Raw genomic sequence first — 96,267 nt, 5'->3', positions numbered from 1 at the left:
CGAGATCGTCGAGGTCGAGCCGGACTACGGGCTGATCGGCCTGACGTTCCTGCCGCGCTCGCTCACCGGCGTCCGCGACTGGACGTTGCGGGTGCACCCGGCGCCGGGTGCGCCACGGCAACCCCCACCAGCCACGCGGGTCGCGGGCGTAGTTCAGCGCGCCCTCGATCAGGCACGGCCAGGGCACCAGCGGCGCACGCAGGAGGGAGAATGACATGGCCGCCGTGAACAGCGAACCCTTGGGGCACAACGCGTTCCGCCGCCTCGCGGGCGCGGTGCCCTTCGATGCCGGCGCCGAAAACCGCGCGGCGGAGACCACTGCGGCACCGGCCCCGGTCGAGGCCCCGGGGCAGCACGACCACCCGCCGGCGAGCACCACCTCGCCGGCGCGCATGGAGCACACGGCCGGGCTCACCCAACGGCCGTGTGCTCCACCACCCCGGCCCGCCGCGGCGACGTCGCCGGCGGATACGAACTCCACGACACCGGTGAGCACCACTCCGCCCCCAGGTGGGCCACCGATGCCACTCGCCGGGCCGGCCGCCGAACCAGCCGAACCCGAGGGCTTGCGCACCCTCGAGGCCGAGCTCGCGCAGGCCGCCCGGCGAACGTGGGCACACCTTCCCGCCGCCGACGTCGACGCCGCCGTGGAAGCGGGGATGCTCGCCGCGGCCGCCGAGGCTGCCACGACCGCCGCGCGCGCCGAGCAAGCCCTCGACGGCGGCGCCCCCGGCCCGCCCGGTGGCGCCGCGCACGCGGCGACCATCGAGGTCGCGGCCGCCGCCGCGGCGCTCCAGCGGCAGGGCCTGCCGCCCGCGGCCACCACTCCGGTGGACTGGAGCGGCTTCGGGACGGTGGTCCCGGTGCTGGCCGGCTCGCCCGGCGCCGGCGCCTCGGTGCTGGCCGCGGTGGTGGCCGACGTCCTCCAGCTCGAGCAGCGCCGCGTGCTGCTGGTCGACCCGGCCGACCCACCACGATCCGGCCTCGCCGCCGTGGCCCGCTCGCAGGGACCGTGGCTGGCCCACCCGCACCCGCGGGTGCACATCCGCTATTCCTGGCGAGCCCAGGCCCTGGTGGCGCGGCTGGAGACCGAGCTGCCGGTGCTCGCGCCGGGCATGGTGCCGCCGCCGAGGTTCTGGCGGCCGCCGGTGCAGCAGCTGGACGCCACCGTGGTCGACCTCGGTCACGACCCGTGGCGCATCACCGCGCATCCGCTCTCGGGCGCGGGGGCGTGGCTTCGCCGCGGCACCCCGCAGCCCCGCCCGCTGCTGGTCGTGCGGCCCAGCCGCCCGTCGCTGCTGCACGCCGAACAGGTACTCGCCCGGCTCGAGCACTGGATCTCCTGCGCCGCGGCCACCGGGCCCGCGCAGCTGGTCGTGGCCGGCGCCAAGCGCTGGCCCGACGGCGTCGCCGGTGCGGCCGGACGGCGGGTCGCCGCCCTGCTGCCCGACGCGGTGTTCCTGCCGCTCGATTCCGAACTCGCCGCGGCCGGGGTCACCGCCGCGGTCACCCCGGCCCGGCTGCGGCAGGCGATCACGCCGGTGCTGCGCCGCTGGGGGCTGCTGCCTGACACCGCCGGCAAGAGCAGGCGGTCAAGTACGAGGGGGCGCTCATGATCGAGCACTTCGAGACCGTCCTTTTCCTGGCTCAGATCCCCAACCCGGGACCGTCCGCGCCGCCCGGTGCCAACGAGATCCTGGGCGTGGTCGGCAACGTGAAGTGGGCCGCCGGGATCGCCTTGCTGGTCGGCTTTTTCGCCGGCCTCGTGGTGTGGGCGGGCGGGCGCTGGATCGACCATCACCGCGCGGGCCGCATCGGCTTGATCATGATGCTCTGCGCCATCGGCGGCGGCCTGCTCTACGGCATCGGCTGGCAGCTGATCAACCACTTCGCCGGGAGCCAGTGATGGCCGAAACCCCGGCGAGCGACACCCGGGCCCGCAAGCGGGCCGGGCTGACCCTGACCGCCGTCCTGGTCGCCGCGTTCGTGCTGATCGGCGGCGCGGTGGCCGTGGTGATCGCGCACTACGTCACCGCGCCTGCACCGCCGTCGCGTGCCCCGGCCGTCACCGCGCCGCCCACCGCGACCCCGACGACGGCGGGCAGCGGCGGCGCGGCCGAGGAGAACGCGCTGGCCGCGCAGCCGATGGTGGCGCTTCCCGCCCAGGCGGCGCAGCCCCAGGCCATGACGACCGCGACGGCGGGCCCGGCGATCGCCGTTCCTAAGCCGACCATCACGACCGGCCGCTGGATACCGGGCGGGTTCCCCGGCACCCCGGAAGGCGCGCTCGGGCAGCTCAAGGTCCTCGATGAGACCTCGATGACGGCCGCGGACCCGCAGGTCTACGCCCGCGGCTACCGCGAGCTCGCCGAACCCGGAGCGCCTGATCCCGGCTCGACCGGGCTGGCGTCGCTGCTGACCAGCCTGCGGTCGCGGGCGCAGCTGCCCGCGACCGGCTCGGTCACCGGGCTGTCGGCCACCTACCAGGTCACGCACGGCCAGATCAAGGGCGTGACCTCCGGCGGCCACTACACCGTGGTCTGCGTACTGGGGCAGTTCTCCGTGGGCGTCAACGGACAGGTCGTCAGCGTCGGCATCGGCGACTGCCAGGCCATGCGCTGGACCGGATCGGAGTGGCGCATCGCCTCCGGCGCGATGGCCGCGCCCGCGCCGAGCGCGTGGCCGGGCAGCGCTGACGCGGTGAAGGCCGGCTACCGCGAGCTGAGCGGGGGCTGAACCGATGTGGCCTTTCGACGACATCGGCGACGCGATCGGCGACTCGATCAAGAGCATGATCGCCTCGGCGTTCGAGGCCGCCATGCAGGCGATCTGGGACGCCAGCCTGTTCGTCCTGCGCGGCGCGTTCTCCATCGCCGACCAGTTCTCGGTGTTCACCGTCAGCACGACCAGCGGCCCGATCTCGATCCTCTGGCCGATGATGCTGTGGATCAGCGGCGTCCTGGCCCTGGGCTTGTTCTTCTGGCAGCTGACCATCACCAACCTGCGCGGCGGCCGGGGGTTCATGCGGCTGGTCGGCGGGCCGTTCCAGTACGGCATCGCCCTGGCGGTGACCGTCGGCATGGTCGCGGCGTTCCTCGCCGGCGTCGACGCGCTGACCGACGGCATCCTCAACTACGGGTTGCAGAGCAAGAACTTCTCCGACGCGCTCAACCACACCACCTTCGGCGAAGGCGCCATCAACGGCATCAAGGCCATCGTGCTGGGGATCTGCGCCTTCATCGGGGTGATCCCCGCAGCGATCGGCTACATCCTCGAGATGCTGTTCCGCGAGGCGGCGATCTACGTCCTCGTGGGCACCGTGCCGATCGTCGCGGCCGGACTGCTCGCCAACATCACCGCCCACTGGTTCTGGCGGACCTGCCGCTGGATTTTGGCCTGCATCGCCATGAAACCGGTACTCGCCCTCGCGCTGGTGCTGGGCGTGGCGATCGCCGGCGGCGCCCAGGGCCTCAACGGGCTGCTCGCCGGGGTCGGCGTGCTGATCATCAGCTTGTTCTGCCCGTTCGTGTTGTTCCGGTTGTTCGCGTTCGTCGACCCCAACTCGGATGCGGGCGCGGCGTTCCGCGACGCGCTGTCCGGGATCGGCGTCGACTCCTACGGCGCGAACAACCCGGCGATGATGGCCGCCGGCGCCGTCGGGGGCAGCGGTGGTGGCGGGGCGATCGAGGACGCCAACACCGGCCGGTTCGACGAGGCGGTCGCCGATCACGCCGAGAACTCCATGGACGAGTCCGGCGTCGGCCAGTCCTCCTCCGACGATCAGGACTCCGACACCGACAGCGGAGCTCCCAGCGGCGACCCGGGCGCTGACACCGATGGGGGCGGCAGCAGCAGCGGTGGCGGTGGCGGCGCGCTCCCGCCCGCGAACTCCGGGTCGGTCGTGTCCTCCAGCACCAGCAGCGGCCCGTCCGGCTCCTACGGCGACGACAGCTCTGGCGGCGACGGCGGCGGAGGCGATCCGCCCCCGCCCGAGCCGCCCGGTCCCGGCAGCGGCGGCCCGCCCTCACCGCACGACGGCGGCGGTGGCGGCGGTGGCGGTGGGCCCACGTCCGGTGGCGGCGGGGGAGCCGCGGCCGAAGCAGAAGAAGCGGCGGTGATCGTATGACGACGCCTCGGATCTACCGGGGACTCAACCGGCGCGAACACGCCGGCTGGATCATGGGCCTGACCCCGATGCAGGCCCTGGTCTGCATCCTGCTCGCGGTCCCGGTGCTGTGGAACATCTCCGACGGCCGGTTCACCGACGCGGCGATCATGATGCTGATCTGCGGGTCGATCGGCGCGCTCGTGATCGTCCCGGTCCGCGGACGCCCGGCGTTCCGCTGGCTGGGCCACCTGGTGCTGTTCCAGGTCGGGATCGCGTTCGGCTGGTCGCGCTGGCAATCCAAGGCCGCCGCCGGCGCATCGGTCGACCCGGACGAGCCGGACCTGCCCGGCGTGCTCCAGCGCGTCGCCTTCCCCGACGGTCCGCAGTTCAAGGACGCCGGGCGGGTGTGCCTGATCCACGACACCGGCGACGGCCGGTGGGGAGCCACCGCGCGCCTGACCCACTCCGGGGTCGGGATGCTCTCGGACCAGCAGTGTGAACGGCTGGCCAGCCGCCTGGGCAACCTGCTGCTGTCGCTGGGGCACCGCGAGGTCATCGACCGGATGAGCCTGCTCGTGCGCACCGTCCCCGACGACGGCACCGAGTACGAGGTGTGGCGCGGCGACAACGAAGTCGGCGACGCGCCCCGGCTCGCCCGCCAAGCCACCGACGAGCTGGACCGCACCATCGGCAACGTCTCGGTCCGGCACGAGGTGTTCGTGACCGTGTCCGGGCCGGAGGACAAGCTGCGCAAGCCCGCCGCGGCCGCCGGCGGCGGCGTCGACGGACGCGCGCTGGCGCTGTACCGGGTGCTCGACGGCCTGGAGGACCCGCTCAAGGCGCTCGGGGCGCGGACCGTGGAGTGGCTGGACGGGCCGGGCATGGCTGAGGCCCTGCGGACCGGGTTCAACCCGGCGGCCCGCGCGGTGCTGGCCACCGCCCACGAACGCGGCACCGGCGGCCGCGGGCTGGAGAAGGCGGCGGCCGGGCCGACCGCGGCGCCCGCGCCGAGCCCCCGGGCCTACACCCACGACGGGTTCACCACCGTCTCCTACACCGCCTTGATGCCGGAGGCGGGCACGGTGTTCGGGTCGCTGGGCCCGCTGCTGGCGGTGCGCACCGCGGGGGAGCGGCGGACGCTGGCGATCCACTACGAGGTCATGGATTCCCGCCGCGCGCACCGCGCGGTGCAAGGCAACCGGTTCCGCTCCAACGTGGTCACCGACTGGAAGTCCCGCAAGGGCTTCAACACCACGGCGATGGACGAGCGCGAGGCCAGCGGCGCCCGCGCCCAGGAACGCGCCGTCGCGGCCGGCCACTCGGTGGTCCGCTTCGCCGTCGCCGCCTCGGTGACCGTGCCCTCCAGCTGGAACGTCGAGGACCACGCCGCGCGGCTGGAGAACGACGCGTCCGGCCGATTCCGTTTGCTACGGCTGGATTTGGCCCAGGACTCGACGTTCGTCGTCGCGGTGCTGCCGGTCGGGATCGGCCTGCCCCGGCTGCGGGGAGGGCTGCTGTGAGCTGGCGGAATTCCCACGAGCGCAGCGCGGCGGAACTGCTCGGCGACTTCGGCGCACCTCCGGCCACCAAGCCCCGTGAGCAACGGCAGCGCCGCGGCGACCGCGACCGGGTCAACCGGGCGCTCGCGCCGCGCCGCGGCCGCGCCCGCCCCGGTGAGGGCTGGTCACCGGTCGAGGCGCCGATGGCGGTCTACCAGGCCGCGACCAGCGAGATCGGCGGCTTGTTCCCGCTGCTGGCGGCGAACGGCATCCCGGCGGTCGGCGCCCGCATCGGCTACGACACCTTGAGCGGCGGCGCGTTCTACGCCCACCCCATCGAGTGGGTGCTGCGCGGGCTGGCGACCAACCCGAATCTCGTCATCTTCGGCGAACCGGGACGAGGCAAGAGCAGCACGGTCGTCGCGTTCCTGCTGCGGATGATGCTCTTCGGCATCAAGACGTTGATCTCCGGCGACGTCAAAGGCGAGTACAGCCCGTTGTTGCGGGCGCTGGGGATCACGCCGATCGCGCTGGGTCGCGGCAGCTCCGCTCGCCTGAACGCCCTGGATCTCGGGCCGCTGCGCAGCCGGTGGGGCGGCTGGACGGTGACCCGGCAGCGCGAAGAGCTCGCCGGCGTGCTGGGCCGCTGGGTGAAGCTGCTGGTCGCGCTCGCCGAAGCGCAGGGCTACCGGCCCACCGTGACCGACGAGGCGGTGCTCTCGGCGGTGCTGCGGCGGCTGGTCGGCGTCGACGACGGCTACACCCAGCTGCGCCCGGTGACCATCCCCGACGTGCAGCGCGAGCTGGCCGAGCCCGACGACGCGCTGTGGGAGGCCACGAGGTTCGCCGGCCGCCGCCAGTTCCTCGACACCCTGCGCCCGATCACCGACGCCCTGGGCAACCTCATCACCGGCCCGCTGGCGGGGCTGTTCGACGAGGAAACGAACTTCGAGCTGGACTGGGACGCCCCGGTGCAGTCGATGGACCTGTCGCTGCTGCGCTCGCGCGGGGACCAGGCCATCGCCGTCGCGCTGACCTGCCTGGGCTCGTGGTCCTCGATGGTCACCGACCTCCAGGACGACGGCGAGATCCGCATCGTCGTGCGCGACGAGGTGTGGCGGCAGATGCGGCTCGGGCTGCGCGCGGTGCAGGCCGTCGACTCCGACCTGCGGCTCTCGCGCGCCGAACGCAAGATCCAGATTCTGGTGATGCACAAGCCCTCCGACCCGTTGTCGGTCGGCGCGGCCGGGTCCCAGGAAGTAGCCATCGCCAAGGACCTCCTGGCGTTGTGTAGCACACGAATCCTTTTTGGACAGTCCACGCGGGTGGCCGACGAGCTCGCGGAGGACTTCGCGCTGTCCGAGCGCGAGCAGGACGTCACCACCGGCTGGGCGATGGAGCGCACCGGCCGGGCGCTGTGGAAGATCGAGAACAACCCCGGATACAAGGTCCAGACGGTGCTTTCCCGCACCGAGCGGCGGATCTTCGACACCAACGCGCAGCTGCGCGCCCGGCGGGCCGGGTAGGTCGCGGTGGGGATCGCAGCGCTGAAGGGCCCGCTGTTCGCCGGGGTCGCCGCAGCCGTCTACATGGTCGTGGTGCTTCCAGCGATGCTGGTCGGCACCGTGCTGATGGCCGCGCAGTCCGGTGCCATCGGCGCCACCACGGCCGCCGCGGCCGAGTGCTCGCCCTACCAGTTCGCCGACTACGGCAAGGGCGGCGGAACCCAGCAGATCGGCGACGCCAAGTTCACCGGCGAGCAGCTGGCCAACGCCCAGACCATCGTCACCGTCGCCGTGCAGCGCAAGCTGCCCAAGCGGGCCGCGGTGCTGGGCCTGGCCACCGCGATGGTCGAGTCGGAGCTGCGCAACCTCAACTACGGCGACCGGGATTCGCTCGGGCTGTTCCAGCAGCGGCCCAGCCAAGGGTGGGGCAGCCCGGAGGACATCCTCAACCCCGTCTACGCGGCCGGGAAGTTCTACGACCACCTCATCGCGGTGCCCGGCTGGCAGACCATGCCGCCCGGCATCGCCGAGCAGGAAGTGCAACGCTCCGGGTTCCCCGACCGGTACGCCCCGCGCGAACCGGCGGCGGCCGCGCTGGCCGAGAAATACTGGCAGGGGCCGGACAATCCCACCCCGCCGCCGCCGGGAACGCTGCCGGTGCAGCAGGTCGACTACGCCGCCGGCGGCTGCCCGGACAAGGGCCGCGGCAAGCTCCAGGACGACGGCAAGCTCGACCCGAAGAAGCTGCCGGACAACTTCGTGTTCCCGCAGGACCCGCGGCTCAATGCTGCGGTGCGCTACGCGCTGGCGCAGCTGGGGAAACGGTACGTGTGGGGCGCGGAAGGCCCGGACGCGTTCGACTGCTCCGGCCTGATGCAAGCGTCCTGGGCGCACGCCGGCGTCGCGATCTCGCGCTCCACCGCCACCCAGGTCCACGACGGCGTCGCCGTCGGCTCTCTGTCCCAGGTCCAGCCCGGGGATCTCGTGTTCATCCCCGGCGCCGACGGCACCCCGGCCAACCCCGGACACGTCGGCATGTTCGTCGGCAACGGCTACATGGTCGACGCCTTCGACGAGGACCACGGGGTCATCCTGACGACCCTGGATTCCTGGGCGCCCAAGGTGGTGGCCATCCGGCGGGTCGCGACCGGCGACACCGGACAACCACCCCCGGGTGGTGACCCGCGGGCATGAGGAATTCCCCGACTGCCGACCGCGACCTGGCCCTGATGGGCCTGTTCGTCGCGCTGCTCGGCGTGCTCGCCGCGATCGCCGCCGCCCTGATGCTCGGCGCCGCGGTGACCACCGCGCTGCTCGGCGGGCCCTGGGCGATGCCCGGCGTCGACACCTGGCTGTCCGGGGTGTTCGGGGTCCTGGGCCATCCCGGTTCCCCCGGCGCGGCCCTGGGCCGGCCGTGGGCGGGCGCCCTGGAAGGACAGGCCGGCTGGTACTGGACGATCACCGTGCTGCTGCTGGCGGCGGGCACCGGGCTGGTGCTGGCGGTGGCGATGCCGACGTGGCGGCGGTTCGGGCCGGTGCAGGCCGGGCACGCCAGCCGCGAGGACATCCGCGAGGAACTGTCGCTGGTCGCGGCGCGGCGCACCGCGGAATGGACCCGGCCGGGACTGCCGCGGGCGCAGGCCCAGCGGGCGCCGCTGGAAGAAGTCGCCGCGCCGCTGCACCTGACCCCGCAGCGGCAGCCGATGTGCACGCCGCTGGAGAACCCGACCGGGACGCTCGCGCCGACGCAGAGCGGGAAGAGCCGGCGGGACCTGGTGCACAAGGCGATCGCGGCGCCCGGCGCGTTGCTGTGCTCGACGACCAAGCCGGACCTGCTGGAGTTCAGCGGGCTGCTGCGCGCCGCGCGCCACCAGGCCGGGCCGGTGATGGTCGCCGACGTCACCGGCGCGGTGCCGTGGCCGGCGCAGGTGCAGTGGCTGCCGATGCAGGGCTGCGAGGACACCACGGTCGCCTTCCGCCGGGCGCACACGATGGTCGAGGCCGCCTCGGTCGGGCTGAGCACCGTGGGCGGCAACGACAAGGTGTTCCGGGACCGGGCGAAAGTCGTGCTCCAGTCCTACTTCATCGCCGCAGCCGTCTACCACCGCAGCGTCGACGACCTGGTGCGGTGGGCGATGAGCAAACCGGTCGACCAGGAGCCGGTCAAGCTGCTCCAGCAGGCCGGGTTCGTCGAGCACGCCCGCAACCTGCGGGCGGAGATCGGGATGGTCGCCGAGACCTCCGACGCGGTGTGGATGAGCGTTCGGAGGGTCATCGAGCCGTTCATGGACCCGCAGATCCGCCGGTTGTGCTCGCCGGTGCCGGGCAACGACCTCGACGTGGCGGCGATGATCGCCCAGCACGGGTCGCTGTACCTGGTCGCCGGGCAGCACCAGGCCGCGCAGGCGGCGCCGATCCTGACCGCGCTGGTCGAGCACTGGCTGACCACCGCGCAAGAGATGGCGCTGCACGCCCCGCACCGCCGCCTCGACCCGCCCGCCACCGCGATTCTGGACGAGCTCACGAACGCGACCCCCGTGCCGCAGATCCCCGACATCGTCTCCGACTCCGCAGGGCGCGGCGTGCTGATCCACTGGGGCGCGCAGTCGGTGGCGGCGCTGGAGAACACGTTCACCCCGCAGCGGACCCGGCAGCTGCTGGACAACACGACCACGCTGAGCGTGTGGGGCGGAATCAAGGACCGCACGACCCTCGAGTGGGTCTCGATGCTGACCGGCCACTACGAGCGGCGCCGCTACCAGGAGCACAACGACGGGATGCTCGGCCCGGCCAGGACGTCGGTGGGCGTGGAGACGGTACCCGTCTACCGGCCCGGTGCCGTCCGGAAGATCCGCCGCGGCCGGGTCCTGGTGATCCACCGCCACCTCGACCCGATCCTTGCGCGCACCCTCGACGTGCGGAACCGCCCCGACTGGAAGGTCATCCGCGAGCACGTCCAGGCCGTGCGCGACGGGCAGGTCCCGATCAGCCCGAACGGGTTCGCCACGGCGCCCGTGCTGACCGCCCCGGCCGGCGCGCAGCAGCCGAGGAGGTTCACGCCGTGACCGGACCGGCAACGCCCGCGGGAGGCGGGACCGGGGACGCTCGGGACGCGCAGATCAAGGCCCTGACCGAGATCATCGGGACGCTCGCGCAGAACCTGCGGCGAGTCGAAGGCAAGGTCAACCAGCTGGCGAAGAAGGCCGCGGACGAGGCCAAGAACGACGAGGAGGAGGACCCGACCGCGCCGGCCGCGTGGGTGTGGTTCACCCCGCCGGCCGCCGCCGAGGACGACCCCGACGGCGACGAGGACCCGCGGTTCACCGTCGAGAACTTCGTGGCCTGGTTCAACCTGACCTTCGTCGGCGTCGACGGCGGCCGCGCCCGGCCGATCCCGCCCTGCTGGCGCCAGCATCCCGGCCTGGCGATGGAGGTCGCCTCGCTCGCCTACAGCTGGCGGGCGGCCAACATCGGGCCGGAGGCCAGCGAGCGCGACGCCCAGTACTGGCTGCACCAGTGGCGGCCGGGGTTCAGCGACCGGCTCGCCCGTGAATGGGTCCGCCCGGACTGTCTCGACGGCGATCACCGCGACGACGGTCCGGCACCCCGCGCCGACCGGTTCGAGCTGGCCGAGCAGCACGCGGCCGCGGCGGCAGCCGCCCAGGCGAACCAGCCGATCTGACCCAGGAACGAAGAAACCCCGCGCGGTGAGGGCAGCCTGGGGGTCGCTGCCCGCAGCGCCCCAAAGGGGGAGGTAGGGCGCCGCACCCCGCGCGGGGCACGCCTTCAGGGTACGACTCATCCGCCAGGATGCACCCCCGGAAACGCCCTGAACAGGCAGTTTCACCACCCACGACGCAGAAAATCCGGGCTCGAGAAGGCCCGACCGCCACGTCCGGACGATCTTTAGTGCGCAACTCCCGGTTACCTCAGTCCATGCGTAACCACTAGTTGCCCTAAGCGAGACCGTAACTTATGGTTGCATCATGGATGAACCTGAGTCCGCGGAAGCGCTCGCTCAACTCGCCCGATTCGCCCCCCGGCGGCCACGCGACGCCGGGCCGTCCGCCGGCGAAGCCCTCACGGGTCTCATGACCGTGCTCGACGCCTCACCGGCGGCACGGCCGGCGCTGGACGCGCTCGGCTTGCCGCGGCTGGACGACGTCGACCTCGACGACCTCTGGACCGCACTGAAAGTCATCCCCGACGAGCGCCTGGTCCTCAACGCCACCGAGCGGCTGGTGATCGAAACGCTCAAGGACCGCGACGTCACCTGGGGCGACATCGGCAAGTTCTTCGGCGTCAGTCGACAAGGCGCGAAGAAGCGCTACGAACAAACCCTCGGCGGCACCCGAACCTGGCACACCCAGCCGATCACCGACAGCGTGCGCGCCGGGGCGCTGATCAAGCTCCGCCTGGCCGTCGAGGGAGCCGCGGACACGACCATGCCCGGCGACTGGAGCACCATCGTGCTCACCGAGGTCATCACGTCCATCCTCGCCGAAAAGATCCTGACCGAAGACGACATCCTGGCCGCGTACCCGATCTCCGAGGCGATCATGGACAAGGCCGTGGCGGACGCCGCACGCGGACGCAACATCACCGACGAGACGCCCCGAGACCTCGACACCGTCGAACCCGAGATCCTGAGCACGGCCATGTCCGCGTGGGCCAACGACATCGCCGAACAGTCCGCCGGTCAGCGGCTGCATTTGCCGGTGCGCCAGTGGAACCAGCTCGAGCCCAGCATCCGCAACCACTGGATCGACCACGCCCAGGACCTTCACACGCAGACCGCGGCGGGGACCAGCCCGACCGGGTGACATCGAGAACGGGCACGCGCTCCTGGTGGCCGAGGACAACGCCCAGTTCCGCCACGAGCGGGCCGCGCGGTGCGACATAAGCGCGACATCACCGCGGGAGAGTGCCGCCATGATGACGATCATGACGAGATCCCCGGTACGCGCGGGTGTCCGGCTCGACGACCCGGCGCTGGAGAGCCTGCTCGACGAGCCGGTCGTGGTGCTGATGGTCGGCCCGGCCGGGAGCGGGAAGAGCACGATGGCGCGAGAGCTGGCCGCCCGGCACCCGAATCTGGAGATCGTGTCCTACGACCGCGAACAGGCCGACGGCCGGATCGTCGGCGCGGCGGCGGTGGCCCGCGCGCATGCCCGGCTCGGACGGTGCTGCACCGGCGGGCGCGGTGCCGTCGTCGACGGCACCCACCGCCAGCTCGAGCGCCGCGCCGCGGTCCGGCGGATCGCCGCCGCGCACCGGCTGCCCACGATCGCCCTGGTCGTCCTGCCCAGCCTGGAGCGGTGCCTCGCGCAGCAGCGATTGCGGTCCCGGGTCGTGCCGGAAAGCGACGTGCGCGCCCAGCACGCCGCGGTGACCGAACTGCTGCCGAGGTTGCCCGCCGAACGCTACGACCTCGTCGCACTACTCGACACCGGCGCACGGTGTCTCCCGGTTTTCCGGGAGAGCACGGCGACTCCGTGTGATCCACTCACCGGATGACCTTCGACGTCGACGATCCGGACGCGCTGGCCGACGCCGCCTACGCCGAGCGGTACCTGCGGCCTGAGCGCGCGGAGCTGGACCTGCGAGTGCGGGCGATGCTGCGCGGCCGCGGCGGCTGGACGTCGCGGCTGAGCGACGACGAAGAGCTGGGCGAGAAATGGCTCTACACCGCCAGTTTCGGCGGCCGGACCCCGAACTACCACCTCGAGTGCGGCATCGAGCCCCTGGGGCTCGGCGTCGAGGCGGGGCCGCCGGCGGTGCTGCACGTGCACAGCTGCGGGGTGCGCCGAGGCTGCGAGGCCCACGCTTCCACCGAACTCACCGTGCCGCTGGACACCGGCGACCTGGCCGACCGGCTCGACGAGCTGGAACGCCAGGCCCGCACGGTCGACGCCGTCGCCGTGGCCGAGTGCGTGGTGTTCGGAGCCTGCGGTCTGCTCGGCCGCGAACGGAGCTGGTGAACACCACCGCGGCGGCCGCGGCCGAGTTGGTGGCTGCCGAGGTCAGCGCAGCAGGGCGGCCTCGGCAACCAGGGCGTCGGCGTTGGCCACGACGAAATCGCGCAGCACCGCGGGCTTCACGTCGATGTCCCCGATGCCGGTGATGTCGTGGCGTTCCACCTCGTAGCCGCCCCGGGACGGGTCTCTCCACTCGGCGCCGGTCCGGGCCGCGGGCCGCAGCGTGTCGAGCCGGGCAACGAAAATCTCCTGTACGGACACGGTTTCCCCGGTGTCGGAGGGCGTGGAGATCAGCAGCACCCGGCCGCCGATCCACGCGGCCGCGCCCAGTTCCTCACCCAGCTCGCGGCCCAGCGCGTCGACGGGGTACTCACCGGGCTCGACACCACCGCCGGGCGCGGTCCAGTACGGCGGCTGGCCGACCTTCGTCCGTTTGATCAGGACCAGCCGGGCGTCGTCGTCGAGCAGCAGGGCCCGCGCCGACCTTCGGGTCACCTGCCGGAACCTCACCGGTCTACTGGCCAGGCCCGAAGCCGGGGATGCAGATCGCGGAGTTCCTGGCGGACCTTCTCGGCGACGGATTCAAAGGCACGCACGGCATCGTGGAAGGTCAGGTAGGTGTCCAGGCCCGGCCGGTCGGGCGTGACCGGCCACTGGGCGACCAGCTTGTCCCCGGCGGTGACCAGCTGGTCGACGAGCCGGCCGAGTCCGGCCGGGCTGCTGACCGGCGCGGCGCGGCACCAGGCGATCAGCGCGCGGGCCTCGTCGATCGGGTCGACGCCGAGCTCCCCTTCGTGGCGGCGCAGACACAGCAGCTCGGTGTGCAGGGCGGTGGCGACCGGGTACGGATCGTGGGGCAGTGCCGGGTCGGCCGCCACGAGGCGCGCGCGGACCTCCTCGAGTTCGGCGAGGAACGTCTGAACGGACTGCGCGCAGTGCTCGCCCTGGGTGTCGTCCTGGCACCAGCCGTAAATCACGAGCTTTTCGCAGCTCTGCCCGGCCTGGACCAGAAGCTGGAAGACGTCGGGGGGCATGTTGTAGCCGATGGCCTTCCCGATCGCGTGCTGGATCTTCTTCGCGACCGTCACCGCCGCATCCCCTTCGGGCGGGGATTCCCGATCACCGGCCAGGCGCAGGATGTCGAACAGCGCGACGTCTGGGCGTTCACGATGCCGCACGAGAATCCTCCTCATGCCGATACGCTAACCGGCCCGGAATACCCACGTCAGCAAGCCGCGGCGGCGACGCGCGAATCGACCGGTGGTTCCTGCGACTATGTGCGGCGTGATTCGTCTGATCGTGGCCGACGCCGGGCACACGCTCGGCGTGTTCTCGCCCGGCACCGCGGACCGGCTGGCCGAGCTGTCGCCGCTGCCGAAGGCGGTGGTCGCCGAGGAATCCCGGCGGGTGCTGCACCGAACACCCGAGCTGACCGAGGAGCACATCACCGACCTGTGCGCGTCGCTGCTGATCGACCGCGCCTTGTGGCCGGACGCGTGGCCGCCCGGCGAGTTCACCGCCTACCCGTACGCCTCCGCCGTACTCGACGACCTCGCCGCGATCGCGCCGATCGTCGTTCTGTCGAATATTCCGGTCACCTCGGGCCCGGGACGCATGGCCGATCTCCAGGCACAGCTGCCGCAGGTTTCACGGATCTACACCAGCTACGGAATGCGGCTGCGCAAGCCGGATTTCCGTCTCTGGCAAGCCATCGCCGCCGACCACGGTTGTTCGGTCGGCGAGCTGGTACACCTCGGCGACCAGTTCGCCAACGACATCCGCGGCGCGGCCTTCGCCGGGTGCCGAGCGGTGTACGTCAACACCCGCCAGCGTCCCGCGCCCCCGCCCGAGCAGTGGCCCGCCGGGCCGGATCGCATCGGCGCCGCCGACGACCTGCGCGGCGTTCCCCCGATCATCACGGCCTGGCTCGCGAACGACGCACCGCACCGTCACTAAGCTGGGTCTCTCGATTGCGGAGAGGAACATCATTCCGGTGAGCAGCGACAACACGAAGCCCGACATGCCGTGGACGCCGTGGGCACGGGCCTTCGGAGACGCAGACGGCCTGGTGACCTCGTTCCGTGCGTCGCGCCCGAACCTGCAAGGCAGGGGCGTCGACGGGCTGGCCGAACAGCTGACCGCGGTCCTGGCTTACGCCATCGCGGGCGAGGCCACCGGCAGCGGGATCGACCCCGGCGACGTGCCGCTGGCCACGCTGCTCAATCCCCAGCTCGACCCGATGCGGATCACGCGCAGCATCGTGGACGGCGCCGGCCCCGCACCGGCTGCCGACGATCCGGGACGGCGTGCCTTCCGCGGCGTCACGACGCTGGCCGGCGACCGGGCCCGGCGCGAGGAATGGCACAGCGTGATCAAGGGCGCCCAGACCGTGGTGATGGGGCACTTCGTCGCCGCGATGGGCACCGCGAAACCCGGAGTGGGCCCGACGGTGGGCCAGCGGCGCGGGCAAGCCACCCCGGTGCCGGCGACGCCGGACGCGCGACCAGCAGCCAGTCCCCCCGCCGGGCCGGACGCGCTTACCGGGATCATGCCTCCGGCGATCCGGAAACGCCTCGGGAGCTTGTCGGCCGCGGCGTTCTCGCTCGTGCTGAGCTTCCTCGACGGCGACTCGGCCGGCGTGGCCGGGCATGCCCAGGAGATCGCCACCTACGACGATCGGCCGGAGAACGCCGACAACCCCTACGCCGGGAAATGGCCGGGCGGCCGGTTCTCGTTCCCCGTGACGGAAGCGACGCGGCTGGCGACGGACTTCCTCGATGCCGTCCTCCGCAACGCCGAGCAGAACCCGTACACCTACGCCTCGACAGCGCGCGGCGTTCGGGCGCTGATCACCGAACTGGTACCGGAGGAGCACCAAGCTGCCGCGATCGCCGTGGTCGACAAGCGGCTGCCCGCCGAGGACCGTCCGCTCGACGCGGTTCCGCTGCCGGAGGACGAACCCGGGATCGCCGACCTGTTCGTCGCGGCCGCGGTCGCGGCCTGGCTGGGCGGCGACACGAATGCCTTCCGCGCCACGGAACTCACGCGCACCATGATCGTCGAGCAGATCCGGGACGCCACCGCCACCGCGGAAGGCGTGCCGTCCGCACAACGCGTCGGCAAGATCAGCGACGAGCAAGCCCTCGCCTTCCTGGACGACCTGCTCGGCCGAGGCGGCGAGGCCGCGGTGAACCGAGATCCCGACCGGCGCACCCTGATCGAGGTAAATCTGGTGGCCGCCGCCAAGGCGCACCTGCTCAGCCACCCGAAACGCACTCCGGACTCCGACCGGATCATGCTGCACGCGATGGACCGGGTGTTCGCCGGCGCACCGGGCATGGCCAACCTGCCCGGTCTCCAGTCGGACGGGATGACCGACACCGAACGGCGCCGTGCCGAGAAGCTGGCCGCCCGAAAAGGGCACGGCAAGAAGGCCCGACGGCGATGAATCCGGCAGCGACGACGTCGATCGAAGAAGCGCCCGTGGGAAGCTGTCCGGCGTGGTGGACATGATCGAGACGCAGGTGAGGTTGTGGGCGCAGCAGACGGTGCTGGCCTACCTGGATGAGGACCCCGCCGCCGCGCAGGAGCTGGTCACGCAGATCGAGTCGGCCACCAGCGTGTCAGACCGGTGGCGCGTGGCCGTGCGCGAGGTGGCGACGCTGCACCGCGGCTGGGTCCAGATCGCCCTCGGGTTCCACGGCGCCGAGATGTGGACGCCGGAGCAGCAGAGCGCCGGCCACCGCGCGGTCGTGGAGAAGCTGGTTCCCGAGGCCCTGCGCAACCAGGTCCTGGGCCAGGTCGACGTGCTCGACGCGCACGAGGCGGCGGTCAGCGCCGCGATCGCGGCCGGCGACCCGGTGCCCGAGCATTCCTGGTACAGCAAGGATGTGGCCGGCCCGCCCACCGTGCACGCCGCCGCGACGCTGATCGCGTGGATGGCCGAGCAGCCCCAGGTCCATGAAGGAGTGCCGACCCGAATCCGCGACGAGCTGCTGGGCGAGATCGACGAGACGATCGCGACGCTGGCGACAGCTCCCCAGCCGACGACCGAGGGCGGCCGGGCCCCCGACCAGGACGCACTCGATCTGATCGTGGCTCTTTTCCATGGCGAGGACTTCATCGGTGTGCCCGCCGATCCGGCTGAGCGCACATCCACCCACAACGCGGTTGTCGAGATCGCCGCGCACCATCTGCGGGAGCACAACGGCGCCGTTCCCACCGCCGCGCAGGCCCTCGAGCTGGAACGCAAGATCATGAGCGCCATCGGCATGATCGTCGACAACGAGGACGCGCTCGATTCCGTGCCCGCCGACGCACCGGAGCTGGACATCGAGGACATGGCCGCGGTGGAGGCATTCGCGATGCGGATGCTGCACGGCGTGCTCACCCACAGCGCACCGACGTTCCGGGACGCGACGACCGCGGTCGCCCAGTACGGTCCCCGCGGTCAGCGCCTGGCCCGCGGGATCATCGAGGAGCTGGGGCAGGTCTGGTTCGCGCGGCTGCGCCGCACGGTCACGGTCCGGACCAGCACCCTGATCCCCGGCATGCAGAGCATTATCAACCGGGTCGTGCCGGAGGAACATCGTCACCAGGCGTTCGCCGCCTACACGCCGGTCCTGATGAAACTCCAGGAGGAGGGGCCTGCCGACCTGCATCCCGATCCGACCCGGGACATCGAGAGCGATCTGTACCTGATGGCCGCCTACAGCGGCTGGATGGGGATGCACGCGCAGAACCAGCCCCAGCGCATCCGCGCCGAGCTGGCGAAGGTCGTCGCCTACCTCGACCGCGGCGACCGGACCCGTTCCGCACTGGACTTGTCCGACGAGGAGATGTCGCAAGCCCGCGAGACACTGCGCGAGCTAGTCGATCGAACCGCGGCCAACCAGGTTCCGCCACCGAAGAAGCCGCTCGACGAGGCGGACCGGCTGCTGGCCGCGGCCTTCGACGCAGGCACCGATTCCAACGCCGCCGCGCAGGTTCAGCGGATCGCCGACACCCGCACCGAACGCGCCACCGCGCTGCGCCAGGAGGCCCGCGCCCAGGGCCGCACCACAACCCCGGAGGAGCAGGCAGCTCGGCGCACGGCGGAGCGGGAGCGGCGGGCCAAGCGGAAGAAGAAGCGGAAGGGCTGAGACCTTCGCGGCCCGATCCGAGCCGCGGGAATGGAGCTCAGGATCGGGACTGGTGCTTCTCGATCTTGTGTTTCATCTCGTCCATTTTCACGGCGATCTCGGTGCGCCGTGCCGTCCAGTCGGGGACCACTTTGGGCTGCAACGACAGCCAGGCCACTTGCGCGGCCGCGGCATGAATCGCCGCTACCGGGTGCTGCAACGAGAATGAGTCGATACGTGCCCGTGACGCTTCCATTTCCTGGCGGGTGAATTCGCCGGAACCTTCGTGGCGTTTGTCGAGCGCGGTGTGCGCGTCGCGCCACCGGCGGGGCGGGCACATCATCGCGATGACTTGCCGGGAACCGCGTCCCCACTCGGCAACATCGGGGGCGATATCAGCGTCGTTGCGGACCTTCCCGGCGCGGATTCCGTTGGGGAAGAACGCTTTGTCGAGCATTTCACGACCGAACTGGTCGATGTCCTCGACGAGCAGCGGCGTCCAGTTGCGGGGGACCCGGGCCAGGAGCCGCACCGTGTCCCGCGCGTGCGGGTTCGCCGGCGCCGCGACGTCGTGGTGCCCTTCGGCCTCGGCGGCGTCCGTCTCCGGCCATCCCGGCGGCAGGTCGGCCAGCCCGTTCTCGACGCAGTCGAGGTGGTTCAGCACGATCTGCGAGGCGATGACGAAGATCCTCAGCCGCTGCAACGCTCCCGGCTTGCTCAGGTAGTCCGGAACAATCGGCTGGTCAGCAGCCATCTCCGGCAGGGCCCCACGCACCGGGGTGGCGTGGCGTGGCGGCTGCTGTCATCTGCGCTTCCCCCTCGATCCGGATCTCCGTAGACCCTAGCGAAGGACGGCTCGGGCGCAGCAGGAGCTCACGGTCGTGATCGAGGACGTCACGCTACGGTGACCGCCGTGGCTACCGACGACACCGCCGAGCAGGCCCTGTGGGGCACCATCGCCATGACCACGATCGGCGCGCTCGACCGCTTGACGCCGCATCCGCAGCTGCCCGGCGCGTTCTTCGCGTCCCGGCAAGGAACGTGGGATGCGCTCGGCCGACACGGCACCGCGGAGTCCTGGGCCACGACGGTGGTGTGGTGGGCGTTGCGGGCGGCGGAGTTCGCGCCGCACCCCGCCCCGCTCGTACTGGCCCCGGAAGAAGCGACCGACAACGGCATGGCGGTGCTCGACCGCTTGTGGAACGAGTGGGGCGCGGGCGCGTCCGAGGTGGACCTGGCCGAGGGGTTGCGTGCCCAGCGAGCCGAGCACGACGAGCCGTGGGCGATCGACGTCAGCACCGGCGTCGCCTACGCACTGCGGGTCGCCTTGGCCACGTGCCCGGCCAGCCACGTCATCCTGGTCGAGGCCACCGATGTCATGCGCACGGCGGCCGGCCTTGTCGGCCTGGGCCACGACGTCGAGGACTCGGTGGTCAAGGAGATCGTGCTCGCGCGCTGCCTCGACGAGGAACGGCGGAAAGGTCCACTGCTGCACCTGTGGAGCCTCATCCAGGCCGGCCGCCTCGACGCGAACGAGCTGCTGCTCGGGATTCGGGCCTTGCAGACGTTCCTCGCCCAGGACTCCGCCGTCACCATCGCCCCGGACATGCAGATGGTGCGGCTGGGTCCCGACGGCCAGCCGGCCAGCACGGCACGGCTGGACGAGATCGACCCGACGCCGACGCACGATGACGACGACATGGACTGGACCGCGGCACTGGGCTACCGGCTGCTGGTCGCCGAGCGAGCCGATGACCGTGCCACCACGGAGGCGCTGCTGGCCACGGTGACGACGATCCCGCAGCGGCTGAGCATGCTCGAGGTCCTGGCCCGCTGGGCCCGGGAAGCCGTCGAGCAGCGAGATGCCGAAATTCGAGTGACCACCGCCGAGGAGGCGCTTCACCGCCGGTCGCCATTCGGGGAATGAACCTCGCGCCGATCATGGTGCCCTGCCAGGATTGCGGCATGTCGGATTCCGGAATCGCCCCTGCTAGCACCGTCGAGGCGGTGGTCGAGCGTGTCGCCCAGCTCCGTGCCGAGCTGGTTCCGCTCCGGGCGAAGATCGCCGACTCATCCGAACTGCTGACCCACGCCCTCAGCAGCGACGAAATGTCATCCGAGGGTCGCTATCTCGATGGGCTGGAAGCCCAGGTGAAGGAGATCAACCGGCAAATCCTGGAGCAGGCGCGGCTGGTCACCGAGCCGCATCCGCTCTGGCCGGGCGGCTGGATCATCGAAGTGCTCGGGCAGGAGGAGCACGAGTCGCTGCGATGGCTCACGCCCTACGCCCCGTACTCGGCCACGCCGACCTCCGGGTCACATCAGCTGGCCTGGCGTACCCGGGAAGCCGCGGAGGCCGCCGTCCCAACCAATCGCTGGCGCGAATACCAGGTCGTGTGGTCGCCGACCACGCGCGGGCAGTACGAGCTGCCCCTGGACGCGGAAACCCTGAACAGGGTCGGCAACCCCCGCGTCCGCGTTGGCGATCATTTCGCGATCCCGACCGGATGGTCACACTTCGGCAAGGAGGACATCGCGTTCGTGGTCGCCCTGCCGAGCGCGGAGGTGCGCGACCTCGTCGAGCAGTACTCGCCGGTCCTCGCCGACCAGCCCGCGTTGGTGCCCGTGTCGCCGAGGTGGCTGCACGTCCGCCTCTGGGAGGACCGGAGCGGCGTTCTGGAACCCAGCGTGCCCGACATGGACGAGCGGCTCGCCGAGCGGATCGCCGCGCGGCATCCCGAGCGGGCGGGCGAGTCGCTGACCGCCCTGCTGACCACGCTGCGCGCACCGGTGGACGGTGCTCCTTGGGACTGGCACAACGTGCGATGGGACCGGTACTGCGCGCTGGAGGAAGAGCTGCGCGGCGCCCCGCTGCCACCGCAACCCGCCAAGGAGGACTGGCGGGCGTTCCCCGCCGGGCCGAACGTGCCGACGTTGTGGAACTGGACAGCGCTGCCGCTGGTGTCCGCCGCACGGGAGGAACTGTTCGACGAAGCACGGGCGAGGGTGCTCGATGACCTGGAAGCCCATCTCGCCGAGCAACCGGCGTTCGAGGTCGCGGCGGGGCCAGCCACGACCGATGACGAAGGCGTCCAGCTCGACCTGTGGCCCGACGAGCCGATCCGCGAGCTGGTGTCACGGTGCGAATCGTGGCGGGAACCGCGGCCGGAGCCGATCCACGCCTGGTGGCGACCCACGCTGCCGATCGCGTACAGCACCGCCGCCGCCCAGGTGGACCTCACCGGGCTGCACCACATTCGCCGGCGCGTGAACTGGCGGATCGAGGAATTGGCCGTGGTGAACATGCGCCCGGACCGCGAGCACGGCGGCTACCGGTGGGAAGAACTGCGGCGGATCACCCTGCGCACCGACTAGCGACCACGACGCGTTCGTGGTGTTCATCCTGTTCCAGCACTAGATGGTGGGGAGCCTCTACCGGTGAAGCCGTTCTTCAATCCTGATCGCTTGTGGCCGCCGGGGCAGCGTGTGCTCCAGCTCTACGTCCTGCCAGACCTGAGCCGGGACCACGAGCTCGCCGCGCTCATCGCCGGATGCCGGGACGTGTTCACCGAGTTCGCGGCGATCGACCGGCCGGTCCCGGACGATTGCCTGCACGTCACGGTGCAACCCATCGGCCTCGGGGCCGACGAGCCCGTGTCGCCGCAGGCCCGCCAGGCGCTCATCGCCGAGCTGGCCGCGGCGTTCGCCACCGCGCCGGCGTTCACCACGCAGGTCGGCTCGGTGCTGGCCTACGGCACGGGCGTGGTCGCCGACCTGCACGACGACCCACCGTTCGACGACCTGGTCGAACGGGCGCGGACGGCGATCACGGCGGTGTGCGGGCCCGACGCGGCCACCTACGACACGCGGCCGGCGCACATGGCCCTGGCCTACGCCCACGGCGAGCAGGAGACCGACCCGGTCGGGCGGGCACTGCGGCGCGTGCGGCCGAGCCACGCGCCGATGACCGTGGACGCCGTGCACCTGGTCGACGTCGAGCAGGTTCCCGAGCAGTGCCTGTTCCGCTGGACCCCCGTGCACACCTTCCCGCTGGCCAACAACGTGAACCAGGAGTCTGTGGCATGAGCGACCGGATCGGCGACGTCGACGAGGACGACCTGCTGGTCGGCACCTACAACCTGTGGGAACACGGGATGTACCCGAACCGGCCGGGCGAGGACGACCGATACGACGTGCAGGTGCAGATCATGAAGAACGACCTGCCCTGCCACGTGTGGCTGGTGCAGGAGGTCGGCAACGCCGAGGCGTTCCACCGCCTCGCCGACCGGCTCGAGATGGAGTGCATGGTCGGCAAACCCGGCGAGATCGTGGAAGATCCGGTGTTCGACCCCGGCGGCCGCGGATTCGGCGTCGGCGTGATGTGGGACCCCGCCGCGCGGATCTCCGCACTGCCGGGCACCCGACGGATCTACACCAAGGACGTGTTCTTCCACGGCGTGGCCTACGTCGTCCTCGATCTCGGCGACGACCTGCTGATGCAGTTCGCCTCGGGCCACGCGACACCGTGGGGTTTCCCGCAGAGCTTCAGCGAGGGGAAGCGCTGGGCCAGCATCATGACCCGGCCGAACCGCGGACTGACCGGCGCCCTGGCCGAGGTGGTCTTGCCCGGCGTGCTCGGCACCGACTCCAACGGCACCACCGGGGACAAGATCCGACAGCCGGACGGGTCGTGGAAATACCACGCCGACGACCCGTTGGAGGGCCAGGAGTGGTTCGACGACATGATCTACCAGCAGGCTTATCCGCGCGAGCTGGACCCGACGACCGGCAAGCCGATCCCGAAGTCCGACCGCACCCCCGGTGACGTGATCTGGGATGGCGGGCTGTCCGACCCCTCCGCGGTGCTCCGGCTGCCGTTCGCCCCGACCACGGGCTACCACAAGGTCGACCCGTACCCCGACCGCGACCTCGACCACACGCGCGTCACCAGGAACATCGTCGAGGCCGAGGCGATCGCCGAGGTCACCGTGCTGGACAACGACCGTGTCCGGGCCGCCAGCGACCACCGGCCGAAACGGCTCCGGCTGAAGCGCAGCCGCCTGCCGCGCACGCGTTTGGCGTGACCGGCGCCGCCGGGTCGCCGGCGGCCGGGGGCAGGGAACCGCGAGCGATCCGATCACGTTGGACTCTGCGCTGTTGTCGTACAGGAGGGAATCCGGCTTGACCGCGCCTGTGGAATTGCTGCTCAACTACCTGCCCGTCGACGAGGAAGGGAACCTGCTTCGGGACGACACGACCCTGGTCAGCCCCGAGACGCCGTTGCTGCACCCGGACGGGATGGAAGGCGGCGGTCCCGTCGTCGCGGTCCCGCGCGTCGGGGAGAAGATCAACCTGCGTGTCCGTCACCACGAGAGCGCGCCGAACAGCGAGCAGAACGAGGTCTGGGAGGTGGTCGACGTGCTGTGGACGATGTCGGACATCAGCCGGCAGAAGAAGACACCGACCCAGATCGCCACCTTGCGGATGAAGAAGTCCGACACCCAGTTCTGAGCCAGGCAGAGCGCGGGCGGCCAGCCACGGGTGGCCGCCCGCGCACCTGTTCTCGGCACGATCAGCCAGGGAAACCGCTGACCGTTTCCCGTGTGATCAGGAAACAGGAAACACCTGTTCAGGACCATTTTCTGCCGTGATCGTTGAATCATGGACACGACGACCACCGCCTCCGCCAACGACTCCGCCCCGACCGTGCACCTGATCTCCTTCGGTTTCCTGCACGGCCCGACTCCGGAAGCGGACCTCGTGCTCGACGTCCGCCGCTGGCTGCACGATCCCGCCGCCGCGGCGACGATCCTCGACCTCGACGGCCGGGACGCCCGCGTGCAGCAGACCGTGTTCGGCACCCCCGGCGCGGTGGAACTGGTCGACCACGCCGTGCAGGCCGCCACCGTCGCGCACCGCGGCGACCGCGTCCTCGCCTTCGGGTGCGCCGGCGGCCGCCACCGCTCGGTCGCCCTGGCCGAGCTCGCCGCGGGACGGCTCGCGCTGCGCGGTTTCCGCATGCAGGTGGAGCACCGCGACGTCCACCGGCCCCGCGTCCACCGGGACGTCGCCGAACACCTCCCGCAGGCCCAGGACGATCGGTACTTCGAGGCCCCGAACTACTACCGGCCGCGGCCCGGCTCCGCCCCGGCGGTGTTCCTGGCCGGTGGGATCACCGGCTGCCCGCGCTGGCACGACCACGCCGCCACCGTGCTCGCCGCGGCGCCGGACCCCGTCGTGGTGCTCAACCCGAACCGCGTCGACTTCCCGATCCACGACCCGGCGGCCGGGTGGGAGCAGGTCTCCTGGGAACAGCACCACCTGCACCTGCCCGACGCCACCACGCTGTTCTGGTTCCCGGAGTGCGACCCGCAGGTGACGGTGCAGCCGATCGCGATGTTCGAGCTGGGCCAGGCCCTCGGCGAGGGCCGCCGGATCGTGGTCGGCGCAGATCCGGGCTACCCGCGCGCGGCCGACGTGCGGATGCTGTGCCAGCTCGCCCGGCCCGGCATGCCGGTCTACGCCAGCCTCGACGACACCCTCGCGGCCGTCCTGGACGTCCTTTCTTGTGCCGGACGCACGAAGCTCGCCGCGGCTTAAGCGAGACCGAGCCAGGTGGCGTAGCCGCTGAGTTCGGGATTGGAGCGGCGATGCAGGGAGAGCAGCACAGCGGTGGTTTCGCGCACCATCGGGTGCAGTCGGGTCTGCTGGGGCGCGATGCGGCGGGCCTGCTGGAGCGCGCCGAGCGCCGCATTGCGGTCGCCGTGCAGGAGGTGGGCGCGGGCGAGGCCGATGTGATGGTGGCCGCGCCGTGTGCGGGGCATGGTGCGGGGCGGTCGCCATCGCTCGGCGGCGGCAAGCGCGGCTTCGGGGTTGCCGAGTTCAACGTGCGCGGCGACGGCATGGGTCGCGACGTTGGCGGGACCGAAGGTGAGCCCGAGGTGGCTGCGGTCAGACGGGAAGCGGGAGGCGAGTTCGGTCGCCGCGTCGAGGTGGTCCTGGGTGGTGTCCGCGTCGCCGGCGCGGGAGGCGAGCGTGACCGCGCGCAAGTGCAGGCTGCCGTACATCGTGATCGCGGCCGGGGCTGGGTTGCGCAGCAGGTCATCGAGTTCGGCGCGGGCGGTGTCCATGAGGCGGAGGCCGTGGTCGTAGTCCCCTGCGGATTGGAAGCTCTGGGCGCGGGTCCAGCGGGCCAGTCCGAGGGCGAGCGGGTCCCCGGTCGCGTTGGCGGTGTCGTCAAGCTTGTGCTCGACGGCCTCGGCCAGGTCGAGGTAGCCCAGGCGATAGAGCAGGGTGTGGGCCGCGTGGTACACGGTTACCAGCAGCGCGTTCACCGCCGTCTTGCCGTCGGCCGCGGCGTGGTGGCGGGCGGCAGTGAGTTCGTCGATCAGGCCGGGCAGGTGGACGGCGAGCTTGCCGTAGTCGGCGGCGGCCCGCAGTTTTGCGATGGTGCGGACGTCGCTGGCCAATTCCGGCAGTGGCCTTGGCCGGAGTCCGTCAGTGGGCAGGTCGTAGCGACGCAACACGGTCCGCAGCTGCTCGATCTGAGTGGCGGTGACGACGTCGTGCGAGTTGTCGGCGTAGGGCTGCCCGGTCAGCACCTGCGTGGAGATGCCAAAGGCACGGGCCACGGCGGCCAGCAGCGCCGGGGTGGCGGCGCGATCGCCGACCTCCACTTTTTGCAGCAGGGACAACGAAACCGCAGCGCGGTTGGCCAGCTGGCGCTGGGTCCAGTCGACGGCCTTGCGATGGAGGGCGATCCGGGCGCCGATCCGGTCGTTGTCCTGGTTCATCGGCGCTGCTCCCGTCGTGTTGTGAGCCTTGTCGGGGATTCTCGCCGCCTGCGGAGCCTTTCGGCAGCCGCTGACCAGGGTTTTGTGCAATTTCTGTGCAACTTCGCCGTCGACCGCCTGACCACACTGGCGGTGTCGATGTCAGCACGGGCTGTTCATCTCCCGGTGCGGGTGAAGCGAGCGAAGGAGAGCTCCCTTGATGATCGGTCAACTCGACCGCGGCGAAATCGTCGAAGTCGACAGTGAGGGTGCGACCCGGCTTGCCTCCGAGGCTCGGCGTCTTGCCGGGGAATCCGGCGGCTCGAGTACGGACCTGGCCGAACATGGTGCCGCGTTGGTGACGGCACTGCCGGAGTCGTTGGTGCGGGCTGCGCATCGCTTCGGCAACAGCGGCTCACCGCACAACACGCTGCTGGTGAGCGGGCTGCTGCCCGAGATCACCGATCTTCAGCCAACGCCGGCCACCACAATCCCGCCCCCGCTCGACCTCTGCGGCCAGGCCGCGGCGCTGTCGCTGCTGGCGGTGGTGTCGCTGCTGGGTGAACCGTTCACGTTCGCCTCGCTGTACGAGGGGCGGCTTGTCCAGCACGTCACCCCGGTCCCCGGTCGCGAAGCCGCCCAGACCAGCGAGGGCAGCGACACCATCCTGGCGTGGCACGTCGAGGATGCCTTCACCGAACATCGGTGCGATTTCTTCGGGCTCCTGTGCCTGCGCGGCGAACCTGGCGCGGCCACCCTCGTTTCGGCCGCGCGGTCGCTCCAGCTGCCGGATGCGGTGGAGCAGGTGCTGCGGCAGCCGCGGTTCGTGGTCGAACCCGATATCGCGCACGGTGCCGACCCGGCCCCGGATCTTCCCAGGGTCAGCGTGCTTTCGGGCCCCACCCCTGACCCGGAGATCTGCTTCGATGCGGTCTACCAACGTCCGGCCGACCCCGGTGACGCGGAGGCCGCTGCCGCGCTGAGGGTCCTCGCCGAGGCCGTCGAGGCAGCCGCCGTCGCCCACGTCCTCGAACCCGGGCAGCTGCTGATCGCCGACAACCGGCGAGTCGTCCACGGCCGCACCGTGTTCCGGCCTCGCTACGACGGCACCGACCGGTGGCTGCTGCGCACGATGGCCTGCGGGTCCAAGCGCGCCCACCGCCGCCGCGGCGCCCTCCGCGCTCTCCGCTGAACGACGACCCGCTGTGTGTCCCGCCTGATGAAAGGACGTGCCGTTGTCGCCCACCGCCCCCACAGCAGAACCTGTGGTTGCCCTCGACGCCCCCATCCGGCTGGCCGCGTGCTCGGACGACGAGTACAGCCCGCTGGCCGAGGTCGTCGTCGGGACCGCCGCCGGCGCCCGCGTCCCCACCCTCGACCGATCGGCATGGCTGAACCTGTACCCGGAGCTATCCGCAGGCGAGCTCGCCGCCATCGGCACCGGGATATTCCCGCCCCGTGTGCTGGCCGAAGCCGAGGAAGACCTCGACGGACTGGCGTCGACCCTGGCCGGGCTGGGCGTCACGGTGCACCGACCGGCCGTGGTCGAGCACGAGCGGGAGTTCGCGACGCCACACTGGCGCAGCAACGGGTTCTACTCCTACTGCCCACGCGACCTGACCCTGATCGTCGGGTCGGTGATCATCCAGGCGCCGAGCCCGATGCGGGCCAGGATGTTCGAGCTGGCCGGGCTTCGTGAACTGTTCCAGCAGCGGATGCTAGGCGGGTCGGCATGGATCGCCGCCCCGACCCCACTGCTGCGCGACGAGCTCTACCCGCTCGACACGTCCGGCCGGCCCACGCTGGGGGAGGCCGAGCCGGTGTTCGACGCGGCGAACGTGCTGCGCTGCGGGCGCGACCTGTTCTACCTGGTTTCCTCCTCCGGCAACGAACTCGGCCGACGTTGGTTGCAGACCACCTTGTCCGCGTTCGGGGAATACCGTGTCCACCCGATCCGCGACGTCTACCAGCACACCCACATCGACTCCACGATCAGCCTGATCCGGCCCGGCCTGGCGCTGCTCAACCCCGCGCGGGTCACCGATCCCACAGTGCTGCCGGAGCCGCTTCGATCATGGGAACACCTGTGGTGCCCACCGATGACCAGCGGTCCGGTAGCCGGAGCGCATCCGTTGTCCTCGGAGTGGATCGGCATGAACCTGCTGATGGTCCGCCCCGACCTGGCCATCGTCGACGCCGCCCAGCATGAGCTGATCGCGACGCTGAACCAGCGCGGTATCGACGTCGTGCCGCACGCGTTGCGGCACGCGCGGGTCCTCGGCGGCGGCTTCCACTGCGTCACGCTCGACGTGCGGCGCACCACCACTTCCACCTGCTTTGTCCCGCCGACCAGGGAGTACGTGATGATCGAATCCCATCGTCCAGATCATGAGGTTCGCCCGTCCGGGGCGCTGGTCGCTCGCTATGCCGAGCTGCGCGCCGCACCGGGCGCGCGCGAGGTACTGGAAGCCCGCTCCCGTGCGGTAGATGTGCTGCGGCGGTTCCTGCATGACTCCGGGCACGTCGAGGTCGACACCCCGCTGTTGCAACGCAGCCGTCCCGCGCCGGGCCGCTCGTTCCGCACCGAGACGATGTCGCTGGACCCGCACATCTACCTGCGGTCCTCTCCGCTGCACCTGCGCGCCATGCTGACTACCGGGATGGAGAAGGTCTTCGAGATCGGCCGGTCGTTCCGCGACGAACCCGTGGACCCGACACACTCGCCGGAATACAGCCTGGTCGAGCTGTACCAAGCCGGCGCGGACTACCGGACGCTGCGCGCGACGGCCTTCGACCTGATCACAGCCGCGGCCCGCACGGTGCTCGACGGAACGGTGATCCGCGCCCGCGACGGGAACAGCATCGACCTTGCTGGCCCGTGGGCGGTCGTGCCGTTCTACCAGGCCGTCAGCGTCGCGCTGGGCGCGCAGGTCACGCCGGGAACGACAGCTGGGCGGCTGCGCCAGCTCGCCGAAGACCACCAGGTCCCCGTCCGGAACGGCGCCGACGTCGACGAGATCGTGCTGGAGGTCTACGACCGGCTCGTCGAGCCGAACACTGTCGCCCCGACGTTCCACGTCGACTTCCCGGCCGGCCCGTCTCCACTCGCGCAGATCTGCGCCCACGATGAGCGCCTGGCACAGAAGTGGGACCTGGTGATCGGCGGCCGCGAGGTCGCCACCGCATACACCGAGCTCGCCGACCCGGACGAACTCCGCCGCCGGCTGGCGCCCGACGGGGACCGCATTCTGTCGTCGGAGGCAGCGACCCTGGATGCCGAATGGCTGGAGGTGTTCGCCGCGAACATGCCCGCCGCCGGCGGGCTGTGCATCGGGTTGGAGCGGCTGCTGCTCACCCTGACCGGCGCCGACGAGCTGCGCGAGGTGATCCCGTTTCCGCTGCCGGTGACCGAATGACCGGGCTCACCGATCCGGCCGCGCGGGTCGGTGTCGACCTGGAGCTGCTGCTCGCCCGGGTCGCGGGTGCCTTCGGTCTCGGTACTCCGGTCGAATGGTCGGTGCTGACCACCGGGTACGAGGACTGCAACATCGACCTGCGCACCTCCTCGGAAGCCAGGGTCGTGGTGAAGATCTTCGCCGCCGGCCGGGCCGCCGGAATAGCGGCTCGCACCGCTGAGCTGATCACTCGCGCCCAGGCAGCAGGTGTCCGGCATCCCCGGCTGTACCGCGACGCTGACGGTGTCCTGGCCCACCACCAAGCCGGGCACCAGGTGCTGGTGATGGACTTCGTTCCCGGCGCCACCCTCTACGACCTCGACCGCGCACCCACGTCTGACGAGCTGGGCAGGATCGTGGAGCAAGCGGCGCGCATCCACACCGTTGATGCTTGGCCGGAGTTCGTGTTCGACCCCTGGGCGATCACCAACCTGGTGCCGCTGGCCGAGCAGGTCCGCGATGTCCTCGACTCCGAACAGCGGTGCCTTGTCACCCAGGCCGTCGAGGACGTCGTCGACGTCGACCGTCAGGCGCTGCCCGCCGCGCTCATTCATGCCGATCTGACCAAGGGCAACGTGCTGCTCGCCGATGACGGCAGCGTGACCGTGCTGGACTTCGCGGTGGCCAACCGCTTTCCTCGGGTTCAGGAATTGGCGGTGATCGCCGCCAACCTCACCCACGGCTCCGCCGATCCGCTCCCGGTTCGGGTGGAGACCATCGCCGAGGCGTACTCGGCCGCCGCGCCGGCGCCGCTGTCGGCAAGTGAACGCACGGCGTTGCGGGCCTTCGGCCGCGCGGCCGCGGCGATGGAGCTGCTCGGCGCGCTGGCCGAGTGGCATCAGGGAAATCGCGGTCCCGAGACCGAGTACCTGATCCAGCTGGGAACCGTCGGACTGCGCGACTACGCCGTGCTCAGCTGATCCGCCGCCGCAACCAGCCCAATGCCGCCATGCCCTTCTCGTGCTGGTGCGCCCGCAGGGTCGGGAGGTTGTCCGGGGCGAGAAGGAGCGACTGGAACAGGAAGTCCCCGGCGATCGCCGCGAGCACGGCGTTCACCTGGTCTGGGTCGACGGCGTGCGCGGGCCGGAACCCTCGCCACGCCTGTTCGGGGTCGATGGCGCTGGTCGCGGCCACCGAGGGCAGGAACAGCAGCCCATCCACCCACGGCGCGCCGGTGACCGCGTAGGGCCAGTCCACTACCATCACGGCGTCGGCGGTGAGCAGCAGGTTGTCCGCCCGCAGATCGGCATGCAGCAGCGTGTCTCCTCGCGCCGCGGATGCCCAGCCCGACTCCAACTGCACCAGCCTCGGCAGGTTCGCGCACGCCCACTCGTCCACGCGCCCGGCTAGTGCCGAGTCGCCCGCGATTGTGTGCCAGGAGCGAAAGTTCTCGGCGAGGTCGTCCACAATGGACATCGCGGGGACTGGAGTTGGTGTGAGACCTTCCGCCAGCTTTTCCAGTGCGGCCATCACCCGCGCGAACTGCTCCGGGAGCCACGGCGTGGTCGGCATCGTGCCGTCGATGTCATCGAGCACGAGCATGACCCAGTGGCCGTCGTCGTAGCACCACCGCAGCTTCGGTGCCGGAACCGTAGCTGGCAACGAGCCCATAACTTCGATCTCGCGCCGGTACAACCCTGGCGAGCGTGGATTCCGGTCGGCGCTGATCGCTTTGGCGAACACCCGACGCCCGTCACCGAGGACCAGTCGGGATGCCAGCCCCGGCGAGAACCCTCCGGACTGCGGAATGTCCCGCACGACCGGCGCTCCGAGCGCGGATTCCGCGGCCTCGCGCACCTGCTCGGGCAGGTCGTTCCAGCTCAGCCGGGACGGGGCCAGCGAGCTCGTAGGCAGCGCGGCGTTCACGCGGGCACCTCGGTCCGCTCGCCGGTCAGCTGGCTGTCCACCCAGGTGACGAACGCCAGCGGCGAGCCGCCGAAGTGAGCTCGGACCCGGGCCTGGATCGCCCGAACGTCGTGACCAGGCAGGAAGTCTCGGTCGCTGGTCTCTCCGCAGCCGCACGCGCAAGGCCGGATCAGGAAAGCGGCTTCCTCGGGCAACTCGCAGTACCCGATCGGGTTCTGCGAGCCGTTGACCACCGGGTCCGGAGCGTCGAAGTAGGCGTCACGCACCGCGTGCGGCGTGTCGAGGACTCGGCCTTCCAGCGCGACTCGTTCACCACCAGGGGTGTTGTGGACGGTGACGCCGGTGATCTCGGCGACGGCACGCACGCGGCCCTCGCCGATGATCAGCGCGAAACGCTGTCGGGATGCCTTCTCCACGTTCATCTTCCATACGCCGCGGCCCGCCTCCCATGCTTCCAGTTCGGTCATGCGTGGGAAGTAGCCGACGTGGGAGCGCGACAGCGGGTCGCCCTTCACGGTCTCATAGTTACCGAGCTTGAGCCGGATCGCCATGCCACACCTCGCTCGTTCCACTACCGGTTACGACTGTAGTTTATCCATCGTTACTATTCGGGTGTCAAACGATGGGTGCCGATAACACGGATACTGCCGCCGATCGACCCGAAGACGCAGTTGTTGATCTGCAAAGACATGCTCGGCTACATCTCTCGACGGCCCCACCACCGCGAAGCTCTCTCCGTGAACTGCCTCGGTAGCCGCAGTAGCTGGAACATGCGGAGTGGGTGATCCTTTGGGGTATGGGAACGGTGCATCAGCTTCGACCACGCCACGAAATCGGCGCGGAAACCTGGCGGGCGGCGATCCTGCTCGGAATCGGCGACGACGACACGATCGGCTCGGTGGCCGAGTCCGAGCACGACAGCGAGCTAGCCGCACGGGCATGGGTGGAACATCACCTGCCAGACGCCCGGTTTCCTGAGTGGGTGGCCCGCCGTCGCCACGGCACGGCCGGTGCGTTCCTGTTCGGCCAGGTCGAGCGCGGCTACTACAGCGGCGAAAGCGACGACGACTGGGAACTCGATCACGACGCGCCCGGCTGGGACGCCGACCTCGTCCACGGCGTCATTCGCTGGCGCGCCGGTGCCTGACCCAGGCAGGCTGGCGCCCGTTCTACAGGCTGTTCAGCCGATCCCGGTCGCGCGCCTCCGCGGCGAGCACGACGTCGTGTGCCTGCGGACTCCACCAGCGGGCGATGGCCGTGTCGAACAGGGTGTGCAGGTCGGCAGGGTCGAGCGCGTCGACCTCAACCTGGACGAGGTGTCCGTGGGCGGCGGTGAAGCCGGCCGCGCGGGAGTCGGTCGCCTTGCCTGGCATGGGTGGGAGTCCAAATTCGGTGACCTGGTTCGCGGTGAGCGCGACGCGTTCGGCATGTGTCCAGCAGCGGGTGCGGGCCAGGAAGTCCCGCTCGATGTCTTCTCCGGAGGGGTCGTAGTCGCCGGCGTAGAGCAGCACCGCGGGTCGGCCGGCGTGCTCGGCGTCGCGGCGCACGAGGTCGGCGATGGTCTGCGAGCCGTATCCGCGCAGCGCGATCACCGGCAGTCCCAGCTCGTCGTACCAGGCGGCGAGCTGCGAGACGAGAGCGTCCTTCTCCAGGCCGAGGTAGATCGCGGTGGGCTGGCCGGCGGTGCGGTCACGGCGGAATGCCTGGCGCAGCCAGGTCAGCGCGTCGTCGGCGTCGGAGAAGGAGAGCGGCCGGGCGATCTCGCGGCCGTGGTCGGCCAGATCGGGGAACGTCCCGGCCCGCCGAGCCGCGGCGGTCACCGCCGACAGCCGCTTGTAGGCGGCCACCGAGTTCGGCACGGCCCCGACCGCCACCAAGCGGTAAAAGCACTGTCGCAGAGTGACCCGCTCGGTGTACGAGGTCACGATCGCGTGGGCCTGCTCGATCACCTCGCCCCAGTCCAGCCGGGCCATCGCGGTCACCTGCCCTTCGCGCCGAACCCCGGTTAGGGACTAGTCCATCATCGCCCCGCAGGTCGGCCCTACGGTTGAGTCCATGCGGTGGTGGTGGCGACGGGCACGGTCCGAGGACGACGGCGCAATCGACGCTGATGGCCGCCCGCTGGCGACGCGCCGGGATCGGCTGGCCGAAGCCATCCGCGGCGCGCTGCGGGAAGCCGGGTGTGCCGAGGCCGGCGACCGGCAGGGCGGCTTCGTCGTGGAAGCCCCCGGCGAAGACCATGACCCGTTCCTGGTGTGCTGCACCGACGGCCCGGAGCTGGACCGGCACACCGAGGAGCAGCGCTACCAGCTCGTCCTGGCCGACGCCGGGTTCCGTGCGGTCACTGGAATCGACGGGGATGAGGGCGGGCTTGCGGTGTGGCCAGCAGGTGTCCGGCCGCAGGTGCCTCGGCCGTCGCCGCGCGCGATGGCCGAGGACTGGTTGCGGGCGTTGACGATCAGCGGCCAGCCGGGTCAGACTCCCGAGCAGGCGCTGGCGCTGATCGCGCAGGTCAACCAGCCGCGGTCGCTGTCCATGCAGATCCGTACCCCGCTGCCGCACGACGACGCGCAGGCCCTGGACGAGTCCCTGGCCTGGTACGCCGAGGTCCGCAGCCGCCAGGCCGGTCTGAACCTCCTTCTGGAGGGCCTGCTGATCGGCTGGCTGGCCGATGCGACCGGGCAGGACCGATCCGCGATCATCCAGCGACTGGCCCTGACCATGGAGAACCTGCTGCCGCCGGAGTGAGTCCGGATCGCGGGCGGCGAGGTTGGCCGGTAACCAGGGCGTCGACCGAGCTGTCGACGACGAGTCCGAGCCCAACGACGTACATGCCCCTGGGTGGTCTTCGGGCCCACGCGAGCCGTTCCAGGCCGGGGCCGATCACCGCTATCATCAGGGGCATGACGGCTTCGGCGTTCGCGGACCGCACGCCCGCTGACCAGTACCTGGTCCAGCGGATCTCGGCGCGCGACCGGGTCGACATCGAGTCGCTGGCCACGCTGCCCGCGCACGAGCTCGACCGGCTCCTGCCCGGCGGCCGTGCGACCTACCAGCACCGCGCCCAGGTCGCCAACGCATTGCTGACCCGACGGGGAATCGACCCTGACTCGCCCGAGTACCAGGCTGCCGATGCGCAGGCCCGCGACATCCTGGCGCGAGTGGACCGGCTCGGGTCGGACCACGCCGCGTGAGCTTGCCCCGCGCGCTGCTGCTCGACTCGTCTTTCCTGGTCGCCTACGAACGTGAACTGAGCCCGCGGCTTGCCCAGGCCGTGGTCGTGCAGGCGATCACGACCGGACGGCTGCTGGTCGTGCCCGCGATGTCGTTGCTGGTCGCCGGAGCCGAGCTGGGTGGGCGTCACCCGGACCTGTCCTGGGTGCTCAACGACCCGGCCGGCCCGGTGCAGGTGCTCGCGCTGTCGGCGACCAACGCGCTGGAGACCGGTGAGCAGGCCGCCCGCGCCGAATCACTGGACCTGGTCGCGCTCGAGGTGGCGCAGATCGCGGTCGAGGCCGCCGGCAGCCCGGTGGCCGTGATGACCTACGAGCCGAAGCTGTACGCCGGGCACTCGGTGCAGGTCATGGACATGCGTCCCCGGTAGGACCGCGATGGACATCGGCGGTGGTGGCCGTGACTCGGTCAGGCCGGGAGCTCTTGGCGAAGTTCGGCGACAACGGCGCGGCACGCCGGGCAGCCGTCCAGGTGGGCGTTGACCTGCTCGGTCTCCCGCTTCGACAGCCCGTTTCGGGTCCAGGCGCCGAGCTTGTCCGCGGCCTGGCGGCAACCGTCGGGCCGGTGATTCAGCTCGGCCACGTACACCTGGAGGTACGCCTGGCGCAGGCCCTCGCGGGCGCGGTAGGCCAGCGCGGAGACTCCGTTCGGGGACAGGCCCATCAGCGGGGCGATCGCGATGGGCGTCAGTCCCTCGATTTCGGTGTGCCACAGCACTTCCTGCCACCGCTCCGGCAGCCGGGCGAACGCATGCGCGGCCAGGTCGCGTTCCAGCCCGTCCACGGCGGTGTCGCGGAAGGGCTCGGAGATCTTCTCCGGGCAGGCTGATTCGATCGCGGTGGTCTCGACGTCCTCGGTGAGGTCGAACCTGCGGGCGAGGCGGGTCTTGTCGTAGGCGATGTGGCGCAGCACGGTCAAAAGGTACGCGCGAAAGGCGGAATCCGGGCCGCGGCCGCCGCGCAGGACGTTGAGCACCTTGGCGAACGCCTCGGCTACCAGGTCGTCGGCCTCGATGGCTGAGCTGGCGAGTTGCCGGGCGAGGTTGCCCGCCGCGTTCCGGTGCCGGCCGTAGAGCAGGCCGTAGGCGTTGAGCCGCCCGGCCCGCACGTCGGTGATCAGTTCGGCGTCGGTCGGGTCCTCCGCGGGCGGCGGGGCCAGGTCCGGGACGCCGGACGCGACCCGGCGGTGGTGCTGCTGAGCCGCCATACGGCGCGCGGCGGCGCGCTGGATGGGGACGACGGTGGCCGACTTGTCGCCGGCGAGCACGGTGGTGGGCACGGCAAACTCCCCGCGAGACGTGATGCACGACGTGGGCTGCGATGTACCGGCCGGTGACTACTCGCAGTTAGTACTAGGACTATTCGAGGATTGCACGATGCGCCCCGGTGCGCAATAGTCCTAGTACAAATCGCTCTAGTGCTCTGCGGGAGGATGCGTAGTGGCCGATCAACCGGCGTACGAAGCGATCGCGGGGGAGTTGCGAACCGGAATCCTCGACGGCACGTACCCGCCGGGGAGCACGCTGCCGCGGCTGACCGACCTCCTCGAGCGGTTCGGCGTGGCGAAGGAAACGGTGCAGAAGGCGATCAAGGTGCTGGCCGACGAGGGCCTGGTCGAGCCGATCCGCCGACGCGGCACCGTCGTGCGCGGCGCGCCGGTGCGCGAGCTGATCGTGCGCGAGCGCCAGGTCTTCCGCGACGAACGCGGGTATTTCTTCGACCCGGCCGCGCAGAACTGGGTAGCGGTTGAGGAACCGGTCGTCCGCACGGCGCCTCCGCCGCCCGATCTCCTCGGCCTGCTGGGCACCGAGCCGGGGCAGGCCGTGGTGACCCGCGATCGGGTGATGGGCGACCCGCAGACCCGCGATCCGCACCACGTGTCGGTCAGCTACCTGCCGCCGTGGCTGGTCGACCAGCTTCCGGTGCTGGGTGAGTCCGAGACCGGACCGGGCGGGATCTACGACCGGATGGAGGAGAGCGGGTTCGGCCCGCTGGCCTGGGATGAGCGCGTCGGTGCGCGTGCGCCGTCGGCTCGGGAACGCGAGCTCTGGTCGCTGGCGCCCGGCACGCCGGTGCTGCGACTGGTCCGGATCGCCCGGAGCCCGGCCGGGCAGGTGTGCGAGGTCAACGAGACCATCGTGCCGGCCGACCGTTACGAGATCGGGTATCCGCTCGATCGGACGGAGTCAGCCGTCTCCGAGCGGTGAGCAATCAGGCTTTCTCGTCGGCGGTCTGGTCGGCGAGCCGGATTTGTTCGCGCAGGGTGACGCGCAGCTGGTTCTGATCGGCCAGGGTCCACGAACCTTGCCAGGCGGCCATCGCGGCGACCATGTGCAGCTCGCCGAGGACCAGGTCGTCGTTCTCGACGAGGTCGCCGTCGGCGGTGCGCGCCGCGGGCGCAGCGCTGCCCGCCGGTTCGCGGACCGTGGCGATCTGGGCTTCCAGCGCGGCCAGGGCGAACTCGCGGACCGGGGAGAGTTGGCCGAGGGCGAGCACTTTGGCGGTGCCGCGGTAGGTCTCCTCGGGGTCGAAGTCCCAGCCGCCGTGCTCGACGGCGATGCTGCGCCAGGTGTTGAGCAGGTCGGACGCGGCGGCGATGACGCCGTGGTAGTGGTTCACGTCGACCTCGGCGATGGCGGCGGCGGCCCGCTCGGGGATGCGCGCGTGGATGCCGTCGGGGAAGTCCAGGTACGCGTCGACGAGCCGGAACGCGGCGGCGCGGAAACGAGCGGCCGGCCGGGGCGCGATCACCGGTTCACGCCAGCGCGCCAAGGGGTCACAACTCAGATCGACGACCTGGATCTTCGGGTTGTTCATGGTTTCCTCGTGTTCTGCTCGGTAGTCGCGGTCAGGTGGGAAGAGGGAAGGCCGCCTTCGTCCCGCTGGTGCCGGGCGGGCACGGATGCGTGGCGGCGACGCGGGCGGGGACTCCGGCGAGCACGCAGTGCGGCGGGTAGTGACCGGCTCGGACGACGGCGCCGGCGGCGACCATCGTGTGGTGGCCGAGGTGGGCTCCGGCCAGGATCGTGGCGTGGGTGCTGATCACGCTTCCGGCGCCGATGCGGACCGGGCGGACGTCGAGCGGGATCTGGCGGGCGAGGGGCGTCCCGTCGAGAAGGTCGTGCCGGTGGTTGTGGTCGGTGATGTAGACGCCCCCGGCCGCGGTCCACACGTCGTCCTCGAGGACGACCGATTCCATCGCGATGATCTCGGTGTGCCGGCCGAGCACGCAGCGGTCGCCGAGTTCGATGATCGGGCGCGACGCCGGTGATCCGGTCTCGGCAAGCGGTCCGGCGGACAGCGTGGTGTGTTCGTTGACGAGGCAGCCGCAGCCGATGCTGATGTGCTCGACGCCGTGGAGCACGCCCTGCGGGAAAGCGAGGCAGGACTCCGGGCCGAGCGCCGCGAACCGCTGGCCGTGCTCGGTCGCGGCGGAGATCGCCGCTCCCAGGCGGGCCCAGCGCAGCCATTCCCGCACGGCATGGCCGTCCCGGCTCTTGATCGGCAACTCGGTCACTGACGTAGCTTGCCAGGGATCGCCGCGGAATCCGCTCACCTGCGGCGCGGAGCAGGCTGTCGAGGTCGCCGGTACCTCGGTTCCTCAGCCGGCAGAGCGCGTGAGCGCTGTCGCTGCGATCTCGCCCCAGCTGGTCAGCAGGTGCACCAGCTCGCCGTCGTCGATGTCGGCCAGCAGCGCCTCCACTGCTTCGGCGCTGTCCCGGGCGGCTTCGGCGGTCGCGGCGCGCACGGCGATGATCAGGGCTCGCTGGGCGGGATCGGTGACCGAGTCGAGGTCGTGGTCGGCCTGTGCGGTCGTTTCCGCGGGGACCGTTCCGGCGTCGACCGCGGCGGCGGCCAGGCACAGCAGGCATCGGGCGACGGTCCCGGTGGCGCCGTCGACGACGGCGCGGTTGAGCCCGAGCCGCAGCGGCGGCTGCCAGTCGGTGGCCGCGCCGACGACGATGCGGGCCGCGGCCTTCGCCGCCGCGGCGTCTCCGCCGGCGAACATCGTGCACAGCTGTTCCACCGCGCGGATCGACCGGCCGGGCAGGCGCGGGAGCCGGTCGGTGACCGTCACCGCCGCACTCATCGCCACCGACAGGGCGAGTTCGTCATCCGGGGCGACCTTCGACCAGATCGTGGCGCGCGCCGCGGGGGTGGATGCGCGGCCGAGCCGGGCGAGGACGTCCTGCACCTTCGGCGCGAGCTCGGTCCGGGTGGCGACGATGGTCAAGGACGCGGCCGCCGGGTTGTCGGTGCAGTAGTTCGCGTTGATGTAGACCCAGGACGCCAGCACTTCCGGCACCTGCCTGTCCCGCTCGAGGGCTTGCAGCAGCGAGTAGAAGCGGTCCGCATTCCGGCCGACGGCCAGCAACGCGTCGCCACGGGTCAGGTCCAGGGACATGGTCACTACGAGGGCTCGCCTTCGTGTCGGTCGCGGCCGGGCAAAGGAGGTGAGGCCGCGGGGCAACGCCGGAGCAGTGTCGCAGCCGTCGCGGCACCACGATCGGGTTACCGGGCGCTCTGGCCCAGCCGTGATTGAAAAGGTGGGGCCGCTTGTCGTCGTGAACAGGCAGAATCGAGACGACAGCATGATCCACCGGGAGGTGCTGATCCGTCCGGCGAGAGGAGGCCGCCGTGTACTCAGCAGCACGCCGCCGACGGGTCGGCGCGAGGTCCGCCACGCCAGCGGGCGAAGCGGGGCAAGTGCGCCTGGCCGACCGGGTCGTCGCGGTCGCCGACGTGAAGCAGCATCCCGACCGGTACACGTCGTTGTTCGGCCGGGCGCGCAGCGAGGTCGGCCACGCGGTCTGCCTGTGCCGCACCGATCAGGTGGTGCGGCTGGTGATCCGGTGCCGAGCCGGGCGGTATCACCTGGCGAACTGGCCCGCGGGCGGACACCAGCACGCCCCGGGATGCTCGTGGTACCGCAGCCCCTCCTCGATGTCCGGGCGCAGCGCCTACGACGACGCCATCAGCACCAGCGACGACGGCACGTCGATCCGGCTGTCCATCCCGATGATCGTCCGGGGTGCCGCCGCGGCGCCTGCCGAGACGCCCCCGCCGCCGGCGGCCGCACCCGGATCGGTCGCGTCCGTGCGGCGCTCGCTGGGGCTGCTGGCCTTCTTGCACTTCCTGTGGGAATCCGCGCAGCTGAACGTGTGGCACCCGCGCGAGCGAGCACGGAACTGGCGCACCTGCCGGGCGCTGCTGGACGAGCAGGCCGGCGACTGCCGGGTCAACCGGCTGGCGCTGGCGGACGCGCTGTGGATCGTGCCCCCGTTCCAGCGCGAACACGCCGAGCAGATCAACGCCGCCTGGGAGCGGTACATGGGACGTCTGACCACCGCCGGTCGTGTCCACCGCCGCGGCCTGGTGCTCGGCGAGATCCGCGCCGTCGAGCCCACCGACTACGGCGTGCGGATTCGCCTGGCGCACCAGCGGGCGCCGCTGTTCGCCTCGACAACGCTGATGGACCGCGTCCACCGGTCCTACCCGAGCGTGTTCAGCGAACAGGCCGGCCAGGCCGGGCGGCGCCAGGTGGTGCTGGCCATGATCGAGCGCAGCCGCCGCGGCTATCCGACCGTCGTCGACCTGGCCGCGATGCTCACCACCGGCTCGTACCTGCCGGCCGACTCCAGCCACGAAGCGGAGATGGCCGACGCGCTCGCCGCGGCGGGACGCGCGTTCGTCAAGCCGCTGCACTACGACGGCGCCGACGCGGTCTTCCCCGACTTCGTCCTGGTCGACGAGGACCCGGAGACCTACGTCGAGGTCTGGGGCGTGCGCGGCCGCGAAAGCTACGAGGCCCGAAAACGCGCCAAACAGACCTTCTACCGGGAGTCCGGCCGGACGCTGCTGGAATGGGACGTCCGCGGTCCCTTGCCCGAACTCGGACATTGACCGGCCGGACGGCGAGCCACTGCGCGGCGCGACACCGGTCACCTGGGACGCTGTGTGCATGACCGATGACGCTGCCGTGGAAGAGCAGGCCGTGGGCCCGACCTGGACGCCGTGGCGCGCGGCCTACGCCTACGCGGAAGTGATGCGCGACCTCATGATGGCCAACGTCGACCCCGCCGGGGAACGGGCCGAATACTTCGACGTGCCGACCATGCTCATCGCCTACGCGCTGGCCGACTACGCCGACCAGGAAGGCATCGTCGTCACCCGGCCCGCAGACCTCGGGGAACTCTCGGGCATGCGGTTGTGGGAACGGCTCGCGACCGAACGCCTGGTGGCGTCGCTGTCGAGGCTGTCGCCGGCACGGCACGCAGTGGTTCCCGCCGAGGGGGAACCGATGCACGACGAGTTCTTCCGGATGAAGGCCGAGATCGACCGCAGCCACGCCGGCGGACCGGCGACCGGACAGGCCGCCGAGCAACGCACGGCGAAACGCCGCACGGGCGAGCGGCTCTGGTACGAGCGAGGCGAGGACGGGCAGGCGTTCGTCGCGCAGATGCTGCTGACGTACGTTTCCGACGCCGACCGGGACGCCGGCAAGACGGCGCTGCGGGTCATCGCGGACCAGGCAGAAGGAGCCGCGCCCGCCGAAGCACCCATCGGGAATCGGCCGCCGCGGCCATACGAGTTGTCCGAATACATGGCCGCCGACAAGCCGTGGCCACAACGCGGCACCCCGCAGTGGGCGGTCCGCGTCATGCAGGGCGAACTGGCCGGGCGGACACTGCTCGCCCAGTATCTCGACTCGATCCTCGACGACGGGATCGACTTCGCGGCATCCCTGGCGGAACCGCGGAAAGCAGGCGAATCAGCGCGCGAGCACGCCGAGCGCGAAGACCTGGCGAAGAAGATCGTCGAGGTGCAGGAGCTGCTGGCCGATCACGCGCCCGACGTCGCGGAAGAGTTGATGCACATCCGCCCCTCGGACGCCCAGCAAGCGGTCGACGTGATCACCAGGGAAGCCAAGGGGTGGTGGACGACCTCCCGGTACGACGCCACGATCAGCGACATCCGGCCCGCGATGACGGCGCTGCTGGACGCCTTGGTCGCGCCGGAACGGCGCGGCGACGTCCAGAAATTGCTGGAGGTCGTCGCTGTTGACGACGTGCCGCTGGTTCGGGTCGGGCTGCGGCTCGTCGGTGCAGCCGAGGCCGAGCCGTTCGAGGCGTTGCACCTGGCCGCAGCGTTCGCCGCGGCGCTGATCCAGATCCCCGCCTGCGTTCCGGACCCGAAGGCGGAGTTCCTTCGGCTCTCGCAGGTGGCGCTTCGGCTCGCGGAAGGCAAGATCGACCCGCCCCGCACGGCTTCTTCGCCGTCCTCTCGGCCGGAGACGTCGACACGGCAGGCGGACGCCCGGAAGAAGAAGGCCAGGAAAGCCTCGCGGAAAGCACGGCGGCAAGGACGACGGTGACGCTGCTGAAGCAGGTGGTGCCCGGCGGTCGCCTGGTCTAGGAGCCGAACCACTGGATCAGCAGGATGTGCACTTCCTGCTGATCCTCCAGGATCAGGTAGACGACCTGGCCGGCGTGGTCGGGACCGAAGTTCCAGCGCCGGACGGCGCCGTCGGGGTTGTCCTCGTGCAGCGGCGGGCCCGACCAGGGTGTCAGCTCGAGGACGTCGTGCACGGAGGAGTACGCGGCGAGCGCATCGTCGGGCAGCGCGGCTATTTGGTCTCGGGCTTCGGGGTAGACGACCAGGCGGTACACCTACGCGTGCCGCCCCAACCGGTCCCCGATCAGCGCTTTGATCTCCTCGCCGGAGACGCTGCCCTCGGGCGCTCGACCGGTGCTCAGCCCGTGCTCGGCCTGCGCCAGCAACCGATAGTAGCTGCCGGGGTCGCGCTGTTCGGCGTGGGCGAGGTGGCGCCACTTGGCCAGCATCCCGTGCACCGGCTCGAGAGTCTTGTCCTGCTTCGCGCGCTCCAGCACGATCTCCCACTCGCGGTCGAACTCGGCGACCAGCGACGGCGACAGGCAGGCGCGGATCGCTTTCGGGTCCGCGGCCGGCGGGGCCGGAGTACCGCTCGGCTCGTGCGTAGCAGGAGAAGCCATGCCCTCACCATAGCCACCACCACCAACATGGTCGCCCGTGCCGCGCGAGGATCAGCTGGTAGTCCTCCGGTCGTCGTTCGCACGGAAGATCGGCCGCAACGGCGCGGACCGAGGGCCGTCCGGATCGGTGTCCAACGGTGGAACCGGGCCCGCCGGCGGTGGGTGGAGCCGGGAGAACGACCGCACGCTTTGCCGTCTGGCGCGGCGGATGTGCAGGACCAGCGCTGCCGTGATCCCGAGCGCGGCGAGTGCGAGCCCGCCGAGTACCGCGACGAGGATCAGCCCGATCACGCTGGCACCACGCGCAGCATCCGCGCCGGAGGTGCGAGCAGTCGACATCGAACGCACCGACGCCACCACCACGTCAACGGCACCAGCCGCACGACCTCGCCGCGGAGTTCGGTGACTTGTCCCGGCTCGAACGGCAGCCGTGCGTCCTGCTGCCGCGCCGCCAGGTCCAAGACGTCCATCACGTCTCGTTCCGGCAGACGCGCTGACCGCGGCTGCCGCACCAGGTCGACGAAGCCGACTTCGGCAAATCCCGCCGTGCACACGAGCCAGCGGCCTCGGTGGGTCCCGAACGAATAGGGGGTCATCGGCCCAGTGGATCAAGGGTCGACGCCAGGTTCCGTTCACGGATGGACAGAACTCGGATCACGCTCGTGCGGGCACTCCACCGAGTGAATCTGCCCGGCCGTCAGGCGTGCATGGGATGGGCGCCGAGAACGGCACGGACGTGATCGGGCAGCTCGGCAAGGGCGTCGCGGGTGTGCCCGCGGGCTGTTCGCGCGATCTCGTCACGGGGTGCGCCGATCATGCCGTGCGGGGAGTCGGGGCCGATCCAGGTCTTGATCGCCGGGTACTGCCATGGGGTGATCGGGCTGGTGGTGGCGCGCAGCATCGCCAGGGCCGCGCGGAAGCTGCCGCCGCTGCTGGAGGGGTATCGCAGGTGCCAGCGGCGGTCGCCGACGACGATCCAACGGCCGTCGGGCAGGACCTCGTGCTTGCTCATGCAGCCGGCATTCCAGATCCAGAGTCCGGGGTCCTCGACCATGCGGTTGCCGTAGACAGTGAGCGACCACGGCTGGGGCGGGCCGGTGCGGTCCCGCGCGAGATAGACCAGGCCGAGCAGGCCGTCGTCGTCGAGCAGCCACACGAACCGGTCTCCGTCGCGTTCGGTCTCGGCGACCTGGGCGAAGCCCTCCGAGCGGCAGATGCACAGGATTTCGTCCAGAGCGAGACCGGCGACGAGGTCGTCGAGCGCGGCCAGGGTCTCCTGCGGGGTCCACCATCTCGTGATCCGGGTTAGCCAGGCGGCCAGTTCCACTCGCTCCGACCCGCTGATCACTTCAGGCCCGATGCGGTCCTGCGTCAGCTCGGCTATCGACTCGCGGACGGCTTTCTCCGCCGCCTGCCGTCGATCGGCGGCGAGCTGCCCCATCCAGTCCTGCGGATCGAGCACGGGCAGGGGTGGAGTCTGATCTCGCAGCCAGCGCACCCAGGCGATGGCGTGTTCGCGCCTGTCCACCATTCCCGCAGGTTACCGGTCGTCCCGACACGATTCCTGGCGAACGGGCGATCTCGCACGTCGCGCTGAGACAACCGATCGGCCGGAGATGGTTCACTCGGCGCCGGTCAGCACCGGGCTGGGATCGCTGCGTTCGCGGCCGAGGAGTTCGTTCATCATCCCGTGCACGGCGCGGTAGCCGTGTCGCTCGTATGCCTCGGCCAAGCGTCGTTGCAGGTCGGCGCTTGCGCTTGCGCCGGTGCCCGGAAGTTCGGCGTCCGGGTCGAATCCCAGCGTGCGGCAGGCGAACATGGCCAGTTCGGCGAAGTCCGGGACGGGCTGGCGTTCGTAGCCCTGAATGTCCAGGGTGATGCGGGGGAGACTGGTGTCCTTGATGGAGGCGACCAGCTCACGCATCCCGGTCTCGTCGGGTCCGCCGGTCCAGGTCAGCCGCCAACCCTCGCCCGCGGCGGGAAGCACGTTCACCACGGTGTTGGCCTGTTGCTCAAGATCGAGCCGCAAGAACATCGCCTGCCGATTCGCGTCCACGCTGTTCCCCCGCCTCGTCGTCATCAGCCGTGCGACACCTTAACGTCAAGCGGCTGCGCTCGTCGTGACTCGCGGGGTCATTGAGCCAGGTCTTGGGTATCCCAAATCCAGCCCCGCAACGGTGATCATCTCGCAGCGTCGACGGACTTGCCACCGCGTCGCACGAGCCTGGCGGGCCGACCGTTGTTACCCTCCACAACGTGCGGGAAGTCGGGGCCCTGGAATACGCGCTCTGGCTGCTGGGGTGCGCCGCCTTCGCCATGTTGGTCACCCTCGCCTGGGCTGTAGCGCGTTCCGCGCTGGATCGGGTGATCGCGCGAGTGTGGTCGAGGGGTGTCACGGATGAACGCGCTGATCAGCGTGATCACCCCGGTCGGCGAGCACGCTGATCCGGCACACCTGGACGCGGCGTTCAACTCGCTGACGGCGCAGATCCTGCCGCCCGGCATCGAGTGGGAGTGGCTGCTGCAATTCGACTGCGTCGCCGGCAGTCCCGAGCTTCCGGAAGCTGTCCAGGGTGATCGGCGTGTCCGAGTGGGCCGGAATCGCCGGGGCGGCCCCGGCGTCGCCCGCACGACAGCGCTGGCCCGCGCCGCCGGGGAGACGGTCGCCAACCTTGATGCCGACGACCAGTTCACGCCGCACGCGCTCGCCGACGCGCACGCGGTCCTCTCCGGTGACGACACGATCGGCTGGACCACCAGTCCCGTGATCGACCTCCTCGCCGACGGCTCCACCCGGCGGTGGGACCACGATCCTCCCGCGGGACGTCTGCCTTCCGGGTCGGTCACCGCCGGCTGGGCGGACACCTGCACCCTCGCGGTTCACCCCTCCACCCTGGTCGCCCGCCGAACTCTGCTGACCGCCCTCGGCGGCTGGATGGCGCTGCCCGTGTCCGAAGATCTCGGCCTGCTCGTCGCGCTCGACACCGTGGCCGACGGCTGGTTCCATGCCCGGCCCGGCCTGATCCGCCGCGCGCATCCAGGCCAGATGACGCGCGATCCCATGCACGACAACGACAAATCCGCGTTCCGCACCTTCATCGCCCAACGAGCTGCCGCGCTCGGAGATCTCCGCTGAGCTACCTCGCCCGTCCGCGTGCACCGTGCCGCGGTGAAGTGACGGGCAGGAGCGGGGTGCCAAACGCCAGCCGGGAAGAATACGTGCATGACGGCTGCTGGTCTGGATCGCGCACGGCAGGCCCTGCGCCGGGATGATCCCGGCGCGCTGGTCGGTGAGCGGGAGTGCGTCTGGCTTGATGTGAAGGACGGCATCTACCCGCTGGACCAGCCCAAGGGCGCCGAAGAACTCGCGAAGGACGTGGCGGCCTTCGCGAACACCGCCGACGGAGGCTTGCTCCTGGTGGGGTTCAGCACCCGCAAGGAACACGGTGAGGAGATCGTCGACGAGCTCAACCCGATTCCGCGGAAGCTGATCGACCTCGACAAGCATCGCCAGATCATCGCCACCCGGGTGTTCCCCCCGCTGCGGCACGTGTCGGTGGACTGGATCTCGTGCACCGACGAGCTGGGCGTGCTGGTCATCGACATTCCCGCCCAGCCGCGGGCGAGCCAGCTGTTCGCCGTGCCGGCGCCGAACGGCAAGACCGAGCCGAGCAAGACCGCCGTCAGCGTCCCGATCCGACGCGGGGACGGAACCACTTGGCTGCGCCCGCACGAGATCCAGCACTTCGTCGGGTTGGGCTGGGCGAACTCCGGCGACGAGATCGACAAGCTGACCGCCGCCCTGGCCAGCATCCAGGCCCCGCAACGTGCCGAGGAACCAGCGCATACCGTCGGCGGCGGCGCGCCCGGCTGGAGCGGAATATTCCAGCAGGCGGTCGACGACCTCGCCGCGCAGGGTCTCGTGCTGGGCGAGCCGGTCACCGACGTCGACCCGATCGGGCCGGGGGTGGCACAGCACTTCGCGGTGCCGGGCGAGCCGTCCGGCTGGGTGCTGTGTGCCCGGCCGAAGCACCGGCCCGTCGCCGTCGCCGAGGAGATCTGGCAGGCGTTGCAGGATCACGGCAGCGGCACACCGGACGGGGACGCGCTGGCCGCCATGGGTTTTCCCGCCGGCAACGCCACCGCGACCAGCGTCGTCGACCGACGCGCCACGGAGGTGCCCCTTTCGGGCGGCCGCTGGTGCCCTGCCCGGCTGGTCCGCGGCACGGACGGATGGTGGTGGGACCCGGACCCGATCGCCACAACCACGACGTCGGCCGCGACCCGCAACTGGACCGCCACGATGAGGCCGCCGCAGCTGCGGGCCCGTGTGCTGGCGACCTTGCCCTGGGACGACCTCAGCGGCGTGAAGATCACCCCGGACCGGCTGAACGCGCTGCTCCTCGAACTGCCGATCAGCCAGCTGGCCGGGTTCACCACGAACCTGTCGCAGTGGCGCGGCCGGGACCTGCCCGCCGGCACGTGGGACATGGGCCCGAACGACAACGCGAGCGACCGGTTCAGCTACGCCGTCGAGATCACCGCGCCGGACGGGGAACCCGCGGTGTCCGCCGAGGTGATGATGACGTTGCCGCCGGCCGCGCGCAGTTCCGCGGTCATCACCTGCGCCGAGGTGCGCGTCGAGAACTTCGACGCCTGGGCCAGGGCCCTGCACGCAGATCCGCGACCGGACCTGCGCTGGACAACCGACGACCTGCTCGAGTTCTTCGTGGCGGCCTGGGAGACCGCGACCGAGCTGCTGCCCCGGCTGATCCGGCAGAGCCCTGCGACGGAGTCGCGGTGGACCGGGGTTCCCCTGGTCGAGTTCTCGGTGAGAACCGAGCAGCGGCACGACCAGGCTGGCAGCCAGCTGGTGCTGCGCGACGTCCTCGACCTGGAGCCCTTCGGGCCGAACGGGAAACGGGGCGGCGAGCTGTCCGAGCTGTTCGTCTCGCTGCCCGCCGTCCCGGGGCTCGCTGCGGAGACCCGGCGCAGCCGAGCGCGGTCAGCGTTGGTGGACATGGCGCACAGCTTCGGGTTCATGCAGGTCCGGGCGGACACCTTCTGACCCCGGCGGCGTGTCACGGCGACGCGGGCGCCTGCTGGACGAAGGCGCCGGTTCGCTGCCCCGCCAGATCCGTGATCACGAAGCGGTGCTGGGCGAAACGCGCGGCGATCCGCTCGAGGACCGGCACCAGGTCGGCGGAGGCGTGCACGACGGCGCCGACCTCGTCGTACCAGCGCACCTCGCCGTCGACCAGGCGGGCGGAGACCAGCCGAGCGGTGCGGCGGTTCCAGCCGGTGCCGTGCTCGGCGAGCAGCTGGTCGATCTCGGCGGGCTGGTGCTGCGGCGCGTCGGGTTCGTACCCCTCGCGCAGCCCCATGCCGACCAGCACGCCGGCGTGCGGGGCGCGGTCCGGGGCGAGTTGCCAGCCGGAGGCCGCGGCAAGGGCCTCGGCGCCGGCGAGGCAGTCGGAGACGCCGGGGGTGCCGAACCTGCGGCTGGGGTCGCGGTAGAGCAACAGCTCGGTCACCGGGTCGCCGTCCGCTCCGAACAGGAACGCCGCGATCGGCCAGCCGGTGTCGGCGGTCACGGCGGTGAGGGTGGCGCGGGCCAGCTCGAACGGCGTCGATGGCAGCAGCATCGGGCAGGCCCAGGCACCGTCGGCGGCGGCGACCTCGGTGTAGGTCGTGGTGGTGGTCATCGGTTCGCGTCCCGTCGGAAATCGGGGCGGTGCGGGTTGAGGGCCGCGAGCATGTCGCTGAACCCGGCGACCGGCTGGTCTTTCCGCCTTTTGCCGGACGCGAGGTCGAGGTGACCCCAGTTGCCGAATTCGCCGTAGCCGCAGACCATGAGGCTCATGGTGCCCGGGTCGCACCAGTCGACCTCGTGCCAGACATCGTGGGCGACCTCGTTCGCGTCCGGGCTGGCGTGCATGACGCGCGGCTCAAAAATGACGTCGGCGCGGTCGGTTTCCGGGTCGATGTTTTCCCGCCGGAATCGGAGTTCGCTGTAGGCGCCGCGCAAGATGTGGCCCCGAAACGAATTCCAGCGGTGATTGTGGGGAATCTGCTCTTCCGCTCCGCCGCGAATGTCGGGGCGGAACCAGACGTTGAGCTTCACGGTGCGCTCGACGCCGACCAGCAGCGTCAGCTCGGACTTGGAGATCTCGCCATCGAGGTCGGGGATGTTGAGCCACCCGGCGGGGTCGTCGAACTGTTCTCGGCTCAGCGGGCCGATGTGTGGCGCGTGCTCGGCAACGCCAGCGGCGGCGAGTTCGTACATGGAATCGGTGAGAGTGAGACCGGGGATGACTTCGAGCGTTGGCATGGTTTTCCTTTCTACCTAAAGGGTTTCTGCCGTGATGGCTTTACGGCGCCGCGATTTGGGCTGGCGGCGCTCGCCCTCAACCATGATCGCCGGGGCCACGAGAGGGAATGGGTTTCCTGTTTCCAGTTCGGGCGAGCAACACGCGGAAACACCGGAAACCCGCTGGTCGGGAGGTCATGCCTGGCCTGCCCGGCGGCGGGCAGGCCAGGGTGGCGATCAGCGCGGGGTGCTGACGGGGCGGGGCGAGAGCTTCGCCAGCGGCGAGGGCCGTCCGGGCGGGGTGGCGCGGACGACGTCCCAGTCGATGGCGGGGTGGGCCAGCAGCACGTCGAGGTCGGCGGCCCGGAACAGCGGCACCGCGGGGGTCGAGCGGCGGCGCTGCCATCCGCTGCGCACCCAGGTGACCGGTTCCAGCCAGTTCGCGCGGATCAGGTGCTCGACATCGGCAGCCCGCACGCGCAGGTGCTCGGCGACCTCCTTGCGCTGGAGCAGCCGCCCGTCGACGAGGGCCTTCTCCAGGGCGGCGCGGTCGTAGAACAGCTCCAGCGCGCGCCCGTCGTAGAGCGGGTAGTCCTTGTACTCGCCGACCTCGGTGATCAGGCCGAGGCGATCGAGCTCGAGCAGGACGCTGGAGGGGACGTCGATGCCGAAGCGGTCGGCCAGGACGTCGGCGGCGCGGCCGGCGCCGACGTCGGGCTGCGACCCGACCGTGGCCTTGATCTGCTCGACCTCGGCCAGCGCGGTGAGCACGGCGTCGGCCGGCCACCGGCCGGTGGCCGGGTCCGCAGGCGGGATCAGCCCGGCCGTCACGGCGCGCTCGAACTGCCACATCGGCATCCCGAGCGCGGTGGGTGCCTGGATCGGGCCGTAGTCCTTCGGCGTGCGCGAGGTCTTCGTGTTCTTCGCGGCGGCCATGTCAGCGGACCTCCTCGGCGGTCAGGACGCGGACGGAGCCGACGAGGAACGCGCCGGACTCAACCAGGTCGACGACGTGGTCGGCGGTCAGGTGCGCGCAGCCGCACCGCTCGCCGCGGTTCTCCTTGAGGAGTTCGGCGATGTCGTCGACCAGATCCTCGGGCACGGGGGCGCTGTCCCAGTGGCGGGTGCACGGGCCGACGGCGACGTCGACATGGCCGGCGCGCTGGGCGGCTTCGGCCCAGCCCTCGGGCAGGTCCAGTTCGCACAACAGCAGGTGGTGCGGGGTGCCGTCGTCGTTCTCGCCGTGGCCGGTGCGGATCGCGATCCACGGCGACCGGTCTTCGGTCGCGTGGTCGGTGGCGATCCGCAGCGCCCAGCCGGTCTCGTCTTCGTCGTCGAGTTCGTGCACGCGGCCGACGCCTTCGCTGCCCAGGTACAGCTCGAGCTCGGTCAGCCACGCGAAGGGACCCTGGTCGTGGTCTTCGACGACGTGGGCGGTCAGCAGCAGCATCGCGTGCTGGGTGCCGTCCTCGGGGTCGGTGTCGAGCAGGGCGCGGGGTTCGAGCTCGAACTCGCCGACCATGGTGGGCTTGGCGCCGGCGGGCAGGTACAGGGGCTGCGGTCCCGAGGGGATGATCGCGGGCACCGCCCAGGAGATCGAGGACGGTTTGCAGGTGGCGTGGTACTTCTTCGTGCTCAGGTGCTGGGTGTACGGGGAGATGTCGGGGTCGTAGGCGGTGATGATCAGGCAGATGCTGGAGTCGTTCTCGCGGGCATCGCCGGGTTCTGCGCACCAGTCGCACTCGAAGGTCGGGGAGACTTCGTTGTCGAGCCAGGCGTAGAGGTCGTGGTAGCCGATGCCGCGCCAGCTCTCGCCGGACAGCCAGGCGCGCACGTCGTCGGTGAGCACCCACCGGTGCTGGGGCTGCCAGGGTTCGGCCGAGAGCACGACCTGCCGCAGCGCGGCGGTGTAGGGCATGCCGGTGCGCGCGGCGAGCCGGCGGGCCTGCGCTTTGCGGGCGTTCGGCCGGTCGGGGTTGGTGGAGGTCATGGCGAAACAGTCCGTTCCCGGCAGGTCCCACGCTCCTGCCGCGGTGGTCTCGGCGCGGCGGAACAAGGTCGTCGATGTCGGTGGATCTGCTGCCTGCCCGGGGGGCTTGGCCTGTCTGCCGGGTGTGCGTGGGACACATCGGCCAGGCTCGGCCGTGCGCAGCGACGGCCAGGTGTGACGGTAGCGGAGCCCACCGACAAAACCGTGCGCCGCACCGAGTCGGGCGCGGCGCTCGGCTGGTGTCAGGCCGGGGCGCCGGCGGTGATCTGCTCGTACAGGTCTCCGGCGGCCGCGGTCTTGGCCGCGGCCTTGGTGGCGCCGGTCCCGGTGCCCGCGAGGACGGCGGCGGTGGGTTCGTGCCGGGCGTGCACGGTGCAGGTGAAGCTCGGCTTGTGCGCCGGGCCGGTCGAGTCGTAGGCGTAGCCGACGCCGGTGAGCACGCCGCGCTGGCCGAGCTCGTTGACGGCCATGGCCGGGTTGGGGCTGGCGGCGACGTCCGCGGCAACGGGCGCCGGTGCGGGGGCGGGGATTTCTCGGGAGGTGGACGGGTCGTCGGCCGCGACGAGGGTTGCGATCAGCGACAGCGCGGCCTGCTGTCGGGCGAGGTTCTTGCTGAGCTCGACCCGCGGCGGCGACCAGGTGGTAATGCCGTCGACGGTGATCCCGGCGCGGGCGGAGAACAGCGGCTGCTGCACGGTGCCGACCGGTCGCTCGTCCCAGTCCGGGGCCTGCATCCCGGCCAGCTGGGCGTGCATGGCCAGGATGGTCACGGCGTGCTCCGGGCTCGCGGTGAGCCAGGGGAGAAGGGCGTCGTGGGCCGTGCTCCACTGCTCGTCGGCGACGAGCAGCAGCTGGTGGGCGGTGCGCGGCTGCATCCGGCCGTCGGCGATCCGGTTCACGACCTCGGTCTCCAGTGCCTCGCCGTGGCGGCCCTCGGCGATCGCCAGCTTGAGGACCTTGTGGAAGTCGTCGGCGGGCAGGTCGCTGAACGCGCCGTCGGCGAGCGTGCCGCGGCGCTGCTCGCGGCGGGCCTCGGCGTTGCGTTCGCCGCGCCGTTCGCGGGCGCGGGCCAGCGTCGTGTTGATCGCCTCGGCGTGCCCGGCGAGGCCGGCGACGTCGTGGGGCGGGGTCTGTCCGCGCAGCACGGCCAGCAGCTGGCGCTGCACGAGCAGGTCGGCGTAGCGGCGCAGCGGGCTGGTGGCGTGGCAGTACCAGGACAGCTTCAGCCCGTAGTGCTCGCTGGCGTGCGGGGCGTAGACCGCCGGGCGCAGCAGGTGGCCGAGGCGCTGCCCGGTGGCCTCGCGGCGCCACGCTTCGCCGTGGATGAGCAGCCGCAGCTCTTCCAGCAGTTGTTCGCGCGGGGGCGCGGTGCGGGCGGGCTGGTGGTTGCGGAACAGGATCGGCAGGTCGTAGGTGACGGCGAATCCGGCGATGGCCTGGTTGGCCGCGACCATCAGCTCGGCGACGATCATGTAGGCGGCGTGGCGCTCGACGGTGTTGAGCCGCAGCAGGCCGCCGTCGCCGTCGCTGGCCAGTCCCTGGCTGAGGTCGTAGAGCACCAGCGCGCCGTGGTCGCGGCGGTGGGTGAGCAGCACGTGCGCGACCTCGTGCGCTTCGCGCAGCACGTCGTGCTGGGGGTGGCCGGGGTCGGTGATCGCGGCGGTGGCGGTGGCGTAGTCCATCGCCACCGGGCTGGCGAGGGTGCCTTCGGCGAGGCTGGTCTGGGAGACGATGCCGTCGAGGCCGACGCGGAAGGCGACCGTGATCACCGGGCGCGGTTTCTGCGGGTGCAGGGTCGCGCGGTCCTCGATGGCGCGGGGCAGCATCGGCAGCACCCCGTCGGGCAGGTAGATCGTCCGCTTCTTCTGGGCGGCGCGCCGGTCGGCGGGGCCGCCGGCCGCGACGATGTCGGCGACGCAGGCGATGTGGACCGTGACGTCCCAGCCGTCGCCGTCGCGTTCGACCCAGATGGCGTCGTCGCGGTCGACTGTGTCCGGGCCGTCGATCATGATTCCGCTGGACAACCGCACTTGCTACTCCTGGTGACTGAAATTGCGGGACAAGTTACTCACGGGAGTCCGGCCAGGGGGCCACGCAGGAAGGCGGTTCACCCGGCCGGAGGGGTCTACTGAGCGTGCGGAACGACCTTGCCGCCGACGATGTCCAGGTTGTAGTGGGCATCGTGGTTGACCGGGCAGTTCGCCACGGTGACCGGGCGGACGACGCCGCCGGAGCCGCGGGACTGACGGGTGTAGGTGTGGCTGGGCGCCTGTCCGCCGCCGGGGCAGGGCTGGGGGCGCTGGGGCATGGCGGCGACCTCCCTCCGATCGTCAGTTTCGGTACTTTCGGCACTTTGAAGGTACCGAAAGTTCCGAGAGGCACGCAAGCAACTTCGGTACTTTCGGGAGTTTCGGTACTTCGGCTACGGTGATGCCGTGTTCGACATGACCAGCCAGCGCGTCCGGCGCTCGTGGAGCGAGTTCCTGGACCGGATCGAGGCCGGCCAGATGGTGGCCGTGAGCCGCCGCGGGCGCGCCAAGCTGGCGGCGCTGCCGTGGCCGCGCTATGCCGAGCAGCGCGCGACCGGCGAGGCCATCGGCGAACCGGTGCGGGTGAGCGCGGTCGACGACGGTGACGCGCAGCCGAGCTGGTGGACCGCGCCCCTGATCGTGGTGGAGAGCGCCGTGGCCAAGGAAGAGTGGCGTCGCCTTCAGGTATGGGTCGAGGCCGGCGGCCACGCGATCATCGAGCGGTACGGTCGCCGGTCGGCCGTACTCACTCCGGTCGACTGGACGGACAGCGCCGACGCCGCGATGACCGACCCGGCGGACTGATCGTCACCGCAGCGTGTCGGCTCCAGCGCTCTGAGCAGCGACTTCTCTGGAGTGATCTGGTCACCGGCGCGCGCCATCCGGTCGAACATGTGTTTGACTGAGTCGGTGATGTGGGTGGACGTGATCGAGGTCGAGGGGCCGCCGGTGGTGCCGGCTGGATTCCCCTCGCCTGCCGAGGACTACTACACGGGGCCGGTCAGCCTGGACCGGAACCTGATCCGCAATCCGGCGACGTTCGTGCTGCGGGTGTCCGGGTTCTCGATGATCGACGCCGGGATCACCGACGGGGACGAAATCCTCGTCGACCGCAGCCTCTCCCCGGCCGACGGGCAGATCGTCGTCGCGGTCGTCGACGGCGAGTTCACGTGCAAGTTCCTGCGGCTGCGGCCGCCGCGGCTGGAACCGGCGAACAAGGAGTTCCCGGTGATCCCGCTGCGCGTCGGCGAGGACGCCGACGGGTTCGAGGTGTGGGGCGTGGTCACGACCGTGATTCACCACGTGTTGCCCTGGGGATCTCGTGGCCGCTGACCAGGTCATCGGGCTTGTCGACGTCGACAGCATGTACGCCAGCGTGGAGCGGGTCGGGTGCCCGCGATTGCGTCGTCGGCCGGTGATCGTGTTGAGCAACAACGACGGGTGTGCCGTCGCCAGGTCGAAGGAGGCCAAGGCGCTCGGGATCGCGATGGGGCAGCCGTGGTTCCAGATTCGCGACCGGCCGAAGTACCGTTCGGTGGTCGCGCTGAGCTCGAATTTCCCGCTGTACGGCGACTTCTCGGCGAGGATGCTCGCGGTGATCGAGCAGACGACGCCGTGGGTCGAGCCGTATTCGATCGACGAAGCGTTCATCCGGCTTCCGGCGCTCGGTGCGGTCGAGGCCGCGCAGCAGCTGCGGGAGCGGATCAGGCGGTGGCTGGGGCTGCCGGTATCGATCGGCCTGGCCCGCACGAAGACCCTCGCGAAGGTCGCCACCCGGATCGCGAAGGACACCGGCGCCGGCGTGCACGACCTGTCCGGTGCGGGCTCGGGCGAGCGGCAGCAGGTGCTCGACGAGCTGCCCGTCAACGAGGTCTGGGGGATCGGCGCCCGGCTGACCGCGCGGCTGGCCGAGCACGACGTCACCACCGCCGGGCAGCTGGCCCGGCTCGACCCCGGCTGGGTCCGCCGCCGCTACTCCGTGGTCGTCGAGCGCACCGTGCGGGAGCTGGCCGGCACCGCGTGCCTGCCGGTCGAGCACGCCCCGCCGCCGCGGCGGCAGCTGATGCACTGCCGGATGCTCGGCACCCCGGTCACCACCCGCGAACAGGTCGGCGACGTCGCGTCCGGCTTCGCGCAGGCCCTCGCCCGGAAGATGCGCCGGCACCGCCGCGCGACGAACGTGCTGTCGGTCTGGCTCTCGACCGGCGGCAGCCTCTACGCCGGGCCAGCCTTGTCGGTCGGCGCGACGCAGACACTGCTGGCTCCGACCAGCGCGGATCTCCCGCTCGCCCGCACCGCGGCCCGGCTCGCCCGGCAGCTGTGGCAGCCGGGCTACACGTTCCGCCGGATCGGCGTCACCGCGCTCGACCTCGTCGACGAGCACCGCCACCCCGGGCTGTGGACCGAACCCGCCGTCGGCCGGGCCGGTGCGGACGACGCGCTCGCGCTGGCTGTCGATGCGGTGAGCAGCCGGTTCGGGCGGGGCATGATCGGGCTCGGCCGCGCCGGAATCCGGGCCGCGCCGACGTGGGCGATGCGCCAGCAACGGCTCAGCCCGGCCTGGACAACCGACTGGGCTCAGCTCGCCCGGGTCAGCTGAGCCGGACGGCCGAACAGGTGTTCCCACGACGAGGCACCGAGTGCCGCGCGGACGTCGCTGCCCGCCTGGTGAGGCCGCCCGACGGGATCGGCGCGCCGGCACCCTGCCATGTCCGCGGTGTTCGCTCGGACGGGAGCGGGGCCTGCGGCCGGATAAGGTCGGCCATCATGACCATGGACGGAGCGGTTCAGCTGCGGATAGACCGCGTTCACGCGGACATGGCCCGGACGCTGCGCGATGTCGACGCGGTCGCCGCCGGCGAGCCGGGTGCCGCGGACGCCCTGCGCGGACGGCTGCGGACCGCGCTCGCCGAGCTGAGCGCGCTCGCCCACGAGCCGGTCGTGCTGGCCTGGCTCGCCTCGGCCGCGCAGTTCTGGGTGGTGGGTCAGGTTCCGTGGACGTCGCTGGCCGGGGCACTCGGTGCACCGGGCGCGCGACCGGTGTCCCAGGCCGCGCTGGAGAAGACGTTCGACACCGTGTTCGCCGGGCTCGCTCCCGCGCGGCGGCCGGCGAAGGGGCGGGGCATGGGCAGCGGCTACTCGGTGATCGGCATGTGGGCCGCGATCACCGAATGGCACCTTGCCGTCGGGCTCCCGGTGCCCGCGGAGTCCTGGCGCGCGTACGGGGACGTCGCCGCGCTGCTGAACCTGTTCCCGGTGATCGCGGATCACCCCGAGACGGCCGTGCGCGGCAGCCGACCGGTCCAGGTCGTTCGCGCGGCAGGACACCGGGTGCCGGTCATGCTGGAGCCGTTGGTCACCGAGGCCGCGCGCCACCACCACGACACGATCCGCCGTTGGGTCGCGCACACGCGCCACGCCCCCGGCGCTGAGCCGACGGGGTTGACCGGGCCGCACCAGGATGGCCAGATCGCGAGCAGAGCGGCGGTCGCAAAGGGAGATGAGGGAAGCAGCCGTGCCCGAGGATGAACCGAACGCCCCGAAGCGGGACGGCCAGTCCTGGATCACCCGCGTCTCGGACCCGCAGCGGGCGGCCGAGCGCTGGCGGCGGCACGCCCGCTGGGCGATCCCGTGCGCCATGCTGAGTCCGCTCGGCATGATCCTGCTGGTGCTCGCCCACCTTCTACCGGGCACGCTCGCCGTCGCCGCGGGCCTGATCGTCGGCGGCGGTGTCCTCTGCACCAGTCTGCTGGGGTTCGGCTACATCGTGGGCGAACGGCGAACCGTGGAGCTGTGGCTGCGTTCGGCGGCCGCGGACGTCACGCCGGACGACCTGGAGCCGTCATCGGGGGAAGTCCACGTGGCGGGCACGCCGGCACCGTCGGGCAGCAAGTACGACCTCATGCACGGGCTGCTCGTCGCGGTCCTGCGCAAGCTCGGCGGGTCCGTCGAGATGGACGCCGCCGACTTCTCGGTGGAGGCCATGGGCACCACGGACGGCCGTTTCTACGCCGTGGACATCGACCGGCGCGACGGGCGCATTCACGTGACGGTCATCAATCCGCACGCCTGAGCGCACCCGTCATCCGGTCCCGGGCCGTCCGGTTCACGGTCCTTCGCAGCGCCGATCGAACAGGCGCCAGCCGCGGCGCAGGGTGTTCATGGTGAGGTCGTGCCAGCCGGCGAGTTCTCCCATCTGCCCGCCGGTGACGCCGATCGACAAGCCGGTGACGCGGTCGTGCGGTCCGGCCGCCTGAAAGTCGGCTCTGGTCGCCAGTCCCCACATGAGCACGTGCGCGTCGGAGGACAGCGTGTTCCAGGCCAGGCGCAGACCGCCTTGGCGAAACGGGTCGCCGGGGAAGACGACCGGCCCGATGTCACGGAGAACGTCGGCGAGGATCACTTTCATCGGCGCCGGCTGCACCGCCGCCAGGGCGTCCTGCCGGGTCTTGATCCAGTCGATCTGGTCGCGCACCTGCTGTTCTTGGTCGGGGGTGAACCCGAGCGCCGCGGCGAGGTCGAGTGTGCGCTGGTGGTACTTGCGCAGCTGCTCGTAGAACTCGGCGATCACCGCGTGGCCGCGGCGGTGCCGCGTGGCGGGGTCGTCGGGCGCGGTGATCCAGACGGCCTGCGCGGCGCCGACGAGCGCGCCGCGCACCGCGGTGTGCTGGGCGGTGCTGTACAGCTGCTTGCGCTCCAGGCCGTCCCAGACCAACCGCAGGTGCTCGCCGGCGGAGATCAGGCTGATGCGGGCCATCTCGCTGATCCGGTGGTGCGGGAAGACCGTGTCATCGGCGGCGAGGTCGCTGCCGCGCTCGGGTTCCTCGGGCGGGTCGCGGACCTGTCGCTGGCGCCACTGCTCGAGCTCCGGCTGCGCGGCCTGGAAGACCTTCAGGTAGTCCATTCCGGAATTCTCGCGGCTGGCGCTGTTCTTCAGCGTGCGCGGGGCCCGGTCAGTATCCGAAGCCGGAGCCGAGGTCGCTGTTCTGCTCGATGGTCTCGGCGTCGTCGTAGCGGTTCAGCTCTTCGGCTGCCTCGTCTCCGCGGGCGTCGCGGCGCTGGGCTTCGGCCTCGTCGGCGTAGTCGGCCGCCAGCGCTTCGGCGTCGTCGGTGTAGTCCTCGCCGCGTTCGATGACCTGGTCGCGCAGGGCGTCGATGCGCATCTGGTTGGCGGAGTACTGGTCGTCGGGCGTGGTCACGATGGGCCTCCATTGGTCGGTGAGGTTCTTCCAGGCACGGGCGCGGGCGTCGTCGCCGCGGGGCTGCGCGCCGAGCGGGACGTCGGGGTTGGCGGTGGTGATCCGGTAGGTCTCGCGGTAGGCGGCGGCCGCGCCGGCGAGCGCGTCCCAGCGGACCGCGGCGGCCGGGTCGTCCGGGCGCGGGCCGAGTCCGGCGGCCCAGTCCGGCGGTTCCGCGGCGACCTCGTCGCGCAGCCGGGTCGCGCGGCCGGTGATCGCCTGCGCGAGTTCGTCGAGGTGCCGTTCCAGGTCGGGCCGGTCGGCCAGCGCCGCCGGGTCGGCGGCATCCAGCCACGGCAACGGGCCGCGGTGGTACAGCGGGTCGCCGGGCGGGTCGGTGCGCTGGATGCGCTGCTCGACCCGCCGGTAGAGCACGGCGGCCGGGTCGCGGGCACCGGCGATGCCGGCGAGGCTGTCGGCGTCGGGCACGGCCTGCTCGATCGTCCAGCCCCGCTCGTGTGCCTGGCGCAGCAGCCAGCGCAACGCCGGTTCGGCGTCGCGGCCGAGCGCGTGCGGGGCGCGGGCGGTGAGCACGCGGGTGATCTGGTCGTCGAGGTGCTGTTCGTCGGCGTGCCGGGCGCCGCGCTCGTAGCGGCGCGCGAGGTCGGGCAGCCGTTCCTCCAGCGGTTCGCTGGCGGCCATCTCGTCGGCTGCGAGCGCGGCGAGCAGGTCGTCCGGGTCGATGGCCGCGCGCAGCTGGTCCAGGGTGCTGGCCTGGTCCGTACCGGTCGTCTCGGCGGCCTGCTCGGCGTCATGGTCGTCGGTGTCTGGTGGGGTCCACTGGACGATGAGGTCGCGCCAGGCGCGGGCTCGCAGGCTGTTGCCTTCTGGTTTCTCGCCCAGCGGATAGCGCGGGTCGTCGCCGGTGACGCCGTAGGTGTCGCGGTAGGCGGCGCCGAGCCCGGCCAGCCGGTCCCAGCGGTCCGCGGCCGCGGGGTCGTCGAGCGGGCGTGGACCGAGCGCGCCGGTCCAGGCCGGTTCGTCGGCGATGACGAGGGCGCGCAGTTCCCCGACGCGGGTGTTGACCGCGTTGTTGACGCGGTGCAGGTAGTCCAGCATCTCCGGCTGTTCGGCGAGCTCCTGGTGGTTCGGGTGCGCCAGCCACGGCAGCGCGGGCTGCCATCCGCCGCCGTGGGCGTGTTGCCGGCGCAGCGCGTCATCGAGGGCGGCCGCGGTGAACTGGTGGTCGGGCATCGGGTCGTTGGTGGGGCGCGCGGCGAGCCGGCGGGCGGCGTCGGTGACCGCGGCGTCGGCGTCCAGGCCCTCGTCGGTGGCCGCGGCCGCCGTCCGCCATACGCGTTCCCAGCTGGTGTCCTCGACCGCGGCGGTGGCGTCGTGGCGTTCGATGATGGTGCGCCACCTGTTGGTCGCGGCGAGGGTGGGCGCGGCGGTGCGCGCGGGCGGGACGTCGTCCAGGGTGCGCTGCTGGATGCGCCATTGCAGCACCGCGGCCGGGTCGTCGACGTCGTCGCCGTCGAGCGGGCCGCTGGCCAGGGCGGCGGGGACGAGCTGGTCGGCCTGCCAGCCCAGGGCGTGCGCTGTGCGCAGGGTTTGCCGCAGCGCGGGCGCGGCCTTGTTGTCCAGTAGGTCGGGGACGTGTTCGGTGAGCACGGCGTCGACCTGTTCCTCGACGCCCAGCTGCGCGACGTAGTCGTGGCGGCCGATGAGGGTGCGCAGCGATTCGGCGGCGATCAGCTTGTCGCGCAACGTCTCGTTGGCCGACGTCTCGGCCGAGGAACGGGTCAGCGCCTGCTCCAGCACGCCGCGCGCGGTTTGCTCGAGCGGGGTCTCCTGGTGGGAGTCGATGGTGTGCTGGTGGGTTTCGACGTAGACGCGGTTGTCGTCGACGGCGCGGGTGATCAGGGTGTAGAGCTGTTCGCGGGAGATGCCCTGGGTGGCGATCGCGTGGGCGGACCCGGTGCTGGTCATGCCCTGGACGCGGTTGATCGTGGACGCGTAGGCGAGTTCGACGTGTTCGGCGACGTAGTCGGCGGGCACGATGACGGTGCCGCGGCTGTCTTGGTGGCGCAGCTTGAGCGCGCCGTCCTTGCGAACCGCGGTGACGGTCCAGGTGTCGCCGTTCTTGACGAAGTCCTTGCCGCCGAACAGGGTGCGGCGGCGGGCGTTGTCGCGCGTGACGACCCAGTCGCCCTTGCTGGCGGTCGTGCCGTCGTGCAGAGCCGCGGTCCTGCCGGTGGCGTCGACGTCGCCGCGGGCCAGGCGCAGTTCGCGGGCTTCGAGGTTGAGCGCGGTGACGTCGACGTTGTTCGGCACGATCAGCAGGGACTGGCGGCCGGTGTCCAGGTCGGCGCGCCAGGCGCGGTGCGCGGCGTCGCGGATGGTCTCGCGGCTGCCGTCGCTGACCCAGCCCTGCTCGAAGTAGTAGTCGAGGCCGGCGGCGTTGCCCTCGTGCAGTTCGAGGGAGGCGGCGGCCTGTTCGGGGTCGTGGAAGCGGACGACTTCCCTGAGCCGGTTCGCGCCGTTGATGTGCTCGAACCACCGCACGGCGCCGCCGGCCTCGACCGAGGCGAGCTGCTTGTCGTCGCCGACCAGGCGGACGTCGGCGCCGCGGCGCAGGGCGTAGGCGACGACGTCGTGCAGCGTGTGGGTGCCGGCCATCGACACCTCGTCGATGATCAGCACGTCGCCGCGGCGGAACGGGAACGCCTGCTCGACGGTCCCGAGCCGTTGCGCGGTGGTGACCTGGTGCAGGGTGTGCGGGCGCGCGTCGATGGCTTCGCCGAGCACGTGCGCGGCCCGCGCGCTGGGCCCGAAGGCGTAGACGTTGCCGCCTTCGGCGCGCACGGCGTTGGCGTAGACCTTCATCGCGGTGGTCTTGCCCGCCCCGGCCGGGGCGTAGAGCAGCTGCACCCGGCGCCCGGAGGTGGCGAAGGAGACGACGGCGGCGCGCTGGCCGCGGTTGAGCCTGCGCGCTCCGGCCAGGGCCTCGTTGACGGTGGCTGGGGACAGCCGGTGGCCGTCGGTGAGTTTGCCCCAGGCGGCGAGCGCGGACTCCTCGCGCAGGGTGCGGCCGGTGGTGAAGCGCTGGCTGTTGTGCTCGACGAACACGCTCTCGCCGGAGCGGCGCCGCAGCGCGTTCGGTTCGTCGACGATCGACGGTGCTTCCAGGGCGACGATGTCGCTCGAGCCGAGCACCGTGCCGACGACGTCGGTGATCAGCTGGTCGCGGCCGCCGTCGGCGACGCGCAGGTGCGCGGTCTGCCGGTGCGCTTCGGCCTCGACGTTCCACTGGTTGAAGTGGCTGTAGTAGTCCGAGACCGTGGCGAGCGTGGCTTCGGCGAGCTCGGCGACGTTGATCTCCGAGAGCGCTTCGGGCTCGCCGGCGAACACGGCCTGCCCGAGCCCGTCGACCGTCTCGGGGGTGACCATGTCCTCGGCCTGGCGGCGCCAGCGGCGCAGGTGATCGAGCAGCGAGCGGGGCGCCTGCTTGGCGTCGCGGGTGCCGTACTGAGCGCGTTTGGAGATCTCCAGGATCTCTTTGGGCGAGGGCTCGCGTCCGTGTTCGCGGCGGAACGCGACGATCCGGCGGGCTCGGTCCTGCTCGACCTGGGAGGCGCGCTGGGAGAACCCGACCAGCAGCTCGTTGGGCACGCCGTCCAGTTCCCAGGTCGGGCGCTTGAGGTCGAACCCGCCGGCGGGCCGCTCGGTCCAGGAGGCGCCGTTCTCCCGGAACAGGTCCCTGATGCGGCTGTTGTAGAACTCCGACATCGTCACCGAGGCGGCCAGGATGGTGCGCCCGTCGAGCGCGGTCCACCGGCCGTCGGGGCCTTGGACCTTCGCGCTGATCGGCACGTGGGTGTGCAGGTGCGGGTCGCCTGCCCTCGAGTCCCAGTGCTCGAAGATGGCCGCGGCGATGCCCTTGACGTCGTGCTGGGCGTAGCCGCCGTCGCCGCGGCGGGTGTAGGCGACGTGGTTCTCCAGGTAGGCCAGGGTGTCGCGCACGGCCTGGCGATGCAGGCTCACGACGAGCTCGCGGGTGGCCTCGTCGCCCAGCGCCCAGGTGACGCTGACCGATTTCGGCGGCGCGAACACCAGCTCGTAGCCCGACGTCGCGGACTTCATCGCCCGCTTCTGCTCGGCCAGCCACTTCGTCAGCTCCTCCGCGGAGGGCTTCTGGCCGTTGTGCGCGTCGGCGTACGCCTGGGCCTGGACGTCGCGGCGGATGCCCGCGCGGGTGGCGTCGTCGATCGGGGCGCCGATCGGGCGGTTGTTGTCGAGGTTGTGCTGCTTGTAGGCGTCGATGACCTTGCTGCGCAGCTGGTCGAGGCCGTCGTACTGGTAGAAGCGGTGCCCGAGCTTGGTGGCGGCCAGGGCCTCGGCCGGGGTGTGGCCGGCGGCGATCATCTCGGCCTGGATGCGGTCGGCGTCGGGGTGGCGGCCCTCGCCGAACAGGTTGTTCATCTGCGCGGCGGTGACCTCGCCGGACATGGAGAGTTCGGCCGCGCCGCGGCCGAACCACTGACCGGGCGGGTAGCCGTGCGCCAGGTAGTAGTCGCTCAGGGACTCGCCGGCGTCCAGGTCGCGGTCCGCGCAGGCCACCGACCCGGTCAGGTACTCGTGCCCGCCGGGCGAGAGCTTGCGCACGCCGATCACCCGAACGCCCTCCCAAACGTCCACATCAGTTGACGTCCACATTAGTTGACGAATTGCACGTTCGTCACCAGCACTTAAACGATTCAGAACCGGCTCGCATGGCACATGCAAGAGGTGCTGTGTGGCAGTAGAGGCGAGCGAAGGGTGGCCGGTGGCCGGGCGAGGGTGCCGGGCAGGCAGGCGGCGCGTCCGGCAGGAAAAGCCGGGAGCGGGGCGGCGGCGGCCGGGTGGGAGTGCCGGGCAGGCAGGCGGGCCGTCCGGCCCTGGACGCGCGGCGCGGCCGGGGGTGCCCCGCGCTGCGCTGGCGCACCCCCGGGGGCCCGCGCCGGAAGAACTGTCGGCCGTGAGGCCGTCCGATTCGGGGTGCGGGCGCACGAAAACAGCCCCCCGGCGGGACCGGGGGGCTGCGAGGGTGGAGCGTGGCGGGCGGGCTACTCGGTCCAACCGGCGCGGCGTGCGGCGCGGCGGTCGCGGCGGTTGGCGCGGCGCTTGGTGGCCTTGGCGACTCCGGCGCGCGGGGCCTCCTGGCGGCGGTGGTCGAACAGGTCGGTTTCGTCGCCGTCCTTGCGGGCGCGGCGGCCGGTGCTGGGGCGAGTGCTCATCGCTGGGTCTCCCTGCGGTCGGTGAGCTGGCGGGGGCGGGGGTCCGGCCCGGCGGCCGGACCCCCGGAGGGCGGCCTACGCGGCGGCGGGCTCGGCCTGCTCGGCCGTCTCGGCGTCGGCGGCGCGGCACTCCGCGCACAGTCCGTCGTCTTCGGCCACGCCGCGCAGGTCGCGGGCGGTGCGCGCGTCCGGGCATCCGGTGCACGGGGCAAGCTCGGCGGGGACCTCGGCGGGCTCCTCGGCCGGAAGGTGGGCGCTCACGTAATCCGCGATGGCGGCGCGGACGGCGGGCGTGGTGGCCTGCCGCCACTCCGCGCGCAGGGCCACCCGCGCGGCGACGGTGCCCAGCTGAGCCCAGACGAACGAGCAACGGGCGGTGACCGCGTCGGCGGGGGTGTGTCCGGCGGGGAGCTCGGGGATGCCGGGGCGGCCGGACTCCCGGCACTCGGCGCACAGGCCGTCGTCACCGTGTCCGGCGCTCATGCGGGCGCGGTCCAGGTCGTAGCGGCCCCGGCTGATCGAGCACGAGAGGCACCGGAACGCAAGATCGGTGCCGTAGAGGGCGGCGCGGTCGTAGTCGAACCCGGAGGCGTAGACCTGCTCCGCGCGGGCGGCGTCGTCGCGGTCGGGGATCTGCTCGCCTTCGGTGACTCCGGCGCGCTCGGCCTGGTAGCGGCGGAAGGCGGCGGCGTCGTTCTGCTCCTGCCGGGAGCGGCGGCGGCGGCGCAGCTCGGCCCGCTGCTCGGTGCGGACGGTGCCCGGGGCCTGGTAGTTGTTGCGCCCGTTCCAGCGGGGCGCGCGGCCGGTGTCGGCCTGCGGGCGGCGGCGCTGCTCGCCGTTCTTGGGCGCGCACGCGGCGATGATCGCGCGGTCTTCCGCGCTGGGGGCGCTGGCCCACCACTGCCGGAGGATGTCAACGGCGGTACGCGGCCGGTTGTCCAGCACGTCGGCAATCTTGGCGATAAGCCACAGTTCGCGGGTCTCGGCGACGTTGAGCAGCTTCTTTCCCAGCTTGCGGGCGGCGGGAATGTCCCCGGCCTGCACAAGGGCGGTCAGCTCGGAAATGGTCTCCGGAACGGAAGCGATAACAGACATGAATTGAACCCCACTACTGAGTTTTTCCGCTTTACCGGGTCTGGCGTTCCCGGCGTTTCTTACAGTTCTGAGTCTAGTAGCAAAATCGCTATTTTGCAAGGTCAGAGCCGCTTTTTGACCACCTATTTTCAGTGACTTTTCCCGCCATTTCAACCGCCTGACCAGGCGTTTTACCACCCCAGAAAGGGGAGAGCACAACAAAAGCCCATTTATGCTTAACTGATTGCAGCCCTTTCCTCCCCGTTCCCCCCGCCCCTGCCATCTCTTGTGTCGTGTCAGACGGGTCAAGGTGGGCCCCGAAAAAGATTTTGGCGGAGCTTGCGGAGACAAAATGTTTTTTGGGTGCCTTGAGGCGGCTGACACGACATAAGACGATCGAGGTCAGGGGGGCCCTGGTGACCACCCAGCGCGCTCGAGGTGAGCCGCCGTGCGCCGGCCGGGACGAGACGTGGCCGCGTGCGGGCTGCCGCCCAAGCGCATCAGCGGGCAGGCGGCTCCGACCGGCCTTCGGTGGGAACCGTCAGGACGGGCCTGCCGGGCAGGGGTTCGCCGCGGCCGCGGCGTCGCGGGGTGGACCGACCGGCCGCGGGCGCGGCTCAACTCCGGGAACCGTCAGGTCCGGCCGGGCTGTGCGGACGACGGCGGCGGGTGCCGCCAGCTCGCTACGTGATCGAGAGCGGGCTGTCGAACAGGATCGGTTCGCGCAGGGCGCGGCCGGGAGCTGGCGGCGGGGCGATTTCGGTCCGTACTGAACTCACGGTGGAGACGGACTGCCCGCCAGCGGCCTCCTGGCGACGACGTGGCCAGCCGCGGCAGCCTCCGGAGGGCGACGGCGGTCGACGACGGCGGGTCGTGCTCGCTCAGCGGTGCCGGCGCCGCGGGGCAGCGGCTACACTGAGGGCGCGCCGGTCAGGCCCGCTGAGGCCCTCCGCGCCGGCGCACCGCCGGTCGCAGTTTCTGGCGGAATCCACCTCCGGGTGGTGAGCCCCTTCGGGGCTTATGCGATCGGCACACCAAAGGCGTGTCCCAGCCCTCGGGCGGGACACGCCTTTTGTCGTTCCGGGCACGGTTGCCGTTCCCTCCGATTTGGCAACTGATCTGGTCGTGCCTGCCCCTGTACAGCGACTTCTCTCCCTCAACACGTCCACATCAGTTGACATCACGGGGTATGGTGGCCGTCGGGTGCACCGGAACACAGAGGTCACCGGGGGAGGTAGAGCATGGCCGAGTCGGCGAGGCCGGTCCGCCGCCGCGCGCGGCGGTCGACCAGGGTCAGCAAGCAGTTGGCGGCGGCGCGGGAGCGCAACGCCGAGCAGCTGGCCAAGCAGCGGCAGCAGGAAGAAGCCGTCGAGGCCGCGCTGGGGGCGTTCTTCGACGCCGGCGACCAGATCGCCGCGGCGGAGACGGAATGCCGCAAGCGCGTCGAGCCGCATGAGCGCGCCATCGAGCAGCTGCGAAAGCAACGCGATGAGCAGGTCGCCACGCACGAAGAGGCGCAGGGCCTGGCCGCGCTGGCGATCCACGAGGCCGACCGGACGGTCGAGCAGGTCGGCGAGCTGCTGGGGCTGGGGGAAAAGCCCGCGCGGCGGCTGATCGCGACCGGCCGGGAAGCCAGGAAGCACGCGGCGGCGGGCGCGGGCAAGGCGGGCGGCGGCAGGCCGTCGTCCGCGGCGGCCGAGGACGGCCGGAACCAGGACGGTCGGGCCGGCGAGCGCCAGGCCGGGAACGCGGAGGCGGCGCCGACGGGTGCGGCCACCGCGTCATCAGGGGGAGGGGGCTGGCCCGCCGGGGCGGCCGGTGACGATGGGCGCGAGCCCGCGTCGGCACCGGAAACCGGCGCGGTCAGCGGATAGAAAACGGGAGGGCGGACCGGTTCGGTCCGCCCTCCCGTTCGTTCCGGTGCCGGATCAGCGCGGCCGGTTCGCCGCCGCGGTCCGCGCGCGCACGACGTGCATCCGGGCCCGCGCGCCGGGAGTCGGGTGCGTGGCGCGGAACCAGCGCACCCAGATCACCGCGGTGGTGATTCCCCCGGCCAGCATCAGCAGCATGCCGACGGCGCGCAGGTTGCCCAGCTGGCCGATGGCGATGGCCAGCGGCACGACGACGGCACCGGCCAGGGTGCCCCACAGCAGCCGGAGGCGGGCGATCGTGGGCAGCAGCCAGAACCGGGTCAGCCTGGCCACGCCGAGACCGAGCAGTGCCCCGAACACGACGAGGACCGGCAGGGCGGTCAGCCACGGGCTGCCGGTCGCGAACGCCCGGCCGGTGAGCACGGCGATCAGACCCGCGATGGCGGCGCCGACTCCGGCGCCGACGCCCGCGGCGCCGATGAAACGCCAGAAGACGACGAACGTGGTGACCCTCATGTCTTCCGAGGGTAGGGCACCCGAGCGTCCTGGTCTGCGGAAATTCCCGGTTCGGGCGTGCCGTGGCGATGCCGGGGCGCCGGGGCCGGGCCCGCGGGTGGGCCGGGCCAGGCCCGGCCGGTATCCGGCCTGGCGGTGTCCGGGTGCGGTCACCGCGGCTCCTGCCCGGGGTTGTGGCGAAGCCGGGCGAGGACGTCGAGCTGCCCGTGCCGGTAGGCGGCGCGGGCGGTCAGTCCGGCGGTGGCGGCGGAGACCACGGTGACGATCAGCGGGTCCAGCAGCGGGTCGGCGGGCAGCAGGAACCCGGCGGTGATCCCGGCCAGCATGGTGGCGATGACGCCGATCCAGGCTCGGCGGGCGGACCGGCGCCAGCGCCGCGCCTGCTCGGCGCGGGTCGTGGCGGTGTCGGGTGCGCTCACCGGGCGGCCTCCTCGCGCTGCATGGCCGCGCGGGCGCGGGCGGCGTCGTCGCGCAGCGTCCGCGCGGCGGCGCGGGGGCTGCGCAGGGCGAAGCGGAACCAGGCGATCGCCTCGGGCCACGCCTCGGCGCACAGCTCGCAGGGGACGCGCCGCGGCGGACGGCCGTGGTTGTAGTCGAGCCAGACGCGGGTGCCGTCGCACTCGTCGCACCGGTTGCCCCAGTAGCGGCAGAACGGGGATTCGGCGTACCAGCCTTGGCTGGTGCACGACGGGCAGCCGCACTTGTCCGGGCCGGACGCGGCCGGCGGCGCGGTGTTCGGCAGCCGGATGATCGGGTCGCGGCCGAAGAACGTCTCGTAGCGCAGGTCGCCGTAGTTGACGGCGAGGTCGAAGGCGTCGGTGCCGGGGTCGTAGGTGCCGATGGGCATGGTCGGGATACCTCCTGCCGGGGGTGGGTGGTCGGGGACGCCGAGGTCGGCGGCGGCCGCGGGCCCGGCTCGGCGGGCCGGCGGAGCTGGCCGCCGGTCGGCCGGGCCGGGCAGCGGTCACCGGGTGCGGTGCGGAACGCCGAAGCCGCCGCGGGTGATCGCGGTGTTGCGCGTCGGCGGCGCCGCGGTCGTGCGCGCCGCGGTGGTGGCCGGGGCGGAGGTCGCGGCGGGCTTGGTGCCGGTGGTGGCCGGGGCGGAGGTCCGCGCCGGGACGGTCGCCTGGTTGTGCGCGGCGGCGGCCGAGGCGCGGACGGAGGTGATCGAGCCGCCGGTCGGGGAGGCGCCGCGGTCGATGACGACTACGGTGCTCGAGGTGGCCACCGGCACGGTGTGGATGATCGGCACGCCGATGACGGGCTGGTGGTAGGCGGCGATGACGCCGGTGTAGCTGGGCGGGTAGTAGTCCCAGAGGTAGCCGGTGTGCGACAGCGCGGCACCGGTGTAGGGGTCGGCGCCGCCGCAGAAGCTGTCGGCGACCCGCCAGTGGGTGACCGGGTCGACGCAGACGCCGACGTAGGCCGCGGTCGGCGCCGGGGGCGCGGCGACCGGGTGGTCGCAGGCACTCAGCAGTACGGCCGCGGCGACGACGGTGCCGCCGGCCAGGGCGGCGGCGACGCCGCGGGTGCGGCGCTGGGCCGGTGTCGTGGTCGTGCTCAACAGGACCTCCTCTGCATGGCCTGCGGGCGCGGTCGTCCGCAGGGATCGGTGGGCGGGCAAGCGGGTGGCCTCGGCCGGGCGCGGGCCGCTGGGTGAGGGCGGCGCGCCCGGCCGAGGGGTGAGCGGGCAGCAGCGCCGTGGGGGGATCGGCGCGCGCCTCGGCTCCGCCGGGGTGGCGTGAAGCCGCCCAATGAGGGGCGGTGGTGGCAGGCCCGCAGGACCGGCAGGGGCGCATACGGCCCATGGCCGACGACTCGCCTCGCGACATACGCTTCGGCTGGCCGGTCCTGCGGGGGTTCGTGGAGCGCGCGGCCGATCAGCTCGGCCGGGTGCGCGGTGTCCCGGCGGTCGCCGGAACGCACCTGCTTTTCGCCTTGCTCGGGGCGGGGTGTCCAGCGTTGTGTGCTGGACGCCCCACCCCGAGTGAGGCAGGGTGCGGCGTTCCGGCGGCGGCCGGGAGGAGGCGATCTTCAGGCAGGTCCAGGGGTGGAGTGCTTGGAACAGCGAGGACCCGCCGGCGTCGTCGCGGCGGGTCCTCGCTGGGTCTGGCGGGGAGTCGATCGGGTACGGGAGCGGGGTTCAGACGCAGGGCAGGCCGCAGGGTTCGCCGGCGACCTTCTCGTACCAGCAGACTCGGCAGAGCACGTAGATCACGTCGCCGGCGTGCGGTGGCGGCGCTGGCGGTGGCGGCGTCTCGGACGTCCAGACCAGGACGGACGGCATGGCGTGGGGTTCCTCCGGCACGGGATGGGCGGCAGGGCGGAGCAGGCGCCCGGGTGCGCCCACCGAGAACCGGTGGGCGCACCCGGGCTGGCCGTCAGAACGGCGGCTGGTCGCCGAAGCCGCCGCCGTTGCCGGCGGGCGGGGCCGAGCCCCACGGGTCGTCGGCCGGCGCGCCGTTGCCGCCGCCGCTGCCGCCCTGGCTGCGGGAGACCTTGTTGACCTTCGCGGTCGCGTAGCGCAAGCTCGGGCCGATCTCGTCGACTTCCAGCTCGACGACGGTGCGCTTCTCGCCTTCCTTGGTCTCGAAGGAGCGCTGCTTGAGGCGGCCCTGGACGACGACGCGGGCGCCGCGGGTCAGCGACTCGGCGACGTTTTCCGCCGACTGGCGCCAGATGTTGCAGCGCAGGAAGAGAGCGTCGCCGTCCTTCCACTCGCCGGTCTGCCGGTCGAGGGTGCGCGGGGTCGAGGCGACGGTGAAGTTCGCGACGGCCACGCCGGAGGGCGTGAACTTCAATTCGGGGTCGGACGTCAGGTTGCCGACGACGGTGATGACGGTGTCTCCAGCCATTTTTCGTTCTCTTTCCACTCGGTTTCGTTCGTTGCCGCGGTACCGGTTTGGTCGAGCCGGTACCGGTCTTCAGCCACCGGTGTGGTGGTCCCTGATCACAGGTCCTGCACCTTGGCGTGCAGGAACGCCTTCAGCTCGTCGGTGTCGTCACCGGCCTGAAGCCGCGCCAGCATGTCGTCCACCAGCGGCCCGAAGTGAGCGCTGGCCTCGACCCGTTGCGCGGTTTCCTCACCGGCGATCTCCAGCAGCAGGTAGTAGGTCCCTGCCTCGACGTCCTCGCGATCCCAGGCCGTCTCGGCCATGCCGTCCTCCTCGGTTCGGATCGGTGATCAGGTCACCGGCAACCCTGTCTCGGTGCCTTCCCCCACCCGATGGCATTCATCGAGTGGGTTCGGCCCCGAGGGGGCTGCCGATCTGCGGAGCGGAGATCAGGCCGTGGCAGGGCCCCGAAGGGGGCGGCGGGGGTTCCGGCCCGTCTTTTTGGGCCGGGTTCATCGGCGCGGACCCTGCCGCGGCCTGATTCGCTTGGAGCAGATCGACAGCCCCCGGTCCGAACCCGCTTGCCCCCTCCCCGCCCTCACCTCGCTCGTCGTCTCGCGACGAGCGGGCGGTTCAGGCGGCGCGGTCGGACAGCCGTCGCGGGTAGAGCGCTCCGGCGTCCAGGCCGTCGCTGATCGCGTCGTCGGCCTCGCCGGTGGGGATGCGGCGCTGCTGCGCGGCGATGTGCAGCGCGGCGCGGGCCTCGTCGTCGCTGAACGAGCCGCCGGCGACGAGGCGGCCGAGTCCCCAGGCGGCGCGGACGAGGGTGTCGTGCGCGGTGTGCGGGGCGGCGTGGGCGACGGTGTCGGCGACCTTGTCGAGGTAGCGCTGGCGGCGGGCGTCGGAGAGCGGGCGGACGTCGCCGAACACGATCGGTTCGGGCTCCGGCCGGGGCGGTGGGGTGAACAGCGGGATCAGCCAGCCTGGCAGCGGCGCGATCGGCGCGCGGCGCACGACGGTGTAGACGCCGTCGCGGCGCATCGAGCCGGGCGCGACGATGAATCCGCCGGCGCCGCGGCTGTCGATGCGCCACCCGGCCTTCCCGGCGGTGTTGCGTAGCATGCTGTCCTCGCCGACCCGGAAGTACAGGTGCTCGCTGGGCGAGGGGCTGCGGACGGTGTAGGTGTCGGCGGGGTAGGGCTGTGCGGCCTGTTCGGCCAGGCGGGCGAGGACGTCGCGGCCGTGCCGGGCGCCGGCCCATTCCGGGGGCGGGTCGTCGCCGTGGGCGGGGTCGAGGTCGAGCACGTACAGGTTGCTGGGGCCGCAGGCGATGCCGACGTTGCAGGTCGGCGAGGCGCCCCACCAGTAGCGGATCAGGTCCGGGTCGAGGGTGGCGCGCTGTTCCCAGCCGAGGTGGCCCTCGGCGCACACGCCGGTGCCGGGGCAGCGGCGCTTGCCGTGCAGGCACGGGGTCTTCGAGCGCGGCCAGAGCGGGAACACGTGCAGGCCCTGCCGGGCGGCCGAGAGGGCCACGCCCATCAGGCGCGGTGCCGGGCGGCGCCGCCAGGTCCGGCCTCTGCTGGTGCGCCGGCGAACCGGGCCGGCGGGTCGTGGTGCGGTCATGGTCATCTCCCCTTGCGTCCAGGGTAACCCGCCGTTTGGCCTGTTCAGGGGCGTTCGCGGCGGAGCGGGATCACCGGTGCGAGCGAGCGCTCGGAGACCCGGCGAAGGTGCAGCCGCACCAGCACCGCCAGGAAGGGCAGCGAGGGCGGGTAGGTGTGGACACCGCCGAGGCGGGCGTCGTCGTCGACGGGGATCTCGCCGTCGACGGTGAGCTGCCAGTAGTCGCCGCGCGGGCCGTACGGGGCGGATTCGGTGCGCGACACCACCGTGATCACCTGGCCGTCGTCGGCGCGCAGGCGGGCGGTGACCTCGCAGCCGACCGGCAGGTGCTCGGGAACCGTGTCGTCCTCGTGCGGGCGGCGGGCGAGCAGTTCGCGGTAGTGCAGCGACAGCGGGGCGCCGCCGAGCGTCCAGTACAGCTCGACCAGGTGCCCGCGGGCCCAGTCGTGGGCGCCGTAGCCGCCGGGGTAGCCGCGGCGCGGGATGTTGGTCTCGACCTCCTTGGGCAGCAGGTAGCTGCGGCTGGCGTCGTACGGGGTGATCCAGCGCGGCCGGGCGGTCGGCCAGACGGCGGTTGCAGGCGACACGGGGAACCTCCTGGATGGCGAAGCGGACGCGACCGGGGACGGCGGGGATGGGCGGGACCGGCGGTGTGTTCCCGCCGGTCCCGCGCCGGTCAGTTCCGTTCGCCGGTCGGGGAGTTGAGGACGTCCAGCAGGGCGGCGACGATCTCCTCGGTGTCGGTGGTGTCCTGCCTGACCAGGGCCTCCGTCGCGGGGTATACCGTGGTGTGGTTCCCGAGCAGCCAGCTCCTGACGGTCTGGATCTGGTAGCGGTGCCCGGCGACGGTCGCCTGGGTGAGCGTGCAGCGCACGATTCCGGGGACGAAGCGGAACGTGCGGGGCTCGCTCAGGAAGACGTCGTCGCGGGTGAGCGCCTGGGACATGCGGTTTCTCCTCATCACTCGGTTTCCGGGTCGGGCGGCGGGGCGGTCGGTCCCCGCCGCCCGCGGGGCGGTCAGTACAGGGGCGTGGTGCCGGGCGCGGTGAGCTGTTCGACCTCCGGTGCCTCGGTCAGCTCGCGCCAGCCGCTGGAGTCGCAGGAGTGGAACCGGCCGTCGATGGCGAGGACGTCGCCGGGCGAGAGCGAGCGGTTGCCGCGGGCGCGGTAGTCCACCGCTCGCGGGTCCGGGGCGCCGAAGTCTGGGTCGTCGCCGATGTTGAACAGGTCGAACGCCTGCTCGGCCAGGTCGTGGTCGTGGATGTCGCCCTCGATCAGAGCGGTGTAGGTGAAGACCTCGGTGACCGTCTGGCCGGGCACCCAGCCGCGCAGGAACGCGCCGCGGGCGCGGTGGTTGTTGTGGAACACCCGCACCCACACCGCGGCGGGAGCGCCGGCGGGCGCGTCGGTGGCCTGGATGGTGGACATGACCCCTCCTGGAATGCGGAAAGCCCGGCCGGGGCCCGGCCCGGGAAGGGCCGCGCGCCCTGGGCCGGGCTGTGGCGGAAGCTGGCGAAAACGTGGCCAAAAACTGGCCAAAAGTTGGCAAAACCGCAGGTGTGGACCCTGCTGGGCGACGGGAGATCGCCGAAGTTGTCGGTGGGCTCGCTTACGCTCGGGCGTATGACGACGGCTACCCGCGAGCAGGCCGCGGCCACGACGCCGCGACCGCGGCGTCCTCGGGCTGCGCTCTGGGTCGATCCGCAGGTGCACGCCGCTGAGATCGCGCGGTTCCGGCGCAAGGTGGTGGTGCCGCCGCCGAACGCGGACGGCTCGCCGAGCCCGATGTGCTCGTTGTGGAGCCGGGCGGTGGGCAACGACGGCTACGGCCGGTTCTCGATCACCCGCGGCGGACGGGAGATCACGGTGAAGCCGCACCGGTACGCGGTGGCGCTGCGGCTCGGGATCACCGTCGCGTACGGCCAGGTCATCGAGCACGTGGAATGTGACCTGCCGCTGTGCTGCACTGCCGATCCAGATCTGACGGTGGGCCACATCTGGCCCAGCACCCAGGCTGCGAACCTGCGGCGGATGGCGGCCAAGGGCCGCGGCGGCGGCCGCTGGTGGCACCGCAAGTGGAGCGGCCTGAACCGGGCCGAACGCGCGGAACGGTCCCGGCAGCTGCGCGACGTCGTCGCCGAGTACGGCTGGGACGAGGAACGCATCCGCGCGGTGCTGATGCGCATCGACCCGGCGCAGACCGTGCTGTTCTAGCTGGCGATCAGCCCGTCCGGCACGGCGATGAAGCTCGCCGTGACCCGCGCCGGCGCACGGTGCTCTTGGCAGGTCAGCCAGTCGCCGACCTGGTGGGTGCCGTCCAGGTCGAACAGGCAGCCGCACGCGAGTTCGCCGACGGTGGCGGTGCGCGCCTCCAGCTCGAGGGAATCCATCCCGGTTCTCCGTTCGCTCGGTTTCTCCAGCTCGCGCGGGAGCTGGTCGCGCTCCCCGCGCGGTCCCCGCCGTCTCGGTGGGGCGCACTCGGATCGCGCCGGGCGCGGTTCGGGGTCAAGCCGCGGCGCTTTTCCGCGGCTTGACCCCGGGGCGTGGCCGGGGCAGAGTGCGGCGGCCCACCGAGACGGCGGGACGGTGCCGCACTCCCTGGTCACAGCCCCTGACGCACCGGCATCCCGACGCCCGGCGACGCGGTCACGCCCGCGGCGAGGCCGGTGGTGGCGCGGTGAACGGTGGTCCAGATCCCGGCGCGCCGGGTAAGACCGGCGGTGTGGGTCGAGCCGGGGGAGTCGTCGAGGATGAACGCCAGGGCACGCTCGGCGCCGAGGTCGACGGCGGCCTGCACCATCTCCTCGTTCCGGCGGAACCCGGCGTCGCGGCGGTACTGGCCGTCCTGCACCCACTGCGCGGGGTAGCGGTCGACCCGGCCGCCCCAGTGCGTCCAGCAGTCCTCGCAGAGCTGGTCGGCGCCGCGCTTGCAGGCGCCGGACATCAGGATCGTGTCCGGGTGCCACACCTGGGCGAGCGCGTCGCGGATGACGCCGGTGTCGGTCCACAGCTGGGAGCCGGTGATCAGCACCCGCCGGTACATCCTGTCCATCACGAGCCACCTCCGAGATCGGGTCTCCCGCGGTGCGCGGGGCGGAGGTGGCTCACGTGGCCGGGTCGGCGGGGTCCAGCGGGGTGTGCTGGAGGCCGCCGGCCCGGCCACGTACCGTGCGCCAGTCCCCGGGCTTCGGGAGGCGGGCGACGTGGGGGCGCTATTCCAGCCAGTCGTTGTCGTCGATGATCAGCAGGCCGCCGAACACCGCGATCAGCGAGATCGCGTAGGCGGACCACCAGCCGATGTGCTCGCCGAACAGCGCCACGATGCCCATGAGCACGAAGGCGACGCCGGCGGCCAGGGCGGCCTTGATGATGGTCTTGATCAGGAACTCGATCACGGTCTTGGTGAAGTCGTTCATTGCGGTCCTCGCTCGGTTTCGGGCCGCGCGGCGCGGGTGGTCGGTCCGCGGCGCGGCGAGGCAGGAAAGGGCGAAGGCCCGGACCGACTCTCGCGCGGGGGAATGTCGGTCCGGGCCTTCGGTCGGGCTGGAGCCGGGTGGTCAGTGCTGGTGGCGTGGCGGGTCGTCGCAGTCGGCCAGGTGGTGGGTCAGCCAGCGGACGGCGGCGTCGGATCTGCCGTGGGACTCCAGCAGCCCGACCAGCACGTTCACTTCGCGGCAAGCGAGCGCGAAGGCGATGTCGGCGGCGAGAACGGGGTCGCTGAACACGTCGACGAACACGTCGATCGGGTCGTAGACCAGCTGCCCGGGTGCGGACATGGCGGTTACCTCCCCTCGGGGTGGTCGGGCAGCGGCGGCTGCGGAGGCGGGAAAGGCGGTCAGTGCACGCGGAAGCCGCCGTGGCAGGCGGCGGTGCGCAGGAACGGGACGACGTCGTCGGCGAACGCGGCCGGATGCGGCGCGCCGGCGATGGTGGCGAGCTCGTAGGCGATCAGGGCTTCGGCGCATTCGTCGGGGGTGACGTGCCAGCCGTCGCCGCTGGTGAGCTTGTGGCTGGGGATGCCGGGCAGCCGGGCGGCGCCGCGGGTGCCGTGGTCGGCCTGGATGTCGGCCAGGGCCTGCATGTAGGTGCGGGCGCGGTCGGTGGCCGGCTGCTCGCCGTCGAAGTCGTGCCGGTCGAGGTGGTCGCTGGCGGGGAAGTCCGGGACCGGGCTCGGGTGGGCCATGTCCAGCGCGATCATCGCCTGGCACAAGCGGGTCGTGCCGAGGGTGAACCCGCGCTCGATGCGGGTCGTTTCCTCGAAGTCGGGGGCGTTCTGGACGTGCATCTCGTAGCCCACCTGGGCTCCTCTCGCTCGGTTTCTGCTGGTCGCTGGCCGGGGTGGTCGGTTCCGGCCGGGTGTGCCGCGGTGGCCACGCCTCGCTCCCGTCCGTCAGGGCGGGGCGTGGCCGGCCGCGGCACCTGCGCGCTCAGCTGGAGATGAACTCGTTGTCCTCGTAGGCGGCGAACCGGTCGCGGATGTGCGCGGCGGCGTGTGGGCCGGCCGTTTCGGCGTGGTGGCGGCCGGTGGCGCGCCAGTCGGTGAGCAGGTGCCCGGCGCCGGGGTCGACGACGGTGACCTCGGCGCGGTGCGGGACACCGTCGAGGAAGGCGGCGACTTCGGTCCCGGCGTCGGGGTCGCGGTCGACCACGATCTCCAGCCGGAGCTGGCCCCGCTGGGTGAGCGCCGCCTGTTCCAGTTCGTGCAGGGCGGTGGAGATCTCGCTGATGACCGCGGTGGCCCCGGCCGCGCGGTCTCGGCGGCGGGCGGCTTCGTTCGTGCTCAACCGGTCGAGGTGGGTGCGCAGCCGTCCCAGTACCTCGACGTGGCTGAGGGCGTCACTCCATCGGGCAGGCTGGTGCGGATCGGGGCCAGCCGGCCGAGGTCGGCGGCCGCGGGCAGGCCGACCCGGTAGACGTTGTCCTCGAGCTGGAGCCAGAACCGGCGGGGGTCGTTGTCACCGACCAGGGAATCCAGTTCCGACACGATGGACCCGACCAGCTGGGCGACGCCGGCGCCGTCGGTGGTGCGGTACTCCTCGAGGCAGGTGGACACGACGCCGTCGGCGGTCCACCGGTAGCCCTCGGGGTCTTTGATCGCGGTGAGGGCGAGCTCGCCGTCGGACTCGTCCATGGTGACGATCAGCTCGGTGGCGCCGGGGAACGGGCCGGACACCCAGTAGGCGACCCGCAGCAGGCGGGCGCGGCGCATCGCCGCGGCCGCGGCGTCCTGGAAGTCGTAGGCGTGGCGCAGGTACACGGCCTCGGGGCTGGCCGGGGGCACCGTGCTGCTGATGGGCGCGGTCACGCCGCGTTCCGGGCCGTGGCGGGCTTCGGGGCCGGCACGGTCTTGCCGGCAGTTGCGGCGACGGGCTTGGCCGGGGCCTTCGCGGCCGGCTCGGCCGGAGCTTCGGCCTCCTCCTCCGGGTCCTCGTCGAACTCGTCGACCGGGGTCTGGACGCCGTAGCGGATGCGGTCGCAGATCGCGTCGACCAGCTTGGGTGCCGCGGGGATCAGGACCACGCCGACCACGATCATGGCCAGGATGGTGAGGGCACCGAGAATTTCATTCCACATTGGACACAACTCCTCGCGTTGGGGTGCTGCTCCGCCGGTGGTGGAGCGCGGCCCGTCGGCGCGGCCGGGCGCGTGGGGGCAAGCGCGGTTTGCTTGCCCCCACGTGACTGGTCGTGCAGGGTCGTCGCGGTCCACCGCCGGCGGAGGGGCGCGCGGGGAACCCCGCCGGCACCGCGTCAGAACTCGCCGTACAGCTCGGGCTCGTAGTGGCCGCGGCCGCGGCGGTCGAGTTCGGCGAAGTCCAGGCCGAGGGAGTCGGCCAGGTGCCGCAGGTCGCCGAGCAGGTCGCTGATCACCGTCTCCGGGTCCTCGTCGTTGACGTCGTTGATCGCGCCGACGCGGTGGGCGTAGGCGAAGACGGCGAGTGCGGCGAATCCGGCGCGGCGGCCGTTGTCGTGCCGGTCGTCTTCGACGGTGTATCCGTAGCGCATCTCGCCGTCGCCCTGGTACCAAGCCAGCAGGTTCTTCAGCTGGCTCGCCGCGGTGACCGGGACGTCCGGGGCGGGTGCCGGGCGGGCGACACGCTGCTGCGCGGTGTCGGGAACGGGAAGCGCGGAGCGCGCGAGGACCAGCTCGGTGCCCGGCCGGACGGCAGGCGTTCCCGTCTGGACGGTCTCGTCCTGGTCGTCGTGTTCGGCGGCGTAGATGCGGTCGGCGCAGTTGCCGCAGAACCCGTTCCAGCCCTCGCCGTCCTCCAAGCTGTCGTCGCAGTCCTCGGTGGCGCAGACCTCCGGCTCGCCGTCGCCGTCGGCGTCGGCGTCGAGCGGGGCGGGCACTGCGGTGTCGGCGAGCAGGACGCGGACTGCGGTGCCGCGGCCGGCGGGCCGCATCATCTTCGGGTGCGTCTTCGTCGGGTTGATCTCGACGGTGAGCACGTTGTCGTCGGCGAGGCTGGCGGTGATGGCGACGCCGGCGACGGCCATCGTCGGGCGCGGGGTCGGGCGGGCGAACCACAGCGCGCCCCACGGTCGCGGGTCGTCCTCGACGAGGTAGGCGACCAGGTTCCGCGGCTGCCTGGCCTGGATGGCGGCGACGTCGTCGACGGTGGGCAGCTTGCACCAGAAGACGGTGGTGCCGTCTTCCCTCTCGGGCTCCCACCAGTCACCGCCGAGATCGGTGCCGATGGCGGTGGCGAGCAGTTGCTCGATGTGCGGGACGACCTTGGCCCACGGGGCGCCTTCGTCGGTGCGGTAGTCGGCCAGGGGTGCCTGGAGTTCCTGGTCCCGGGCCCACAGGGCGGGGGCCTCGGGGCCGACGATCCGGAGCAGTCCCACCCGGTAGGGCGGCCGGTCGTAGTGGTGCTGGTCGTTGATCGTGAGCACGAGGTGGGTGGCCGTGGGCAGGGCGTCGCGGACGATGCGGGCCACGTCGTGCAGCAGCGCCTCGTACAGGTGGTCCTGGGCGATGTCGAGGGTCTGGCGGGCGAGGAACTGGCGCCGTTGAAGCGCGCCTTTGGGGTGGAGGGTGGTCACGGATGGGTCCTTCCGCTCGGTTTCGCGAGGTGCGGCAGGCGCGGGTGGTCAGTCCGCGCGCCGCGATCGCCGCATCGGGTGCGGCGAGAACCAGGGGATGAGCGCCCCGGCCAAGCCGGGGCGGGGCCGCGTGACTGCGGCGGGGCTGCTGGCGCGGCGACGGCCGCAGGCCGGGCACGCGGGTGCCCGCGGCGGTGATGTCGCGATGGCGCCCAGGCCGGTTCGGGCGTGAGTCCGATGTGTCGGTCGAGATGCGCGTAGTTCGTGCCAGCGCGTGGATCGGCGCCGTGTCTGCGTTCCGGCGCGAGCTACTGGTCGACGGCGGGCGGGGTGACCCTGGCGATCCACTCGTCCCAGGTGAGCCCGTGTGCTGCCGCGACGTACTCGCAGTAGCGGCGGACCGAGTCGAGCATGCCGACCCGCTCCCAGGGCACGGACGTGGCGTCGACGGCGGCGATCAGCCGGGGAATGCAGGGGTGTTCAGCGAATGCGAACGGCATGTTGGCTTCGCGCAGCAGCGGCCGGAGGTCGACCAGTGGTGCCTCCGTCTGCTCGCTGTCGCCGGCGCGGACGGTGGCGTCGAGGCGGCGGAAGGCGGGGAAGAGTTCCAGCGGCAGGTGGTGCTCGCTCATGTGCCGGACGAAGGTGGCGAGGTCGGCGGTGGAGACTGCCACGGTGGCGCGGTGGGTGCGAGCACGCGCCTGGGCTTCGGGACGGTCGTCGGCGTAAACACTCCATCCGCAGAGGCAGTCGGCCTTGGCGGCGGTGATCGGCACGTAGCGTCCGCACGAGCCGTTGGATTTCGTCTTGTATCGCTCACCCGTCGTCCATGCGGTGGTGCGGGTGCGGTGCGCGCCGGTTCCAGTCCAGCGCCCGGCAGCTGCCATCGGAGATCCTCCTGACACGGTGGGCGGAACATGAAAGGCCCGGACCATGCAGGTCCGGGCCGTGGTGAGGGTGATGCGGCAGGGAGCGAAGCTGATCGCTCGGCAAGCCGAGGGCGACTCGCGCCTTCGGTGCGAGGTGCGGCGGTCAACCGGTTCGGCCCGCCGCGGCGACGATCTCGGCCATGCTCAGGTCGGCTTTGAACGTGTGCCCGATGCGGGCTTCGAGCCGCGCGTACTCCTGCGCCAGGCCGGGGTTCAGCTTGGCGGCGAGGACCAGCTCCTTGCGGCCGGCCAGCACGCAGAACACGCAGGACAGCCGGGGCATGCCCGCGGCGTAGGCCGGGTGGTACGGCACGCCGGAGCGGGCGATGGTCTGCCAGACCTCGACCTCGGTCCAGTCGAAGATCGGCAGCCAGCGCGTCACCTGCCGGCGGCTGTTGCTGGCGGAGTCCGGGCCGAGCGGGGCCTTCTTCGCCCGCGCCGGTGACTCCTCGGCGCGCAGGCCGAGGCAGTTGAGGATGCGGATCGGGCGGTCGTTCCCGCTTTCCTGGAAGGCGGCGGCCTGGCGGGTCATGAGCTTGGCGACCTGGGAGGTCTTCTGGTCGCTGGTGCAGTAGCGCGCGGCCGCGGAGGGAAACATCCGCCGTGCTTCGATCTGGTCGAGCAGGTCGCCCTTGGTCCGGCTGACCGCCTCGAAGCGGAGGCCGTAGTGGTCGGCCTGGCGCTGGGCGAGGTCGCGGGTGCCGGCCCACTCGACGCGTCCGAGGTCCGCGTGCACGGCCAGGAGGTGGTGGCGCGGGTAGTGCTGGGCGTCGGCCAGCTCGACCAGGAAGGTCAGCATGGCCTGGGAGTCCTTGCCCGCCGAGGTGTTGATGAGGACCAGGTCGTAGTCGTGCAGGTCCACCTCTGGTGGCGGGCTCAGGACCGGCGGCGCGGTTTTCCGGGGAGTCACGGGCAGAGTCCTTCCGCTCGGTTTCGCGAGGAGGCGGCAGGCGCGGGTGGTCAGTCCGCGCCTGCCGCGCTCCCGCCGCGTCGAGGGCGGCGGCGTTGGTCAGGCGCCGGGCAGGTGGTCGGCGGCGCGTTCGATGACGACGCCGGCGCCGGGTGCGAGCTCGGCGTAGATCTCGGGTGCCAGCCACCAGCCGCGCATGGCCGTCCATGGCTCGCCGTCGTAGCGGCGGGGTTCGCCCAGCCGGGGCTGGACGTGGCCGGCGCGCAGGCTGGCCTCCCAGGACGGGCCGCTGAGGAACTGGGTGAAGTAGTCGTCGTCGGCGAGGTCGACGCGGACGACCGGCAGGTCGGGGTCGAACTCGTAGTTCGGCCGGGCCAGGAACTCCGGCAGCGGGGTGTCGCTGGTGATGGTCCAGTTGCCGCGGCAGGCGCCGTCGAGCTGGACGGCGGCCGCGGAGACGTTGCCGGCCAGGCCGACCTGCACCAGGCGCAGGCGGTACCGGAACGGGTCGGGGGTCAGGCCCACGGCGGCACCTCCCCGACGAACAGCTGCCGGGCGGTGTCCGGCTGGGCGTCGAGCACCAGCGGGACGTCGGCGTCATCGTCGTCGAGACCGTCGAGGGTCCAGGTGCTCGCCTGGTGGCGGCGGACCAGCTCGTCGACGATGGCCTGACCGTCGCGATCACGGAGCCAGCGCTCGAACTCGTTCCCGGAGCCCAGGCCGGTGCCGTCGTGGTAGCAGGTCGCCCCGTCGAGGAACTCGCAGCCGGGCAGCGGGTTCTCGGCGCCGGGCATGGGCTGGCGGGAGTGGTACTCGATCGACATGCCGCCGCCGAACGTGTCGAGCAGGGCGGGCCGGATTTGCAGCTCGACCGCGCCGGGCGGGCCGACGACGATGACGCTGTGGACGCTGTTGAACGGGCAGCGCCGCAGCCGAAGCGACAGCGGCGCGGGCACCGTGACACCGCCGTCGAACGGGGTGAGGTCGTTTCCGGACATGAGAACTCCCTTGCGCGAGAACGGATTCGGGCTGATGAGGGCGCGGTGAACGAGCACGGCGGCCGCCCCCGCTGTTCTCGGGGCGGCCGCCGTGCTCGTGGGCGCGCGGGAGGAGGTCAGGACACCCGGTAGGTCTTCTCGAATCCGCCGGGGCGGAAGGGGTCTTCGAGGCGGACCGTGATCGGGATGCCGCTCAGGTGGGTCTCCGGTGTGATCGACACGGTGGGGTAGCCGTCCGGTCCGGCGAAGACGGCGACGGTGAGCCCGGCGGCGTCCAGGCAGTAGGTCACCGCGGGGATGTCGGTGTCGGCGGGGTCGGCGTCGAGGACGCGGAAGGTGCCCAGCCGCAGCGACGCCTCGCCCGGCTCGGGACCGGCGACGACTTCTTCGATGATCTCGAACCCGGCGTCGAACGATTCGCCGCAGGTGGGCGCGTCGGGGCCGCCCGCGCCGCCGTCTCCGGCGTAGTACACGAGCACGACCTCGGCGTCGCTGAGCCCGGCGGGGCTGGCGGGGACGTCGGCTCGGTGGGTGATGTCGGACCAGTCGGCGCGGACGGCGGCCGCGAGCGCGGACAGGGCGGCGGGGTAGTCGCGGTAGAGGGTGGTGTCGTCGAGGTGGCGGTCCCACCGGTGCAGCAGCTGCACGGTGGCACCGACCGGCGCGGTCAGTTCCGCCGGCGCGGGGGCCGGGATGGTGGACATGCGGATGCTCCTCATCGCTCGGTTTCGGTCGGCCGCGCGGGGTGGTCGGCCCGCGGCGGCCGGGCAGGCGTTGGTCAGGACGCGGGCGCCGGGGAGATCCGCGCGGCGCCGTGGGCCGCGGCGCGGGCCTCGACGCCGGCGACGATCTCTTCGGCGATGACCGGCCAGGAGTTGCCGTAGCTGTACTGCTGGGCGCCGGCGAGCACGTCGTCGGCGACGTCGAACGCGAGACCGCCGCAGATCCCGGCGCGGCAGGCGGCGACGAACCGGGCGTCGCCGTCGGCGTCGCCGTGGGCCTCGGTGAGGTAGTCGCGGACCGCGATCAGGCCGACCGCGGGAACGGTCTGCTGGTCGGCCGCAGGCAGCAGGCGGGTGCGGCAGCTCTTGCACCGGTCGTCGGCGGCCGGGTTGTGCCAGCCGCACCGGCACTGCTGGAGCAGGCCGGCGCGCAGCGCGACCTCGCGGATCACCGGGTCCTCGTGTTGGTCGGCGTGCTCGAGCAGGACGCTGAGCGCGGACTGGGCGTCGGCGGGAATGGGCATGGCTCCTCCAAGGGGTTCGGCGAGCGGAACGCGGGTCAGGTGCCGGGTGGGGTCTCGACGTCGTCGAGACCCAGCGAATCCAGGGCGGCAGCGCGGATCGGATCGGTGATCGCCAATCCGGCCGAGGCCGGGTGCAGTCGCAGGCAGGCACCGGGGTTGTAGAACGCGGTGAGCCGCAGCAACGCGGTGGAGATCTGGTCGATCTGGGATTCGCGCCGTGCGGTCACCCGCACGACCAGCTGGAAGCCGGCGTCGCGGCCACGAGTGAGGTCGATGCTGTCCCAGGTGCGGCGCGGCAGGTCGGCGAGTCGGGCGTTGCAGTCGGCGATCTGCTGCACGGCGTTGCACCAGCGGCGATAGATGACCGCTCGGTGCGGGTACCGCAGCGGCTTCTCGGTCAGGCTGCCCGGCAGGGCAAGCTCGCGCAGCCGCCGTGCCGCATCCGGGCTGCGGTGCAGCCCGAGTGCCTGCGGTACCGGCAGGTCGCCGCAGACCAGCGCGGCGACGTTGCCGCCGGGGTCGTCGACGGTGAGGACGCGCAGCAGGCCGCCGGGCTCGCGCCGGGCCCACACGCGGGACAAGCTCAGCTCGACGAACGGTGCGCCGGGCCGCCACGCTCCGGCGTGCCGGGTGTAGTGGCCGGGCAGGTGCACGACCGCGGTGGCCGCGCACGCGGGCGGGCGTGGTTTACGAGCACGACGAGGACGCAGAAGCCGGGTCACGCGCACGTCCCCTCCCGAGGCCAGGCGGCGGCGCGGACCAATTCGGTGCACGGCAAGGCTTTTCTCCTTCGCATCGGTGGATCGGCACAGGAACCGGACCCGGTCGCAGCTGGCCCGGGTCCTGCCCGATGCGTCGACGGGCTCGCCGATCGGGGCCTCTCGCGCTGCGCGGTCTTCGAGCGCGACGGCTGCGGACGGGGCCGCTACGCTGGTGGGCGTCGGGCCGGTGGTCGGGTATTCCGCTCGGTTTCCCCGGCCGGCCCGCCTCGGCCGGTGGGTGCCCCTTGGTCAGGGCGCGTGTCCCTTCGCGGGCACAACCCACCGGCCGCCTTCCGGTGCCGCGGTCAGCCGACGAGCAGGTCGTAGGCGGACTGCTTGCGCTTGGCCAGGTCGTCGCCGACGAGGACACGGTTCGCGCGGACGTCGAGGTTCTTGGCCGGGGCCTGGTGGTCCAGGTATTCGGTGACGGCCTGGAACGCGGCCCAGCGGGTGCCGCGGATGCGCGCCTGGGTCTGCGCGGAGGTCCACAGGCGGGTGAGCGCGCCGTTGCGGCGGCGGGCGTTGTTGAGCGTGCGCGCGGAGGCGCCGTCCTTGATCGGCCACACCTCGCGGATCAGGTTGTCGAACTCGGTGTTCGACATCTCGGTGCGGATCAGCCGCTGTGCCTCGGCCTCGAACGCGGTGCTGTAGTTGAACAGCAGGCCGAGCTTGGAGCGGATCTCCTCGACGTTGATCTCGGACTTGCTGGTGTGCCGGATGGACACGCAGGAGACGTGGTCGCGGATGGCGACGTTCTGCTGGTTGGCGCAGAAGGGCCGGAACGGCACGATCATCACCCGGAACGCGGTCTCGCCGTCGTGGCTGTTGAACACCACCAGGTGCAGCTGGAGGGCGTCGGCGCCGTCGACGTACATCGTGGTCGGCAGCTCGATGGTGACGAACGTCTTGCGGCCGCCCTCGATCGCGCCGGCGTAGCCGGTGCCGCGGGCGCCGGACTCGGCGACGAGGGTGTCGATGACGGCGGCGCCGGCCTCGTTCTGGTGGACGCCGTAGCCCTTGCCGACCGTCGAGAGGTAGCGGGTGGCGCGGGTATCGGGGTCGGTGTAGACGAGCATCACCTTGTCGGGGTTGTCGATCGTGGTGACGCCGTCGGAGGTGATCTCGGTGCCGGTCATGGGGACCTTGCGGATCTTCCACCCGGCCAGGCCCGCGGTGACCAGCGCCTCGTGGGCGCTTCCGGTCGCGGCGACGGAGGTGCCCAGCCGGGCCCAGGCGCTGCGGCGGGTCGGGTCGGCCGGGGTGAGCAGCGAGCGGGGCTCGGCGGTGAGGGTGCTGGCGTAGGACATGGTTGTGTTTCCTCCACTCGGTTTCTGCCATCCACACGAGCTGGTCTGTCTCTTGTGGACAGTTGCGCTGTCCGGTCTCGGTGGGGCGCGCTCGGGTGGCGCCGGTGCCGGGGAAAGGGGTCAAGCCGGCGCTTTTCCGGCTTGACCCCGGCCCGGTGCCGGCGCACCGTGCGAGCGCCCCGCCGAGACCGGCGGCGATCAGCGCGCCGTCGCCACGGCGGTGACGTGCGGTCGTTCCACGATCTGGTCGCCGCGGCGTTCGACGACGGTGCCGACGGGGAAGGCCGCGGCGATGCGGGCCATGTCCCGGGCGGCCTCGTCGGCCCAGCCGCGCACCGTGTCGTCGTCGGGCAGGCCGGCGTGCAGCAGGCTGGCGTGGTGGGCGGCGACGTAGTCGGGGAAGCTCATCTCGCGCTGCACGACTTCGGCGGTGGTGGTGGCGAGGCGGGAGTCCAGGCCGGAGAACGCGCGGCAGCAGCCGCAGCCGCCGTCGGGGTTGCCGCGGTCGCGGTCGCAGGACGAGGTGATGTCGACCAGCTCGCCTGGGGCGCAGGCGATGAAGTCGTTGCCGCGGTCACCCTGGGTGCGGGTGGTGGCGACGAGGACGGCGAGGGTGGGCACGGAAGCCTCCTTGAGGTTCGGCGGGCAGGGGAAACGCCGCCGCCCCCGGCTCCCGGGAACGGGGAGCCGAGGGCGGCGGGGGTGTGGGCGCGAGTCAGGTCAGGGCGTGCACGGCGCCGGCGGCGACCTCGATGCCGACGGTGAAGATCAGGTCTCCGGGGGCGGCGAACTGCTCGGCGAGGCCGCGGCTGCCGAACGGCGCCGTGGCCAGGGCGGCGTCGCGATCGGGTCCGGCGAAGAACAGGTCGACCTCGACCGGGGCGGGTTCCGGGTCCCGGTCGAGGGGTTCGGCGAGCGCGAGGTCGCGGGGGTGGGCCAGCCGGCCGGTGACGTCGATGCCCTGCTGGGTCTGGCTGTCGGCGTAGACGAGGTGGTCGTCGATCAGCTCGCGGTTCTCGGCGAGGTAGTCCCCGGCGAAGTAGTCCGGGTCCATCAGCAGCTCGTTGAGCTCGTCGACGGGCACCGGGACCGCGACGGTGAGCTCCCAGTAGATGTCCTCGGTGGCTTCGATCTCCATCGGCACGGCGACGTCGTCGGCGCCGCCGCGGGCGGTGGCGGTGACCTGGAGCCGGGTCCGCTGAGTGTCGGTGCCGGCCAGGGACCGGTAGGGCTGGTCGATCAGCCGCGGCAGCGGGTGCGCGGCGCTGGGCACCGGGTCGTGCAGCAGGTGCCCGGTGTAGTAGCGCAGCGACTCGGGGCCCACTTTGGACAGCGCGTCGGCGTCGCCGTGCAGGCACAGGTAGACCACCAGCTCGCACACCCGCATCGGTGGCAGCGCGGCGAATTCGGCCGCGTGCTGCGGGTCGGTGTGCGGGCTGGTGAACCAGTCGATCAGGGTGGCGGCGGTGGCGCGGATGCCGGGCGCGACGGCGGGCTGGTCGGGGTAGATGTCGCCGGTGCGGTCGCGGCGGGCCAGCGCGGAGAGCGCCACGTGGGCGGGCGTGCCGGTGTAGGTGACGCCGTAGGCGTCGGTGAACCGGTAGCCGGCGCCGGTGGCGGCGGTGATGCCGACGGCGGCGCCGACCTGGGCCGGGTCGATGTCCAGCCGGGGGTCGGGGACGGTGGTCAGGGGCATGGCGGCCTCCTTCGGGCAGCACGAAGCGGCCCGCCGGCGCGCGGGAGGCGCTGGCGGGCCGCGGGATCGCGGGGTTTAGTGCTCGGCGGCGGGGTGGACGATGTGGGCGATCTGGTCGCCGGCGAGGTCGAACACCGAGGCGCTGGTGTCCTCGCCCAGGCCCCAGACCAGCGCGGCCAGGTAGGCGCGGGTGGCATCCAGGGGCCGGTCGCGGTCGGTGCGCACGTGGATGACGAGGCCGGACTCGGCCGGCGGCGGGGCGGTGAGCGTGCGGGCCAGCCACGCCGGCAGGCGCAGTGACGCGGCGGCGGCGACCTCGTCGGCGTCGACGTCGATGCCGAACTCGGCGAACCACTCGCACAGCGCCTCGACGACGTCGCCGCCGTTCCAGCTGCCGTCGCCCTCCTCGAGGTCCTTCATCCGGCCGAACAGGTCCAGGACCGTGACGGGCGGCACGAGGTCGCCGGCGGGGCGCGGCTCGGGCACCGGGACCGCGGTTTCATCGGCGGCCGCGGCGGGCGGCGCGGTGTCCTCCTCGGTGGAGTGGGTGCCGGCGAGTTCGTCGTAGATCGGGGTGCCGGGATCTCGTTCCGGATGGGATGGGGTCGTGTTGTCGCTGGTCATCGGGGGTTTCTCCGCTCGGTTTCGGGCGGGAGCGGGCCGCGGCGGCCCCGGGGTGGTCAGCCCCGGCGCGGCGTGGCCCGCTCCGTCGGATCAGGCTCGGATCAGGCGTGGTCGCTGGGCTCGTCCGAGCTGGCGGCCAGCGTCAGCGGGATGTCCGGGCCGATGGCGGTGGCCAGGCCGCGGGTGCGGGCGGCTTCGTCGAGCAGGGCCTCCAGCGCGGGGTGGATGCCGCGCAGTTTCAGGTAGCGGGCGCCGAACCCGTGGCTGAAGTGCGGGAAGCTGGTGGGCCCGAAGTGGGCGTCCTGCACCCAGTACTCCTCCTCGAGCAGCCGGGACAGGAAGTAGCTGTGCGGCTGGGTGTCGTCGCTGAACAGGACGTGCAGCCGGGCGTCGAGGCCGACCATCGGGCCGTAGATGCCGTTCTCCTCCCGGTGCTCGACGCTGACGACGGTGGCGGTGACAGTGGACAGTTCCTCGCCGGTGTCGGGGTCGGTGAGCACGACGGCGCGGGCGGGCAGAACCGGGGCGGTGGTGTCGATGGGCATGGCGTTTCTCCACTCGGTTTCAGTGATGCCGCACGGCGGGGCCTGGTCAGTGCCCGTGGGGTGCGGCGCGGTTTTCAGGCGGCCAGCGCGGCGATCAGCGGTGGCAGGGCGGCGCGGGCCTGCGCGATCGCCTCGTCGAGCAGGCCGTACTCGTCGATGACCTCGGCCATCGCGGTGTCAGGGTCCTCGTCGGGATGGAAGGTGGTGCCGATCCCGGCGTCGCCGAGCAGCACGCCGGCCTTGCGGATCTCGACGCGGACGTAGCGGGCCTGAAGCTGTCGGGCCAGACGGGCGTCCTCGTGGACCTGGCGCAGCGCGAGCTCGTGCGCCGGGCCGCGGGCGAAGCCGCGGCGGGCGAGGTCGGTGCGGCGCTGGGCGAGGGTGTAGCTGGGCCGGAAGTACTCGTAGCGGTTCTCGGCGGAGAGGTAGACCGCGACGGTGTCGGCGGTGCGGGTGTCGCTGAACTCGCCGAGCCCGAACAGGTCGGGGTCCTCGTCGTAGTCGGCGACGGCGGTGGCGGCGAACCCGGCCAGCTCGGGTCGGTCGTCGAGCAGGAGGGTGATCGCCTCGCGGGGCCCGGTGCGGTAGCGCAGGGTGTTGGCCGCGGCGGCGGTGGCGCAGCGGTAGGCGTGCGCGGCGGGCAGGCCGTCGCGGCGGAACCGCTGGTAGCGGCCGATCGTGTCCGAGTCCGCCGATGTCGGCGGATCGGAGGCTGCTTCGAGCATGACGTCTCCCTGGTCGTGAGCGGGGTGGTGGATGCGGGCGGCAGGGTGGCCCGGCCGGTCCCGTTCCGGGGCTGGCCGGCCGGGCCACATCGGCGCGCGTGGTCAGCCGTGGTGGGCGCCGTGGCGAGCGCGGGGGAAAGGTCACGGGGTCGCGGCGCGGTGCATCACGCCGTCGGGCCCGGAGGGGACGAAGCCGGAGCGGGCGTACCAGGCGGCCAAGGTCGCGGTGGGCGCGGCCAGGCCGAGTCGGCGGCCGGGGTTCAGGGCGAGCACCAGGGCCAGCAGCCGGTTGCCGATGCCGTTGCCGCGCAGCTGGTGCGCGACGTGGATGGTGTCGATCCACACGGTCGCGTCCGGGCAGTCGAGGAACAGCACGAAGCCGACCTCGCGGCCGTTGGCGGCCAGCGCGATGCGTCCTTCGTTGTCCTCGTCGGGGTGCGGCGGGTCGATGGTCACCGACCAGTTGCCGGCGACGTCGGGCGTGGTCGCGAGCCGGGCTGGTCCGGTCGCCTCGTCCAGCAGGGGCATGCACGTCAGCTCCCTTCGGGTGCTGCGCAGGGCGGAGCGCGGGCCGCCCGACCGTGGTTCGGCCGTGCGACCCGCGCTCCGGTGAGGCGGGAAACGGGGATGACGCGCAGGTCAGAAGGGCGCGATCCACATCCGGGTGCCGGGGTGGTGTTCGTCGAGGTAGGGACGGGACAGCTCGACGACGCGTTCGGCCTCGGCGCGGGTGAGGATCGCGGCGTGGACCTTGCGGTTGGTGGTGCCGCCGTTCGGGGTGGCACGCAGCGCGCGCTTCAGATCGGGGAAGCGGAAGAACACCGTGTAGCGGCGGTCGTCGCGCTGCTCCGGATCAGTAGCGCCGGGCATAAGCGGCTTCCTCACGAGCGCTCAGGTCGGCCTGCTCGAGGCCCTTGAGGTCGATGGCGCTGAAGTCGCCGAAGTGCTCCCAGGCCCCGTCGACGGGGTAGTAGGCGCGGACCTGGTCGCCAGCCACGAGGTACAGCCACTCGATCCCGCCGCCGGCGTCTTCCTCGTCGAGGGTGCCGGTGCCGGGCTCGGGGTCCTGGTGGTCGGTGTAGTGGTAGCCGACGCCGGCGGTGGGCTGGACATGATCGGGCCGGTAGGGGCTGCGGGTACCGCCGTCGGCGGCCTCCGCGGCGGCTTCGCTCGCGGCGATGGAGGACCAGTCGTGCTCCAGGAGCGCGGCGGCGAGCCGGGCGAGGTCGCTGTCGTGGTGCTCGTGCAGTGCCTCGCCGAGGGCGGGAAGCTGGTGGGTCGGGTAGCCGTCGTTGTGGCAGTAGCGGGCGCGGTAGGTGCGGCCGTCGTCGTCCAGGACGCCGACGAGGGATCGGGTGGACACGGGTCTCCTTCGTGATGCTCGGTTTCGGGTGACCGCGCGGGCCCGGTGGTCGGCCGGGCCCGCGCGGGGTCGACGACGCCACCCGGCCGGCGCCGCGGGGGTTCGGGGCGGCGCCGGCCGGGCTGGCGGGTCAGATGTGGCAGTCGACGACGGCCAGCCACAGGTCCTCGGGCAGGCCGTCGAGGTAGGTGTTGGCCTGCTCGAGGTAGGCGTTGATCGACTCGGGGGTCTTGTCGGACATGGCGAACCAGCCCATGCGGCCCTTCTCGATCCACTGGCCCTCGTGGGTGAGGGTGGCGAATCCGGGGACGGCCTGGGCCCGCTGGAGCGCGACGTACTCGTCGCGGTCGAGGTGGTCGAAGATGTCCTCCGGCCCGTCGAAGAAATAGCCCTTGTAGCCCTCGTGGGCACGCAGCGCGGCGATGCGGGGCTGCGCGGCGTAGTCGGCGCGGGCCTGCTCGATGGTGTAGGTGCTGGCCTGCCAGGCGGCGTCGACCGCCTCCAGTTCCTTGCGGGACCGGTCGAGGAAGTGGCGGTGCGCGTTCGGGTCGGACTTCTTCAGCGCGTCGGCGGCGTCGATGTCGGCCAGGCCGAGGTCGGCCAGCACCGCGTCCAGGGCCTCCTTCTCCAGCTCGTGCTTGGGCCGGGGCGCGGACTTCTCGGCGGCCTTGACGCGGTCGACGAACGTCTCCCACAGCAGGTGCTGCGGGGTGCCGTGCACGACGGCGGCGTACTCGTTCCAGTCGTGGACGGCCTTGGTGGCCGCCTCGTCCCGCATCCCCGCGAGGTCCAGGGCCCTGATCCGGGCGAGATCGCAGGTTCCGGGGGTGGCCAGCTGGTCCTCGTTGGCCCAGGAGCGCTCGCCGTCTGCGAAGTCCTCGCGGGACGCGCCCGCACGCAGGCGCAGCTCACCGGACCAGCGGCCGCCGATCTGGTACCAGTCCCACTTGGCCTTCGGGTTGTACCACCAGGTCTCGCCGTCCTCGGTGCGCTGCGCGACCTCCAGGTTCTCGTCGAAGGGGGCGAGCAGGGTCTTGATGTTCGCCTCGGCCTCGTCGGCGTCGGCGCCGGACACCGCGACGGTGACGGTGAAGTGCGACATGCTGCTGGTGTTCCTTCCACTCGGTTTCGGTGATGCCGCGCGGGCGGGGTGGTCGGTCCCGCCCGCGCGGGGACATGGGTGAGGCGCGGAAAGTGGCTGGCTACAGGGCCAGCAGGGCGAGTTGCCCGGCCCGGTCCTCGCCGTCGGGCAGTGCTGGGAGCGCGGCGGGGCGTGCCTCGCCGCGGCGGGCAGCCGGCACGGCGGCCGGTGCGCACTCGGTGAAGTCGGCGCGGACGATCTCCACCAGCGGGTCGACGTCGTGCCAGTCGTCGCGGTACTGGGTGGTGTCGATGCCGCAGCTGGCTTCCAGCTCGATGCCGGTCGCGGCGGCGAATTTGCGGTATTCGGCGTCGCCGGTTCCGGCCTCGTAGCGGGGCACGCCGGAGTAGCGGAACGGGGCGGACGTCTGTGGGATGAGGAACACGCCGCGGCGGGCGATCATCGCGGCCAGGGCGATGGCGTGGTACTCGAACTTGCGGCCGCGGTAGCCGCTGGTTTCGGTCACGGCGCGCGGGATGGCGCCGTAGGGCGGGTTCGAGACCGCGCAGTCGAACTCGCCGATGTCCTCGCGCAGGGCCGGGATGGTCATGATGTCCGCGCAGATCCAGCGTGCGTCGGGCATGACCCGGCGGCCGACGCGCACGTACTCGGGGTTGCGCTCGACGCAGACGAGCTCCGGGCCGGCGTGCGGCCAGCGGGCCCACAGGTCGCGGCAGTGGAACGCCAGGCGCCCGATGCCGGCGGCCAGGTCGACGATCCGGTCCCCGCCGACGTGAATGGACAGGTCCCGGGCCAGCCCGGCCGGGGTGAAGTGCGCCCGGTCCGAGGCCGAACGGGCGGTGGAGGAGGCCCGCCAGTGGTCCAGGACGAACGCGCGTTCCTCCTCGGTCAGGGCGCGGTCCAGGTCGATCAGCTGGCACGCCTGGGCGTGCCGGTGCTCCTGCTCGTAGGTCAGCTTGGCCACGGCGGAACCCCCTTCTGGCTCGGTTTCGAGCGCGCGAGCGGGGTGGTCGGTCCCGTTCGTGCGCGAGGTGCAGGGCGCGATGCGACGAGCCGGTGCCGTTCGGGATTTCCTCGAGGGATCTCCTGCTTCCTGGTCACCGGTGGTGCCGGCCCCGTTCGGTGGGGCGCGCTCGGGTGGCGCCGGCGTCCGGGGAAAGGGGTCAAGCCGGGTGCTTTTCCCGGCTTGACCCCGGCCCGGCGCGGGCGCACCGTGCGAGCGCCCCGCCGGGCGGGACGGCGCGGCCGTCTCGTCCGCCTGCCCGGAAGCACCCGTGGTCGCCGGTCGGGTAGCTGATCTCAGCCGCGGGAGAACTGGAGGGCGTCCAGCCCGGGGATCGGGATGTCAGCCAGGGCGCGCAGCGTCTGCTCGTGCTCGGCGTGCAGGGCGAAATCCAGCACCGGCACCTTCTCCCGCAGCAGGGGCCGGTGCTCGCGCGCGGTGTCGGCCAGGGCGCGCAGCATCCCGGGCAGGTCCGGGTTGCCGCGGTGCGCCAGGAACTCGCTGTACGGCGGGCCGTACAGCCAGCGGCTGCGGGCCTTCCAGTACCGCAGCCCCTCGCTGGGCGCCGGGCGTTGCATCCGCGACCACTCGGCGCGTTCGGTCTCGCTGGCGCGGGCCCATTCGTAGTGGTGCAGGACCTCGGCGAGCTGGATCAGCATCCCGTTGATCTGCCGGGGCCGGTGCAGGTGCGTGCGGAAGTCCGGCGCGCTCCGGTCGAGTTGGTCGCGCCGCTGGGTTTCGGCGTTCATCCGCTGATAGAGGTAGCCGAGGTAGGCGTGGCCGAAGCCGTGCAGCGTGGCCTCGGTGAAGTGCGGCAGCGCGCCGGTGGGGAACGCGGCGGTCGAGCCGTGAACGGCGGCGTACACCCAAGGGAGCACGTCGTCGGTGGCGGCGAGGATCAGCCACCGGCGTTGGACGTCGCGTTCGTCGTCGGGGTCGGAGGGCGCGGTGCCGGCCCACAGGTGCGCGGGCCCGGCCGGGGTCTCCAGGACCCAGAACTCGCTGTCGAGGTCCGGGGCGAGGCCGTAGTGGGACGAGCCGAACCGCTCGCGCAGCTGCCTGACGGTGGTGGTGATGTAGCCGCGGCCGGTCAGGCCGGCGTCGGTCGGCGGGTCCTGGTTGGCGGTCGTGTCGATGGACAGGTCTGGATGCAGGACGGTCATGGCGATCCGTTCGTGAGCGGGTGGACGATGCACCACCGCGACGGCGGACGCCGCGGCCCGACGGTGCAGCGGCTGGCGTCGGCGGCGCGGCTGGCGAAGGTGTCGCCGCGGGCGACGCGGGCCGCCGGGGGTCGGCGGCCCGCGTGCGCGTCAGGCGGGAACGGGGACGACGTCTTCGAGCACGTCGATGCCCCAGGGGGCGCTGTCCCAGGCGGGCAGGGTGGTGTAGCGGTGGGTTTGGCCGAATGGCCCGTTCACTCGCTCGCCGAGGTCGGGGTGCCGGTCGAGGATCGCGGCGTGCAGCGCTTCCATGAGCTTGTTCGCGTCGCTGTCGGTCCAGCCTGGGTGCTCGCAGGACTGGTAGTCGAAGCACCGCAGTGCCTTGAGCACCACGACCGGGTCGAGGGTCGCTTCGGTGGTGCGCAGCTGGTAGCGCGGCGTGGGAGTGTTCTCGTCGTAGCGGTAGTTGACCGACGTGTGGTTCTCCTGCCACAGCTTCTGGCCCAGCTCTCGGAACCCCTCGGCGCCGAGGTCAGGGGCGACGACCTCGTATTGCGCCAGCGCGTGCACGAGGACGTCGATGTGGCCGCTGGCCACGATCCATGCAGACATGCGAAAGCCTTTCTGGACAAGGGAAAGAGCGATCGGCACGGCGGCCATCGGGCCCGTGGATGAACCTGGTTTGTGGTCGCCGGGTGGGTGCCGGCCCCGTTCGGCGGGGCGCGCTCGGGTGGCGCCGGCGTCCGGGGAAAGGGGTCAAGCCGGGTGCTTTTCCCGGCTTGACCCCGGCCCGGCGCGGGCGCACCGTGCGAGCGCCCCGCCGGGCGGGACGGCGCGGGCGTCTCGTTCGCCCTGCTACTGCTGCTCGCCGGGCAGCTGGTCGAGATCGACGGCGACGACTTCGCCGTCGAGGACGTCGTCGGCCAGTTCGTCGTCGAGGTCGTCGACGGCGCCGTGTTCGGCGGTCTGCTCCGCCCAGCTGCGGATCAGTTCCGCCGCGGCGGGGGAGGCGCCGGCCGCGATGGCGTGCTGGCGCGCCAGCCATTCGGTGGTGCGGCCGCGGCGGAGCATCCGGTCGTCGGGGTCGAGTTCGTAGCAGGTGACCTGCCGTGTTTCGACGCCGTCGAGGAACAGCGCCTCGAGGGCGCGGCCGTCGCCGTTGTAGCCGAGGACGCGTTCAACCCGCACGGCGATCACCCACCGCGGTCCGGGCGGGGGCCGCCCCGGTGATCAGGGCGTGCGCGAGGGCGGGGATGAGCACGCGCACCGCGGCCGCCGGGTCGCCGTGCCAGGTCGCCTCGGCGATGGTGATCAGCTGTGCCGGGTGGTCGATCGTGGTGGCCGTGCCGGGGGTGACGCGGTAGCCGTGCTTGCCGAGCTGGTCGATCAGGTTCCCGGCGAACTCGGCGGGATCACCGGCGGCCGCGGGCTCGGTTTGCGGCGGGACGTCGCCGGATGCCGGTTGGGTCTGGGCGAACTCCCATCGGTAGGAGACCCGGAACAGGGTGCGGCCGGGGCGGTCGAGGTCGTCGTGCGGGCGCACGACCCGCAGGCTCGTCTGGCCGGGGACGCGGCCGCGGCGGGCCCAGCCGGCTTCGGTGTCGACGTCGCGCAGCGGGATCTGCTGTTCACCGGCCTGGACCAGCAGGGTGATCTGGTTACGCAGGCTCAGGTGCTGCACGCTGTGGGCGGCGGCCAGCAGCTGCTCGGCCACGACGTTGCCCGGCTCGGCTTCGGCGAGCGCGGCGAGCGCGAGCCAGGCGCGGTCGGCCAGCAGGCCCGCCTGGTGGCGGAATTCGGCGCGTTCGCGCGCCGAGAGGGTGGTTGCTGGAGGCATGGGTGCTCCGTTCACTCGGTTTCGTCGGGCGCGGCCGGGGCTGGTCAGTCCCCGGCCGCGCGTCGGTCACCGCCCGGTGGGCGGGCCGCAGTGCGCGGCGGCGAAGCGGTCGGCGACGTGGTCGATGACGTGGTCGATGGCGGCGTGCATGTCGTGCTGGACGGCGCGGCCGAGGTGCGCGAGGGCGGTGGCCAGCACGAACGCCACGGCGGTGACCGCGGCGGACACGCCCACGATGACGAGGGCCTGCACGATGGGGTTGCGGCGCGGCGGCGCCGGCGGGAACTGGTCCGGGCGGGGCGGCTGGGCAGCGGGTTCGGTGTCGGGCATGACGTCTCCCTGGTTGTGAGCTGGGGTGGGCGTGGCGCGGGGCGGGCGGGTGTGCCCGGCAGGTCCCGTGTTCGGGTCCGGCCGGCCGGGCACACCCGCCGGGTTCAGCCGAGGGAGACCACGGCGACGCCGCCCAGCCGCTCGACCGGGATGCCGGCCTCGCGGGCGATGGCGTGGGCGAGGGACCTGCGCAGCTGGGCGAGTTCGTCGAGCAGGCCGGAGTACCAGCTCTGGAAGTTCTCGTTCAGCGGCGCCGGGGTTTCGTGGTCGTCCGCGATGCCGGTGACCAGGCTCGGGCCGTGGATCACCGGGAGGTCTCCGCTGTCGAGCAGCGCGCGGGCGTGGTCGCGCTCGCGATCGCTGGCGACGTAGTTGCCGTCGCGGACGTCGGCGAGCAGGTGGTGCAGGAACCTGGTCGCCCCGACGTTGATCGGGTGGCGGGCGACGCTGTTGCCGCCGACCCAGAACGCCACCCGGTACAGGTGGGTGATCCGGTCGACGAACGGGTCGCCGACGCGGTCGTCGATCGCCGGGCGGGGGTTGGTCTCGCTGATCTCGATCGGACCGGAGTCGGTCATGGTCAGCTCGACCGCGGTCATGGAGCCGGGAGCGGGCGTGGCCCACCAGGGGTGGGTGTGCTCGCCGGTCGCGTTCCAGCTGGCCGCGTCCTCGGTGAGGGCGTTGATCTGGTCGACGATCTGGTCGACGCGGTCGGGATGGCCGTGCTCGTTCATGGGGTTTCCCTCCGTCGTGAACTGGCTGCGCCCGTGCGGAATCCGGAGGTGTTGCGCTCCGGGCGGGGCGCTTGTTCGCCCGGCCGGCGGAGGTGGCCGGGTCAAACCGCGTCGGCGAGGACGGGCCGCTGCCCGACCGGAGGGAGGGGTGGCAGCGGGCCGTCCTCGCGCGGTTTGACGCGGACGCCGGAGTCGGCCAGCGTGCGCCCGCGCCGCCCGGTGCGCGACGGCCCCGGGGTCTTCTCCACCGCCCCGCCATGCCCATTGCCCGAGCGGCTTTCTGTTTCTGGGCAACAAAAAACCCGCGTCGCGTGTGCGAGGCGGGGTGTGCGTGGCGGGACGGCGGAGCGGGTTTCAGTCGTCGTGCGGGGAGTCCGGCGCGGTGATCTCAGAAGTCGATCGGGCGTTTCCGCGCGCGGCTGAGAACGATGGAGCCGACAGCCGGGAGGTCGCCGTCCTGGGCCTTCCTGTTCTCGCTTCGCATATCGACCAGCTCGAAGGCGCCGAGTGGGAGGCGGTAGCCCTCCTTGGTCGCTACGGCGTCGCGCATCCGGAACCGCACGCTGACGTCGAGGTTGTAATCGTTGATGTCCTGGATCCGGTTTGTCGCCGCACTCGCCGTGTCTAGATGAGTGCGTGTCCCGTTCCGGCGGCTGGCTGCCGCGTGACGAGCGACCGGATGCTCAAGGCTTCGTG

The 96,267-nt window shown here is 71.9% G+C and carries 113 protein-coding genes; 40 read left to right on the top strand and 73 right to left on the bottom strand.

The features are described 5' to 3' along the window. Nucleotides 1-217 (bottom strand): hypothetical protein (locus tag ACWEN0_RS42795; protein ID WP_451986562.1); only part of this gene is annotated, 217 nt, incomplete at its 3' end. Between ACWEN0_RS42795 and ACWEN0_RS42790 the strand changes: the two genes are divergently transcribed. From ACWEN0_RS42790 to ACWEN0_RS42735, 12 genes are all read left to right on the top strand, one after another. Beyond that, complete coding sequence (locus tag ACWEN0_RS42790) at nucleotides 216-1,616, top strand: hypothetical protein (protein WP_451986560.1); 1,401 nt, start codon at nucleotides 216-218, stop codon at nucleotides 1,614-1,616. The genes ACWEN0_RS42795 and ACWEN0_RS42790 overlap by 2 nt on opposite strands. Continuing rightward, nucleotides 1,613-1,906: a hypothetical protein gene (locus ACWEN0_RS42785; RefSeq protein ID WP_451986558.1), complete on the top strand. Its 294-nt coding sequence runs from the start codon at nucleotides 1,613-1,615 to the stop codon at nucleotides 1,904-1,906. Before ACWEN0_RS42790 ends, ACWEN0_RS42785 begins: the two co-directional genes overlap by 4 nt. Beyond that, nucleotides 1,906-2,736 carry a hypothetical protein gene (locus ACWEN0_RS42780; protein WP_451986556.1) on the top strand — a complete coding sequence of 277 codons (831 nt, stop codon included), beginning with the start codon at nucleotides 1,906-1,908 and terminating at the stop codon, nucleotides 2,734-2,736. The genes ACWEN0_RS42785 and ACWEN0_RS42780 overlap by 1 nt, the downstream gene beginning before the upstream one ends. Before the next feature lie 4 nt (nucleotides 2,737-2,740). Beyond that, nucleotides 2,741-4,126 (top strand): hypothetical protein, encoded by a 1,386-nt coding sequence (locus ACWEN0_RS42775; RefSeq protein ID WP_451986554.1) that lies wholly within the window; start codon nucleotides 2,741-2,743, stop codon nucleotides 4,124-4,126. Beyond that, nucleotides 4,123-5,628, top strand: a complete 1,506-nt coding sequence (locus ACWEN0_RS42770) for an SCO6880 family protein (RefSeq protein WP_451986552.1) — start codon at nucleotides 4,123-4,125, stop codon at nucleotides 5,626-5,628. The genes ACWEN0_RS42775 and ACWEN0_RS42770 overlap by 4 nt, the downstream gene beginning before the upstream one ends. Beyond that, nucleotides 5,625-7,133 (top strand): ATP-binding protein, encoded by a 1,509-nt coding sequence (locus tag ACWEN0_RS42765; RefSeq protein ID WP_451986550.1) that lies wholly within the window; start codon nucleotides 5,625-5,627, stop codon nucleotides 7,131-7,133. The genes ACWEN0_RS42770 and ACWEN0_RS42765 overlap by 4 nt, the downstream gene beginning before the upstream one ends. A 6-nt stretch (nucleotides 7,134-7,139) precedes the next feature. Beyond that, nucleotides 7,140-8,306 (top strand): C40 family peptidase, encoded by a 1,167-nt coding sequence (locus tag ACWEN0_RS42760; protein WP_451986548.1) that lies wholly within the window; start codon nucleotides 7,140-7,142, stop codon nucleotides 8,304-8,306. Further along, entirely contained in the window at nucleotides 8,303-10,177 is a 1,875-nt protein-coding gene (locus tag ACWEN0_RS42755; RefSeq protein WP_451986546.1) for a type IV secretory system conjugative DNA transfer family protein, read from the top strand. The genes ACWEN0_RS42760 and ACWEN0_RS42755 overlap by 4 nt, the downstream gene beginning before the upstream one ends. Continuing rightward, nucleotides 10,174-10,794, top strand: coding sequence for a hypothetical protein (locus ACWEN0_RS42750; protein ID WP_451986544.1), 621 nt, complete (start codon nucleotides 10,174-10,176; stop codon nucleotides 10,792-10,794). Before ACWEN0_RS42755 ends, ACWEN0_RS42750 begins: the two co-directional genes overlap by 4 nt. Before the next feature lie 304 nt (nucleotides 10,795-11,098). Beyond that, entirely contained in the window at nucleotides 11,099-11,935 is an 837-nt protein-coding gene (locus tag ACWEN0_RS42745) for a hypothetical protein (protein ID WP_451986542.1), read from the top strand. 121 nt (nucleotides 11,936-12,056) lie between these two features. Next, the gene (locus ACWEN0_RS42740; protein WP_451986540.1) at nucleotides 12,057-12,629 is read left to right on the top strand and encodes an AAA family ATPase; all 573 of its coding nucleotides are present in this window, start codon (nucleotides 12,057-12,059) and stop codon (nucleotides 12,627-12,629) included. Then, complete coding sequence (locus ACWEN0_RS42735) at nucleotides 12,626-13,093, top strand: hypothetical protein (RefSeq protein ID WP_451986538.1); 468 nt, start codon at nucleotides 12,626-12,628, stop codon at nucleotides 13,091-13,093. The genes ACWEN0_RS42740 and ACWEN0_RS42735 overlap by 4 nt, the downstream gene beginning before the upstream one ends. Nucleotides 13,094-13,135: 42 nt before the next feature. Here the strand turns inward: ACWEN0_RS42735 and ACWEN0_RS42730 are convergent, their stop codons facing one another. Further along, a complete protein-coding gene (locus ACWEN0_RS42730; protein ID WP_451986536.1) occupies nucleotides 13,136-13,585 on the bottom strand; it encodes an NUDIX domain-containing protein in 450 nt (149 codons plus the stop codon). An 11-nt stretch (nucleotides 13,586-13,596) separates the two neighbouring features. After that, a complete protein-coding gene (locus tag ACWEN0_RS42725; protein WP_451986534.1) occupies nucleotides 13,597-14,283 on the bottom strand; it encodes a hypothetical protein in 687 nt (228 codons plus the stop codon). Nucleotides 14,284-14,374: 91 nt separating this feature from the next. Here ACWEN0_RS42725 and ACWEN0_RS42720 point away from each other — a divergent pair, with 91 nt between their 5' ends. From ACWEN0_RS42720 to ACWEN0_RS42710, 3 genes are read left to right on the top strand one after another with little or no spacing between them, the layout of a single operon-like run. Beyond that, nucleotides 14,375-15,046 (top strand): HAD family hydrolase, encoded by a 672-nt coding sequence (locus ACWEN0_RS42720; protein WP_451986532.1) that lies wholly within the window; start codon nucleotides 14,375-14,377, stop codon nucleotides 15,044-15,046. Nucleotides 15,047-15,083: 37 nt separating this feature from the next. Continuing rightward, nucleotides 15,084-16,538 (top strand): hypothetical protein, encoded by a 1,455-nt coding sequence (locus ACWEN0_RS42715; RefSeq protein WP_451986530.1) that lies wholly within the window; start codon nucleotides 15,084-15,086, stop codon nucleotides 16,536-16,538. A 52-nt stretch (nucleotides 16,539-16,590) separates the two neighbouring features. After that, on the top strand, nucleotides 16,591-18,231 hold the full coding sequence (locus tag ACWEN0_RS42710; protein ID WP_451986528.1) for a hypothetical protein: 1,641 nt from the start codon (nucleotides 16,591-16,593) through the stop codon (nucleotides 18,229-18,231). A gap of 37 nt (nucleotides 18,232-18,268) precedes the next feature. Here ACWEN0_RS42710 and ACWEN0_RS42705 read toward each other — a convergent pair whose 3' ends face one another. Next, on the bottom strand, nucleotides 18,269-18,964 hold the full coding sequence (locus tag ACWEN0_RS42705; protein WP_451986526.1) for a hypothetical protein: 696 nt from the start codon (nucleotides 18,962-18,964) through the stop codon (nucleotides 18,269-18,271). Between the two features lie 159 nt (nucleotides 18,965-19,123). Here ACWEN0_RS42705 and ACWEN0_RS42700 point away from each other — a divergent pair, with 159 nt between their 5' ends. The 6 genes from ACWEN0_RS42700 (at nucleotide 19,124) to ACWEN0_RS42675 (ending at nucleotide 24,810) form a co-directional block, all read left to right on the top strand. Then, on the top strand, nucleotides 19,124-20,137 hold the full coding sequence (locus tag ACWEN0_RS42700; protein WP_451986524.1) for a hypothetical protein: 1,014 nt from the start codon (nucleotides 19,124-19,126) through the stop codon (nucleotides 20,135-20,137). Further along, on the top strand, nucleotides 20,134-21,585 hold the full coding sequence (locus tag ACWEN0_RS42695; protein WP_451986522.1) for a hypothetical protein: 1,452 nt from the start codon (nucleotides 20,134-20,136) through the stop codon (nucleotides 21,583-21,585). The genes ACWEN0_RS42700 and ACWEN0_RS42695 overlap by 4 nt, the downstream gene beginning before the upstream one ends. Nucleotides 21,586-21,648: 63 nt before the next feature. Then, a complete protein-coding gene (locus tag ACWEN0_RS42690; RefSeq protein ID WP_451986520.1) occupies nucleotides 21,649-22,296 on the top strand; it encodes a 2'-5' RNA ligase family protein in 648 nt (215 codons plus the stop codon). Continuing rightward, on the top strand, nucleotides 22,293-23,294 hold the full coding sequence (locus ACWEN0_RS42685) for a hypothetical protein (protein WP_451986518.1): 1,002 nt from the start codon (nucleotides 22,293-22,295) through the stop codon (nucleotides 23,292-23,294). The genes ACWEN0_RS42690 and ACWEN0_RS42685 overlap by 4 nt, the downstream gene beginning before the upstream one ends. A gap of 97 nt (nucleotides 23,295-23,391) precedes the next feature. Then, entirely contained in the window at nucleotides 23,392-23,721 is a 330-nt protein-coding gene (locus ACWEN0_RS42680; protein WP_451986516.1) for a hypothetical protein, read from the top strand. A 150-nt stretch (nucleotides 23,722-23,871) separates the two neighbouring features. Further along, on the top strand, nucleotides 23,872-24,810 hold the full coding sequence (locus tag ACWEN0_RS42675) for a RapZ C-terminal domain-containing protein (RefSeq protein ID WP_451986514.1): 939 nt from the start codon (nucleotides 23,872-23,874) through the stop codon (nucleotides 24,808-24,810). On the opposite strand, the gene ACWEN0_RS42670 is transcribed toward ACWEN0_RS42675, so the two are convergent. Beyond that, complete coding sequence (locus tag ACWEN0_RS42670; RefSeq protein ID WP_451986512.1) at nucleotides 24,807-26,003, bottom strand: helix-turn-helix domain-containing protein; 1,197 nt, start codon at nucleotides 26,001-26,003, stop codon at nucleotides 24,807-24,809. The two genes, ACWEN0_RS42675 and ACWEN0_RS42670, sit on opposite strands and share 4 nt — an antisense overlap. Before the next feature lie 199 nt (nucleotides 26,004-26,202). Between ACWEN0_RS42670 and ACWEN0_RS42665 the strand changes: the two genes are divergently transcribed. The 3 genes from ACWEN0_RS42665 (at nucleotide 26,203) to ACWEN0_RS42655 (ending at nucleotide 30,357) form a co-directional block, all read left to right on the top strand. After that, the gene (locus ACWEN0_RS42665) at nucleotides 26,203-27,174 is read left to right on the top strand and encodes a TauD/TfdA family dioxygenase (protein WP_451986510.1); all 972 of its coding nucleotides are present in this window, start codon (nucleotides 26,203-26,205) and stop codon (nucleotides 27,172-27,174) included. A 73-nt stretch (nucleotides 27,175-27,247) separates the two neighbouring features. Beyond that, nucleotides 27,248-29,398: an amino acid--tRNA ligase-related protein gene (locus ACWEN0_RS42660; RefSeq protein ID WP_451986508.1), complete on the top strand. Its 2,151-nt coding sequence runs from the start codon at nucleotides 27,248-27,250 to the stop codon at nucleotides 29,396-29,398. Next, nucleotides 29,395-30,357, top strand: a complete 963-nt coding sequence (locus ACWEN0_RS42655; RefSeq protein WP_451986506.1) for a phosphotransferase — start codon at nucleotides 29,395-29,397, stop codon at nucleotides 30,355-30,357. The genes ACWEN0_RS42660 and ACWEN0_RS42655 overlap by 4 nt, the downstream gene beginning before the upstream one ends. Here ACWEN0_RS42655 and ACWEN0_RS42650 read toward each other — a convergent pair. Next, nucleotides 30,350-31,303 (bottom strand): phosphotransferase, encoded by a 954-nt coding sequence (locus tag ACWEN0_RS42650; protein WP_451986504.1) that lies wholly within the window; start codon nucleotides 31,301-31,303, stop codon nucleotides 30,350-30,352. The genes ACWEN0_RS42655 and ACWEN0_RS42650 overlap by 8 nt on opposite strands. Continuing rightward, nucleotides 31,300-31,854 carry a hypothetical protein gene (locus ACWEN0_RS42645; protein ID WP_451986502.1) on the bottom strand — a complete coding sequence of 185 codons (555 nt, stop codon included), beginning with the start codon at nucleotides 31,852-31,854 and terminating at the stop codon, nucleotides 31,300-31,302. Before ACWEN0_RS42645 ends, ACWEN0_RS42650 begins: the two co-directional genes overlap by 4 nt. Nucleotides 31,855-32,099: 245 nt before the next feature. Here ACWEN0_RS42645 and ACWEN0_RS42640 point away from each other — a divergent pair, with 245 nt between their 5' ends. Continuing rightward, nucleotides 32,100-32,450: a hypothetical protein gene (locus ACWEN0_RS42640; RefSeq protein ID WP_451986500.1), complete on the top strand. Its 351-nt coding sequence runs from the start codon at nucleotides 32,100-32,102 to the stop codon at nucleotides 32,448-32,450. Nucleotides 32,451-32,472: 22 nt separating this feature from the next. Here ACWEN0_RS42640 and ACWEN0_RS42635 read toward each other — a convergent pair whose 3' ends face one another. After that, nucleotides 32,473-33,276 (bottom strand): hypothetical protein, encoded by an 804-nt coding sequence (locus ACWEN0_RS42635; RefSeq protein ID WP_451986498.1) that lies wholly within the window; start codon nucleotides 33,274-33,276, stop codon nucleotides 32,473-32,475. Nucleotides 33,277-33,358: 82 nt separating this feature from the next. On the opposite strand from ACWEN0_RS42635, the gene ACWEN0_RS42630 reads away from it, so the two are divergent. The 3 genes from ACWEN0_RS42630 to ACWEN0_RS42620 all read left to right on the top strand — a co-directional run bounded on the left by ACWEN0_RS42630 (nucleotide 33,359) and on the right by ACWEN0_RS42620 (nucleotide 34,907). Next, on the top strand, nucleotides 33,359-34,051 hold the full coding sequence (locus ACWEN0_RS42630; protein ID WP_451986496.1) for a hypothetical protein: 693 nt from the start codon (nucleotides 33,359-33,361) through the stop codon (nucleotides 34,049-34,051). A 155-nt stretch (nucleotides 34,052-34,206) separates the two neighbouring features. Next, on the top strand, nucleotides 34,207-34,497 hold the full coding sequence (locus ACWEN0_RS42625; RefSeq protein ID WP_451986494.1) for a hypothetical protein: 291 nt from the start codon (nucleotides 34,207-34,209) through the stop codon (nucleotides 34,495-34,497). After that, nucleotides 34,494-34,907 (top strand): hypothetical protein, encoded by a 414-nt coding sequence (locus ACWEN0_RS42620; protein ID WP_451986492.1) that lies wholly within the window; start codon nucleotides 34,494-34,496, stop codon nucleotides 34,905-34,907. The genes ACWEN0_RS42625 and ACWEN0_RS42620 overlap by 4 nt, the downstream gene beginning before the upstream one ends. Before the next feature lie 38 nt (nucleotides 34,908-34,945). Here ACWEN0_RS42620 and ACWEN0_RS42615 read toward each other — a convergent pair whose 3' ends face one another. Next, nucleotides 34,946-35,815: a sigma-70 family RNA polymerase sigma factor gene (locus tag ACWEN0_RS42615; protein ID WP_451986490.1), complete on the bottom strand. Its 870-nt coding sequence runs from the start codon at nucleotides 35,813-35,815 to the stop codon at nucleotides 34,946-34,948. A 160-nt stretch (nucleotides 35,816-35,975) separates the two neighbouring features. On the opposite strand from ACWEN0_RS42615, the gene ACWEN0_RS42610 reads away from it, so the two are divergent. Next, nucleotides 35,976-36,743, top strand: coding sequence for a GntR family transcriptional regulator (locus ACWEN0_RS42610; protein ID WP_451986488.1), 768 nt, complete (start codon nucleotides 35,976-35,978; stop codon nucleotides 36,741-36,743). Nucleotides 36,744-36,747: 4 nt separating this feature from the next. Here the strand turns inward: ACWEN0_RS42610 and ACWEN0_RS42605 are convergent, their stop codons facing one another. From ACWEN0_RS42605 to ACWEN0_RS42595, 3 genes are all read right to left on the bottom strand, one after another. Then, on the bottom strand, nucleotides 36,748-37,353 hold the full coding sequence (locus tag ACWEN0_RS42605; protein WP_451986486.1) for a hypothetical protein: 606 nt from the start codon (nucleotides 37,351-37,353) through the stop codon (nucleotides 36,748-36,750). Between the two features lie 31 nt (nucleotides 37,354-37,384). After that, complete coding sequence (locus ACWEN0_RS42600; RefSeq protein WP_451986484.1) at nucleotides 37,385-38,053, bottom strand: acyltransferase; 669 nt, start codon at nucleotides 38,051-38,053, stop codon at nucleotides 37,385-37,387. A gap of 84 nt (nucleotides 38,054-38,137) precedes the next feature. Further along, nucleotides 38,138-38,941 carry a hypothetical protein gene (locus ACWEN0_RS42595; protein ID WP_451986482.1) on the bottom strand — a complete coding sequence of 268 codons (804 nt, stop codon included), beginning with the start codon at nucleotides 38,939-38,941 and terminating at the stop codon, nucleotides 38,138-38,140. A 302-nt stretch (nucleotides 38,942-39,243) separates the two neighbouring features. Here ACWEN0_RS42595 and ACWEN0_RS42590 point away from each other — a divergent pair, with 302 nt between their 5' ends. Both ACWEN0_RS42590 and ACWEN0_RS42585 read left to right on the top strand, forming a co-directional pair. Continuing rightward, nucleotides 39,244-40,440: a DUF1173 family protein gene (locus tag ACWEN0_RS42590; RefSeq protein ID WP_451986480.1), complete on the top strand. Its 1,197-nt coding sequence runs from the start codon at nucleotides 39,244-39,246 to the stop codon at nucleotides 40,438-40,440. 58 nt (nucleotides 40,441-40,498) lie between these two features. Continuing rightward, nucleotides 40,499-41,911 (top strand): hypothetical protein, encoded by a 1,413-nt coding sequence (locus tag ACWEN0_RS42585; protein ID WP_451986478.1) that lies wholly within the window; start codon nucleotides 40,499-40,501, stop codon nucleotides 41,909-41,911. A 37-nt stretch (nucleotides 41,912-41,948) separates the two neighbouring features. On the opposite strand, the gene ACWEN0_RS42580 is transcribed toward ACWEN0_RS42585, so the two are convergent. The 5 genes from ACWEN0_RS42580 to ACWEN0_RS42560 form a co-directional block, all read right to left on the bottom strand. Next, nucleotides 41,949-42,206 (bottom strand): hypothetical protein, encoded by a 258-nt coding sequence (locus ACWEN0_RS42580; RefSeq protein WP_451986476.1) that lies wholly within the window; start codon nucleotides 42,204-42,206, stop codon nucleotides 41,949-41,951. After that, nucleotides 42,207-42,551, bottom strand: coding sequence for a DUF6247 family protein (locus tag ACWEN0_RS42575; protein ID WP_451986474.1), 345 nt, complete (start codon nucleotides 42,549-42,551; stop codon nucleotides 42,207-42,209). A 287-nt stretch (nucleotides 42,552-42,838) separates the two neighbouring features. Further along, nucleotides 42,839-43,021, bottom strand: a complete 183-nt coding sequence (locus ACWEN0_RS42570) for a hypothetical protein (protein ID WP_451986472.1) — start codon at nucleotides 43,019-43,021, stop codon at nucleotides 42,839-42,841. A 227-nt stretch (nucleotides 43,022-43,248) separates the two neighbouring features. Then, nucleotides 43,249-44,082, bottom strand: coding sequence for a hypothetical protein (locus ACWEN0_RS42565; protein ID WP_451986470.1), 834 nt, complete (start codon nucleotides 44,080-44,082; stop codon nucleotides 43,249-43,251). Nucleotides 44,083-44,172: 90 nt separating this feature from the next. Next, nucleotides 44,173-44,631: a hypothetical protein gene (locus ACWEN0_RS42560; RefSeq protein ID WP_451986468.1), complete on the bottom strand. Its 459-nt coding sequence runs from the start codon at nucleotides 44,629-44,631 to the stop codon at nucleotides 44,173-44,175. 318 nt (nucleotides 44,632-44,949) lie between these two features. On the opposite strand from ACWEN0_RS42560, the gene ACWEN0_RS42555 reads away from it, so the two are divergent. After that, complete coding sequence (locus ACWEN0_RS42555; RefSeq protein ID WP_451986466.1) at nucleotides 44,950-45,687, top strand: glycosyltransferase; 738 nt, start codon at nucleotides 44,950-44,952, stop codon at nucleotides 45,685-45,687. Nucleotides 45,688-45,774: 87 nt separating this feature from the next. Then, nucleotides 45,775-47,619, top strand: a complete 1,845-nt coding sequence (locus ACWEN0_RS42550; RefSeq protein WP_451986464.1) for an RNA-binding domain-containing protein — start codon at nucleotides 45,775-45,777, stop codon at nucleotides 47,617-47,619. Nucleotides 47,620-47,632: 13 nt separating this feature from the next. On the opposite strand, the gene ACWEN0_RS42545 is transcribed toward ACWEN0_RS42550, so the two are convergent. The 6 genes from ACWEN0_RS42545 to ACWEN0_RS42520 form a co-directional block, all read right to left on the bottom strand. Then, nucleotides 47,633-48,256: a hypothetical protein gene (locus ACWEN0_RS42545; RefSeq protein WP_451986462.1), complete on the bottom strand. Its 624-nt coding sequence runs from the start codon at nucleotides 48,254-48,256 to the stop codon at nucleotides 47,633-47,635. Further along, complete coding sequence (locus tag ACWEN0_RS42540) at nucleotides 48,253-48,882, bottom strand: hypothetical protein (protein ID WP_451986460.1); 630 nt, start codon at nucleotides 48,880-48,882, stop codon at nucleotides 48,253-48,255. Before ACWEN0_RS42540 ends, ACWEN0_RS42545 begins: the two co-directional genes overlap by 4 nt. Before the next feature lie 216 nt (nucleotides 48,883-49,098). Further along, nucleotides 49,099-49,797, bottom strand: coding sequence for a hypothetical protein (locus tag ACWEN0_RS42535; protein ID WP_451986458.1), 699 nt, complete (start codon nucleotides 49,795-49,797; stop codon nucleotides 49,099-49,101). Between the two features lies 1 nt (nucleotide 49,798). Then, entirely contained in the window at nucleotides 49,799-50,851 is a 1,053-nt protein-coding gene (locus ACWEN0_RS42530) for a hypothetical protein (RefSeq protein WP_451986456.1), read from the bottom strand. A gap of 242 nt (nucleotides 50,852-51,093) precedes the next feature. Continuing rightward, nucleotides 51,094-52,881 (bottom strand): ribonuclease catalytic domain-containing protein, encoded by a 1,788-nt coding sequence (locus tag ACWEN0_RS42525; RefSeq protein ID WP_451986454.1) that lies wholly within the window; start codon nucleotides 52,879-52,881, stop codon nucleotides 51,094-51,096. 95 nt (nucleotides 52,882-52,976) lie between these two features. Next, nucleotides 52,977-53,159, bottom strand: coding sequence for a hypothetical protein (locus tag ACWEN0_RS42520; protein ID WP_451986452.1), 183 nt, complete (start codon nucleotides 53,157-53,159; stop codon nucleotides 52,977-52,979). A 127-nt stretch (nucleotides 53,160-53,286) separates the two neighbouring features. On the opposite strand from ACWEN0_RS42520, the gene ACWEN0_RS42515 reads away from it, so the two are divergent. The 5 genes from ACWEN0_RS42515 (at nucleotide 53,287) to ACWEN0_RS42495 (ending at nucleotide 56,953) form a co-directional block, all read left to right on the top strand. Beyond that, nucleotides 53,287-53,685: a hypothetical protein gene (locus ACWEN0_RS42515; protein ID WP_451986450.1), complete on the top strand. Its 399-nt coding sequence runs from the start codon at nucleotides 53,287-53,289 to the stop codon at nucleotides 53,683-53,685. Nucleotides 53,686-53,793: 108 nt separating this feature from the next. Beyond that, nucleotides 53,794-54,213 (top strand): LexA family protein, encoded by a 420-nt coding sequence (locus tag ACWEN0_RS42510; RefSeq protein ID WP_451986564.1) that lies wholly within the window; start codon nucleotides 53,794-53,796, stop codon nucleotides 54,211-54,213. After that, nucleotides 54,203-55,480, top strand: a complete 1,278-nt coding sequence (locus ACWEN0_RS42505; RefSeq protein ID WP_451986448.1) for a Y-family DNA polymerase — start codon at nucleotides 54,203-54,205, stop codon at nucleotides 55,478-55,480. The genes ACWEN0_RS42510 and ACWEN0_RS42505 overlap by 11 nt, the downstream gene beginning before the upstream one ends. A gap of 167 nt (nucleotides 55,481-55,647) precedes the next feature. Continuing rightward, complete coding sequence (locus ACWEN0_RS42500) at nucleotides 55,648-56,409, top strand: hypothetical protein (protein ID WP_451986446.1); 762 nt, start codon at nucleotides 55,648-55,650, stop codon at nucleotides 56,407-56,409. Then, nucleotides 56,396-56,953: a hypothetical protein gene (locus tag ACWEN0_RS42495; RefSeq protein ID WP_451986444.1), complete on the top strand. Its 558-nt coding sequence runs from the start codon at nucleotides 56,396-56,398 to the stop codon at nucleotides 56,951-56,953. Before ACWEN0_RS42500 ends, ACWEN0_RS42495 begins: the two co-directional genes overlap by 14 nt. 33 nt (nucleotides 56,954-56,986) lie before the next feature. Here the strand turns inward: ACWEN0_RS42495 and ACWEN0_RS42490 are convergent, their stop codons facing one another. The 4 genes from ACWEN0_RS42490 to ACWEN0_RS42475 form a co-directional block, all read right to left on the bottom strand. Beyond that, nucleotides 56,987-57,784 carry a hypothetical protein gene (locus tag ACWEN0_RS42490; RefSeq protein WP_451986442.1) on the bottom strand — a complete coding sequence of 266 codons (798 nt, stop codon included), beginning with the start codon at nucleotides 57,782-57,784 and terminating at the stop codon, nucleotides 56,987-56,989. Between the two features lie 49 nt (nucleotides 57,785-57,833). Continuing rightward, nucleotides 57,834-62,723: a MobF family relaxase gene (gene mobF / locus ACWEN0_RS42485; RefSeq protein ID WP_451986440.1), complete on the bottom strand. Its 4,890-nt coding sequence runs from the start codon at nucleotides 62,721-62,723 to the stop codon at nucleotides 57,834-57,836. Between the two features lie 440 nt (nucleotides 62,724-63,163). After that, on the bottom strand, nucleotides 63,164-63,334 hold the full coding sequence (locus ACWEN0_RS42480; protein ID WP_451986438.1) for a hypothetical protein: 171 nt from the start codon (nucleotides 63,332-63,334) through the stop codon (nucleotides 63,164-63,166). A gap of 75 nt (nucleotides 63,335-63,409) precedes the next feature. Further along, complete coding sequence (locus tag ACWEN0_RS42475; RefSeq protein WP_451986436.1) at nucleotides 63,410-64,429, bottom strand: hypothetical protein; 1,020 nt, start codon at nucleotides 64,427-64,429, stop codon at nucleotides 63,410-63,412. A gap of 1,220 nt (nucleotides 64,430-65,649) precedes the next feature. On the opposite strand from ACWEN0_RS42475, the gene ACWEN0_RS42470 reads away from it, so the two are divergent. After that, entirely contained in the window at nucleotides 65,650-66,282 is a 633-nt protein-coding gene (locus tag ACWEN0_RS42470) for a hypothetical protein (RefSeq protein ID WP_451986434.1), read from the top strand. A gap of 54 nt (nucleotides 66,283-66,336) precedes the next feature. Here ACWEN0_RS42470 and ACWEN0_RS42465 read toward each other — a convergent pair whose 3' ends face one another. The 11 genes from ACWEN0_RS42465 to ACWEN0_RS42415 form a co-directional block, all read right to left on the bottom strand. Next, on the bottom strand, nucleotides 66,337-66,795 hold the full coding sequence (locus tag ACWEN0_RS42465; RefSeq protein WP_451986432.1) for a hypothetical protein: 459 nt from the start codon (nucleotides 66,793-66,795) through the stop codon (nucleotides 66,337-66,339). A gap of 149 nt (nucleotides 66,796-66,944) precedes the next feature. Continuing rightward, on the bottom strand, nucleotides 66,945-67,214 hold the full coding sequence (locus tag ACWEN0_RS42460) for a hypothetical protein (protein ID WP_451986430.1): 270 nt from the start codon (nucleotides 67,212-67,214) through the stop codon (nucleotides 66,945-66,947). Further along, complete coding sequence (locus ACWEN0_RS42455; protein ID WP_451986428.1) at nucleotides 67,211-67,642, bottom strand: hypothetical protein; 432 nt, start codon at nucleotides 67,640-67,642, stop codon at nucleotides 67,211-67,213. Before ACWEN0_RS42455 ends, ACWEN0_RS42460 begins: the two co-directional genes overlap by 4 nt. 117 nt (nucleotides 67,643-67,759) lie before the next feature. Continuing rightward, nucleotides 67,760-68,359 (bottom strand): hypothetical protein, encoded by a 600-nt coding sequence (locus tag ACWEN0_RS42450; RefSeq protein ID WP_451986426.1) that lies wholly within the window; start codon nucleotides 68,357-68,359, stop codon nucleotides 67,760-67,762. 579 nt (nucleotides 68,360-68,938) lie between these two features. Next, nucleotides 68,939-69,082: a hypothetical protein gene (locus ACWEN0_RS42445; RefSeq protein ID WP_451986424.1), complete on the bottom strand. Its 144-nt coding sequence runs from the start codon at nucleotides 69,080-69,082 to the stop codon at nucleotides 68,939-68,941. A gap of 94 nt (nucleotides 69,083-69,176) precedes the next feature. Then, nucleotides 69,177-69,650: a single-stranded DNA-binding protein gene (locus ACWEN0_RS42440; RefSeq protein ID WP_451986422.1), complete on the bottom strand. Its 474-nt coding sequence runs from the start codon at nucleotides 69,648-69,650 to the stop codon at nucleotides 69,177-69,179. A gap of 95 nt (nucleotides 69,651-69,745) precedes the next feature. Beyond that, on the bottom strand, nucleotides 69,746-69,952 hold the full coding sequence (locus ACWEN0_RS42435; RefSeq protein WP_451986420.1) for a hypothetical protein: 207 nt from the start codon (nucleotides 69,950-69,952) through the stop codon (nucleotides 69,746-69,748). Between the two features lie 310 nt (nucleotides 69,953-70,262). Next, nucleotides 70,263-71,252 (bottom strand): bifunctional DNA primase/polymerase, encoded by a 990-nt coding sequence (locus ACWEN0_RS42430; RefSeq protein ID WP_451986418.1) that lies wholly within the window; start codon nucleotides 71,250-71,252, stop codon nucleotides 70,263-70,265. 44 nt (nucleotides 71,253-71,296) lie between these two features. Next, the gene (locus ACWEN0_RS42425; protein ID WP_451986416.1) at nucleotides 71,297-71,839 is read right to left on the bottom strand and encodes a hypothetical protein; all 543 of its coding nucleotides are present in this window, start codon (nucleotides 71,837-71,839) and stop codon (nucleotides 71,297-71,299) included. A gap of 89 nt (nucleotides 71,840-71,928) precedes the next feature. After that, nucleotides 71,929-72,198, bottom strand: a complete 270-nt coding sequence (locus ACWEN0_RS42420) for a hypothetical protein (protein ID WP_451986414.1) — start codon at nucleotides 72,196-72,198, stop codon at nucleotides 71,929-71,931. A gap of 71 nt (nucleotides 72,199-72,269) precedes the next feature. After that, complete coding sequence (locus ACWEN0_RS42415) at nucleotides 72,270-72,680, bottom strand: hypothetical protein (RefSeq protein WP_451986412.1); 411 nt, start codon at nucleotides 72,678-72,680, stop codon at nucleotides 72,270-72,272. Nucleotides 72,681-72,875: 195 nt separating this feature from the next. On the opposite strand from ACWEN0_RS42415, the gene ACWEN0_RS42410 reads away from it, so the two are divergent. Further along, a complete protein-coding gene (locus tag ACWEN0_RS42410) occupies nucleotides 72,876-73,466 on the top strand; it encodes a hypothetical protein (protein WP_451986410.1) in 591 nt (196 codons plus the stop codon). Here the strand turns inward: ACWEN0_RS42410 and ACWEN0_RS42405 are convergent. The 35 genes from ACWEN0_RS42405 to ACWEN0_RS42235 form a co-directional block, all read right to left on the bottom strand. Then, a complete protein-coding gene (locus ACWEN0_RS42405; RefSeq protein WP_451986408.1) occupies nucleotides 73,463-73,642 on the bottom strand; it encodes a hypothetical protein in 180 nt (59 codons plus the stop codon). The two genes, ACWEN0_RS42410 and ACWEN0_RS42405, sit on opposite strands and share 4 nt — an antisense overlap. Before the next feature lie 212 nt (nucleotides 73,643-73,854). Further along, on the bottom strand, nucleotides 73,855-74,304 hold the full coding sequence (locus ACWEN0_RS42400; RefSeq protein ID WP_451986406.1) for an SLOG family protein: 450 nt from the start codon (nucleotides 74,302-74,304) through the stop codon (nucleotides 73,855-73,857). A gap of 160 nt (nucleotides 74,305-74,464) precedes the next feature. Continuing rightward, nucleotides 74,465-74,668 (bottom strand): hypothetical protein, encoded by a 204-nt coding sequence (locus tag ACWEN0_RS42395; protein ID WP_451986404.1) that lies wholly within the window; start codon nucleotides 74,666-74,668, stop codon nucleotides 74,465-74,467. A gap of 141 nt (nucleotides 74,669-74,809) precedes the next feature. After that, nucleotides 74,810-75,028, bottom strand: coding sequence for a hypothetical protein (locus tag ACWEN0_RS42390; protein WP_451986402.1), 219 nt, complete (start codon nucleotides 75,026-75,028; stop codon nucleotides 74,810-74,812). 59 nt (nucleotides 75,029-75,087) lie between these two features. Beyond that, complete coding sequence (locus tag ACWEN0_RS42385) at nucleotides 75,088-75,549, bottom strand: hypothetical protein (RefSeq protein ID WP_451986400.1); 462 nt, start codon at nucleotides 75,547-75,549, stop codon at nucleotides 75,088-75,090. 130 nt (nucleotides 75,550-75,679) lie between these two features. Further along, nucleotides 75,680-76,036, bottom strand: a complete 357-nt coding sequence (locus ACWEN0_RS42380) for a hypothetical protein (protein WP_451986398.1) — start codon at nucleotides 76,034-76,036, stop codon at nucleotides 75,680-75,682. Continuing rightward, nucleotides 76,033-76,557, bottom strand: a complete 525-nt coding sequence (locus ACWEN0_RS42375; RefSeq protein ID WP_451986396.1) for a hypothetical protein — start codon at nucleotides 76,555-76,557, stop codon at nucleotides 76,033-76,035. Before ACWEN0_RS42375 ends, ACWEN0_RS42380 begins: the two co-directional genes overlap by 4 nt. Beyond that, the gene (locus ACWEN0_RS42370) at nucleotides 76,554-76,826 is read right to left on the bottom strand and encodes a hypothetical protein (RefSeq protein WP_451986394.1); all 273 of its coding nucleotides are present in this window, start codon (nucleotides 76,824-76,826) and stop codon (nucleotides 76,554-76,556) included. Before ACWEN0_RS42370 ends, ACWEN0_RS42375 begins: the two co-directional genes overlap by 4 nt. 176 nt (nucleotides 76,827-77,002) lie before the next feature. Continuing rightward, nucleotides 77,003-78,298, bottom strand: a complete 1,296-nt coding sequence (locus ACWEN0_RS42365) for a hypothetical protein (protein WP_451986392.1) — start codon at nucleotides 78,296-78,298, stop codon at nucleotides 77,003-77,005. A gap of 308 nt (nucleotides 78,299-78,606) precedes the next feature. Continuing rightward, a complete protein-coding gene (locus ACWEN0_RS42360; protein WP_451986390.1) occupies nucleotides 78,607-79,185 on the bottom strand; it encodes a hypothetical protein in 579 nt (192 codons plus the stop codon). Between the two features lie 145 nt (nucleotides 79,186-79,330). Then, a complete protein-coding gene (locus ACWEN0_RS42355) occupies nucleotides 79,331-80,137 on the bottom strand; it encodes a phosphoadenosine phosphosulfate reductase domain-containing protein (RefSeq protein WP_451986388.1) in 807 nt (268 codons plus the stop codon). A gap of 99 nt (nucleotides 80,138-80,236) precedes the next feature. Continuing rightward, a complete protein-coding gene (locus tag ACWEN0_RS42350; RefSeq protein ID WP_451986386.1) occupies nucleotides 80,237-80,662 on the bottom strand; it encodes a hypothetical protein in 426 nt (141 codons plus the stop codon). Further along, complete coding sequence (locus ACWEN0_RS42345) at nucleotides 80,653-81,135, bottom strand: hypothetical protein (protein ID WP_451986384.1); 483 nt, start codon at nucleotides 81,133-81,135, stop codon at nucleotides 80,653-80,655. Before ACWEN0_RS42345 ends, ACWEN0_RS42350 begins: the two co-directional genes overlap by 10 nt. 116 nt (nucleotides 81,136-81,251) lie before the next feature. Beyond that, nucleotides 81,252-81,839, bottom strand: coding sequence for a hypothetical protein (locus ACWEN0_RS42340; RefSeq protein WP_451986382.1), 588 nt, complete (start codon nucleotides 81,837-81,839; stop codon nucleotides 81,252-81,254). 74 nt (nucleotides 81,840-81,913) lie between these two features. Next, nucleotides 81,914-82,381 carry a hypothetical protein gene (locus ACWEN0_RS42335; RefSeq protein ID WP_451986380.1) on the bottom strand — a complete coding sequence of 156 codons (468 nt, stop codon included), beginning with the start codon at nucleotides 82,379-82,381 and terminating at the stop codon, nucleotides 81,914-81,916. Between the two features lie 35 nt (nucleotides 82,382-82,416). Then, nucleotides 82,417-83,103, bottom strand: coding sequence for a hypothetical protein (locus tag ACWEN0_RS42330; protein WP_451986378.1), 687 nt, complete (start codon nucleotides 83,101-83,103; stop codon nucleotides 82,417-82,419). A gap of 344 nt (nucleotides 83,104-83,447) precedes the next feature. Continuing rightward, nucleotides 83,448-84,449 carry a DUF932 domain-containing protein gene (locus ACWEN0_RS42325; protein WP_451986376.1) on the bottom strand — a complete coding sequence of 334 codons (1,002 nt, stop codon included), beginning with the start codon at nucleotides 84,447-84,449 and terminating at the stop codon, nucleotides 83,448-83,450. A gap of 198 nt (nucleotides 84,450-84,647) precedes the next feature. Further along, entirely contained in the window at nucleotides 84,648-85,070 is a 423-nt protein-coding gene (locus ACWEN0_RS42320) for a DUF7715 family protein (RefSeq protein ID WP_451986374.1), read from the bottom strand. 94 nt (nucleotides 85,071-85,164) lie between these two features. After that, on the bottom strand, nucleotides 85,165-86,145 hold the full coding sequence (locus ACWEN0_RS42315) for a hypothetical protein (RefSeq protein ID WP_451986372.1): 981 nt from the start codon (nucleotides 86,143-86,145) through the stop codon (nucleotides 85,165-85,167). Nucleotides 86,146-86,220: 75 nt separating this feature from the next. After that, nucleotides 86,221-86,769 (bottom strand): hypothetical protein, encoded by a 549-nt coding sequence (locus tag ACWEN0_RS42310; RefSeq protein WP_451986370.1) that lies wholly within the window; start codon nucleotides 86,767-86,769, stop codon nucleotides 86,221-86,223. A 101-nt stretch (nucleotides 86,770-86,870) separates the two neighbouring features. Continuing rightward, nucleotides 86,871-87,314 carry a hypothetical protein gene (locus ACWEN0_RS42305; RefSeq protein WP_451986368.1) on the bottom strand — a complete coding sequence of 148 codons (444 nt, stop codon included), beginning with the start codon at nucleotides 87,312-87,314 and terminating at the stop codon, nucleotides 86,871-86,873. A 74-nt stretch (nucleotides 87,315-87,388) separates the two neighbouring features. Beyond that, the gene (locus ACWEN0_RS42300) at nucleotides 87,389-88,039 is read right to left on the bottom strand and encodes a hypothetical protein (protein WP_451986366.1); all 651 of its coding nucleotides are present in this window, start codon (nucleotides 88,037-88,039) and stop codon (nucleotides 87,389-87,391) included. A 141-nt stretch (nucleotides 88,040-88,180) separates the two neighbouring features. After that, entirely contained in the window at nucleotides 88,181-88,567 is a 387-nt protein-coding gene (locus tag ACWEN0_RS42295) for a GNAT family N-acetyltransferase (protein WP_451986364.1), read from the bottom strand. A gap of 111 nt (nucleotides 88,568-88,678) precedes the next feature. Further along, nucleotides 88,679-88,909, bottom strand: coding sequence for a hypothetical protein (locus ACWEN0_RS42290; protein WP_451986362.1), 231 nt, complete (start codon nucleotides 88,907-88,909; stop codon nucleotides 88,679-88,681). After that, nucleotides 88,893-89,402: a hypothetical protein gene (locus tag ACWEN0_RS42285; RefSeq protein WP_451986360.1), complete on the bottom strand. Its 510-nt coding sequence runs from the start codon at nucleotides 89,400-89,402 to the stop codon at nucleotides 88,893-88,895. Before ACWEN0_RS42285 ends, ACWEN0_RS42290 begins: the two co-directional genes overlap by 17 nt. Nucleotides 89,403-89,532: 130 nt before the next feature. After that, the gene (locus tag ACWEN0_RS42280) at nucleotides 89,533-90,504 is read right to left on the bottom strand and encodes a hypothetical protein (protein WP_451986358.1); all 972 of its coding nucleotides are present in this window, start codon (nucleotides 90,502-90,504) and stop codon (nucleotides 89,533-89,535) included. Nucleotides 90,505-90,604: 100 nt separating this feature from the next. Then, nucleotides 90,605-91,468, bottom strand: coding sequence for a hypothetical protein (locus tag ACWEN0_RS42275; protein WP_451986356.1), 864 nt, complete (start codon nucleotides 91,466-91,468; stop codon nucleotides 90,605-90,607). A 335-nt stretch (nucleotides 91,469-91,803) separates the two neighbouring features. Beyond that, nucleotides 91,804-92,670 (bottom strand): hypothetical protein, encoded by an 867-nt coding sequence (locus ACWEN0_RS42270; RefSeq protein WP_451986354.1) that lies wholly within the window; start codon nucleotides 92,668-92,670, stop codon nucleotides 91,804-91,806. A 150-nt stretch (nucleotides 92,671-92,820) separates the two neighbouring features. Then, a complete protein-coding gene (locus ACWEN0_RS42265) occupies nucleotides 92,821-93,282 on the bottom strand; it encodes a hypothetical protein (RefSeq protein WP_451986352.1) in 462 nt (153 codons plus the stop codon). Between the two features lie 243 nt (nucleotides 93,283-93,525). Continuing rightward, a complete protein-coding gene (locus ACWEN0_RS42260; RefSeq protein ID WP_451986350.1) occupies nucleotides 93,526-93,858 on the bottom strand; it encodes a hypothetical protein in 333 nt (110 codons plus the stop codon). Then, complete coding sequence (locus tag ACWEN0_RS42255) at nucleotides 93,848-94,507, bottom strand: hypothetical protein (protein WP_451986348.1); 660 nt, start codon at nucleotides 94,505-94,507, stop codon at nucleotides 93,848-93,850. Before ACWEN0_RS42255 ends, ACWEN0_RS42260 begins: the two co-directional genes overlap by 11 nt. Before the next feature lie 66 nt (nucleotides 94,508-94,573). Then, complete coding sequence (locus ACWEN0_RS42250; protein ID WP_451986346.1) at nucleotides 94,574-94,837, bottom strand: hypothetical protein; 264 nt, start codon at nucleotides 94,835-94,837, stop codon at nucleotides 94,574-94,576. Nucleotides 94,838-94,941: 104 nt separating this feature from the next. Beyond that, entirely contained in the window at nucleotides 94,942-95,571 is a 630-nt protein-coding gene (locus ACWEN0_RS42245; protein WP_451986344.1) for a hypothetical protein, read from the bottom strand. Nucleotides 95,572-95,672: 101 nt separating this feature from the next. Further along, complete coding sequence (locus ACWEN0_RS42240; protein ID WP_451986342.1) at nucleotides 95,673-95,819, bottom strand: hypothetical protein; 147 nt, start codon at nucleotides 95,817-95,819, stop codon at nucleotides 95,673-95,675. A gap of 140 nt (nucleotides 95,820-95,959) precedes the next feature. Next, on the bottom strand, nucleotides 95,960-96,267 hold a 308-nt coding region (locus ACWEN0_RS42235; protein ID WP_451986340.1), incomplete at its 5' end, for a hypothetical protein.

Source organism: Amycolatopsis sp. NPDC004378 (genome assembly GCF_053602455.1).
Note: the sequence above shows the minus strand (reverse complement) of the source record. Positions and strands in the feature narration are given on the sequence as shown.

Bases quoted from the DNA above. Each gene is read 5' to 3' on its own strand.
- ACWEN0_RS42510 (WP_451986564.1), top strand. From the start codon at position 53,794: ATGTGGGTGGACGTGATCGAGGTCGAGGGGCCGCCGGTGGTGCCGGCT.
- ACWEN0_RS42465 (WP_451986432.1), bottom strand. From the start codon at position 66,795: ATGAGGGTCACCACGTTCGTCGTCTTCTGGCGTTTCATCGGCGCCGCG.
- ACWEN0_RS42245 (WP_451986344.1), bottom strand. From the start codon at position 95,571: ATGAACGAGCACGGCCATCCCGACCGCGTCGACCAGATCGTCGACCAG.
- ACWEN0_RS42550 (WP_451986464.1), top strand. From the start codon at position 45,775: ATGACGGCTGCTGGTCTGGATCGCGCACGGCAGGCCCTGCGCCGGGAT.
- ACWEN0_RS42630 (WP_451986496.1), top strand. From the start codon at position 33,359: ATGCGGTGGTGGTGGCGACGGGCACGGTCCGAGGACGACGGCGCAATC.
- ACWEN0_RS42775 (WP_451986554.1), top strand. From the start codon at position 2,741: ATGTGGCCTTTCGACGACATCGGCGACGCGATCGGCGACTCGATCAAG.
- ACWEN0_RS42340 (WP_451986382.1), bottom strand. From the start codon at position 81,839: ATGTCCACCATCCCGGCCCCCGCGCCGGCGGAACTGACCGCGCCGGTC.
- ACWEN0_RS42295 (WP_451986364.1), bottom strand. From the start codon at position 88,567: ATGCCCCTGCTGGACGAGGCGACCGGACCAGCCCGGCTCGCGACCACG.
- ACWEN0_RS42430 (WP_451986418.1), bottom strand. From the start codon at position 71,252: ATGACCGCACCACGACCCGCCGGCCCGGTTCGCCGGCGCACCAGCAGA.
- ACWEN0_RS42370 (WP_451986394.1), bottom strand. From the start codon at position 76,826: ATGTGGAATGAAATTCTCGGTGCCCTCACCATCCTGGCCATGATCGTG.
- ACWEN0_RS42645 (WP_451986502.1), bottom strand. From the start codon at position 31,854: ATGGCGATCCGGCTCAAGCTCGGTAACTATGAGACCGTGAAGGGCGAC.
- ACWEN0_RS42665 (WP_451986510.1), top strand. From the start codon at position 26,203: ATGATCGGTCAACTCGACCGCGGCGAAATCGTCGAAGTCGACAGTGAG.
- ACWEN0_RS42480 (WP_451986438.1), bottom strand. From the start codon at position 63,334: ATGAGCACTCGCCCCAGCACCGGCCGCCGCGCCCGCAAGGACGGCGAC.
- ACWEN0_RS42560 (WP_451986468.1), bottom strand. From the start codon at position 44,631: ATGACGACGAGGCGGGGGAACAGCGTGGACGCGAATCGGCAGGCGATG.
- ACWEN0_RS42270 (WP_451986354.1), bottom strand. From the start codon at position 92,670: ATGACCGTCCTGCATCCAGACCTGTCCATCGACACGACCGCCAACCAG.
- ACWEN0_RS42685 (WP_451986518.1), top strand. From the start codon at position 22,293: ATGAGCGACCGGATCGGCGACGTCGACGAGGACGACCTGCTGGTCGGC.
- ACWEN0_RS42670 (WP_451986512.1), bottom strand. From the start codon at position 26,003: ATGAACCAGGACAACGACCGGATCGGCGCCCGGATCGCCCTCCATCGC.
- ACWEN0_RS42490 (WP_451986442.1), bottom strand. From the start codon at position 57,784: ATGGACTACCTGAAGGTCTTCCAGGCCGCGCAGCCGGAGCTCGAGCAG.
- ACWEN0_RS42625 (WP_451986494.1), top strand. From the start codon at position 34,207: ATGACGGCTTCGGCGTTCGCGGACCGCACGCCCGCTGACCAGTACCTG.
- ACWEN0_RS42455 (WP_451986428.1), bottom strand. From the start codon at position 67,642: ATGCCCATCGGCACCTACGACCCCGGCACCGACGCCTTCGACCTCGCC.
- ACWEN0_RS42790 (WP_451986560.1), top strand. From the start codon at position 216: ATGGCCGCCGTGAACAGCGAACCCTTGGGGCACAACGCGTTCCGCCGC.
- ACWEN0_RS42440 (WP_451986422.1), bottom strand. From the start codon at position 69,650: ATGGCTGGAGACACCGTCATCACCGTCGTCGGCAACCTGACGTCCGAC.
- ACWEN0_RS42605 (WP_451986486.1), bottom strand. From the start codon at position 37,353: ATGAACAACCCGAAGATCCAGGTCGTCGATCTGAGTTGTGACCCCTTG.
- ACWEN0_RS42575 (WP_451986474.1), bottom strand. From the start codon at position 42,551: ATGGCTTCTCCTGCTACGCACGAGCCGAGCGGTACTCCGGCCCCGCCG.
- ACWEN0_RS42280 (WP_451986358.1), bottom strand. From the start codon at position 90,504: ATGTCGCACTTCACCGTCACCGTCGCGGTGTCCGGCGCCGACGCCGAC.
- ACWEN0_RS42585 (WP_451986478.1), top strand. From the start codon at position 40,499: ATGACCGATGACGCTGCCGTGGAAGAGCAGGCCGTGGGCCCGACCTGG.
- ACWEN0_RS42545 (WP_451986462.1), bottom strand. From the start codon at position 48,256: ATGACCACCACCACGACCTACACCGAGGTCGCCGCCGCCGACGGTGCC.
- ACWEN0_RS42420 (WP_451986414.1), bottom strand. From the start codon at position 72,198: ATGTCCCAGGCGCTCACCCGCGACGACGTCTTCCTGAGCGAGCCCCGC.
- ACWEN0_RS42395 (WP_451986404.1), bottom strand. From the start codon at position 74,668: ATGAACGACTTCACCAAGACCGTGATCGAGTTCCTGATCAAGACCATC.
- ACWEN0_RS42640 (WP_451986500.1), top strand. From the start codon at position 32,100: ATGGGAACGGTGCATCAGCTTCGACCACGCCACGAAATCGGCGCGGAA.
- ACWEN0_RS42740 (WP_451986540.1), top strand. From the start codon at position 12,057: ATGACGAGATCCCCGGTACGCGCGGGTGTCCGGCTCGACGACCCGGCG.
- ACWEN0_RS42675 (WP_451986514.1), top strand. From the start codon at position 23,872: ATGGACACGACGACCACCGCCTCCGCCAACGACTCCGCCCCGACCGTG.
- ACWEN0_RS42255 (WP_451986348.1), bottom strand. From the start codon at position 94,507: ATGCCTCCAGCAACCACCCTCTCGGCGCGCGAACGCGCCGAATTCCGC.
- ACWEN0_RS42360 (WP_451986390.1), bottom strand. From the start codon at position 79,185: ATGGCAGCTGCCGGGCGCTGGACTGGAACCGGCGCGCACCGCACCCGC.
- ACWEN0_RS42310 (WP_451986370.1), bottom strand. From the start codon at position 86,769: ATGACCAGCGACAACACGACCCCATCCCATCCGGAACGAGATCCCGGC.
- ACWEN0_RS42405 (WP_451986408.1), bottom strand. From the start codon at position 73,642: ATGGATTCCCTCGAGCTGGAGGCGCGCACCGCCACCGTCGGCGAACTC.
- ACWEN0_RS42785 (WP_451986558.1), top strand. From the start codon at position 1,613: ATGATCGAGCACTTCGAGACCGTCCTTTTCCTGGCTCAGATCCCCAAC.
- ACWEN0_RS42345 (WP_451986384.1), bottom strand. From the start codon at position 81,135: ATGTCCGGAAACGACCTCACCCCGTTCGACGGCGGTGTCACGGTGCCC.
- ACWEN0_RS42250 (WP_451986346.1), bottom strand. From the start codon at position 94,837: ATGCCCGACACCGAACCCGCTGCCCAGCCGCCCCGCCCGGACCAGTTC.
- ACWEN0_RS42520 (WP_451986452.1), bottom strand. From the start codon at position 53,159: ATGCCCCAGCGCCCCCAGCCCTGCCCCGGCGGCGGACAGGCGCCCAGC.
- ACWEN0_RS42705 (WP_451986526.1), bottom strand. From the start codon at position 18,964: ATGGCTGCTGACCAGCCGATTGTTCCGGACTACCTGAGCAAGCCGGGA.
- ACWEN0_RS42265 (WP_451986352.1), bottom strand. From the start codon at position 93,282: ATGTCTGCATGGATCGTGGCCAGCGGCCACATCGACGTCCTCGTGCAC.
- ACWEN0_RS42315 (WP_451986372.1), bottom strand. From the start codon at position 86,145: ATGCCCCTGACCACCGTCCCCGACCCCCGGCTGGACATCGACCCGGCC.
- ACWEN0_RS42325 (WP_451986376.1), bottom strand. From the start codon at position 84,449: ATGTCCTACGCCAGCACCCTCACCGCCGAGCCCCGCTCGCTGCTCACC.
- ACWEN0_RS42755 (WP_451986546.1), top strand. From the start codon at position 8,303: ATGAGGAATTCCCCGACTGCCGACCGCGACCTGGCCCTGATGGGCCTG.
- ACWEN0_RS42390 (WP_451986402.1), bottom strand. From the start codon at position 75,028: ATGTCCGCACCCGGGCAGCTGGTCTACGACCCGATCGACGTGTTCGTC.
- ACWEN0_RS42635 (WP_451986498.1), bottom strand. From the start codon at position 33,276: ATGGCCCGGCTGGACTGGGGCGAGGTGATCGAGCAGGCCCACGCGATC.
- ACWEN0_RS42335 (WP_451986380.1), bottom strand. From the start codon at position 82,381: ATGCCCATTCCCGCCGACGCCCAGTCCGCGCTCAGCGTCCTGCTCGAG.
- ACWEN0_RS42780 (WP_451986556.1), top strand. From the start codon at position 1,906: ATGGCCGAAACCCCGGCGAGCGACACCCGGGCCCGCAAGCGGGCCGGG.
- ACWEN0_RS42770 (WP_451986552.1), top strand. From the start codon at position 4,123: ATGACGACGCCTCGGATCTACCGGGGACTCAACCGGCGCGAACACGCC.
- ACWEN0_RS42555 (WP_451986466.1), top strand. From the start codon at position 44,950: ATGAACGCGCTGATCAGCGTGATCACCCCGGTCGGCGAGCACGCTGAT.
- ACWEN0_RS42475 (WP_451986436.1), bottom strand. From the start codon at position 64,429: ATGTCTGTTATCGCTTCCGTTCCGGAGACCATTTCCGAGCTGACCGCC.
- ACWEN0_RS42300 (WP_451986366.1), bottom strand. From the start codon at position 88,039: ATGCTCGAAGCAGCCTCCGATCCGCCGACATCGGCGGACTCGGACACG.
- ACWEN0_RS42655 (WP_451986506.1), top strand. From the start codon at position 29,395: ATGACCGGGCTCACCGATCCGGCCGCGCGGGTCGGTGTCGACCTGGAG.
- ACWEN0_RS42415 (WP_451986412.1), bottom strand. From the start codon at position 72,680: ATGTCCACCATCCAGGCCACCGACGCGCCCGCCGGCGCTCCCGCCGCG.
- ACWEN0_RS42725 (WP_451986534.1), bottom strand. From the start codon at position 14,283: ATGAGGAGGATTCTCGTGCGGCATCGTGAACGCCCAGACGTCGCGCTG.
- ACWEN0_RS42570 (WP_451986472.1), bottom strand. From the start codon at position 43,021: ATGGACGTCTTGGACCTGGCGGCGCGGCAGCAGGACGCACGGCTGCCG.
- ACWEN0_RS42595 (WP_451986482.1), bottom strand. From the start codon at position 38,941: ATGTCCCTGGACCTGACCCGTGGCGACGCGTTGCTGGCCGTCGGCCGG.
- ACWEN0_RS42565 (WP_451986470.1), bottom strand. From the start codon at position 44,082: ATGGTGGACAGGCGCGAACACGCCATCGCCTGGGTGCGCTGGCTGCGA.
- ACWEN0_RS42500 (WP_451986446.1), top strand. From the start codon at position 55,648: ATGACCATGGACGGAGCGGTTCAGCTGCGGATAGACCGCGTTCACGCG.
- ACWEN0_RS42410 (WP_451986410.1), top strand. From the start codon at position 72,876: ATGACGACGGCTACCCGCGAGCAGGCCGCGGCCACGACGCCGCGACCG.
- ACWEN0_RS42400 (WP_451986406.1), bottom strand. From the start codon at position 74,304: ATGGACAGGATGTACCGGCGGGTGCTGATCACCGGCTCCCAGCTGTGG.
- ACWEN0_RS42745 (WP_451986542.1), top strand. From the start codon at position 11,099: ATGGATGAACCTGAGTCCGCGGAAGCGCTCGCTCAACTCGCCCGATTC.
- ACWEN0_RS42290 (WP_451986362.1), bottom strand. From the start codon at position 88,909: ATGCCCGGCGCTACTGATCCGGAGCAGCGCGACGACCGCCGCTACACG.
- ACWEN0_RS42435 (WP_451986420.1), bottom strand. From the start codon at position 69,952: ATGGCCGAGACGGCCTGGGATCGCGAGGACGTCGAGGCAGGGACCTAC.
- ACWEN0_RS42470 (WP_451986434.1), top strand. From the start codon at position 65,650: ATGGCCGAGTCGGCGAGGCCGGTCCGCCGCCGCGCGCGGCGGTCGACC.
- ACWEN0_RS42530 (WP_451986456.1), bottom strand. From the start codon at position 50,851: ATGACCTCCACCAACCCCGACCGGCCGAACGCCCGCAAAGCGCAGGCC.
- ACWEN0_RS42695 (WP_451986522.1), top strand. From the start codon at position 20,134: ATGAACCTCGCGCCGATCATGGTGCCCTGCCAGGATTGCGGCATGTCG.
- ACWEN0_RS42305 (WP_451986368.1), bottom strand. From the start codon at position 87,314: ATGCCCATCGACACCACCGCCCCGGTTCTGCCCGCCCGCGCCGTCGTG.
- ACWEN0_RS42735 (WP_451986538.1), top strand. From the start codon at position 12,626: ATGACCTTCGACGTCGACGATCCGGACGCGCTGGCCGACGCCGCCTAC.
- ACWEN0_RS42540 (WP_451986460.1), bottom strand. From the start codon at position 48,882: ATGCCAACGCTCGAAGTCATCCCCGGTCTCACTCTCACCGATTCCATG.
- ACWEN0_RS42535 (WP_451986458.1), bottom strand. From the start codon at position 49,797: ATGGCCGCCGCGAAGAACACGAAGACCTCGCGCACGCCGAAGGACTAC.
- ACWEN0_RS42445 (WP_451986424.1), bottom strand. From the start codon at position 69,082: ATGCCGTCCGTCCTGGTCTGGACGTCCGAGACGCCGCCACCGCCAGCG.